We start from the raw sequence: 115,343 nt of genomic DNA, 5'->3' as shown, positions 1-115,343 counted from the left end.
CCGCTAGAAGTCCCTGTACCCATCGCTCTAGGGCATCCGAGCAGCGAATATCCTTGGTATTGGTATATTTACACCTGGGTTGAGGGCGAGTCGGTGCCGATTGAGGAGATTGACGCGATGCAGGCAGCGCGTGATCTTGCGGGGTTCGTTGCAGCGCTGCAGCAAATCGATTCATCGGGTGGGCCGCTGGGACGCGGTGTTCCTTTGGCGGAGCGGGATGAGGGGTTCCGATACTGGTTGGCACGGTTTGATGGCGACGATGCGGCGGTGTCTAAGGTGTGGGAATCCGCGCTTGCTGCGCCTCCGTGGAGCGGCCCGCCAGTTTGGCATCACGGCGACCTTGATATGCGCAACTGGCTCGTGCGTAATCAACGAATTACCGGTGTGATCGATTGGGATACGATGGGCGTGGGTGATCCTGCATGCGATGTCATGGTCGCATGGAAGTTACACTCGCCGGAGGCACGTGACGCATTCCGCAAATATCTTCCGACGGATGACGCGACCTGGACGAGAGCCCGCGGATGGGTTGTATCCCAGGCGGTGGCCATACTGGCTTACTATACGCCAGAAAACAACCCCGTTCTGTACCGTGAGGCCCAATCCTGGCTTGACCTCGTATTGTCGGAATGATGATTGATTATTTACTGTTAAGTATAAGTGTGTCATGGAGAGCGAATCTGATAGTTGTATGATGAAAAAGGCCATCCCACATGGGATGGCCGAAAACTTGCCCTCGTAGAAGCCGTGGCGAACCGTATCACAAAATAGGGATAAATTTTTATCAGAATATGTTAGCATTTAACTCATGCAAGGCTACTGTACTAATATACTTGATGAATTAGTCTTTTCAAATGGGCATTACGTTCATGTACATATTTTGATTTCAACGTCGGAGTAGTTGTATGCTTACTTTTCCATCTATTTAAAAAGTCTTGTTCAGCAAGTTGAGATTTCAATAATTCTGAGTCACGAGTAGTAATAATTCGAATAATTACATCACCTAAACCTACAATTCCTCGAAGATATAATTTTACTTTTTCGCCAACAGTAGTAATAGCCGAATGAAGTGGTACTTCTTTATCCCCTCTTTTCTGTCGCTTTTTTCCTCCGCAAGCCCGCCGCGAACCTCCGATAAACTAAATTTAGCTCCAAAACTTACCGTTAATTTCGCAAGTTAGATCTCTCCGCACCAATTACAAGTAAAACCTACCGTTAAATTTTATGTTTCCTCGCCAAATTGCTGATTTCGATCAAAATAACAGCAGGATTTACCGCTAATTTGGACAAAACCATGAAATTGTCCCAAATTAACGGTAGCTTTTACAGTTCGTTAACGCAATTTGGGCTCTTTTGACATGATTCATGGTTATGATACACCCATCAAGCGATTTCTAGGCACGATCTCGCTTGATCTGTTCACCGTTCTGCTCGGCGGGGCTACGGCGCTGCTGCCAATCTTCGCCGAAGACATCCTGCATACAGGGTCATGGGGACTCGGATTGCTTCGGACAGCTCCGGCAGTTGGCGCTTTGCTGATGTCACTTGTTCTTACGCGGTATTCGATTCAGAATTCGATCAGCAAATATTTGTTCAGCTCGCTGGCGATCTTTGGCTTGGCTACCGTGCTGTTCGCCGTCTCCAAAAATCTCGTATTATCTTTGGTAGCCCTGTTCCTGATCGGCGCATCGGATGTGGTCAGTGCCGTCATTCGTTCTACGCTGGTTCAGTTAAATACGCCGCGTGAAATGCAGGGGCGTGTCAACGCTGTCAACATGCTGTTTATCGGAACCTCGAACCAGCTCGGCGAATTCGAATCCGGCACCATGGCCAATTGGCTTGGTGCAGTGGTTGCCACCGTCATCGGCGGAATCGGGACGCTCGTTGTGGCCGCGCTCTGGATGCACCTGTTCCCGGTGCTGCGGAATATGAAAACTTATTATGATACCAGTCATGAAAGTGAGAAGCCGGAGAAGGGAACTCCTGCGCCGCTAAGTAAACCCGTACAGTAAAAGTGAAGGGGATCCCACATTACCGGGTACCCTGCACGGGACACTTAAACCAAAGTGTTTTGTGCAGGGTACTTTTTTTACCCTTGAAATATGTCACTGATCGTAAAACTTTGTCCCTAGCATATTTCAACAAACTAGGCTTTCGAACAATAGTAGAGTTGTATTTTTGCAAAATGGCAATAATTTCCCGCAAAATTCTTTTGCTCAATATCATTGAATGTGTCAGTGACATATTGTATGGTTATGTCAGCTTAAGCTAATGGCTTGGTAGATCACGCGCGGTTTACCAACTAAAAAATAATAAAGGAATGTCCGGACATGAGTTCTGAAAGCACTTCCAAGAAAGAGAAACAACAGCTGTATTTGCAGGTCGCGGAGAAAGTACTGGAGATCATCGAGACCCGGGGACTTCAAGCGCATGATCCTGTACCCTCAGAGGGTGAACTGGCCAAGTTGTTTGGCGTCAGCCGAATGACGAGTAAATTGGCCTTGGAACAACTGGTGGAGCAGGGGGTAGTTTATCGTCTGCCGAGACGAGGCACGTTCCTCTCAGGCAATCGGTATGAAGGGAGCAGTGAAAGACTGCAGGAACCGGTACAACCTGCGGTTGAGAAGAAAGTCAATCAACAAGTTGCGCTCATCATTCCCCACATGTCCGATTATACGTCAAGAATCATTTCGGCAGTCGAGCATGAGTTACGTAAACATCAATTTGAACTCATTTTAAAAATTAGCAGTGATCAAGACGACCAAGACCGATGTTTACAGGAGCTTGTGGCGGCGGGGATCAGCGGCATCATTTTATTTCCGTGGGGAAGCCGAACCTGCAGCGATCAGGTGCTCCGATTAAAAATGGAACAAATCCCCAGTGTGATCATCGACCGGATTTTTCGTGAGATTCCGTTCGATTGCGTCTATCACGACCATTTTCAAGGCTCCTATGAAATGGCGCAGTATTTGATTGCGAAGGGGCATCGGGACATTGGATATTCGTCTAACATTATTGAGAACATCACAAGTCGAGAGGAAAGATATCAGGGGTACATTCAAGCTTTGCTTGATCATGGGATTCCGGTGAAGAGCGAATATATTCATTTTAGAACAGAACGCTGTGAACCGGGGCGCTTTCATGAGTATGATGCCGAACAAGGGGAATTTATTAGAAGTAATCCGCAAATGACAGCTATCATGTGTGCGGATGACCAAGTGGCGATTTCTACATTGTTTTCTGCACTTCATATGAACATATCCGTTCCGGAGAAGTTGTCTATTGTTGGGTTTTCGAATACTTATCTTTCAGCATTAACGCCCATCCCACTAACTACGGTTCGCCAAGATACGGATCGGCTTGCCGCGGCAGCCGTAGACCTGCTCATGAAGCGTATCAATCATTCGAAGGAACAACATCTCACTGTCAAAATAAAAACGAACATTGTTGAAAGAAAATCGGTATTCGATCGAAGTCATTTATTATCACTTGATAAGGAGCGAGCACGAGATGTCGAAAATGATGAAAGCGTTGGCAATGGTGGTGCTTAGCTGTTTAGTTATCACTGCCTGTGGAAGCAATAACAGTGGAAATGCTGGTGGAAACTCGGCGGCATCCAGTGAAAACCAGGGGAGCCAAGTTAAAAATGAAAAATTGATCGTATACACCAATTCAAATTCTGACGGCCGCGGCGAGTGGTGGACGGAGCAAGCGAAAAAAGCAGGATTTGACATTGAAATCGTGGGAGCAGGCGGCGCGGATCTAACGAATCGCTTGATTGCGGAGAAGAATAATCCGATTGCGGACGTAGTATTCGGCTTAAATAATATATTCTACGAAAATCTGAAGAAAGAAGGAGTTCTAACGAAATACGTCCCGCAGTGGGCTTCGCAAGTTGACGAGGGCTTAAACGATTTGGAAGGCTACTATCATGGTCTCGTAAAACAAGCGATTTTGATTGGCTATAATGCGGACATGTATACGCCGGAGACGGCTCCGAAGGATTGGACAGACTTGTATACCAACGAAGCGTTTAAAGGGAAATATGAAGCGCCAACACGACTTGATAGAGCCACGATGCGTCTGGTTGTCGCAGGGATTTTGTCGCCCTATCAAGATGCCAGTGGAGACCTGGGCATTTCCGATGCAGGTTGGGACGCGTTGAAGCAACTCTACGATAATGGGATTCCGGTCATTGAAGGGGAGGAGCTTTATGCGAATATGGCCAGCGGAAAAGTTCCAATTGGAACGATCGTTTCAGGCGAGCGTGCCAAGCGAGAACAAGAATACGGCGTCAAAACAGGTTATGTGATTCCTGAAATTGGTGTCCCTATGGTTGTCGAACATATCGCCATTGTTAATGGCACGAAGAAGCAGGATACGGCAGAACGGTTTGTGGAGTGGTTTGGCAGCGCAGAAATGCAAGGGGCCTTCGCGAAGGAATTTAATGCGATGCCCGTTATCGCAGAAGCAGCCGAACAAGCTCCTGATTCAGCTAAAGAAATGTTTGCCCAGTTGAAGGCGCAGCCGTTGGATTGGAGCTTCATTGCAGAACATCTGGATGCCTGGGCAGAGAAAATTGAATTGCAAATCATGAACTAGACAGCATGGATGGGGAACTGCATAGCGCTAGTTTAGGCTATGCAGTTCTTTCTTACAACAACCTAATAGAAAAGGTGAACGTGATGATCACATTTCAAGATATACAAATTCATTTTGGAGATTTCCATGCCATTAAGAACTTTAATCTGAAAATCAACGAGGGGGAATTTTTCACCTTTTTAGGCCCTTCAGGCTGTGGTAAAACAACCATTCTTCGAAGTCTAGCAGGTTTCATATCCCCATCTGGCGGCAGAATTCTATTAAACGACAAAGATATTACACATGCTCCTATTGAAAAACGCGGAATCGGTATGGTGTTCCAAAGCTATGCGTTATTTCCAACGATGACGGTGTACGAAAATATTGCATTTGGTAAGCGCGTCAAGAAAGCATCAAAGGCCGAAATCGATCAGGAGGTCCGAGACATTGCTCGTAAGGTCGACCTAAAGGAAGAACAGTTGCACAAGCGAGTCTCGGATTTGTCGGGCGGGCAGCAGCAGCGTGTAGCGATTGCCAGAGCACTCGTATTAAAGCCGTCGATTTTGGCCTTGGATGAGCCGTTGTCGAATCTGGATGCGAAGCTGCGCGTCCAGCTCAGAAATGAATTGAAGGAATTGCAAAAGCAGTTTGGCATCACAACCATCTATGTGACCCATGATCAGGAGGAAGCGTTAACGTTATCCGACCGGATCGCCGTTTTCAATAATGGGATTCTGGAACAAGTGGGTACGCCTTATGAGATCTACAATTCATCTAAAACCGAGTTTGTATGTAATTTCATCGGCGACATTAATAAGTTGGATCCGGGATTGATCGCTAACAGCCCCTTAAAGGAGTTCGTTCCACGGAACAAAGTTGCCTATATCCGCAATGAGAAGGTGAATCTATCGCCCGTGTCAGGCAGCGATGTTGTGCGCCTGAAGGCGAAGGTCGTGGATCGTGAATTTTACGGACTCTATAGCAAGTATGTGCTGGAAATGGCGGGCGGCAGTTTGCTAAAGACGATCGAAAAGGAAAGCGGTCATGTGGGGCATGAGGTCGGAACGGAAACCGAAGTGTACATTCGACTTGCGGATATTATGCAATATGATCGGACGGAGGGAGGGAATTGAGCGTACAAACGTTAAAGCACAGATTCCGATCCATTCATTATGGACAGCTTCTATTATATGTCCTGCTGGCCTGGTTCATTATCGCTTTTCTCATTTACCCGAACCTGAACATTTATTATGAGATCTTCTTCAAAAATGGAAGCTTCTCGCTGGATGCCGTTCACAAGCTCTTGTCATCGAAACGTGCAATGTCCAGCTTATCCAACAGTTTTATATTAGCGATCTCCCTAGTGATTACGGTGAATGTTGTTGGGATTACGTTAGTCCTGCTAACGGAGTATTTTCAGATTAAGGGAGCGAAAATTTTAAAGCTAGGTTTCTTTACCACCTTGTTGTACCACGGGGTTGTTGTAGCATCGAGTTACAAGTTTGCTTATGGCGAAAATGGATTTATCACGAAAGTGTTATCCGCTCTCTTTCCGGCTTTTAACACAGGCTGGTTTCATGGGTACTGGGCTGTTCTCTTTGTAATGACGTTCGCCTGTACCTCGAATCACATCTTGTTTTTGGGGAACGCCATCCGCAAGGTGGATTTTCAAACCATTGAAGCCGCTAGAGGCATGGGGGCGTCTACCTTTTATATTTTGCGGCGGGTTGTGCTGCCCGTATTAAAGCCAACGATCTTTGCTCTGACGATCCTCACCTTCCTTACAGGACTTGGGGCGATGTCGGCTCCGCTTATTCTCGGCGGTACGGAATTCCAGACGATTACGCCTATGATCTTGACGTTCTCGAAGAGTTCAACGTCTAAGGATCTGGCCGCATTACTGGCCCTTGTTCTAGGCCTAGCAACGATTATCTTGCTATCGATCATGATCCGGTTTGAGAAACAAGGCAATTATATGTCCGTGTCTAAAGTCAAATCCGTATTGGTCAAACAAAAGATTAATCATAAGTTCGGTAACTTCATCACTCACTTGATCGGGTATGTGTTATTTGTGATTTACTTAATTCCGGTAACCTTAATTGTCATCTTCTCATTTACCGATTCCCAAAGCATTGCTACATCGACGATTCATTTCGATAGCTTTACGCTGGAGAATTACGGCAGATTGTTTACCACGATGAGCGCGTTTAAGCCTTACTTGGTAAGTATTTTGTATGCTGCGGCAGCGTCAGTAGTAGTGGTGGCCCTTGCATTATTTGCATCCAGAATCCTGCACAAACACAAGAATAGCAAGCTGGCAGCAGCGCTGGAATACTCCTTGCTGATTCCATGGGTTCTGCCGTCCACGCTGATTGCCATTGGCTTGGTGGTCACTTATAATGTGCCGCGCTTAGTGACGGGGAACACGGTACTTACCGGTACGCTTTGGATGCTATTGATTGGTTATGTCATCATCCACATCCCGTTTACGATGCGAATGGTCAAAGCCTCTTTCTTTAGTTTGGACAGCAACTTAGAGGATGCTTCCAAGAACCTGGGGGCCAAATCGTTTTATACCTTCAGAAAGGTGCTGCTGCCGATCATCTTGCCGTCCACCCTCGCTGTCTTTGCGTTAAACTTTATTAAAATATTGGACGACTACGATTTGACCGTTTTCTTATATCACCCCGTGTATCAGACACTGGGAATTGTGATCAAGAGCAGTACGGACGCAGAAGCAGGGGTTGCGGCGCGTGCGATGTCACTGGTTTATTCTGTCGTGTTGATGATCATGTCTGGAATTACGATGTACTTTGTTTACGGTAGAGGTAATAAAGATAAATAAGCATCACTAGAATCTGGCGTGGATGTTCCCAGAAGTGGAGGAAATCAATGTTTGCGAAAATTATGACTTTTAACTTAAGACTGAATGTGGCGTCAGACGGGGAGAATGCATGGCCGTATCGTACGAAGGCGGTGGCTGAAGTGATTAAACGCCATGATGCGGACATCATTGGCATTCAAGAGGGTCTACATGACATGCTTACGGACTTGGAGCCGTTACTTCCGGAATATGCTTGGATTGGAGAAGGCCGGGAAGGCGGGAACAAAGGCGAATATGCTGCCATTCTGTATAAAAAGAAGAATTGGACTGTAGGAAAGGCGGGGCATTTCAGTTTATCGGAAACCCCGGAGGAGTTAGGTGCGAGAAGCTGGAGCACTTCCCACCCGCGCATGTGCACTTGGGTGACGTTTAAGTCGCAGACGGGCGCTGAATTTGCTGCGTTTAATACGCATTTAGACCATATTAGTGAAGAAGCTCAACAGAAAGGTATGGAATTAATTCGAGAGCGAATGAAGGAATTTCGTACGCAGACGGGTCTTCCGGTCGTGTTAACGGGCGATTTTAACGTTGAACCGGCAAACGCTGTCATTACGGGATTGGAGCAGGAGGGATATCGAAATGCTTATTCCGTTCTGCAGCAAGAGAAGAAGGAAGTGGGGGCGACGGTTCATCACTTTTTAGGTGGCGAATCCGGAGAGCCGATTGATTATATCTTCGTATCCCCTGACTTGCAGATCCAGAACGTTAGGGTCGATCGAGAGCTATATGAAGGACGATATCCTTCGGATCATTATCCCGTGATCGCCGAGGTGTCACCGTTGTAGTGACCATGACGAGTAGATAAGGGGATGTCTTTGCGATGAAGCTGATTGACGCGGGTTTGTGGAACATTTCCTATGTGGACTTATCGCTGCGAATCGTGATTTCGCTTCTGTTAGGCGGCTTGATTGGGTTAGAACGGGAATGGCATAACCATGCAGCCGGTTTCCGTACGCATATTCTGGTCTGCGTAGGGTCAACGATGATTATGCTGCTGTCCATTTATGGGTTTGGTGACTTTTCCAACGAATATAACGTTCGGATGGACCCGGCGCGGCTGGCTGCTCAAGTGGTATCCGGCATCGGCTTCCTGGGCGCGGGGGCCATCATTCGCAACGGCTCCAGTATTTCAGGGTTAACGACGGCGGCCTCCATTTGGGTTGTGGCAGCGATTGGCTTATGTGTAGGGGCGGGCTTCTTTTTTGGAGCGGTGCTTGTGACAGTACTGGTCATTATTATTCTGGTGCTGCTCAATAAGTTTGAGAAGAGCTTCCATAACAAACGCAGCCGAAATGAAGTGACCGTTCGGATCCTGAATAAGGAGGGCGGCGTCGCTAAGGTTGCGGAATTGTTCGAGCAGGAGGGACTGCTCATTGTGCATATGTCCTTAGACGCTCCTAACGATGATCAAGAAGATGAAGGCGTACGAACGCTGCGAATCAAGCTGCATAAGCCGCGCTCAAAGGATCTGCTTCGGGTATTCGATAAGCTGCTTGCTCTGGATTGCATCCATTCCTTTGAAACGGCTGAGGCGTTGAAGTCGCATCCGGCGCATTCCAGCGTGTCCGCCTCCAGAATGTTATAATGAAGGTCAAGGGCTATCCCTCTAGGGATAGCTCTATTTGTTGTTACAGATGGTCTGCAGCCGCGGAGGATGAAATTCAAACGATGTTTAATCGCCAAAGGTTTCAAAGGATAAAGTATAATAGATAAATACATCTTAGGAACTCTAGAGGAGTGAACCCACTTTGCTGACGGACCCCGCTCTCCTGGAAGGGGTATGGGACTTGCTGTGCCGTTACGATCATGAATTTATCCCGCCCTTATCCGCTCGTGAGCATACCTACCAGTCCGATCTGACCGCTGGCGCAGCGGCAACCACTTTACTGAAGTGATACTTTGAAAGGTTAAAGGAACAAGCGTTTTTGCTGGTACTGGATCGAGAGCAAGTGATCGGATTTATGTCTTTTCGCCCTCATTATGTTTTTGAACATGCGGACGAGCGTGAAGGGATTGGGGTAGGTCAATGCACGCAAACGGCGATCCTCCGTTCTTGGAGAATCGCCGTTTTTGTAATTTTGCGTGGTTTATTTTTAATGGATTCCTTTCATAAACCCCTGAATTTTCGAGGAGAAAGCGAAGAGCAGGATGCCGAGGACAATGGCCGCTCCTCCAATGACCCCAAAGTACGCCATTTCTGTGGCAGGCGAATAGAATTTAACCACTTGCGCATTGATTGATTGGGCTGCCGCACTGGACAAGAACCATAAGCTCATGGTCTGGGCGGAGAAGGCGGAAGGCGCCAATTTGGTCGTCGCCGACAGCCCTACCGGAGACAAGCACAACTCTCCCAGCACAACGATGAAATAACTCAGCACGAGCCATAGCGGATTCACCAAGGAATTCTCGCCGCCAAAGTAAGCCGGCAAAAGGATCACCAGGAATGATAAGCCGGCGAACAACAAGCCCAAAGCGAATTTCTTTGGAATCGAAGGCTGCCGCTTGCCCAGCTTGAGCCAGAACCAGGCAAAGACAGGGGCCAGGGTAATAATAAATAAAGGGTTTAACGATTGGAACCAAGCCGGCGAAATATGAAATCCGGCATAATCCAATTGCGTCCGCTTATCTGCATAGTTCGCCAGGATGGTAGACCCTTGTTCTTGAATCGCCCAGAACATGATTGCCGCAATAAACAGCGGAATATACGCGATCAGTCTGGAGCGCTCCACCTTGCTCGTTCGTGGACTGCGGTACATGGCCACAAAATAGGCAGTGGGGACCAAGAGCCCCAGGATGCCGACGATCACGATAAACGAATCGAAGGTTAACCAACCGGGCGGGATGGTAATGGCGACGATCACCGCAAGAAGCAATACGCCGAGGCCGATTTGCAGGAACACTTTCCTGCGTTCCGCCGGTGAAAGCGGGCTAGGAACGATCGTGCCGGCGAGGCCGAGATTTCTTTTTCGAGTTAAGACAAAAATAGCAAGTCCAAGGAACATCCCCACGGCGGCAATGCCGAAGCCCAGGTGGAAATTGTAATCCAGGCCGACGGTACCTACGATCAGCGGAGCGATAAACGCCCCCAGGTTGATCCCCATATAGAAGATGCTAAAGCCTGCATCCCGGCGCTGGTCATGCTCGCTGTAAAGCTCGCCGACCACACTCGATACGTTGGGCTTCAGCAAGCCTGTCCCCAAGACGATGAGCACCATGGACACAAAAAATAAGGGGACGCTTTCCGGGATCGCCAAGGCGATGTGCCCCAACATAATGAGGATGCCGCCGTAAAATACCGCTTTCGACTCACCGAAGATCCGATCCGCGAACCAACCGCCAATAATGCCGGACATGTACACCAGGGAGCCGTAAATGGACATAATGGCGAGAGCCACGCTCTCCTCCATGCCAAGTCCGCCTCGACTCAATTCGTAATACATGTAGTAGGTCAGAATGGCTTTCATTCCATAATAGGAGAACCGCTCCCAAAACTCCGTGAAGAACAGAGTGAACAATCCCTTGGGATGTCCAAAAAATCCTCGTTGCGGAACGCTCTCCACCACTTGTTGTTTGGTTAAATCCGTCATGCTGTCATATCCTCCCTAAGCGGCAATCACTATAAGAATACCCCGTATCACCCATTTTCAACTGGATACGGAAAATATAGTATAGCATAAGGAAGCTGGGCTTAACTATACAATGGGTTTCTCACAGCCACCTAAAAAATATCGCCGTCCCCAATCCCTACTCGGATTTGGACGGCGACTCGTTTTCGAGCTGCCCTCGGGACAGCGTGTTCTATCTGTTGGGAGCGGTTGTTGAACTTGCAGCGTTCAGGCTCTGATCGAGCAGTCGCCGACTAGCTCGAAAGGTTGCTGCGACAACGAGGATGCCGACGAGGAGCGTAACGACGCTTGCGACATGCAGCGCGGATTGGGCTCCCGAGACAAAGGCGTTGATGATGGCGGCTTGTTGATCAGGGGCCGCGGTAATGGCATCCGCGACCGTGTGAGGGACTGAATCTTGCTGAAGATTTGCCGGTAGATGCCGGGTAAAGGATTCGGTTAATACGGTACCCACGATCGCGACGCCAAGGGCGCTCCCGAGTTCTATCGTCAGCGCAATTACGATTGCTTTGAGCGCTTTTAGAAGAACAACTGCTCCATCTCCTTACCTCTCTGACGCAATCCTTCCATGACTTCTTCCGGCACTTTTCTGAATTCCAGGTCTTCCCCCAGGAACAGCAGCCAGTTGATCGTCTCAGTTAGCTCCTCGGGTTCGTTGGCTTGGACAACCATCTTCATCATGGCGGTGGTTTGATACGGATTGGTATAGGAAATGAATGCTTTTAAGGGATGATATTTTTTGTATTGGGCAATGGCACGGGGGCCGAGTTCAAGGATCAGGTTGTATGCTTCCTCTTGCTTGCCAAGGAGCTCCAAAATCTTCTTCCGGCTCATTCGCTTCTTAGGGGAGTAGAGCTCGACTTGGGTGAGTTGGTCAACGGAGAACATTCTCCTCTTCTCTTCCTGTAAATCAAAGACTTCCATCCACCACAGACTTTTCTCATGATAAAGGTGTAAGAGAAAAATAGGATACGAGTTGATTCCCTCCCCTTCTTCAAGGGTAATCCATAAATAGCTGTCGAGAAGCAGGTGTCGGATCAGCTTCTCCAGCATTGGGTGAGGGAGATCCGAAAGCTCCAGCAGGTCGGGATTATGCGGGTTGGTCCCTTCAAAGAGCAGAATTTCATCCAGGAGCAGGAGATCGTCCTGCTGGTTTTTCGAGATCAGCCCCAGCAATTTTTCAGCCAAGGACTGGCGGCTCTTGAGATACGGAAGCTGGGCGTTTCTTGTGGCCATGAAGGCGATGAACAGCGCTTTGACCTCGTTATCCGTAAACCGCACGGCGGGCAGGATCGAGTTGTGCATCACCGAATAGCCGCCGTCCCGTCCAACCTCAGCAACGAGCGGCATTCCCAAAGCTTCGATTTCGCGGATGTCTCGGATTGCCGTCGAGCGGGAGATGTTAAATTCCTGCATAATTTCCGTGATAGTAAAGTGGGACCGGTTGTTGATATAGCGCATGATGGTATTAATCCGTTCAACTTTTTTCATCGGGGCTCCTAAACAGGTTCATTTTTTGACATGATTTAAAGTTATGATAAACCCATCAAGAACAGAAAACAAATTTTAAATGAGAGTAGGTTTTGAAACATGGCAAATTATGTTTTGGAAGAGAAGGATAGCTTTACGGTATTTGGGCTGGGTACGGAATTAAAAAGTCATTACACGGATTTCGCCGGCATCAACAAGGAAAAGTCGAGCTTCTGGCAAGCCGTCACCGAGGACGGCCGACTCGATCAGCTTAAAGCGATCGCGGAGAACGACTACGTCTTTGCCGTAAATGAAGCGGTCAATAACAAAATGATGTATTACGTCGGCGTATTGAGCCGCGAAACGCTGCCGGACTCGGAAGACTCTCGGGTCATTCAATTCCCGAAGGGGGAGTACCTGATTGTCAAAGGGGAAGGCACAACGGCGGATGAATTCAGTAATCAGCTGGCGGGGATCGCTTTTGGCCAAGTCCTGCCGGAATTGAATCATGTCGCTTATGTTGGTGGGCCAAACGCCTCGGTATTGATGGAGCAAGAGAATGGTCGCGTCGTGGGAGAAATGTGGATCCCCGTCGTAAGGAAATAGAGAAGAAGAGGAGGGTTAAGCATGTCCTATGTCGTTGATTTCAAAAATGTATCCACCATCGGTTTAGAATCCTCTCCTGTAGCAGAGGCGTTAGCCGGGCTGCGAGCCAATGAGGCGCGTTATTTTATGAACAAATATAAGCATGTGTTTACGGTTGAACCGGCCAGCGAAAGCCAGGAAACCCTGGATTATGTGAACCGGATATTAAAAGAAGAACGGGGGATCGAGTTCTCGGCGAAGCCGTTAGAAACGTCGTTTTTTCAAGTGGAAAACATCCGGTGGGCGTTCGTCTTCTATGAGGATGGCTTAGGGGTTAACGTCATGTACACCTTGGACGATCCGAAGAAGCGGGCCGTGGGATTTAAGCTGTCTGAAGGGATGGAGGTCCCTAAGGAACTGGAGGAGAAGAAGTTTAAGTTTGCCCGACAGAAGTCGAAATTGGCTGGTACGATCCGGGGCTCGTTCTTCGTGATTAAGGGCGAGTATTAAAAAAAGCTGAAAGGAAGGCCGTTCAACGTGAGCGGCCTTTTTCATCTTCCGCGACAAGGGAGCGGGATCAAAAATTTGAGCTTCAATCGCCGCTTTGTCGATGACGGACCACACCTGCTTGATTTTCCCGTCTTCGTACTTGTAAATGACATTTTCATAGAACAACACACTTCTGCCATTGACAGGTAGACCCAGAAATTGCCCCTTGGGCGTGACATCAAAGCGTAAGCGGCTCGAAATATAAGGCGGCTCACTGTTTAGATAATCCCCCAAATCCCATTTATTGTATTCGACGAACTTCGTACGCATGCAAAAAGAGAACCAGGGCCCCCGATAGGGAGCCCTAGTATTGATGATTGGCTATTGAGCAGTCTCACCGGTTTATTCCGGCGTTCCTTGTGTAACCCCATGAATGTAGGTTTGCCACGGGGTATCCAGCGCCCCTTGCCCGGGGTTATAGGTGAAGAAATACTCCACCACATCCCCTTGGCTCAGGTTGTTAACCGCATAGGTATAGTTGCCGTTCCCCACCGGGGTCATGGCGACATTGAGTTGCACACCGTTATTGATCTTATAATGCAGATCCGCAAAAGTCGCGCCGTTGACGTAGAACAACAGGTTATCGCCGGTTTTCTTCAGCCCCTTCACTTGATCGCCGATCACAATCGTGGAGGGCGTGCCCGGATCTCCCGGGTTTCCGGGATTCTGACCGCCGCCGCCATTGCCGTTGTCCTTATAGACGCGCACATAATCGACTTGCATCGTTGCCGGGATATCGCCAGGTCCTGGGGCGATGCCGCCGTCGAAGTTCCCGCCGATGGCCAGGTTCATGATGAGATAGAACGGCTGATCGAAAGGTGCGTTCGGGTTGTTTGGTGCTGCCGTGGAATACCATTGATCCCGGGTCGCTTTGAAGAAGAACTTGCCGTCTACATACCATTTGATGTTGTCCTCTTCCCAAACGACGGAGTAGACATGGAAGTCATTGGCGATGGTTTGCCCGGATGGGAAGTGGTATTCGCCGGAAAGATGCGTATTGGCCGGCCATTGTCCGCCGAAGTGAATGGCGCCGGAGGAGATACCAGGCAGACGCCCCCGAGCTTCCATGACGTCGATTTCACCGGAAGCGGCCCAGGTGCCGTAGGCTTGATCCTGCGGCAGCATCCACAGCGCCGGCCAAATCCCGTTCCCCGTAGGCAGCTTCGCGCGGAAATCCACTCGGCCGTATTTCAACGAGAAGTGATCCTTGGTGTTAACCTTGCCGGAAGAATATTGCGCATAACGATTTGGATCCTGCGGGAAGGATTTAGGGTCATTTAACGCCCGGATATTTAGGTTTCCATCCTGAACGAAAATATTTTGCGGGCTGTTCGTGTAATGCTGCAGCTCCGCATTGCCCCAACCCCAGGTGCCCGGATCGTCATTGAGGTAATATCCTTGTTCATAATTCCACTTGCTCATATCTAGCTGGGAACCGGTAAATTCATCCTGCCAGATGAGCGTCAAACCGTCAATGTTCGGATTGCTTGGCGTGCTGAGCGGAATATCCTCTTGGTCGAATTCATCCGGCCGCGGGGCGTTAGGATTGCCGATGAAGGTATACGTGACGTAGTTGTTGCCGACGTTACCGCCCTTTTGCCCATTTAGAGGATATCCGATACGGATTTGCATATCCTGTTGGATCGGTTGGAACCACAGGCCATAGATGTAGTCGGCCCAATAGCCCCATTGATTGGCGCTGGATAAGTTATTGTAACCATTCGCGGAATAGACGAATCCGCTTTGGCTGGAATCGGCGAGATCAACCCACTGACCGTTGACGTTGATCTGATAAACGAAATTCTCCAGCTCCGAGGCAATGGGAGCGCCTCCGTCGATTTTCGGCAGGGGCAACCCGATGGCACCGCTTTCATTTGCAGTGAACGTCGTTCCCTCATAAGGAGTCAGGGTATACGAATTTCTTACCGGTTCATTAAAAATAATCGTATACACGAGGTTCACTGACGAAGTTTTCGATTCCAATTTCACGTTGATGGACTCCGTGACGTTAAACCAGTAACCCCCGCCGCCATCGGTGAATTGGCCGAAGTTCTGGTCATAGATCCAGCCGCTGGCCGGATTGTTATCGATATCGATCCAGGTGCTGCTGTTCACTGGCTTCACATACGCCTTCAAATCGTCGGCAACCGCGGCATAAGGAATAGACGGATCGTTATTGAACACGGGATAGGTGAAGCCAGCCCCGCCCGTAAATCCTGCGGTAATAACCGGACCTTGCGTTGGTGTCATCGCCGTGATCGTGGTTTTGTTGATATTTTGAAAGACGAGAGTGTAATTAAGCGTAACCCCGTTTGCTCTGGAGTACAGTTGAATCTCTGTGGTTGCGGAAAGGACGAACCAATAACCGTTAAAGCCGCTGTCACTCCAGTGCCCCCAGTTCTGGTTGTAGACAAAGCTGCTGACACTGTCGATGTCGACCCAGTTGCCATTAACTTTCACTTTGACGCCTAAATCCTGCACCACATCGCTCCAGGTAGCCGAACCGCCATTAAAAATAGGCATAACAAAGCCGTAGCTCGCTTGTCCGACCCCCGACTTGGTGATGACCGGCCCGTCTGCCGGTGAGAAGTAGCTCATCGAAGTAATCGTTGTCCCTGCTGCCTGAGCCTTCGGCGTCGGCACGAAACTGACGCCAACTGCCATGATGACCGCCAGGAGCAAGCTGAATACGTTTCGAGCGAGCCGCCTTTCTGCAAAGTGAGTCCGTTTCATAAATACCCTCCCTTTATTATCCTCATCCTCCCAACCTATGCACACCAAGGAAAATACTTACTTACATGGGAGAACGCTTTCATTCTAACAATCCGGTCATCTGATGAGTAGGCACCAGATTTCGGGTGAGGTGCTCTTTTTTTGGGGGAGAAACCAAGTAACGAAAATTTTAAATAATTTGTGGAAGGGGACCTTCCTCTGAAAGGGATTCGGGAGGGGGAAAAGAATATAATTAAAGGTTCCTCACTTTTTTCCAGCTGGAGCTCGTTCCGGCAGGAATCCTCGCCGAAGACATGGATCTATCGGATCGCCTCCAACCTCTGTCTGGATAAACTGAGGCAAGCGAAACGTCGGGTGCTTCCCGTCGATCTGTCCGATCCGGCGAGCTCCATCGTGGAACCTCGGGAGACGTTGCCCGATTCCACTTGGATTTGGCTGGCCCCTGATTTTGGTGAAAATCCCGAGGAGGCGCTCATCCGCAAGGATACCCTGCAACTCTGCTTCATCGCGCTTCTGCAGACTTTGCCTCCTCGTCAACGGGCCGTATTGATTTTGAAGGATGTCTTTGACTGGTCGTCCAAGCAAATCCTAAGAAACGAAACTGGCACCCGACGGGGTACCTTTTTTCTTTAGGGCAACTTGTCTAAACATAATTTTTCCCATAGACGGATCAGTTGATGAGAGCTACACTAGGGAAGGCGACAAAGAATTCACCTAGTAGGAGCTTGTAAAAACGTGACTTTAACTGAACGTATACCATCATGGAAGAAACTTAGCCTATTTGCCGTGACCTGGCCGATCTTTATCGATTCGGTGTTACGGATGATGCTTGGCACCGTCGACGTGTTTATGCTCAGCCGAATTTCCGATACGGCTACCGGGGCGGTGGGCTTAGCGAATGAGATTATCTATTTCTGCATTCTGATGTTTGGATTTGTTGGCATCGGGACGAGTGTGGCCGTCTCCCAGTATATCGGTGCTGGGCGAGAGAAAGAAGCGAGCCGCGTCTCGGCGCTTGCGATTTCGATGAACCTGATCTTCGGGATCTTCGTCAGCCTGGTCCTCGTTGGCTTTGGAGAGCCGCTCCTGCGGTTGCTCAACCTGAATGAGGAACAGATTGGCATCGCCAGCCATTATCTGAAGATCATCGGCGGCTTTATGTGGATCGAGGCGCTGTCTTACGCAGTATCGTCGGTCATCCGTTCGAGCGGCAATACCAAAAGCGTCATGTATGTAACGCTGGGCGTGAATCTTCTCCACGTCACCGGCAACTATCTGCTGATCTTCGGGAACCTCGGCTTTCCGGAAATGGGCGTGACCGGTGCGGCGATCTCGACCGTCGTCAGCCGTTTTGTCGGCATCATTGTTCTGTTCTTCATTTTGTATCGCCGGGTTCCTGCTCCGATTCACGGGAAGGACTATGTGACTTGGAACGGGACTTATGCGAAGCAGATTCTAAGCGTTGGGCTGCCGGCGGCGGGAGAGCATCTGGCTTGGCAATCGCAGTACCTGATGATCATGGGTTTCGTGAACATGATTAGCATTACCGCCCTAAATACGCATGTTTACGTGATGAACATTTCCAACTATTTTATGGCACTGGCCGCGTCGATTGGGGCAGGGACAGAGATTATCGTCGGTCAAATGGTTGGAGCAGGGGAGATGAAGGCCGCCTATAAGCGACTGATGAAAAGCGTACGGATCAGCTTCCTGCTCACCTTGGCCATTGTTGGTGCGGCTTCGATCTTCCGCCATGACCTCATCGGTTTGTTCACCGAAGATCCTGCGATTATCGCAACCGGAGCTAGCATCTTCCTGCTGTCGATCGTGCTTGAACCTGGCCGGACCTTCAATATGGTCATCATCAATTCGCTGCGCGCCGCCGGGGATGCGCGGTTCCCCGTCCTGATGGGCGTATGCTCGATGTGGGGCGTCTCGGTTCCGCTGGCCTACCTGCTGGGCATTCACCTGGAGATTGGACTCCTTGGGATATGGATTGCATTTGCCGTGGATGAATGGCTGCGCGGACTGATCATGCTGCTTCGCTGGAGAAGCCGGGCTTGGGAGAAGAAAGCGCTCGTCAAGCCGGTTTCCGCAACGGAGGAGGCGCTCGGGGCCTCCGCTTAAACCTTATATAAGCAAGAGAAACAAGAAAGGGGACGTCCCTCCGTCATCTACGATGACTTTTGGGACATCCCCTTCATTGTGTCTTCCGCCCCTTCACCCGCTTTAATGCCGCCACAATCAGGAAACTGATAATGACCAGCAGCAGCCAAGAGCTGATCTTGCCAAGATGGACGAGATGCCAGCCGTCGGATTGGTTTGGATACCTCCAGGCGCTAAAGAAGGTGGCGACATTCTCCGCGATCCAAATGAAGAACCCGATCAGTACAAACGAAAGGGTTAACGGCATCCGGTAAGGCTTGCCGCCGACCTCATAGGTGACCCAAGTCCGCCAGAAGACGATCAGCACCAGCGCCGACAGCCACCACCGAACATCGATCCAATAATGATGAGTGAAGAAATTCAGGTAAATGGAGGCAGCAAGCGGGACGACCAGCCAGAGCGGGGGAAAGCGAACGAGATCCACCTTCAGGCGCCGCCAGGCCTGGCACAGATAACTGGCCACACTCGCATACATAAACCCGCTGTAGAGGGGAACGCCGTTCACCTTCGTCCAAGCCTCCTCGGGATACGACCAAGACCCCATATGCACCTTAAACAACTCCAGCGCCAAGCCGATCAAGTGGAATACGGTAATAACCTTCAATTCGTCGCGGGTTTCCAGTCCAGAACGAACCATCCATACCTGCATGGCGAGGCAGATGATCAGCAGCCAGTCATAGCGGGGCAGCCAGGGGAGAGGAAACCACTGCGTGAAAGCCAGCGAAGCGAAGATGACGACGGGAAAAACGCAGGACAACGCTTGTTGCCAACCAAAGCGAACCAACTGTTGCAGAGCATATCCCAATTGTACGCCCATAGAGGACACCCTTTTATTTTGTATCGAATTTGAGCTACTCTTCATCATCTCGATACTCCAAAATATCTCCGGGCTGGCAATCCAGCGCCTTGCATATCGCCTCCAGCGTGGAGAACCGAATGGCCTTGGCCTTCCCGTTTTTCAGAATCGACAGATTCGCCATCGTAATGCCCACTTTCTCCGAAAGCTCCGTGACGCTCATTTTCCGTTTTGCCAGCATGACATCAAGATTGATAATTACGGCCATGGATTCCTCACCTCAGATCGTTAAATCGTTTTCCGATTTGATGTCGATGGCATTTCTTAAGAGCCTTTGAAGCACGGCGGCAAAGACGGCGATGACGAGCGAAGCGAAACAGATGACCAGTCCGATCGCGGCGAGTCCCGGTGCGTCATCCTTCTCCGCAATAATCAACAGAATCGGCAAAATGACCGCATACAAGATACAGATGGCGATCGCGCAGTTTCGAATGCTCTTTAAAGCCTTCACCGAGGCTTCGGAGAAAGCCGTATTTTTATCGATATAGCTTAGCAGCTTCAGCGTCTGGTAAAGCGCAAAGAAGAACGGAATGGCCGAAGCATACATCGGAATAAGCAGGGTCAGATAGATGTATGGCGGATAATATTCCACCATTTCTTTGGCAACCTCAGGGACCCCGAAGACGCAGACGGCAAGGATCGCGATGCCCATCAGGAATACGACGCCCCTTAAGAACAGGGTAGAGCCTTGTTCACGTTTCATATCACAACAGCACCTCGCGTAGGATTAGTGTGAGGTTAATTTAGCATGTTTTTTATTGATAATCAATAAATATTTATTAATAAATGAGGTGTATATATCGAAAAAGAATAAAATTGGAGGATTTAACCGATAAGTTCTTTTTGGATGGCTTAAAAAAATCAATTATTAATATCTAAGAAATAAATATTTCAATCCCTCACTATTGTTGTTACACTTGAATTAGATCAATAATTACGGAAAAGGTGTGGGCCAGCTCGTCTCGAAGTTTGAAGTGAGGACAAATCGAGAGCGCTTACATCCTTTCAGCAAAATAAGGTCATAAGGGACGGTAAACATGAATCACGGACAAACAAGTACAGATGTTATTTTGATTGGTGCCGGAATTATGAGTGCGACGTTGGGGACCCTGCTGAAGGAATTGGCGCCGGACTGGAACATCACGGTGTTTGAACAACTTGCGCGGGCAGGGGAGGAAAGCTCAAACGAGTGGAATAATGCGGGAACCGGTCATGCGGCTCTGTGCGAATTGAATTATACCACCGAGCGGTCGGACGGAACCGTTGATATTAGCAAAGCAATTAAGGTGAATGAACAGTTCCAGGTATCCAGACAGTTCTGGGCTTATCTGGTTCAGCGCCAACTGATCCGAAATCCGCAGGATTTCATTATGCCGCTGCCTCATATGAGCTATGTGCGCGGGGAGCAGAACGTCAAATTTCTGAGAAGACGTTATGAAGCGATGTCTGCCCATCCGCTGTTCCAAGGGATGGAGTTCACCCAGGACCCGGGGAAACTCAGAGAATGGGTTCCTCTGATGATGAAGGATCGGAAGACTGACGAGCCGATTGCGGCGACGAAGATCGATTCGGGTACGGACGTCAACTTCGGCGCCTTGACGCGGATGTTGCTGAATCATTTGAAAGATAAAGGCGTGGACATCCGCTACAAGCACAGCGTGAAGAAGCTGAAACGGACGCCGGACGGATTGTGGGAATTGAAGGTAAAAGACTTGAACAGCGGGGCTATCGAGCGCCATACCGCCAAATTCGTCTTCATCGGTGCCGGCGGCGGGAGCTTGCATTTGCTGCAAAAATCCGGCATCCCGGAAGGCAAGCGGATTGGAGGCTTCCCGGTCAGCGGATTGTTTATGGTGTGCAACAATCCGGAAGTGGTGGAACAGCATCATGCCAAAGTTTACGGCAAAGCTTCGGTGGGAGCACCGCCGATGTCCGTTCCCCATCTGGACACCCGGTTCATCGACAACAAGAAATCGCTGTTGTTCGGACCGTTTGCCGGTTTTTCGCCGAAGTTCCTCAAGACTGGATCCATGTTTGATCTGATCACCTCTGTTAAGCCGCATAACCTTCTGACGATGCTGGCGGCGGGGGTCAAAGAGATCGCGTTAACCAAATACCTGATTGGGCAGCTTATGTTGTCGAAGGAACAACGGATGGAGGAACTGCGGGATTTTGTCCCAGGGGCCAAGAGCGAGGATTGGGATCTGATCGTCGCCGGTCAGCGGGTGCAGGTCATCAAGGATACGGTGGAAGGCGGAAAAGGCACGTTGCAATTCGGCACCGAGGTTGTCAGCGCTGCGGATGGCTCGATTGCCGCCTTGCTTGGCGCTTCCCCGGGAGCTTCGACTGCGGTGCACGTCATGCTGGAGGTTATTGAGAAATGCTTCCCGCAGCACCTCGAAGCTTGGAAGCCGAAGATCAAAGAGATGATTCCTTCGTACGGCTTGTCGCTGTCGGAGAACCCGGAACTCTTCCGTACTCTACAACAATCAACTGCGCTGGCCCTTGGATTGTCGGGAACCAAGCAAGAAGCTTCAGTATCATAATTTCATCTAGGTGATTAGAAAAGAGCTAAGCCGTGGTCAATCTGCGGTTAGCTCTTTATTTTTTGCGCCCTCCCTTGAGGATTATCCCGTTGCATCAGGTCATGCAAGCAAGCACTGAACGAAAGGGATAATGGTGGGAAAGAGGCGTGAGAAGGGGCATTGAGGGCGGCAACCTTTGTTTATTTCAACAAGTTAGTAGCCAGCCAGGGCTTAATCAAGGGAAGTACGGTCTCAGGCTGCATGGCTTTCGTATGGTCCATCGCGTTCCCCGGTAAAATGGCCACATCCCAGCCGAGCTGGCGCAAGGTTTGTTCATTCTTACGTAAAGCCCCTGCGATATCAACGGTCACACTGCCAAAGTTCTCGCCATACACGATTCGGTCCGCTTCGCCGGCGAAGGTAAGCTTGGGAAACGTGAGATTGTCGTGTACAGACGTGTCATCGAAATCGGACAACAAGCTTTGGTACAGGGTCAGAAATTGCTTTGTTTGCGCCGGATCTAATGTCACCTGCACCTGATCCCAATCATATTCTTCCGGGCTAACGAAGTCCTGAAATTGTTCCTCCGTAGACGAGAACGAGGACGGTTGCAGCGCCTGGAACAAATCAGACAAGCCCTCCACGAAATGTTATATCCATATTCAATCTCTAGTTTGACCTTTTATTTTCTAGCGGCGGCATTCACTTGCTGCAGCAGCAGATTGATGCTGTCATTGAGCTGGTTGATCTCCTCGAGATTCATATCTGTGGCGTCAATCAGTGACTGCGGAACGCAGGCCGCTTTCGCTTGCAGCGCCTTCCCCTTCGGCGTGATCAGCACATTTACCACGCGCTCGTCTATGGAATCGCGTTGTCGTTCAATGAGTCCGGCAGCTTCCATCCGCTTGAGTAAAGGCGTTAAGGTGCCGGTGTCTAGATCCAAAGCTTCTCCGAGCTCTTTAATAGTGCTCTTCTCCTTCTCCCATAAGGTGACCAAGACCAGATACTGCGGATAGGTCAGTTCCAGCTCATCTAAATAAGGGCGGTACATCCGAAGGATGGCCCGGGAGCAAGCGTATAGCGAAAAACAAAGATGTTCCCCCAATTTCAAGTTTTGCTCATTCGTTTCCAAGACGATGCACCTCGATTGGCTTTATTTATAGGGTTTACCTTCATCATAGCAGATGATTCAAAAAGAATATATATTTTTTGCAATTTAATTGTTGACAATATAGCAGCTGGAGGCCGAACCGATCTGGTCAGCGAACCGTTCCGCTTGTATAACCGCGATTTTGCAGCTTTTGCTTCCCCGAAAGGTACGCTGGATTGTATCGCGGCGTTCGCCCGTTTTGCGGGAACATGATTAATGAGCCGATGAGGCCATAACATAAATAGAAAAAGTCGGTCAGGAGTATATCCTGATCGACTTTTTTTCATGAATGATTATTTTATAAAACCGACTGCAGCAGGAAGTTAGCCAGGAACAGGAACGAGATGACGAACATGGAGATCGACAGCTGTTCCCGCTTCTTCGAAAACATCTTGAGCAGCGGATAAGCGATAAAGCCAAAAGCAATGCCGTCAACAATGCTATACGTTAAAGGGATCATCAGAATCACAAGAAACGCAGGGAACGCCTCGGAAAAATCGCTGAAATCGATCTTCGTAATATTCGTCAGCATCAGTCCGCCGATGATGATCAAGATCGGGGCGATTGCGGCGTCCGGGATCATTTTGATCAAGGGCATAAAGAACAGTGCGCCCAGGAACAACAGACCGGTCGTCACCGAAGTTAACCCGGTTCTTCCGCCTGCGGTAATGCCGGCAGCTGTCTCGACCGTCGAAACCGTTGGGCTAGTGCCCAAGAGGCCGCAAGCCATTGCGGAAATCGATACGGCTTTCATCGATTTCCCGTTCTTCTCCGGAGCATTCAGCATGCCATCCACTTGCGAGTGGACAAGCCCGATATTTTCGAAGACCAGCACCAGCACCAGTGAGAAACAAGCCGTCAAGAACGGTACGCTGGCGATATGGCGGAGGTCCGCGCTCATCCAGACGTCACTGTAGCTTTGAAACGACAGCGATGCGGATGCGAACGATCCCAAGTCAACGATTCCGAACAACCAAGCCACCAGTGTCCCTAAAATAATGCTGATCAGAAAATTCCCCGGAACCTTCTTCAAGAACAGGAACAGCGTAACGATCAGGTTGATGATCGAAGCTAGAACCAGCGGCGCCGATAAGTCGCCGAGCGCCACAAAGTGACTGGTGTTGCCGGTGACAATGCCGCTCTTCTGCAAGCCGATGAAGGCAATGAACAGTCCGATTCCCACGGAAATCGATTCCTTCAGGGAAGCCGGAATGGCCCTGGAGATCAGGGAAGACAAGCCCGTAAAGGCAACCACGACGAACAGGATGCCCGCAAGCACCGTTGCGCCCAAGGCTTCTTGGTAGCTGAGTCCCATCGAACCTACAATCGTATAAGTAAACAAGGCGTTGATCCCCATGCCGGGGACGAGAATTAACGGTGCGTTCGCAACGAACGCGACCAGCAAACAGCCGACAAGCGAAGACAGCACGGTGGCCATAATCCCGGCCTCCAGCGGAATTCCTGCATCCTTCAGGATGTTGGCGTTGACGGCGATAATGTACACGATAGAGAAGAACGAGGTCAATCCAGCGACAAGCTCTCTTCTCACGTTCGTTTGGTGTTGCTTAAGCTTAAAAACTCCTTTCATGATGAAATCACACTTTCAAAATATCCCTCTCCCACCCGCATCAAACGAGGAACTTTCATTCCTATCGTTTATGCCAGAGGCTATTATACCACGGTTTGTGGTGGAATGCCCTTTACAAGTTGTTCCTTGATACGGATCGATGGCCAACGATAACAAAGCTGGCGGCGATTAGGTCTGATTTCGGGGCTGATGGACTTGCTTGCCGCAAACAACCTGAAACCCGAGGATATCAGCTTCAAGATCACCTTGACCGACAAATCCGACGACAAGGACATCCTGGCGGCGTTTGCAAGCCGTATGCCCGAAGGCAAAGTCCTAGGCGCGATACGGTAAGCTTTACCGATGTGAAGAATCATTGGGGTAAGCCGTATATCCAAATTTCCCTTGAACAGCTGCCGATAACTAAGGAAAATGTGACTCTGAACGGATACAAGGATATGGTGAGTGTGGACGCGGCCTACCTGGAGAACGTTCGTCTGATGGTGCTATGGGGGTCTTTTTTGTACCGTTCTATTCCTGCGAAATGTTCTATGTTATTATACCAGCATGAGATAAGACTACATTGCACCTAGACACTTCTGCATGAACCCTAAGCCAAAGGAGTGAGGTCAATGGATTACTTGCATCACCCGTTTGCGTCCAAGCGTTATACCGTATTCGCGAAAAAAGGAATGGTAGCTACGTCCCAGCCATTGGCGGCACAGGCCGGGCTTGAGATCCTGCAGCAAGGGGGGAACGCCATTGATGCCGCGATTGCGGCTGCGGCGGCGCTGACGGTCGTCGAGCCGACCTCCAACGGGATTGGCGGGGATGCGTTTGCCCTCGTCTGGACGAAGGGGAAGCTCCACGGCTTGAACGCCTCCGGGCCGGCGCCGGCCCTGCTGACGGCCGAGGCCGTGAAGCGGCGGGGACATGAGCAAATGCCCAAGCTGGGGCTGGTGCCGATCACGGTCCCCGGAGTCCCCGCGGCTTGGGCGGAGCTGGCCGAGAAGTTCGGCAGACGTCCTTTGACGGAGAGCTTGAAGCCGGCGATCCGGTATGCCGAGGAAGGGTACCCCCTGACGCCGATCTTGGGCAAATATTGGGCGCGGGCTTACCAGGCGTACCGCAAACAGGAGGGACCGGAGTTCGAAGCCTGGTTCCACACCTTCGCTCCGCAAGGCCGCGCCCCTGAGATTGGGGAAGTGTGGAGTTCGAAAGGTCATGCGGAGAGTTTGCGCCGGATTGCTGCCAGTGAGGCGCGGGATTTTTACGAAGGGGAGCTGGCCCAGCGGATCGACGACTTTATGGTAGAGCATGGCGGTTTTTTAAGAAAATCCGATTTGTCTGCCTACCGGCCGGAGTGGGTTGAACCGATTTCGGCGAATTACCGGGGCTATGAGGTTTGGGAGATTCCGCCGAACGGGCAGGGGATGGTCGCGTTGATGGCCTTAAATATCTATGAGCAGCTGGGGCAGCCCGAGTGGCTCTTCGCGGAGACAGTGCATCGTCAGATCGAGGCGCTCAAGCTCGCGTTTACGGATGGCCAGGCCTGGATCACGGAGCCGGCGGATATGCCGGTCTCGACCGAATATCTGTTGTCCCGGGAATACGCCTCGTTACGGACCCAAGAGATCTGCGACACGGCGCTTGACCCGAAACCCATGGATCTGCCGAAGGGCGGGACCGCGGCCAAATCATTTGGCGGGATCCGCAAACCGGCGTGCTGGCCGGCGGGACGGAATCCCGGACGGACGGCATGATCGCGGCTTGGTAATCCCTAAGGGAAGTGAAGAAAGATGAAGTATGGGAACATCGTACACGGACAGCTCCAGCGGCGGGTGAACCGGTTTATCGCCGAGGTTGTGGTGGACGGTGCCTTGGAACAGGTGCATGTGAAAAATACCGGTCGGCTGAAGGAGCTCCTGCTAACGGATACAGAGGTTCTGCTGGAGGTTTCTGATCGGCCCGAGCGGAAGACGAAATATTCCTTGATTGCGGCTGCCAAGGACGGAGGCTGGGTGAACGTCGATTCGCAAGCGCCAAATCCGGTAGCGTTCGAGGCACTGAAGGCAGGGCGGATCGCGGAGATCGGGCTGGTCAGTTGCGTGAAGCGGGAAGTCACCTACGGCGATTCCCGGTTTGATCTCTACTACGAAAAAGACGAGGAACGAGGGTTCATCGAGGTCAAAGGCGTCACGCTCCAGCAGGAATGTATCGCTATGTTCCCAGATGCCCCAACGGCGCGGGGAACCAAACATGTGTTGGAGTTGGCTAAGGCCGTTCAGGAAGGATACACCGGGACGGTGCTTTTTGTGGTGCAAATGCAGGGATGCCGCGAATTTACGCCTTACCGGGACATGGATCCGGCCTTTGCGGACGCCTTGGAAGAGGCCTCCCGGCAAGGGGTGCGGATTTTGGCTTATGAATCCGTCGTGACGGAACAAGAGATCGTGTTGGGAGGCGGTCTCCCGGTTCATCTATGAGATGGGTTCACGGCAGGGCGACGGAATTGCATTCTTGCTGACTTTATGATGAAATTTACGAAGACGGAACAAGAAAAGGAAGGGGAGCCCCATGAAATTAAGAGTATCCGCTGTCCAATATCATCTGCATACGATTGGCAGCTTTGACGAGTTCGCCCGTCAGGCCGAACACTATATCAAAACCGCGGAGGAGTTCAGCTCGGATTTCGTGCTGTTCCCCGAGTTTTTTACCACGCAGCTGATGTCGATCGGCTCGCCGGACGGCAGAGCGTTGACCATCCAGGAGCTGCCGGATTTTACAGAGCAATACCGCACTCTGTTTAGCGGATTGGCTCGGCAGACCGGAATGCATATCATCGGCGGCACGCATGTGCTGCGCAAAGGCGACCGGTTGTACAACGTGGCGCATCTGTTTTATCCCGATGGGCGAATCGCGGAGCAAGCCAAGCTGCACATTACGCCTACCGAAGTGACGGAATGGAACATGACGCCGGGCGACGGCCTGGAAGTGTTTGAAACCGACAAGGGCAAAATCGCCATGTTGACTTGTTATGACATCGAGTTTCCGGAGATCGTCCGGATGGCCAAAGCGAAAGGCGCGGACGTCATTTTCTGTCCATCCTGCACGGACGACCGCCATGGCTTCCATCGAGTTCGTTACTGCTGCCATGCGAGAGCGGTCGAGAACCAGGTGTACATCGTCACCACGGGGACGGTCGGATCGCTGCCGACGGTGGACTTCATGCGGGGCAACTTCGGGCAGGCGGCGGTCATCACGCCAAACGACGTACCGTTTCCGCCGCGCGGCATTTTGGTGGAAGGCGAGATCAATGACGATATGATCGTTACCGCCGATCTGGATTTGGAGCTGCTCTATCAGGTTCGGGAGAAAGGCTCCGTCACCACCTGGCGAGATCGTCGGACCGATCTGTACACCGACTGGAACTAAACCAAGCAGAACGCAGGCTGCCCATGGAGGAGAGACGCGATGTATCGTAAAGAATGGTACGTGTTTAATGATCAGGGTCGGCCGGTGCCGGCCGTGATTCGGAACTACGAAGAGAAGGATTTTCCGGGGTTGATCCGCATTCAGCAGGAGAGCTTCCCGCCTCCTTTTCCTTCGGAATTATGGTGGAACGAGGAACAGCTAAGCAACCATGTGCGGTTGTTCCCGGAAGGCGCGTTATGCGTCGAAGTCAACGGGGAGCTGGCAGGCTCCATGACCGGGCTTAAGGTCGATTTCGACCCCGGCAAGCCGGAGCATTCTTGGGCGGACATCACCGATAACGGGTACATCCGCAACCACCGCCCCGATGGGAACACGCTGTACGTCGTGGATATCAGCGTCCGGCCGTCCTACCGGCAATGGGGCCTAGGCAAATGGCTGATGTTGTCCATGTATGAGCTGGTGGTGCACCAAGGCCTCCAGCGTTTGCTGGGCGGCGGCAGAATGCCGGGCTACCATAAGTACGCGGCGGAAATGACGGCAGAGCAATATCTGAACGCCGTTGTGAGAGGTGAGCTGAAGGATCCGGTGATCACCTTCCTGCTGCGCTGCGGCCGTACGCCGGTCACGGTCGTGCGTGATTATCTGGAAGATGAGGAATCGCGGAATTACGCCGCATTGATGGAATGGAGAAATCCGTTTCTCCAGCGCAATTTTGAATAGGAGGCGTTATAAGGTTATGGAATATATCCGAATCACGAATATTCAGGATCCTTTGTTCAAATCGATGCATCAGCTGATGCAAAACGTATTCCCGCCGGAGGAAGTGCTGGAATTTGATCTATGGAAAGAGCCGCTGGAAGACCCCGGCATTCGCGTCTTCGTCGCGGTGCACGAAGGTCAGGTTGTTGGGGCGACGGAGTACCGTTATTATGAGGACTTCAACGTGGCGATGACCGACTTCACGATTATCGGCCAAGCCGGGCTTGGCATTGGTCGGTTCCTGGCGGATCGCCGGCTGCGCGATTTGCACGCTTTGGCGGAGGCGAACGGGAAGAAGCTGCGCGGGATGTTCGCGGAAATCTACAATCCTTACCGGGTGGAGCATCACGAATTCGGCGGCGTGAAGCCGATGGATCCATACGTACGCCGCGAAGTGTTGTCCCACCTCGGGTACATGCGCCTGGACTTTCCGTACGTGCATCCGTCCTGGAACAATGACGGAGAAGCGGTCAGCGGGCTGGATCTTTGCTTCCTGCCGATGGACGGCAACGATGACAGCCTGGAAACGGCGCTGATCGTGCAATTCCTGGAGCGGTATTACACGGTGCTGCCGAACAAGCCGCAAGCGTGGTACGACATGGTGGAAGGCCTGAAAGCGCAGGATCGCATGAAGCTGCTGCCGATTTAAGTCAGGAATCTCTCTCCTGATCGACTTTTTCATAATTATCCCGTTCCTTCAGCACAGAGGCGGCACCCGTCATTGGACAGGTACCGCCTTTGTGTGCTTTTTTGGGATCACCAGTTATTGCCCGAAACCCGAATCACATTGAAATTCGGCGTCTGGTTCTCGCCATAGATGGCCGTGATTCCCGGATTGTTGACCCTAACCTTGGTGAAGCGGGCTTCGCCAACAACAGGTCCTTGGCCTTGTTCCGCTCTCACGACCAGCTTAATCCCGTAGCGGGTTGGGTTGTTGATCGTGATGTTTTCTAGCCGTACGTTCTGCATCGGCAGATTCTCCGGCGATTTGGATTGGAACATCAAGCCGAAGTACACCGGATTATTGATGTCCACGTTCTTCACCAGGATATTCTTGAAGTCCCGGTCTCCGCCGAAGAACCAGATCGCCCCGAAGTTCTGATAATCGTTAATCTTGTCGTCCGCTCCGACGCTGGTCCAGAAATCACCGCCGGTACGGTCCAGTGTGACGCCGTCGATGACGGTATCTTGGTCTCCGAAGCCCAGCGTATTATAGCCGAAGCTTAAGCTGCTGATGGTGACGCCGGGGTAAGTGAGCGTATCCGCGCCATACAGGTTCTGGAACAGGTTGTTCTGGCCGCCGTAGACGGCGAAGGCGGCAGCCCGGCGTACGTTGACGGCGGTGAGGTTCGTGTACTTGTTCCCCACATTGTACGAGCCGCCGGCGTCAATTGCGCTAAACAAGGCAAATGCGTCGTCGCCCGTACCGCGGGCATAGTTGTTGTCGATCACGTTGTAGGAAGAGCCGTTGGTCATGTTGATGCCGTCGGCGAACATATTTTTAATCCGGTTATTCTTGAAGGTATTGTAGGAAGAGTTCACGCCCCAATACAGGCAAACGAAATGCTCGGCCCAAATGTTCTCAATGCTGACGTTCTGCATGCCGTTCCCGTCTATGAACTTGCCTGGACCGTCCTGACGGTAGACGTAGTTCCCCCAGGCGGACAAGTCCTTGATGGTGGATCCGTTTGCGGTGGAGCTGATGTTAAACCCAACGTCGGTGTTCGTTTGATTTTGCGGTGCAACCAGCTTGGTGTGCCAAGGACCGGCTCCAATGATTTCCGTTGCCCGGCCGTACAGGAAAATCTTCGACGAAATCGTCCACTCCCCAGCCGGAATGAAAATCCCTTTCTTGGACGGATCCTGGCGGAACTCGTTCAGCGCTTGTTCAATCGATTTCGTCGTCGAAACTTCAACATATTTGCTAGGATCCGGATTTGAGGCCGGCGGAGCTACGTTCTCCGTCTCGATCATATCCACGTAAATCCAAGGAACGTCCCCAGCATCCTTCTGGATTCGGATTTTCGTGCCAGCCGGATAGACTTGGTCGAGCAAGAGCTGGGAGTCTTCGTACAGCCAGTAAGCCTTAGAGCCGGAGTTATTGTACCCTAGTTCTCCAAGCGTGGAAGGTGTGGCGTACACGTATGCGAATTTGGAGGTCACGGTAAAATTGCCTTTATCCACGCCGTTCACATAGATACTGATCGTACCGTTGGTATTCTCAGCTACGGCATTCCGGAGCACAAACGCATTGGCGGGCTGAGTCAGCGTAAACTCCACGTACTCGCCTGTGGCATCCAGATAAACGGCCGAACGTCCGGAGGCTTCACCGGCAAAATCACCCGGCGTAAAGTTCGGCGCCAGCCGCGTTCCATTGGTGCTGTTCGAAGGAGCCTCGGCCTCCAGCACGGTAAATGGCATGTTAGCCCCTCGACCGGAATATAAGCTGACAGTGCTGCTGTTGTTGTTCCGCTTCACTGCGACCTCGTTGGCATCGTCAGCTACCGTTGTCGTTACCGTGTAGCTGCCGTCCACTGCAGTCCACGTTCCCATCGTCACACTGACGGATGCTCCCGGAGCAAGCGTCCCGCTATAGGAACCGTTTAGCGTTCGTACGGTTGTCCCCGAGCTGTTCTTCAGTTCTAAGGTGATCGGGTGCGCTCCGCCGGCGGAAGCGATCGTGCCTTGGTTTTTCAGGTTCACGGTAAAGGTGACGGTATTGCCTGCGCTCGGATTCGAAGGCGTCCAAGCCGCGGTTGCGATCAGGTCGGAGCTTTGTACCTGGTTGATCGTGAGCGGCGTGGGATGCGTGTAGGTGTTGTTCGCTTCATCGGTTTCAAAAACCGCGTTGTCCTCATCCACCTTGGCGATCACGGCGTAAGAACCAGCGTCTTTTGCATCAATTGTGGTGGAGACGTTCGCCGTTGCACCAGGGGCAAGCGCACTAACGGGGGCCGTACCAACAAGGGTGCTTCCTAAGTAGAAGTTCACATTCGTAGTGCCGGATGCCACGGTCCCCGCATTACGGACCACCGCGTTGAGTGTAACGGCTTGGGTCTCATCCGGAGAGGCCGGCGACCAGGAGAGATTGGTTACGGTCAGATCCGGATTGGGTGCAGGTGTTCCAAAGATCTGGAACTCCGCCACTTGCCCGCCGGGGGCCCCGGAATTGGCCGTAAACCGCAGCTGCACTTGGCTTACCGTGGCGCTGACGGGGATGGTGACCGTGTTCTGTGTAGTAGGATTAAACGTATAGGAAGCGGCGGAGACCAGGTTCGTAAAGGTTGTGGAATTTTGATCATGGCCCAGCACTTGGATGGTTTGGGTACGTGTTGCCCATTCGCTGGAAGGGTTCAGCTTCAGGACAATCGACGTAATGTTGGCATTGGCACCCAGATCTACAGTGAGCGTACTCGGATGGCCGTTGCCTTCCCAATAGGTCGAGACGTCGTTATCGTTGGCATTGGCGGCAACAAAAATATACGTTGAGGAGGACGCGGTAATCGTCTTGCCGATGGCGAGATTGGTTCCGGCTTCTCCTCCGGAGCCGTTCCGCGTCACGGTATTGCTTGGCGGCGAAACGTTACCGGCCGCATCCTTGGCGACGACATAGTAAGAGACGGTAACATTCGCCGGCTGCGAGTCTGTATAAGTCAGCGTCGATCCGTTGACGCTGTCGCGAAGCTGACCGTTGGCGTAGATGTCGTACCCGGTTACGCCTACGTTATCCGTTGCGGCGTTCCAAGTCAGCTTGATCGAGCCGGAGGTCGGTTGAGTGAAGGCCAGGTTGGTCGGAGCCGTCGGCGGCTGCGTATCTGCGGAGCTTCCCTGGGTAAATTGGATCCAGTTCATATTAAAATCATAACCGCTGGCATAGACGCGAAGAGTTTGCGTTCCGGCATTTAACGTCACGGTGGCCGTCACGGTCTGCCAATTTTGCCACCCTCCGGTGTTGGGCACCGTCGTTGTAGCCAGCGTCGTTCCACCGGACTTCAGCTGGATTTCGCCTGTACTTGCATTGCTCGCAACCCGGTACTCGACGGTATAGGTGCCCGCACTAACGACGTTGACGTTATAGTCCAGCCAATCTCCGACATGAATCCAGCCGACGTTCAGGCCGCCGCCCGTATCCGTGGTAGGTTCGGTCTGAATGCCGTTCATCGCGGAGTAATTTTCCGCCTCAATCTTGCCCGGAATCACGGAAGGCGCGGCTGGTGCAGCGCCGTACACCTCCACTTCGGAGAGTTGACCCGCCGGCCAGACGGTATTGGCCGTAATGTGAATCCGCACGTACCGAACGCTGGCTGCTGTAAAGTTGATCGTCACCGTATTGGCCGAAGCCGGGTCAAAGGTATAGCTGGCGGAAGCCTTCAGATCGGTGAAGCTCGACCCGTTGGTGCTGCCTTGCACGGATAAAGTTTGTGTCCGGCTTTCCCAACTGGAAGGCAGCTTCAAGACGACCTGATCAATTTGAACCGTGCTGCCGAGATCGATTTGCACCCACCCGGGAAAAGCTTGATTCGTGCTTTCCCAATACGTATTGGCATCGCCATCTGTGACGTTGGAGGCGGGATACACATCGGCGTGCCCGGATTCTGTCGCGGGTTTGCCCGCAGCCAGGTTCGCCCCTCCTGCCGCCTGAACAGGTGCGGTCCACCCCGCTGAAGTGAAGAAAGTTGTGGCGAACATAGCGACGATACATATCCATGTGATGATGCGTCTTTGGCTTTTCACGTCATTCATTCTCCTTTCAGATTCAAGATTTCTCCCTTTCTTACATCTGGCAGAGTTGTCGTGGTGAGCCCCGCGGCACGGTTTACGAATTCTGTTCAATATACCAATGTAAGCGATATCACAAAAAGGCGCATTCCCCCTCTTCCCAAGGATCGGTATAAGTACTGCACTTCCATCGTAAGGAGGATTCGTTTCCAAATAAAGGTGTATTTCTATGGAAATGGTGTGCAGGATTATGGTTTTGGACAAAAAAAGAGACCACCCGTCAGTCCACTGACCGGGCAGTCCCCGATTAAGCGATCGAGGCGCCTTACGCCAACCGCATTTTGAAATCTTCATAACCAAACTGATGCAAAATTTCGCAGTCGCCGTCCTTGTGCTGCAACACGAGTGCCGGCAACGGCATGCCGTTGAAGGTGGTGTTCTTCACCATCGAATAGATGGCCATGTCGCCGAACACCAGGCGGTCGCCGGGCTTCAGCGGCTCATCAAAGGAGTAGTCGCCGATATTGTCTCCGGACAGGCAGGTGGGTCCGCCCAGCCGGTACGTGTACGGCTTCTCCCCCGGTTCGCCTGAGCCAAACAGCGGCGGACGGTACGGCATCTCCAGCACGTCCGGCATATGGCAGGAAGCCGAGGCGTCCACGATGGCGATATCCAGGCCGTTTTTCATCGTATCCAGCACTGTTGTGATCAGGTAACCGGCGTTCAGCGCCACCGCTTCGCCCGGTTCCAGATACACTTCTAAGCCGTATTTGTCCTGCATCCGCCGAATGCACGCTTCCAGCAGCGGAATATCGTAGTCCTCGCGCGTGATATGATGGCCGCCGCCGAAATTGATCCATTCCATTTGCGACAGCCATGGACCAAACTTCTCTTCCACCGCATCCAGCGTCGTGACCAAATCGTCTGAGTTCTGCTGGCACAAGGTATGAAAATGAAAGCCAGAAATGCCATCCAGCAGCTCAGGGCGGAAATGCTCTATCGTCACGCCAAACCGCGAGCCATACGCGCAAGGGTTATAGATGTCGTGGCCTACTTGGGTGGAGCATTCCGGGTTGATGCGCAAGCCGACTTTTTTGCCAGCCGCCAGCACCCGATCGCGATATTTCTCCACTTGGGAGAACGAGTTGAAGATCACATGATCGCAAAGCTCGATGATTTCGTCGATCTGATCCTCCCGGTAGGCTGGGGCAAAGACGTGATTCTCCTTGCCCATCGCCTCGCGGCCGAGCCGAGCTTCATACAAGCCGCTGGCCGCCGTGCCGCTCAAATATTTGCCGATCAGCGGGTAGGTCGTGTACATCGAAAATGCTTTTTGCGCCAAAATAATCTTCGCACCCGTCCGCTCCATAATTCCGGCCAGGATCTTCAGGTTTTGCTCCAAAAGTTTCTCATCGACCACGTAACAAGGTGTTGGCAGTTCCTCGAAGCGCATATTATCTAACGTACTCCGTTTCTTTGCGCTCTTCGGCGACTTCCTCTTCCGGATAGGCATCTACCGGTACCGGATTGAAGCTTTCTTTCCAAGGCAGGCCCCACTTGTTCAGTGCATCCATGAATGGATCTGGATCGAACTCTTCGATGTTGTAGACGCCCGGTTTGTTCCAAGTGCCGTTGAGGATCATCATCGCACCGATCATGGCCGGAACACCCGTCGTGTAAGCTACGGCTTGAGAGCCAACTTCTTTGTAGCATTCTTCGTGGTCGCAGACATTGTACAGGTAGTACATTTTTTCTTTGCCGTCTTTTTTCCCTTTGAAAATGCAGCCGATGTTCGTTTTACCCTTCGTGCGCGGTCCGAGCGAAGATGGATCCGGCAGGACGGCTTTCAGGAACTGCAGCGGCACGATTTGCTTGCCTTCGAATTCAATCGGCTCGATGGAAGTCATGCCGACGTTTTCGAGGCATTTCAGGTGGGTCAGGTAGCTTTGACCAAACGTCATGAAGAAGCGGATCCGCTTGATGCCTGGAATATTCAAGGCCAGGGATTCGATTTCCTCATGGTGCAGCAGGTACATATCTTTCTCCCCGATTTCCGGGAAGTTGTAGACGCGTTTGATTTCCATCGGCTCGGTTTCGACCCATTGGCCGTTCTCCCAGTAGCTGCCCTTCGCAGACACTTCACGGATGTTGATCTCCGGGTTGAAGTTCGTCGCAAACGGATAGCCGTGGTCACCAGCGTTGCAGTCGAGGATGTCGATGTACTCGATTTCGTCAAAATGATGTTTTAGTGCATAGGCGGAGAATACACCCGTTACGCCAGGGTCAAAGCCGCTGCCCAGCAGTGCAGTAATGCCGGCTTTCTCAAAGCGCTCGCGGTATTCCCATTGCCATTTGTATTCGAATTTCGCCGTATCTTCCGGCTCATAGTTCGCGGTATCCAGGTAGTGCGTTTTGGTTGCCAAGCAGGCTTCCATGATCGTCAAATCTTGATACGGCAGGGCCAGGTTCATCACGATGTCTGGTTTCACTTCGTTGATCAATGCGATCAGCTCGTCGACATTGTTGGCGTCCACTTGAGCTGTCGTGATTTTGGTTTTGCCGCCGTCCAGCTTCGCTTTCAGCGCATCGCATTTCGACTTGGTGCGGCTGGCGATGCAGATTTCTTCAAATACCTCGCTGTTTTGCACGCATTTGTGGATCGCTACGGAAGCCACGCCGCCGCAGCCGATGATTAATGCTTTTCCCATTTGTCCATCTCCTACCTTCTTTAAAATTTGACAAGTGCTGTGAAACGTAAAAAAAGCAAGTGATTGAACGCATAACCTGCGCATCACTTGCTTCTGATATAGTCAATATTAAGAAATGCTCCATCACAACGGACGAACGCCCGTCTTCATCGCCGCACGAAATGACTTCGCACGAACGCACGCTCCGGAATTCTTAATATTCAATATATCATGTTTGATCAGAGTCTATTTAGCAAATAATTCGCCTTTACCACTCTTATTGACCGTTTCACAAGTTGATGTGCATTATGCACTGGTTGTAAAGTAACCAACTTATAAAATTTGAGCTTTTAACTCAATCAATAAGGCAACTAAGTTGCCAATCGGCATTTGACCCGGCTGTCCGTATGGCCTTAACTTTCCCGAAGGAAAGTGGTCAAAAAATTATCTGCTTGGAAAGACTCGCGATATATTGAATACAACCTTTCCAAAAATCATGCTCCTTAATATTAGCAGGAACTGATTCGGAGGGCAATAGCTAATTTTAAATATTTTTTTGGTAAGGGAGGAACTTGTTTACGCTAACGCTTACCACGAAGCTTATTTGGCGAAAAACAGGGGGGCTGGCGTTCTAACGCTTGTCAGCGTGCTTATGGACGGAAAATACGCCGCGGAACACGGAAAATGGACCCAATAGAGTGCTAGGCAAGCGTTACATTTGGAAACAGCCTATTTTGGCGCAAATAGCGTTTGTCACAAGCGTTACACTTACTTGAGAGGCGGAATCCCAATCAATCCGTCGCAATAGGAGGCATCTCGAAAAAATCCGTTGCGAGTGATGGCATCCCGATCAATGATCGCGAGGTCTAGCATCCCGGATCAATCCGTCGCGGCTGGTCGGCTGGCGCGGGGTCTTCTGGTCTCTAGGTCGTCCTCAAATTGACGCGAATCAAGGAATGCCCCTGGTTCCCGAGTTACGATGAAGCCATCGATAACCGAAAGGGGATATGTCCAATGATTACCGTCAAATGGAAAGTAGAAGAGTTAACCTGCCCAAGCTGCATCAAGAAAATCGAAAGCGCGCTGTCGAAACAGCCGGGGGTACAGGAAGTCAAAGTGTTGTTCCACTCCAGCCAGGTAAAGGCCCGGTTCGATGAGAGCCTGGTGCAGGAGGAGCTGCTTCAGAACATGCTGGCCAAGCTGGGGTATCCAGTGCTGGCGGGGGGAGGGCATGGCGATGGCCAAGCCTCGTAAAGCGGCGGCGCTGTTGGCGTCGGGGCTGATACTGGCCCTGGCGGGGGTGTTCTACCTCCTGGGATGGGAGGTGGCCCGAAGCGCCGCACTGCTGCTGGCCTCGGCCCTATCCGGTTGGTCGATCGCTGTCCGAGCCTTTCGATCGCTCCGCATGCGCGTCTTCAGCATCGAGCTATTGGTGACGATCGCGATGATCGGGGCGGTTATCCTCGGCGAATACGTTGAGGCTGCCGCGGTGGCCTTCTTATTCCGGCTCGGGGCATACCTTGAGGCGATTACGTTGGGCAAGACGCGCTCCGCCTTGAAAGCCTTGATCGATCTGGCCCCGGCGGAAGCCCTCGTCCTGCGGGACGGCGTTCAGGTCAAAGTGCTCGCGTCCGAAGTGGTGCGCGGGGATCGGGTGCTTCTGCCGTCCGGCAGCAAGATCGCGGTCGACGGCCAGGTCGCTTCCGGCCAAGCCCTAGTTAACGAAGCGGCGATTACCGGCGAACCGGTACCCGTCGGCAAGCAGGTCCGTGACCGAGTGTTCAGCGGAACGACCGTGGATACGGGCTACCTGGAAGTCATTGCCGAGCAGGTTGGGGAGGAAACAACCTTTGCCAAAATTATTGAGCTGGTGGAAGAAGCCCAGGAATCTAAGGCGAAGACGCAAAGGTTTTTGGACAAGTTCGCTTCCTACTATACGCCGGGGATGCTGCTGTTGGCGGTACTGGTGTTCCTCGTCTCTCGGAATCCCGAGCTCGCGCTGACGTTTCTGGTGATCGCTTGCCCGGGGGCTTTGGTGATTTCCGCACCGGTCTCAATGGTTGCCGGATTGGGAAACGGCGCCGCAAACGGCTTGCTGATCAAAGGCGGGGAGGTGCTGGAGAATCTGGCCCGGGCGGAGGTAGTTGCGTTCGATAAGACCGGGACATTAACGGAGGGGAACCCTTCCGTGGTTGCGGTACACACCTACGGCGGCATGCAGGAACGCGAGCTGTTGGAGCTGACGGCTGCAGTGGAAGCGGCCTCGGAGCATCCGCTTGGACAAGCGATTGTAAATGCGGCGAAGGCTCGGAAGGTAGAGCCGGCGGATCGACCGAAGCAGGTGGAAGTACACAAAGGAAGCGGGATTTACGGTGAGGTTCGTGGACAGACGGTTCGGGTCGGGAAGCGGGAGTGGTTGGAGCAGCAAGGCGTGTCCATAAGCAAGGAGGTATGGGACGAGGCAGAACGTCAAGAGAAGCGCGGGTGTACGGTGGTATTTGCCGCGGTTAACCGCATGTTGATTGGCGTTATCGCCATCGCAGACCCGATTCGTGCCGAAGCGAAGGAAGTGATCCAAGGGCTCAAGCGGAAAGGCGTGAAGCGAGTGGTGATGCTGACCGGCGACAATCGGCATGCCGCTCAGCAGGTTGCGGACCGGCTTGGGATTGACCAGGTGCACGCCGGGCTTCTTCCGGCAGATAAGGTGGCGTTGATCCAGGAATGGCAACGGCAGGGCAGACGTGTGACGATGCTTGGAGACGGCATCAACGACGCGCCGGCTATAGCCGCCGCGGACATCGGGCTGGCGATGGGAGGTGCGGGGACGGACATTGCGATAGAGACTGCGGATGCGGTCATTATGGCTGACCGGCTGGATAAGCTCGTATATGCCCGCCAGCTGGCGAAGCGTACGGTCCGCAATATGAAGCAAAACGTATCGTTTGCCATCACGGTCGTGGTTCTGTTGCTGGCGGGGGTATTAACGAGGCATATTTATTTAGCCTCGGGGATGTTTATTCATGAGTTCAGCGTGATTTTGGTGATTCTGAACGCCCTTCGTCTGACATGGCGAGGGAGGGGCACCAGGACCAACCGGAACATGCGTCGCAACGTCGATCCTAAGGCGATGATTACAACTGTCTCAACCGCTCCAGGATATCCTCCGGATCGGGGCGTTTCATGAAGTACGGTTCGACATAGGCAGAGCGGATGATGCCGGACTCGTCGATCATAAACGTAGACGGAATCGGCAGAATCCAAAGGTTGGTGGCGTTATATTCCGCCAGATTCAGATTGAACTGATTCAGGAAGATGTTCTGAAAGGTCAGCACAACCGGACCTTGGGACAGCTTGTCGAAGAGGTTCGCGGTTTCCCCCAGCGGGTTTAGATTTTTTTTGGATTGTCAACTCCAATTTTTTTATTTTGTTGGCGAGCCCCGGCCCGAAAACGCAAAAACCCCGCAACCAAGCGCTTTCCGCCGGTTGCGGGGGGGATGAAAACGGCGAATTTCCCTCCTTCTGAGTACCTCATATCGTATTTTCATTTCTGGGTGGTTTCTAGACCAGATGGGAGCGGATATGCTCCAGCATCGCATCGAGCACGGCCTCTAGTGCGCAGATATCTTTGCGAACCTGCGTCATGAGCAGTCCGCCTTGCAGCGCCGTCAGCAGCGCCAGTGCCAGCCGGTCCGGATCGGCGTCAGCGCGCATTTCACCGCGATCCCGCATCGCACGAAGCCCTTGGCTAATCGCCTGCTCCCATTGCAGGAAGCAGGAAGCCAGCGCAGACCGGGCCGCTGGTTCCATATCGGCCAGCTCGCTGGCCAATGAACCGATGGGGCATCCGCCCTGAAACTTCCGGTCAATCTGCGATTGGATCACGGCGTCACGCCAGGCCTGCAGGGCTTCCATGCTGTCCAGATGGCTGAGCAAGGGTTCTTGTGCACCTAACACCTGCTCGGTCTGGTATAGGATGACGGCCAGCACCAGATCCCGCTTCTCCTTAAAATAATGATAAAGCTGCGAGGAGCTGACCTTCGCCTCCTTCTGCACATCCTCCACGCTCGTCCCCGCGACCCCGCGTTCGAACATCAGTTTAGCAGCGGCAGCGATGATGCGGCTGCGCGTTTCTCTCCCTTTTTTCGTAAGCTTTGGTTCCGGATTAGGTGTAGTTATCGTGGTTTTCATAGTCTTAGTATAGCAAAAATGGAGTCCCCCATCCAGAAATGTATGGCGGGGCTACGACATTGAGCCGACGTTTCAGCTACGGACCGTAATGTCCTTATTGTTCAATTTCCCGGCGATTTCCCGTTTTAACGGACCGGAGTGCCTTTATGAGTCGGGTACAGGCAAGAATTTGGCCAAACCAACCTGAATAAGGTCTGTGGAGTCCGTTAAGTATTAGGAGCCAACCTATTTTGCTCCAATAACGGCTCTCCTGTCCCTTAGCTCATCCGCACCAATTAGTTCTACTAGCCACCGAGCACCCTTCGTCTTCTTAGCTCACCCAGTTTCTTCTCCCCCTACGCCTTACCCTAGACTATTGCGTTTTAGAAAACATATGTTACTAATAACATACGTTAAACAAAACAGAGGTGAGCAACATGTCGATCAATTACGCGATTTTGGGGATGCTGAGCGCCCGGTCTCTGACCGGTTACGATTTGAAGAAGATCATTCAGGATTCACCGTTTATGCCTTGGTCGGGCAATAACAATCAAATTTACAAGGCGTTAGTTGAGCTGCTGGAGGAGGGCTGGGTGACGAACGAGGTCCAGCATCAAGACAGCGCCCCATCGAAGAAGATCTACACGATCACGGATGCCGGGCGGGAAGAACTGAAGGCCTGGGTACTGTCCCCGCCAGAGCTGCCGGAGTTCAAAAATACCTTCCTCGTGCGCCTCGCCTGGGCGGATTCGTTGGGTGAAGACGAACTGAACGCCCTCCTTACGGGGTATGAGCACGAAATTTATCTGCAGCTCGCCGCAGAGGAGGAGAAGCTGCGCCGGGGTGAGTTTTCCCAGCGTCGCACCCCTCGGGAAGCCTATCTCTGGGATCAAATTCATGGACGGGTTCTGGAGCAATACCGGAGCGAGCTGGACTGGATCCGCCAACTTCGCGAGGATTTGGGGATTCGTTCGAATAAGAAAGGGGAGAAACCTGTGAACTATCAAGTTGTGGAGAAAAATAACCAAACCATCGTGGTCGTCACGTCCGCCGAACCGCCGATCACCACCGGGCAGGACGCGATTCGCCTCATCGAAGCGTGCATCGAGCACAACGCCGGACGGCTCATTGTTTATGCTGAGGCGTTGTCCGAGGATTTTTTCAACTTGAGAACGGGATTGGCCGGAGAGATTCTGCAGAAATTTGTGAACTTCTCGCTTCGGACTGCCCTTGTGGTTGCCGACGGGAGCCTCATTAAAGACCGGATGAAGGACCTGCTCGCAGAGTCCCATCGGGGGAATACTCTTCGGGTGTTTGCCAGCCAAGCCGAGGCGGAGAATTGGTTAGCAGAAAGTTAAGACGGGCAACATTTCAACTCCGATGGGCTTCGCTGGTGATGCATGTCCCGGGAATGGTATAATTTTCTTATGGACAATGCGCTTGGGAGGCCAATCAATGAGAGAAGAGCTATTGGAACAGCTGCAAACGTGGCATGAAGAGGATGAATACGAAAAGATCGTTCAAGCGGTCATGGACGTGCCGGAGGAAGAAAGAGATTATCAGCTGATCAGTCATTTGGGGCGTGCGTTGAATAATCTGGAACGGTACGAAGAGGCGGTTGAGCAATTCCTGAAGATTGCTGATGAGGGTCAGGATGACCCGTTGTGGCATTATCGGATCGGCTTGGCGTATTACTATTTGGATCGGTATGACGAAGCGCGGATCGCGTTTGAGACGGCAGATCGGTTGGAGCCGGGAGACGAGGATACGTTGGAGTTCTTGAGTTGGATCGAAGAGAAGACAGCTGCAGGCGAGGCTGGGGACGAGGAAGCAACATCGGAGTCGTCTGCGTCTGAAGCGGCGGAAGCTAAGGGTTCGGAGGGCGAGCAAATTGCGGCGGAACCGGTCGTTTTCGAAGGGGATTTTGACGCGGAGGGCTTCTGGGACGATGACAATCCTGCGGCAGAGAAGTACGTCTCGGCGCCACCTACAGATGCGCTGGTCGAGTCTGTGGAGGAGTCACTTGTTTTCCGGTTGCCGGCTTTTTATGTGAACCTGATGAAAGTGCATAATGGTGGAATCCCTCGGAACCGATACTTCCGGACTCAAACCGGCGAGACCATCGAGATTCTAGGAATCATGGGCATCGGACGGGAAAAACCGCACTCCCTGTGCGGGGCAGCCGGAAGCCGTGCCACGATCGAGCGGGAAGGATATCCCGAATTCGGTGTGGTCCTCTGCGATACGCCGTCTGACACCGGGGTCGTGATGCTTGATTATCGGGAATCCACCAACGTTGGCGAGCCGGAGGTGGTTTACGTTGAGAAGGCCAGCAAGAAGGCCACTCCTCTCGCGCCGAACTTCGAGGCGTTCGTACGGGGATTGACGGGCGGAACGCAAGAGTAAAAATGTTATTCGTGTATGTAATCCGGACAGAGGTGTTGTCAGGGGGATTTTTTGGGATGGGCAACTGAGCTAACGGACTCCAGAGACGTTAAATGTCCTTGCAGGGGATGTTCGCAGCTCTAACGGACTCACGGGGCGTTATTAGCCAAAGATGAACTCGAATGATGAGAAAAAGAGCCCAATAAGGTACTTGGAGTCCGTTACAACGGGAAATTCTCGGGAAATGGATAAATAGCGCCAATGAGGTCCGTTAGCTCGGGAGCGTGATTAGCGGTTATTTTCAGAAGTTCTGTTCAATCTAACAACAGGTAAGAAAAAATAACCTAAACGGAGTGAACAGACATGACAGTGACAAATAACCAGACGGCGCACCAAGAAGCGGTGGAGACGGTGCGGAAATTGATTAAGGGCATCGACATCGCGATGCTGACCACGGTGACGAAGGAAGGGCTGGTGGCGCGTCCGATGAAAACCCAGGAAGTCGAATTTGACGGGGATCTGTGGTTCCTCACCAAAGAGGAGACGGATAAATACAGCCAGCTGAAGGATCATCCTCATGTGAACGTGTCGTACGTTGGGGATTCCTACGTATCGGTACGCGGGACGGCGGAGGTGGTCAACGACCGGGAGAAGATTAAGCAGTTTTGGAACGCCGCCTATGCCAAGTTCCTGCATACGACCAGCGACGATCCGAATCTAGTCCTGATCAAAGTGAAGGCCGAAGCGGCGGAATATTGGGAAACCGGCAATCTCGTCAAAGTGATCAAGCGCATGTTCTCCCAGCTGACGGGCAAGGAAACGGAAGCGGAGCTGAACAAGACGGTGAAATTGTAGGTGTGCACACCTATCAAGAAAAGCCGCCTCTCGGCGGGTCGGATGACGACCTACAGGAGGCGGCTTTGGCTTTTGGGTTTAAACCGCTGTTCTTATTTCTTCACCGGAATCAAAATCTTCTGTCCAATCCGGATCAAGTGCGGATTCTTCAGTTTGTTGTACTTGGCCAGTGCTTGCCACGTCGTGCCGTGCTCCAGTGCAATGTGGTACAACGTGTCACCCTTCTTCACGATGTGGACGATGTCCTTCTCAGTTGCAGGAGCAGGTTCAGGCTTCGGCGTAGGGGCCGGTGTTGGTGCAGGTGCAGGTTCCGGTGTCGGTTCTGGCGTTGGCGTTGGTTCCGGAGTCGGGTTCACCGACTCCGCTGCCGAGCTCAGCTTGAACTTGGCATAGCCGTCTTCCGTATTAGTTACATACTCCAGGTTGCCGGCCTTCGCAGCGGCTTCCTTAGCGGCTGGCGAAGTTTCGAACGTCACGTTGGCGTTACCGAACGGAGCGAGCGACCAGTTGCCGTCTGCCGTCGGGTTGATCGTGCCGTTCTCACGGATGTAGTCGATGATGACTTGGCGGTTCTCATCCGGCGAAGCCAGGATGATGCGCTTGCCGTCCGGGTTCGCAAATTTGCTGGACGACGCGCGATAGTTGTTGCTGGCGACAACGAATTTTTGCTCAGGATCAATCGGCTTGCCGTTATAGGACAGATTCACGATCCGGCTGGCTTTTTCATTGACCAAGTTGCCTTTCGCATCGTATTTCGCCGGTTGCGTCACGTCGATTTGATACGTTACGCCGTCGATCACATCATAGTTATACGTAGGGAAATCGTAGTTCACCAATTCTTGCTCTTCCGTTTTGTTCGGATCGATTTGGTTGAACTGTCCGGCGGACCATTCGAGCCATTCCTTAAGCTCGGCGCCGGTTACCAGCACAGCGTTTACTGTGTTGGAGTACAGGTACAGGTCGGCTACGTTCTTAATCGCGATATCCCCGGCAGGAATATCCGTATAGTAGTTCGCGCCTTGACGTCCGCCGGCTTTAAATGGAGCGCCTGCCGACAGTATGGGCAATCCTTCGTATTCCGTGCCTTGCAGATGCTTCTCGACGTACCATTTTTGCGCGTTGGTCACGATTTGGATGGAAGGATCGTCCTGAATCAGGGCGAACCAGCTGTTAATTGGAGCCGTTGTCTTGCCCACCGGGCCGCGGATGTATTCCAGGGTAGCTTCGTGGTCCTCTTTAATCGCGTCCCAGATCGTTGGGTCGGCATCTACCAGCGGCTTCTTATTCTCCATATCGTAAATCGGCTTCACAGCGACTTTGGAATTCTTCACCGTCCAAGTATCACCGGATTTCTCCAGCGTCAGGTCGATGATCCCCAAGTTGTTGCCCCAATATCCCGGTTCTACGGCAGGAACACCGTTGATCGTCCCTTTGGCCAGGTCGACGCCGGTTTTGCCTTCGAAGGAAGCGTTCGGGAACACCTTATGCGCGTGACCGAACAGGATCGCGTCGATGCCTTCCACCTTGCTCAGGTAGAGGACGGAGTTCTCCATCAGCGGGGTTTGCGGAATGTCCTCGAAGCCGGAGTGCGGTACCGCGATGATGAGGTCTGCGCCAGCCTTTTTCATCTCCGGTACGAATTTCTTCGCAGTTTCTACAATGTCCTTCGTGATTACTTTCCCTTCCAGATTCGCCTTGTCCCAAGACAGAATTTGCGGCGGCACGAAGCCGATCACGCCCACCTTCAGCGTATGCTTCGCTCCGGTGCTGTCGGTCACCTCTTTATCGAGGATGATGTACGGAGTGAAGACATTTTTGTCGTTCGAAGGGTCTTGATCTTTGTCATCAAAATAGATGTTGGCGTTGACGTAAGGGAAATCCGAACCTGCTACCGCCGTATTCAGGAAATCCAGACCGTAGTTGAACTCGTGGTTGCCGAAGTTGCCGACATCATAACCAAGCAAATTCATTGCTTTGTAGACCGGATGGGTCTCGCCCTCTTGCAGCTTGTCTACCGTCGCGACATAGTCGCCCAACGGATTGCCTTGAATCAGATCACCGTTGTCGATCAGCAAGCTGTTCTTCGCTTCCGCACGCGCTTGCTTGATCAGCGTGGCGGTCTTGGCCAAGCCGTACTCATCGGTAGGCTTGTCCGCAAAGTAATCGTAGTTCACGATGTTCACATGCAGGTCGGTCGTCTCCATAATGCGGAGCTCGACGGTTGCTGCACTGCTCGTGTCTGCTGCAGACGCCGTGAATGGCAGGGCTGCCAGGCTGGCCGCAAGCAAGGATGCAAGGATAAATTTAGGACTGCGGGATTTGATCAAGTTCACTCCTCCTTCGAATTTGGGGTACTCCCTGACATGTCGGGTGAATTCATGTGCCGACAAAATCGTTTAAAATTTTCCTTAAATATTTTAATGGATCTGGAAGGACTTGTCATGAGGATTTTCGACCAGAAACGCAGGTCTGGATTTTACAAATTGTGTATATTATGGAGGGCTGATATGATATAGCAAAGGGAGGTGGGGGTCATGGGTGAGCATTCTAATAAAGCGGAACTGGAAATTGAGCAACGGCTAAACGAGCTGGAGAAACGCCTTTATTCTCAAGATAAACGGTGGAAGGTCATCAAAAATATTCTCGTGATCATTGGTTCGGTCTGGTTAGCGCTGGTCCTTATTGGTGTCATTCAATTTATTTCGTCCGGATCCTGAATCAACCTAAAAAAGGCGACCTTAGGTCGCCTTAAACTTCTTCTACGGACGGTTGTACGTTTTCTTGCGTTCCTCGGGTTCCCTTCAGCTTTGCTTCGCCTCGGCGATTTGGCATGAAGATCGTCACCGCCAGGATCACGATGCTCAGGATTCCCATGCAAAGATAAGCGTCGTTGGTTCCTAGAATGGTCGACATCTCTTTCAGCTGTGCCTTAGACAAGGTTTGACCTGAATGCATCAGCTCGGCGGCATGACTTTTGGTTCGCGTGGTATAAATGGTGACCACCAAGGCTGTTCCGATCGCACCGGCGACCTGACGGACCGTATTCGTTACGGCCGAACCGTGGGCATTTAACTGCTTCGGCAGAGCGTTGAGTCCCGCGGTATTCAGCGGCATCGTTAAGAAGCTCAAGCCGATGCGCAGTACAATCGTACGGAATACCAGGTACGTATACGACGTTGTTTCCGTTAAATGCGTAACGCCCCAAATCGCCGGAATCGTAAACAACAGCCCGATAATCGCAATCGGCTTGACCCCGAATTTATCCAGCAAACGTCCGGAAACCGGCGACAATAACGCATTAATTAAAGCCCCTGGCAGCAGCAGCAAGCCGGTGTCCAGCACCGAGAAGCCCCGGCTGGTCTGCAAGTAAATCGGCAACAGGATCATATCCGCATACATCACCATTATAATCATAATGCTGATGATCGTGGTGACGGAGTACATCTTTTCCTTAAATACTCGCAAATCCATCAGCGGTGTGGACGAAGTAAACTGCCGCCAGCAGAACATGAACAGGAAAATACCGCCGACAATCAGACACGCCAGCACTTCGGCACTCCCCCAGCCTTTATTTCCTGCATTGCTGAAGCCAAAAAGAAGACCGCCGAACCCCAACGTCGAGTAAATGATGCTGACAAGGTCCAGCTTAGGTTTCGAGGTCTCCGAGACATTCACCATGTATTTCATCGCTAACGGAATGACGATGGTAACCAGCGGCAGCATCCCGATAAAAATCCACCGCCAGGAAAAATGCTCGATCACCAAGCCGGCCAAAGTCGGGCCAATCGCCGGGGCTACGATCATGGCGAGACCGATGAGTCCCATCGCTGCGCCGCGCCCTTCCTTCGGGAAGATCACCATCACGACCATCATCAACAGCGGCATGATAATGCCCGCCCCTGCGGCTTGAATCAACCGCCCCGTTAATAGAAACGGAAAGCTGGGAGCGACGGCGCTAATGAACGTTCCGGCGAGCAGCAAGAGCATGGAGCTAATGAACAACTGCCTGGTCGTGAATCGTTGCATCAGAAAAGCTGTAATCGGCACGAGGATCCCGTTCACCAGCATGAAGCCGGTAATCAGCCATTGCACGGTCGTGGCCGAAATGGCGAATTCCTTCATTAAGTCGGGCAAGGCGACATTCAGGATCGTTTGGTTCAAGATCGATAAGAACGAGCCCAAGAGCAGGACGGGCATCAGGATTTTTTTATTCACATTTGGTGTTGCGGTGTTCACGGTGTTGCTCCTTTCACAAAGGGGAATTCATTGACGGGTAGTCAAGTAATTGATATTCTGTCGATAAAAAATACTACCACGCAACGATTCAAAAGACCATTTACACATTCCGCCGAAGTGTAGACTAATCAACAGTTGACCGGGTCTGTGTTGAATAATTTGCAGATGATCGTCAAAGGAGAAACGAAATGTCGAGCAATAAGGAGCGCAAGGTAGACCCCCGCGTCATTCGGACCAAGCGAATGTTCCGGGAGGCGTTGATCGCATTGCTGCAAGAGAACACCGATCTGCGCAAAGTCACCGTGCAAGGCTTGGCCGATCGGGCGGGGTTAAACCGCGCTACGTTTTACTTGCATTATCGCGATGTGGAGGATTTGCTGGAGCAGCTGACGAAGGAAGTGTTAGACGAGTTGGCCCGGAGAATTCACCCGCTCACCGAGAGCGGCCCGACGAAGGACAACAATCCGCTCGTTTCCTTCCTGGAGGAGATTTACGAGAACGCGGCGTTATTCCAAGTGCTGCTCGAAAATAAAGAGTTCCGCCATCAACTGTTCGAGATCATGATGAACATCGTTTCGACGCGGCGGGAGCGCAGGAAGCCGGCAGATCCCTCCAAGCAAGTTCCGATAGAGGTCATTGCCGCATCGACGCTGGGGATCGTCACCTGGTGGATTGAGGAAGGTACCCCTTATAGTCCGAGCTATCTAGCGAACCAAATCAATCAATTGTATCGAAGAAGCAGTCCATCGAAGGCTTGAGGGTCATGTTGAGCGTGCTCTATCGTTTACCTATGGGATATGAGAAAAAGGAGGAGAGGCAAGTGTCGGCAGGAATTTTGGCGCATTTGTTGGGGAAGCAGCCTTTTCGAGAGTTGGCGGCGAAGGTGGCCGCCTATGAATTTCCTTATGTGCAGTTGGCGTTGTCCAAAGCCATTTCGGACGTGGATTGCTCGCTGGGCAAATTAAGCCCGGGCTTGGCTTCTGAGATCGGCGGCGCGTTTGCGGACCACCGTGTGCGGATCGCCGTGCTGGGCTGTTATGCCAGCCTGATCGACTTGGATGAGGAGAGCTACCGGCACAATGTGGACCGGTTCAAGGAGCATCTGCGCCATGCGCGGCATTTTGGTGCGCCGATCGTGGCGACGGAGGTTGGCAAGCCGGCGGACCCGGAACGATTGCCGGAGTATTGGGTGCGCCTCAACCGCGCATTGGAGGAGCTGGTCGATGAAGCCCAACGCTGGGGCGTCACCATCGGCCTTGAAGCGGCCCAAGGGCACTTGATCGACTCGCCGGAGACGATGGCGCAAACGCTGGAACGCTTCCCCTCCTCCTGTGTGGGCGTCGTTCTCGACCCATGCAATTTGATGAATGCCGCTAACTTCGACCGCCAGGACGAAGTGATCCAGACGGCCTTCGATCTGCTGGGCTCGTGCATCGTCAGCGCCCATGCCAAGGATCTGCGACGCGGCGCAAACGGCGAATTGATAGAAACCGCCGCAGGACTAGGGGAGCTGAACTACCCGCTGTTTTGGAGGCTGCTGGAGCAGCATAAGCCCCTTAGCTTCGTGACACTGGAGGCGGTGACGGAGGAGCAGTGTGCTGAAGCAGCAAGGTTTGTACGAGAGGGGAGGGGCCAAGGATGAGGCATACGAAAGAGAGTTTAATCCGCCAACTGGAGGCCCTAGGGTTGGACAGTGCAGGAACCGTGCTAGTCCATTCCTCCATGAAAAGCCTAGGTGAGGTAGAGGGCGGCGCAGATACAGTTTTGGATGCGTTTTCAGAGTATATGTCGCAGGGGCTGCTGGTGTTCCCCACGCATACTTGGTCATATATCAATAAGGATCGCCCCCGATTTGAGGTGGAGCATTCGCCGGTGTGCGTTGGCATTCTGCCGGAGCTGTTCCGCAAGAGACCCGGCGTCATCCGGTCGTGGCATCCCACCCATTCGGTCGCCGCGTTAGGATGGGACGCTAAGGCGTTTACGGCGGAGGATCATCTGTTTGATACGCCTTGTGCCCGAGGATCCTCGTGGGGGAAGCTGCTCGACCGCAAAGCGACAATTCTGCTCGTTGGGGTCGATTTGAGACGGAATACCTTCATCCATGGGGTCGAGGAGTGGGTGGATATCCCGGGAAGACTCACGGACGATCACGAAATGTTGTACACAATCACGCCGGACGGTGCAGAAATTCCGGTCCCTTCCCGCAGACATTGCGGGTTGCCTTGGTCGGAGCATTTTTGGAAGGTGGAAGAAGTGCTTGAGCATCGAGGTGCCTTGCGCAAGGGGAAATTGGGAGATGCCGTGGTACGGGTCTGCGATGCGGCCGGCGTGGCGGAAGTGATTACGGAAATGTTGAAGGAGGAGCCGGATTTGTTCTCCGATAACGAACCGCTTAAAGATCCGGGACGCTGGATGGGAGGCCGGTCGGAATGAACCGGAAGGAGGAGAATCAGATGAAGACGATTACCGTACAGAAGCTGGTGGACACGTTTAAATTGGAAGTGCTCGCAGGGGCGGAACGGATGGATCGGGAGATTACTCGTCCTCGGACGCATCGGCCGGGGCTGGAGTTCGTGGGATATTTCGATTTTTTTCCAATGAATCGGGTGCAGGTGTTGGGCCGTAAGGAGATCAACTACCTCTTGACGTTAAGCGTGGAGGAACGCAAGCTGCGGATCGGGAACATCGTGAAATATCACCCTCCGTGCTTTATCGTGACGTCCGGGCAGCAGGAGATTCCATATTTAGAGCTGTACTGCGAGGAGGAAGGCATTCCGTTGCTGCGTACGGAAGAGACAGCGACGGAGTTTATCGCCAAGCTGGACAGTTATTTGGTTAAGGCGCTGGCTCCGGAGATCTCGATCCATGGGGTGTGCGTGAACGTCTCGGGGATCGGCATCCTGCTACGCGGCAAGTCCGGCATCGGCAAGAGCGAAACAGCGCATACCCTGATTCGCAGAGGGCACCGTTTGGTCGCAGACGATATTGTCGTGTTAAAAAAATTAAGCCCAACCACGCTGCTCGGAACCCATAACGAAACGACCCGCGAATTCCTGGCTCTACGCAGCATCGGGCTGATCAACGTGGTACGGCAGTATGGACGTCGGGCTTTTCAGGATGAGACACGGATTGTCTTGGATATCGAGCTGGTGCCGTGGCAGGAACATGCCCTCAACAACGAACTGGAGACGGTGCCGCAGTGTACGGAATACTTAGGGGTCCAAATCCCGCACATCGAAATCCAGCTCCAACCCGGCCGGGATGTCGCCGGCCTGATCGAGGCCGCTGCGAACAACTGGTACCTGAAGCAGCTCGGCTACAGCGCTGTGGATGAGTTTATGAAACGGATCGAGGAGGAGATGGGGTCGTAGGGGCTGCTGGCGAGCTCCTATGATCCCAACGAACCCAATGGTGAGTGAGGGAGGTTCAACGCAAAGATGATGTGGAAAGTGAATGGAGTTAGCGTGCTGTATGCTTTTTCCCTATTTGTTCAAGTGGAGCTTCTGATGAATGTGTATCGGCTTGAAAGAGTTACCGGAATCGCCCATATGGATCGTTATGTACCTGTGGCGGTGTTCCTGCTCATTGTTCTGTTCTCCATCCTCGCTTATGTTCTGACGAAGTTCCAGCGAAGCCCGGGGAAACGAAAATACCTGGCAACGATCTTGTGGATTCCTTATTTCCTGCTATTCATCAAAGGGTTTGCCTCCGCCTATCCGATCACCGATCCCCAAGAGGTGCCGCTTCCGGGGATGGGGTTGGTCATGATCGCTGCGTGTGGATTGTATCCGTTTTATATTGCGGGTTTGACGTTGTGTGCGGATCTTAGAGCAAGAGAGGTCTGGTAGTGTTTGGCGAGGTTTAGTATTAAGCAGTAAGAAATGGGTTCAGAGGTTCACAATTTTGGGGGATTTTGTCTCTCTGAAGAGGACGATCGTATAGGACCTTTTCATCACCAGGCTTTTGGCGCTGTAATTGGGAATATAGTTTAGTTCGGCGGCGATTTTTTCAATCCACTCACGAGTCTCTTTTTTGATCAGCGGGTTTCCGTTCAGCGCTCTTGATACGGTGGTATGCGAGACGCCGGCGACCCGCGCGATATCTTTAATAGTAACCATGGCACCTCGCTAAAAACGAAGATTACAACCTGCTGTTTGTGGATTCGACAAGCCGGGTTGCTTTTTTTTCGCCGGCATGGTATATTTACAGCAAGAAATGTGGTACCGTTACCACATTCAAATAACAAATCTTAATTCTATATGTATAAATTTTCCGTAATATGTTATTTAAATTTTTGTGGTACCGATACCATGTTTAGCGGCGGGAGGGATTGTTATCGCAACGATTCGTGATGTGGCCAAATTGGCTGGCGTGTCCGTCTCGACCGTATCGCGTTATTTGAACAAAAGCGGTTATGTCAACGCGGAAACGCAGCGGTCGATCAAAGCCGCGATCGAGAAGCTCGATTATGCGCCGAATCAGGTGGCGCGGGGGCTGGCCGGAAAGAAGACGAAGACGATTGCGCTCATTTTGCCGGATATTTCGAACCTGTTTTTCTCGGATCTGGCCCGAGCGGTGGAGGACGTCGCCGCCACTTACGGATATACGGTGATTTTGGGCAATTCGGACGATCAGGGGGATAAGGAAAGACGATATATCGAAACGCTCAAGAAGAAATATATCGACGGCTTTATTTTCGCTTCCCAGACGTTTGGACCCGGCGATGCGGAAATGCTGACCAAGCTCGGCATTCCTTACGTTTGCCTGGACCGCGGCCCGTCGGAGCAAAGCTCCAGCGTCGTCCGATCAAAAAACAAAGAAGGCGCGGAGATGGCGGTTCGGCATCTGCTTGAGATCGGCTGCCGGAAAATCGCCCACATCTACGGCCCGCAGCATTTGATCACCGGAAAGGAGCGGCTGATCGGCTTTGAAGAGGAGGTGCAGCGGTTTAATTGGTACACGCCGACCTTGCTTGAAGAAGGCGACTTTCGGATTCGCGGCGGGATGAACGCGACCGAGCGGCTGATGCGGCGTCACCCTGATATCGACGGCATTTTTGCCGGCAACGATCTGATGGCGATCGGCGCATTGAAAGCGCTTAACCGCATGGGCATCAAAGTTGGCAAGCAGGTGGCGCTGTGCGGCTTCGACGGCATCCAGACGACGGAAATTACGGTGCCCGAGCTGACGACGATCGCGCAGCCGATTTATGAAATGGGCGCGCTGATTTCGCGCCTGCTGATCAAGAAGATCGAAGGCACGCTGGAGGAGGATCGGCTTTACGAGCTTGACGTGAAGCTGATCGCCAGAGACTCGACGTTGGCGTTTGATCCTAAATAAGATAAAGATACCCAATTTTCAGGAAGGATAGAGTGCGATGAATAAACCGAAAGTGGCGGTCATTGGCAGCTTGAATATGGATATTGTGGTGGAAACGCGCCGGCATCCGCAGGTTGGGGAAACGCTGCTTGGCGAACAGATTCGCTTCATCCCCGGGGGGAAAGGAGCGAACCAGGCGGTTGCGGCGGCGCGGCTTGGCGCGGAGACGGCGATGATCGGCGCGGTTGGCGAGGACGCTTTTGGCCGGGAACTGCTCGAAGCTCTGCGGCAGGATGGCGTTGACATCAGCGGCGTGAAGCGCCTGCCCGGCTGCACGACGGGCGTAGCTTCGATTTATGTCGCGGAAGGAGACAACAGCATCGTGGTTGTGCCCGGCGCAAACTACCGGGTGAGCCCGGAGGACATCGATGAGAACGAAGACAAGCTTCGCCGGGCGGATATCGTGCTGCTGCAGCTTGAAATTCCGGTGGACACCGTCTTCTACGCGGCGCAGAAAGCGAAGTCGCTCGGCAAGACGGTCGTGCTGAATCCCGCGCCCGCGCAGCCTTTGCCGCCGGAATTATTCGGCTATGTCGACTACGTTACGCCAAACCGTACGGAGCTAAGCCGTTACACCGGTATGGATGCGGACGGGACAAAGCTTGCGGCGGCGATGCGGCGTATGAAAGAGATGGAAGCTAAGCACATTATTACGACGCTTGGAGCGGACGGTTCCGCTTATTTGACGGAGGACGGCGAGGTGCGAACCGTCCCGGGCCATCAGGTTAAGGTGGTGGATACGACGGGAGCGGGTGACTGCTACAATGCCGGTTTGGCCGTATCGCTCGCTAAGAGACGGAGCTTGCGCGAAGCGGTTGAATATGCGGCGCTCGTATCCGCGCTCTCCGTTACGAAATTCGGCGCTCAGGCGGGCATGCCTTCCGAAGCGGAAGCGGAGCGGTTCGCCGCAAAGCTGAAAACCAAGACAGGAGAATGAGCGATGAAAAAAATCGGAATCATCAACAGCGAATTGTCAAGAGTGATCAGCGAACTCGGCCATACGGACACCATCGTCATTGCCGATTGCGGACTGCCGATTCCTCCCGGCGTAAGACGGATCGATCTGGCGCTGAAGCGCGGGGTGCCCGGATATGTGGAGACGCTGGAGACGATTTTGGAGGAAATGCAGGTGGAGCGGTACACGGTCGCCGCTGAAATGAAGGAGGCCAGCCCGGAATTGTACGAAAAGACGGCGCTTCTGCTTGACGGGGCGGCCGAAGGCAACGTAACGCACGAGCGGTTCAAGCAGTTGACCCGCGAGGCCAAAGCGGTCGTTCGTACCGGCGAATGTACGCCGTACGCCAACGTAATTTTGCACGCGGGAGTCATTTTTTAGGATGGGGGGGCTATAGATGAATACGCCGCTTTTGGAGATGGAAGGAATCGACAAAAGCTTTTCCGGCGTAAAAGTGCTGGAGCAGGTGAAATTTACGCTTGAAGCCGGCGAAGTGCACGCCTTGATGGGGGAAAATGGCGCTGGAAAATCGACCCTGATGAAAATATTAAACGGCATCTATACGAAAGACAGCGGAACGGTGCGGGTTAAGGGCAAGGAGCGGTCCATTTTGTCGCCGTCGGCCGCGCAGGAGCTTGGCATCGTGATGATTCACCAGGAACTGAATCTGATCCCGCATTTGACGGTGATGGAAAATATTTTTCTCGGACGGGAATTTACGCTTGGCCCCACCCGGCTGATCGATTGGCGCAAAATGAAGCGGGAGTCGGCCCGGTATTTGTCGCAGCTTGGGCTGATGATTCCTCCGGAGGCCATAGTCGGAGAATTGTCTGTTGGCCAGCAGCAGATGGTCGAAATCGCCAAGGCCCTGTCGATGAATACGGAAATTTTGGTGCTGGACGAACCGACGGCTGCGCTGACGAACCGGGAAATTGAAGGGCTGTTTCAGGTGATCGCTTCCTTGAAGCGGCAAGGGGTTGGGATGATCTACATCTCGCACCGGATGGAGGAGATTTTTCAGATTTGCGACCGGATTACGGTGATGCGGGACGGCCGCTATGTCGGAACGGAGAAGGTGGCCGAGACGAACATGGATCAAATCGTCAAAATGATGGTTGGCCGGGAAATCAAGGACCGTTTCCCTAAAGCGCACATCGATTTTGGCGAAGAGAAGCTTAGGGTGGAGAACCTCTCGCAAAAAGGTGTGTTGCACGACATCTCCTTTTCCGTCCGGGCTGGTGAAATTGTTGGCATCGCCGGCCTGATGGGAGCGGGACGCACGGAACTGGCCAAAGCGTTGTTCGGGGTATCGCCCATCGACGGCGGAACGATTGCCATCAACGGCAAGAAGGTGCAAATCCGCAAGCCGAGCGATGCGATCCGGGCCGGATTGGCGCTAGTGACGGAGGACCGGAAAGACGAAGGGCTGCTTCTTGCAATGAGCGTCCGCGACAACTTGTCGATGACCAATTTGACAGCGGTTTCAAACGGCGGATTTCTCAGCGAGGCCAAGGAACGGGAACTGGCGGACACGATGATTCAGCGGCTTCGCATCAAAACGTCAAGCGGCGCGCAGGCGGTCGGCTCGCTTAGCGGAGGCAATCAGCAAAAGGTCGTCATCGGCAAGTGGTTGGCGACGAATCCGCAGGTGCTCATTTTGGATGAGCCGACAAGAGGCGTGGACATCGGTGCGAAAAAGGAAATTTACGATCTGATGAACAAGCTTGCGGCCGAGGGCGTCGCGATTGTGATGATTTCGTCCGAGCTTCCGGAAATTCTGGGCATGAGCGACAGAATTCTGGTCATGCATGAAGGAAAGCTGACGGGGCATTTTACGAGAGAAGAGGCAACGCAGGAAAAAATTATGATCTGTGCCACAGGGGGAGGAGAACAATATGCTAGCTAAAACGCCGGGCGCCCAAACGTTGAAACGGTTCAACTTGCAAGGGATCGGGCCGCTTATCGGGCTGGCGCTCATCATGATCGCGCTGTCGATTTTTGCCGACAATTTTTTGACGGTCAACAACTTGCTTAACGTGCTTCGCCAGGTCTCGATCAACGCTCTGATTGCGTTCGGGATGACCTTTGTTATTCTGACCGGCGGCATCGACCTATCGGTCGGCTCCATTTTCGCTCTATCCAGTGCGCTTACGGCGGGGCTTATGGCCGGCGGAATGAACACCTGGCTGGCCGTGGCCGTCGGGATTGCCTCCGGAGCGGCTATGGGCGCGGTCAACGGGCTTATCGTGGCGAAAGGACGGCTGGCTCCGTTTATCGTCACGCTGGCTACGATGACGATTTACCGCGGACTTACGCTCGTTTACACCGACGGGAAGCCGATTACCGGCTTAAACAAAGATTTTGCTCTGCTTGGAAAAGGGTACTTTCTGCAAATACCGACACCGATTATTTGGATGGTTCTCGCGTTTGCAGTGGTATACATCATTCTGAAACATACTACTTTCGGCCGGCGCGTATACGCGGTCGGAAGCAATGAGGAGGCGACATGGCTATCGGGGATTAGCACATCCAAAGTCAAATTGCTGGTCTACTCGATCAGCGGCCTGCTGGCATCGATCAGCGGCCTCATCCTCACCTCGCGGTTGAACTCCGCGCAGCCGACGGCAGGCGTCTCTTATGAGCTGGACGCCATCGCGGCGGTCGTGCTTGGTGGAACGAGCTTGTCGGGCGGCAAAGGCTGGATCGTCGGGACATTGATCGGCGCCGTCATTATCGGCGTGCTGAACAACGGTCTGAACTTGCTTAACGTATCGTCGTTCTATCAACAAGTCGTAAAAGGGGCTGTCATTCTGATCGCGGTGCTTCTCGACCGTTCGAAAACAAGAACAGCGTAAAAGCGCAAAATTAAACGAAAAGGAGCCTGGAAAAATGAAAAAGTATGGTATCGTATGGCCGCTAACGCTTGCTTTGTTTCTCTTGCTTGCCGCGTGCACGACAGGGAATGAAGGCGGGACGGCAGGCAACGCCGGGAATGCCGCTGGCAAGGGGGATAACGGCGGCAAAGTGAAAATCGGTTTGTCGATCTCCACGCAAAACAATCCGTTTTTCGTCACTTTGAAGGAAGGAGCGGAGAAAGCGGCTCAGGCCGCCGGCGCGGAACTGATCGTCGTCGATGCGCAAGACGACACCTCGAAACAAATCAGCGGCATCGAAGATTTGATTCAGCAACAAGTGGATGTGATCCTCATTAATCCTACCGATAGCGACGCCGTCGTGACGGCGGTAGAATCGGCCAACAACGCCAATATTCCGGTCATTACGGTAGACCGGGCGGCAAACGGCGGCACCGTCGTATCGCACATCGCTTCCGACAACGTAGCGGGCGGCAAAATGGCCGGGGAGTTCATTCTCGAAAAACTCGGCGGCAAAGGGAACATCGTTGAACTGCAAGGCATTGCCGGCACATCGGCAGCGCGGGATCGCGGCGAAGGTTTCCACAGCGCCGTGGACGGCAAAGACGGCGTGAAAGTCGTCGCTTCGCAGCCGGCCGATTTTGACCGGGCCAAAGGGCTGACGGTTATGGAAAATATTTTGCAAAGCAACAGCGACGTTCAGGCGGTATTCGCCCACAACGACGAAATGGCGCTCGGGGCGCTGCAGGCGATTGAAGCCGCAGGCAAAAAAGACATTATCGTCGTCGGTTTCGACGCCACGGACGACGCGGTAAGCGCCGTGAATAGCGGCACGATGGCGGCTACGGTAGCGCAAAAGCCGGAATTGATCGGCCAGAAGGCGATCGAAACGGCGATGAAAGTGGCCGCAGGCGAGCAGGTAGAAAGCTCGATTCCGGTCGAGCTGGAGCTTGTGACTAAGCAATAACGCGGAAGCCGCCGCTGGCGAATGGGTTGTAAAATTCAATATAATCAGCGAGGTTTGTTTTGAACTAAGAAAAGAATGGACAGGCTTGCGCCCCAATGCGGGTCATGTGAATGAATAACGCTTGAACTGTGGTTGCCCCCATTCTTTTCTATCCTTATCTAATTGTGAACACGAACCAACGTCAGGAAACGGTGCGATTTGTGTGCAACGGGCGGTTTGTGAGGTAAGGGTGGACGAGCTATATGGAGCCTGAATCAGCCGGTCCGAGGGGGCCGGTTTTCTGCTTCTTCTGGATTCGGAGTCTTGAGTGTTGCCGTTTTAGTGAAAAAATATGAATACCTCATCAGGACAAGATAAATACTCCTGAATATGAAGAGCAGAGCAAATCTTGGATTGAAAAGAGAATGTTCTACTTATCGGATTGATCGGTTCTTGTTCTACTGAATAATGTCATTAAATATGGAAATATTCACTAATTTGTAAAATTAAAAACACATTCAATGTGTTGATATGAATTACTTGTTGGTTCAAAATAATAGTTAATGAGTTCCAGAATTTAGGAGATTGCTTACGATGTACAAACAATCTAAATTTAATCTTTATTTTGACAGCTTTGAAGCAATTAGGAATTAAATACCTTAGTCGATAAAAACACCCTATCTAAAGGAGAAAAACAACGTCTTGAATTGACAAGAATAATCTTATCTAAACCGCAACTAATCATTTTAGATGAGCCTACTTCCGGGCTCGATGATTTGACAGAACAAATCGTATGGGAAAACTTTCGTAGAGAATGTAATGACTCGACTATTCTTTATACAACACATCACAAAAAAATCATCTATAGTACTGACCGAGTTCTACAAATAAGTAATGGAAAAATAAACAATGCTGTGAATATAACAGAAAATTATAGTCTACGTTTCCAAACTTAAATATAAATCCCATAACCAGTGAACTGTTAGTTTGTTAGTTTCAGCTAGAAAATTAGATTAGTATCAGAAAATAATTTTGATAGTTGAGACAGAAAAATAACTACTTAGGAGATCTAATGGAAGTAAAGAAGAAACGACTCAATCTATTTTCTTATGAAGATACCATAAATGTGAATAAAAAAGATGGTAATATTCTGATTTTGTATTATGTGTATCTAATGACGTGTACGTATCTGTTTGGGTTAATGATGTTCAGCACGAATTTATTATATGATTCCCCGCTAGACTTCCATTCCTCGTTGAAATCAATGTATTCGTCTTAATATTCTATACTCGGCTTTACCAAAAATACGGTTTTCATAAAACAGTCCCCCAATTGTTAATTCCCTTGAATTACACCACATGGAATGAGTACTGACGGTAGATAGGTCTATTTAAACAATGAACGGTTAATTGGGCTATCATTCACCGTTAGCGGAATCAATGTTTCTTTTTATGAAATAGAACATGTTTCTTAAAGGACTATCTTTCTCAACATTCGGATGATAGAAAATTGCAATAAAATCCATCCCGATTTTAGTGTACAGCACCCCACATGTGACGAGTAGACAGTGACAACAAATTACAGGAATAGCATTTGCTCAATTGAAGAGGCAACTGAACATGCCGTCCTTTTTATTTTATCATGTAGCCACCCACCAGTGCCTGATCATGCGATTTCCTTCAGACCGTGAAAGATAAAAGATTGAGACCTGCGAGAAATTTTCTTCAAATATCATGTGCGTACGCATCTACAAAAGAAAAGCCCTCAACCGTTGGCGGGGGCAGAAAAAGGGGCTTTTCGCTGTTTAGTATTGGTAGCTGAAAGATGCGTGTTCCCGTGCCCAGCTTACTGACTCAATTTCAAGAGCAGCTTGAAACATGTCCAATTCATTCTGGCAATCTTCCATAGACCATACCTCCACATCAACTTACTTACTAGCAGGGTCGGATTCTTAACTTAGCAAACCAATAGCAAAATAACGAGGAAGCAAAGTATTATCATCCTGAAATATTTTTGGATAAAAAAGTCAAAACAATCCCAAATAATAGTATAGTCTATAAATAATAGTAAAATATTAAAAATAACTTGAAAAAACGCCCAATATATGAAAAAATATAATTGTAAGAAATTGGTGATAAGCTGGCCAGCTGAATCATAAAAAGCCTCAATAATTATTAGCACGATTAAACGAGTATCTTCAAGATCACGGATATCCTATTATTGTAATTCAAAATCTTGAACTTGAACAAAAGAAGGATATAGTTGCACAAAATGGTTCGTATGCTGGTCATTACGCAGAATCCTCTTACATTGGTGACGGTGAAATAACTACGCAACAACTTGGCACAAATTTTACTCATATGATCTCTTTGAGTCAAGTTACTGCAGCAGCTGGAAAAGTTGATTTTTTGGTAAATTACAATTGGGATTGGAATTATGGACCTACTTTTACTTCTGATGATCAATGGGGACTAGCATGGACAGATGACTTCGATGCATATCCATCAACAGCTAAGTATTCTTATAAAACCTTTGGATTTAGCCAATCAAATCCAGCAATACGTGCCGAAACTGCCGGAAACCAAATTACTGGATATAACACGTATACTCCCGGAGCAGGAATTGGATGGTCAGTAAATTTAATACAAGCATTTCAGCAAAATGGGACAACCTTTATAGTTGATCGTAATAAAGGATGGTCGCAAATAAAAATTGGAAAAGCCCATAATGGAAGTGGAAAAATCGACTCTTCCTCTATTGTAGGAAAATATTTTCATAAATATTTGGCTGCTAATGGCTCTTTGTCATTTGATAAGTCTGGACCTTCCGTCGGTATTTCTTATGATTGGGCTTATGACTCTTCTAATGATTATGGCTATCAATGGGATTGGTATCATAAAAATTACTAATTTTTATCACAAGACAAGCGAATTGAACTTTGCATTCAATTCGCTTGTCTTCGACATTATTTAGGGTGGCGAAAAAATTGATTAAATTATCAAGAAAAAGGAAAGTTATGTTATCAAGTATTGTATTCGGTATTGTTTTAATTGTTGCCTGTTTATTGTTAATAAATAGTAGATCGACGACTATAAGTGAAGCATTATACTCTGGAAAATCAAAAAATTGGGAAGTGACTATAAGATTCACAAAGGAAGGGAATCATTACATCGAAAACCCTACTGTCAAGTACATTGGAAATGAAAAAGTATCTGAATTGCAGGTAGAGATTAATTACAAAGGAGATAATGGGAATTTTAATCCCTCTAATACAATAAAGAAAATCAATTACTTTAATGTTAATGAAGTAGTTCCTTTAGTTACAAAAAACAAAGTTCCCAATTATAAGAACTTAAAGAATGTTATTCTTCGTTGGCACAACGAAGTGAACTCCTTTGAAGAAGGAATTGTATTGTCAGAAGTAAATGTGCACTGATCAGATTAAGTTTTCCTTATATTTACAAGTCAAGCGAGTGTTTGTATAATTGTTTGGTTGCGGTAAAAGCGACTACGGGAATGGGATAATGTTTATGTCATTTGTGCATTTTGCAACCGAAGGGGCTGTCCAAAAAGTCAGTGAAAGCTGACCGCTGGACGCTCCGTTTTTATTGAATGTTAAAAAGAAGAAAAAAATCACCAATTCTTGGACTTTCATCAATCCTCTTTACACGGAGTTAAGACTAAGGATAACTTTGTGTAAAGGGGGTGTTTTTCAATGGTGCGTAAAAAGTATGACAAAGCCTTCAAGATAGCTGCCGTGATGCAGATCATGGATGAAGGAAAGAAGGTCTCCCATGTTGCGAAGGCTTTAGGCATTCTTCCTACGATGCTGAGCCGATGGGTGTATGAATATCAAACACACGGTGATGAAGCATTTACAGGTAACGGGAAACCAATCGCCAACAAGGATCTCGAAATCAGACGGCTACAAAAGCGCTTGGAAGAACTCGAAAGGGAGAATGAGATTTTAAAAAAGTTTCAGGCATTCTTGAAGGAGCCCGAGTAGCCAAGTATCGGTTTATTCAAAGCCACGTAAAAACCTATCCCGTCCGGCTCATGTGTAAAGTGCTTGGAATCAGCCCCCAAGGGTATTATGACTGGAAGAAACGCAGAAAAAGTCAACGAACCATCGACCAGGAAATTCTCGAGGAAGCCATTTTGCAAGTGTACAAAGCATTCAAGGGTCGATATGGCAGTCCCCGGATCGCTTTAGAGTTGTGCAAACGCGGCTTGTTTACCAGCAAGAACCGTGTCGCTCGCCTGATGCAGCGGATGGGACTGGCTGCCGTTTCTTATCGAAAACGAAGTCGGATCGGACGAAAATCAAAAGGATCGGGAATCATGGACAATTTAGTGAAACGTGCGTTTGAAGCCCAAACGAAAAACACGCTCTGGGTTGGAGATATCACTTACCTTCCCCTTCAGCATGGATTTCTCTATCTGGCCACTTATCTTGATGTATTTTCAAGGAAAGTTGTCGGTTGGGCAATGAACACCCGAATGACCGAACAGTTGGTGATAGACGCCTTTTTGCAAGCCGTTGGAAGGGAACGTCCGTCAGCAGGACTGATTGTACATACGGATCGAGGTTCGCAATATACAAGCCGACGTTACCAAAGCACCTTGGCAGCACATGGAGCCATCCTCAGCATGTCCCGCTTGGGAGATCCATATGACAATGCCGTGATGGAGAGCTTTTACAAAACGTTAAAACGCGAACTGATGCCGGAAACAAGAAAGTTCACCAATGAAAAGGAAGCGCGAAATGCAGTCTTCGAGTACATCGAAATGTTTTATAATACGAAAAGAATGCATTCCGCATTGGGTTATATGAGCCCAGTGGAATATGAAAAACAACATTCATAACAGATTGGTCTTAACTTCGTGTCAAGTAAATTAGGGAAAGTCCATCTTGAATAATGAGAGTCTGTCAAGAATTTTGTGTAAACACTCCTAGTGAAAATGCCGGAATCAATTAACGTAGATGGGGGCCGATGCGATCCGGAAAGAAAACGGAGAGCTGTTACGATCGCGGGGCACACGAATCTCCTGTTCACCGTATTCACTGGTGATCATCTTCTTGCTCTTCCCATTGCGACTATTCTTTGTCTGCTTATTTGCAACGTCGTGCTTAGCATAGCCCAGCTCATGATCAAGCTCCGCCTCCAACATTTCTTGCAGCGTGTCGGCAAACAATTCTTTTAGGGCAGACTGAACATCCGCCATTGTTTTTAAATCGTTGTCTTTAATGAAGGCTTTCACTTGATCTCTGCTGAACTTTGGGGCCACTGTGTTCATCCTTTCCATCCAACCTTTCTCAATCGATAAATAATCGAGCGGTTTTCTGAATTTCAGAGATTAAGGCTGGTTTGTTGGCATAGGATGGCATGGACGGCGTCCTCCGCGTCAGTTTTGCGTTTATCATATCATTCCAAAAGATCTTTATACTAGGGAGTTTATTTCTTTTTTTGTTAAAAATGGGTCTTTACTATTAAAGTAAATAGAGTTAACATTGGGATATATTAGAAAATATGTATGTGTAATTGGGTGATCCTTTGTATGCTTAAAAAGTGGTATGTTCTAGGAGCTTTATTCGTGTGTTCCTTTTCAATTATATATATTATTTTTCTATTACAACAAGAATCATACAGTAAAATAAATAACATCCAAATTGAACAGCTTAAGAGTGCTGAAAATATTGAGATACTTGATGTAAAAGTAAATAACGAATATGAAAAACCTTTCGCCTATGTTTTTTATAAAAGAGGCACCACTTTAGGAGCTTGCACATTAAGAGTCATTAATAAAAGGCTAGACTATCATATGGATTTAATGATCAATGAGGATCCAAGTAATCCTGTCCAAGTTTTTGGAGTTAGAACGGGTTTCCCCTACCAAATGATACAAATTAATGATAATAAACTTCTCCAAGAAGGCAGCTATATATATGCAACATTTAATCAAAGAAAGTGGCATCGATTAAAGATTAAAGCTCCGAAAAGAAGCTACATAATTTCTGGGGATTATGATGAAGGCTCAACAGGAAGTTCTTCGGTTGAAATCTATAACAAAAAAAATCAACAGATATTTGACAATAGGTGACGTAGTTATGAAAAAAAAGTTAATCGGTATTATTACCTCTTTTAGTATTTTGATCTTCTTGGCTATTTTAATACTCTATTTATCTAAAGGTCAGGTAGATCCCGACGCACCTAATAGTCTACAAGAATATAATAAAAGCCAGATATCAAGTGTTGATTTATATAATCTCTATTATTTATCTCAAACCTTATATCTGATTAATGACAATAAAAAGCAAACAATATCTACAAAAATAAAAGATATATCTTCTGATGGTTATTTACAAAGAAGTAATCCTGGACTTTTGCACTAGCCTTGCATCTAAAGTGACATGGTATTTAATTAATTGTTAATATTAGTTATATCAGCTTATTGTATTAAAATTTTCCATTTCTATTTCCCGCCAATGTGCTAAAAGGGTAACAGGACGTGAAGTGTAGTCATGTTACCAAAAATTAGTAGATGAATCGTTCGGTTACTCTAGTACCATCTTGACGCTCTTGAGCTTCAACGGATGTTTTCTCGGCCTTCCTGGCCGCCCTTTCTTACGCCGGCCTTTGGATGGCCGAGACGGCGGTCGTAACACAGCTTGTTGAAACTCTTCCCACGATCGCTCAGCATATAAGCGCATGCGTTTCAAGATCTGCCATAAGCTTAGATCCGTTTGCATCTCTAACTTGATCAACAGCACCAAGCTGTACGCGATCAACGCCAGATAGATTTGGTTCCAGATGGCGGTCTGGTTTGCGCTGTAGATCTTCACCAGCCTCAGATGTTGCTTGATCCATTTGAAGAACAACTCGATCAACCATCGATAGCGGTAGATCTCGCTAATCTCTTGGGCAGAGCGATCCTGCACATTGGTCAGCAAGCGGTAGGTCCGTTTCTGCTCATCCGTAAACTCGATCAGTCGGGCTTGGAGGTAATGCGTCTGCTTCTGCTTATCGTTCCACTGGATCTCGACGTCCGCATCTATCGTGATGGGAAAACCCTCAGGAACCGCTCGCTGATGGAGGATGGTCACCTTGTTCTTGGTCTGCAATCTGGCCACAAACCTCATCTGTTGGTGAATCAGCGATTCATATAGCTCGTACTGGATATACCCGCGATCCATCACATGAATCGCATCGTCCGCCACCACCAGATCAAGAGCGACTTCCTGATCACTCACCGCCGCTGTGCTGTTGATGATCTTGCCGGGAAACACCGTTTCGCGATCGGCCACCACGAGCTGGGTATGGATCTTGACCGCATTTTGCTCTTTGCTCCAGTACGCCCAGCGTCCAGCTAGGGTAGGCAAGGTAAGCACGGTGGAGTCGAGAATCCGGAGCTTGCCGATATTCGGGATCCCTTGCTTCTGCTTGGTGATCTCCTGGATGCGTGCGATGTTGCAGAGAAAGATCGCTTGTAACAGATCCGTCGGGAGTTGCTTGATCTTTCGTGAAAGCTGAGAGGCACTGATCGACTTCAGATGGTCGTCCTGCAGATCCGGCATGATGCGAAGGTGTTCCGAGATTTCATCATAGCTGGTACGCCCTGCAAGCTGAGACTCCACAAAAATCTGAATGGCTTTACCGGTTGTAAGTTTGCGAGTGCGATGGTCGGCAAGCAGGCCGCGGTATTCTCCGACATTCAGCAAATTTAGGCATTTACAAATGACTGATTTTGAGTTATTGTTACCCATGCTATGGTCTCCTTCTGTTATGGAGTGGGTAACATGCCTACACCTTAACAATAGGAGATTTTTTTATGAGCAACCAGAAGAATACCAGTAATAGCAACCATATTTAGGATATTTTACAAACAATTTTTCTGTAATTTCTCATGTCAGGTTTGGTGCAAGGCTAGTGGGACTTTTGTATGATATTTGGTTATACATAGAGCTTTTGAGTGAACATAAGGTTAATTGCCCTAGAGAAGAGAAGGAATTAATCCTTGATTTATTAGAGGAAATGCAGAGTAAAGAAGGTTTCTTTAGGAGTAATTTATCAGAAAGTACTTCAGGTAATATGAGTAGTTATTTATTAAATACCAAGATGGCACTTGATATATTTAGCTATTTCGAAATTAGAAATCGACAGACCGATACTGCATTAAATTGGATTAAACAGAATACTAAAAATATCATTAATTTTAATAATCCTGACCTGATATCAGATGGAAGTTTTTTATATATTATATCTTATTTGGAAAATAGGTATGATATAGATCTGCTTTCTGATACTGAACTTATTGAATTAACTCAAAAAATAAAGGGGATTTATCCTGATTACCCAGACAGCATCGAGAAATTTGATACAGTGATAAATATAAATAATTCACTAAATATTGGTTTAAGTGTAAATAAAAAAGTGATTGAAAACTATTTGCTTTCAACTCAACTTAAGAACGGGGCGTTTCCACTATATGGAATAGGGGAGCGGGCTGATAGTTTAACTACGTACCTAAGCATAAAAACAATGAAACAATTAAACCTAAAAATAGCACATAAAGATGAGCTAAATAAATGGTTATATGATCAAATATATAAAATACTTAAGATATCAATTTAACAATTGATATAATTAAAAACGAAAGGAAGAAGAAAATGAAGTTGTTAAAAGTTATTACTGTATTGTTGTTGTTTGCTAGCATGCTACCTGTAAGTGTTATTTCTGCAGCTGATGGTCAAGAATCTGCTCCTATTATAGTTAAGACAGAAAAATTAAATTACGAAGGAGAAAATTTTGAGTTAGTTACTTGGAAAAACAATGATGGATCAATTTACTACACAATACCTACTAATGTTAAAAACAAAGAGAAGATCGCTGAATATACAAATAACTATATTATGGGAGATAGAGGAAAAGAATTTTCGACACAAGGATGGAAACATGATTGGAATGAGTTCTATGAAAATTGGGATAGAGACGGGAAGATTCAATGGAGTATTAGCGGATTTAATGAAGAAGCTTATTTAGCTCCTATTACGGAAAATAGAGTAGTAATAAATGATGGAGCGATTTTAGCTTCTTACGCAGGATCTGGAAATGCAGATAAAATTGTTGTTAGATACTCATATACATTTAATGGCACAGGCCTTGACATCTCTTTCCCACCAACCTTAAAAGTAGAGAGTACTAAAGTTTCTTGGACCTCAGACGCTGTTACTAATACATGGTATGTCTCTACTCCATCTAAAGGAGGACAGGGGAAATCGCGTTTATTAATTTTAGACACAGATATAGAAGCAGGTGCTGATATATATAAAGGTTCATATATATATCGACCTTATGTAAATGATACGCTCGGATATCCTTACCCGTGATAAGTGATCAGAAGTCACGAGGCAAAAATCGAGAAAGTAAGCTGTTAGAAGATACACCCTAGTTAGAATTTATTATTCGAAAAATAGTCGGCTTTGGATAACTTACTCCTAGCCGACTTTTTTGTTAATTTGAGCTCCGGTAGGTTTGAAGGAATGCAATCTAATGAGGTCATTCTTGAATCGTTTTGATTTTGTTGCAAACGGTTTGTTAGTGAGCAGTTTATTCAAGTGGTTTCAAGTAGAAATTCCATAGATTTGTATCCTCGTATAGTATCTTTAAAAAGCTCTTTTAGGTTCATTTCCATCCCCCCGGGGGATGGAAAACAGCCTCCAAATTTCCAGCTTGTTCTTTGAAAATTCCATCAGGGACTGGACTTTCCGGTATGCCTCTGGACAATGGAACGTAGGGTCCATTCGGGGAAATCCTTCTGCCTCCAGTAGCATCGTCTACTCCTTAAGTCTGTTTCTCCGGTACGCGTCTGAGCTTCTTACCCGCTGGCTGTTCCCTTCGGCATCCCATGCCCGGTTTTAGCAGATCCGGGGCAGCTCATGGCCCGAAGTGTGTCCTCATACGCGAGGGTGATAGATCTGCGCGTGCGCCGGAGGCATCCCGGAGCGTCCATTCCCTGAATCCCTAGCGAAAGGAGGAATTTCACTTGAAGCTTTTTGTCGGTATTGACGTGAGCTCGCAAGAGCTCGAAGCGTGTTTCATGAACGCTGACGGTGACAAGCTTGAGACACTCACCGTCAAAAACAATTTGAATGGCGCCTCGCACTTGCGTGACTAAATCGTCGCTGCAGCGGACAAGTTGGCCGTCACCGAGATTCACATCGGCTTGGAAGCCACTTCCGTCTACAGCTGGCACCCTGCCATGTACCTGCATCAGGATCCAGCGCTTCGAGAGCGCAAGGCCAAGGTGTTCACCTTGAACCCCAAGCTCATCAGCAAGTTCAGAGAAGCCTATGCGGATATGGACAAGACCGACCGGCTCGACGCCTGGGTCATTGCGGATCGCCTGCGCTTCGGCCGCCTGACGACCACCATCGTCATGCAGGAGCAGTATGTCGCCCTTCAACGCCTCACGCGCATGCGTTTCCACTTGGTCCATAACTTGGCTCGCGAGAAGCAGTACTTCTTGCAGAACCTGTTCTACAAGTGCAGTGCGTTTACAACCGAGGTCGACAGCTCCGTGTTTGGCCATGCGCTCATGGAGATGCTCTCCGAGAAGTTCAGCCTCGATGACATCGCCGAGATGGACGTGGCCGATCTGGCCGACTATCTGCGGGACAAGGGACGCAATCGTTTCCCCGATCCCGAGCGGGTCGCCCGCTGCATTCAGCAAGCTGCCCGCGCCTCCTATCGGCTGTCCAAGGTCGTGGAGGATTCGATTGACCTGGTGCTCGGCACCTCCATCGAATCCATCCGCAGCATCCAGAAGCAGCTCAAGGATCTCGACAAAGCGATCGAGCGGGTCCTCGACGGCATTCAAGGCGCTCAGTGCTTGCTGTCAGTGCCCGGCATCGGCAAAGTCTATGCAGCCGGTCTGCTCGGCGAACTCGGCGATATTGAACGGTTCAAGGATCAAGCCGCCGTCGCCAAGTACGCGGGTCTGACGTGGCGCAGGCACCAGTCCGGCGTCTTCGAGGCGGAGGACACCGCCCGCATCAAATCCGGCAACCGATTCCTGCGCTACTACCTCGTTGAAGCTGCCAACTCGGTTAGGATGCGCGATGAAGAATTCGGTGAATATTACCGGAAGAAGTATCACGAAGTGCCCAAGAATCAACACAAACGCGCCCTCGTCTTAACGGCAAGAAAACTCGTGCGTCTGGTCGATGTGCTGCTACGCAGCGGCCAACTCTACACGCCACGGAAGAAGGTAACGACTGCGAAGGATTGACGCCCCCTTTGCCCAAAGTCCTTTACAATTCCAAGTAAAAATCTGGTATCTGACATGGTTTTTGGCTGGGTTTGGTTTGATGCGCCCTTTTTTCGTGACTCCGCGCTCAACAGGCACGGGAAATTTCCAATTCGATTAAATCAACAGCTTGACATCATACCGCTGGACTTAAGTAGCAAATTTACTTTAACATTGAAATTACCCAGGAATTAATTTCATTTCCTGTAAGATCTGAGTCTGTCAAGAATTTTGTGTAAACACTCCTAGTGAAAATGCCGGAATCAATTAACGTAGATGGGGGCCGATGCGATCCGGAAAGAAAACGGAGAGCTGTTACGATCGCGGGGCACACGAATCTCCTGTTCACCGTATTCACTGGTGATCATCTTCTTGCTCTTCCCATTGCGACTATTCTTTGTCTGCTTATTTGCAACGTCGTGCTTAGCATAGCCCAGCTCATGATCAAGCTCCGCCTCCAACATTTCTTGCAGCGTGTCGGCAAACAATTCTTTTAGGGCAGACTGAACATCCACCATTGTTTTTAAATCGTTGTTTTTAATGAAGGCTTTCACTTGATCTCTGCTGAACTTTGGGGCCACTGTGTTCATCCTTTCCATCCAACCTTTCTCCTAGTTTAATAGATTGGTTAGAGAGTTTACACAGTTTATTTTACAGACCCTGGTTAGTTGAAGTTAATTACCATCCACCCACTGCTTCCGCGAACATCTCAAATTGCTTGTCTTCCGTATACTCATTTGTTATGCGACCCTCAGAGGTATAAGATAGCCCATTATGACGTGTATAAATATACAAATTATCTTGAACTTTTGTATACAATAGCTCAAGGTTATTTATATTTTTAGTTTGCATCTCATTAGCGTGCTCAACTTCAACTTTGCTTATGGATATCGTTAAAACTTTCTCACCATCATAAGGACCATAAATTATCGATACGTTTGAATCCGTATTTACATTTTTAGTGAGTTTTCCCTTCTCATCCGTGTACGAAATAATGACAGTATTTCGGAGCCCTTCTTCTGTCTCTTTGTCAAGATTAACAAGGACTTCTTTTACTTCCAAACCCTGAATAACTGGTACTTTTGCAGTATCAATATATTCTTTTATCATGTCATTCGTTTTTGTAAGATTATCTTTTGAAGAACAACCTAAAATTGTCATTAGCAATAAAACAACCACCATAACTTTTTCTTTTTTCATGGTTCCTCCCACTATAAATTAATGTTTTCTTTCATTTGCTTACGATTTCTTAGATTTTCAACTTCGACGTTTTCGAGAGATGGAGATATTATGTTTATATGACATATTTTTCTGGTGGAGCCGATGGCAGGAATAGAGTTTGGAACCCATTTTCCAATCTATGGATAACATCGGTATGTTCGCACCTTGGATATCCACACCATTCCCTTGACGGCTTACCCTCCCATGTCACACTGGGTCATAGCCCTCACATTCCTTCGTCCTGCCTCTCAAGGGGTGGACGCCGCTTCTTGCTCCTTTACTGGGTCGTTGCCCTTATGGAATAATTCCTTGCGGCTGCTCCGTGCTTCTGTTGTCGTTGTTTATAACCTATTCGTCGTATGCAAACGCTGAAAGTTTGAATCTCGTTTTACGCTGCCATCCGAAGCTGAGACTGGCGTACCGGCCCCAGAACATCCATAGGGTTGTAGCACATTTGTTTTGTCCCCAATGTGAATAAGACTCGAATGAGTTTTCCACACAGGGCTACAATGGACTGTTTCTTCTTTAACGGATTGTTTGTGCGTGTCGTGTAATATTGATGTAATGCCTTAAACTCCGCGTTTTTTGCCACCATCGGCATGACAGCCCGGAACAGCAACGCCCGTAGCCGGGATCGTCCACGTTTGGTGATCGTGGACTTGCCCTTCTTCTTGCCGGAGCTGTTTTCCTTCAGATTGAATCCGGCAAGTCGTATGATCTGTTGGCCATGATCGTAGCCTCGCAGATCCCCGACTTCCGCCAGGAAACCAGCCAGTGTCACCACTCCGACTCCAGGTACCGTCAACATCTCTTCAGAACCGGGAACCCGATCCAGTAGTTGTTCCACCTGTTGCATGATGTCTTCTAGCTGACGAGCAAATAAGTCGTACTGCTCCAGTAAAGCCTTCAATTCGATTTTGGCTGCAGTGAGACCCTCGGTAAGTCCGATCGAAGACTTGGCGGCTTGAACCAGTTTCTCCGCTCGCTTCATGCCTACAGCTCGTTTCACATCCTGCTTCCAACGCTTCAGAATCGTATAGGCGCCTTGAGATACGACGTCTTGCGGTGTTGGAAAATCTGTCAGTGTGATGAGCGATGCTTTCCCTTCCCAGTCTTTGAACACCTGTTGGTATTCCGGGAAGAAACGGTCCAGCCAGTTTTGAATCCGCCTTTGGACTTGCCCAAAGTTCCCCATCACTTTTTCCCTCAGGTTCATCAAGATGCGTAAATCCGCATAGACGCTCTTCGGGAATTTCGGTTCGGTGTACTTCCCATTGCGGATCAGATCTGCGATCACTTTGGCATCTTTATAGTCGTTTTTCGTCGGGGAATTGTCCTCAAGCTCTTTGCTCTTGTTCACATGATGAGGATTGACGATAACCACCTTAATCCCTTCGTGCTGCAGAAATTCCGCTAGCGGGAACCAGTAGTGTCCGGTCGGCTCGATGCCGAAGATCACATCAGTCTTCGCATGTTGCCACTGTAGCTCCTTCATCCACGATACCAGTTTAGTCAGCCCTGAGCGGTTATTGCTAAACACACATTCTTTGCCAAGTTCGATTCCCCGAAAGTCGATCCCGCGTGCTACATGGGTTTCTTTTGCAATGTCTGCTCCAACCACTAGTGTAGCTTCGGTAATTTGTGTAATCCGTTGATTCTGCTTCTTCGATTGCTTATACTTCATAGTGAGCGTCCTCCTCTTAATTAGGGCAGTGAATGGTCCACATTCCAAGACCCAGCATACAGGAGGCGCTTTTTTCGTTCAAACCTCAAATTAATTCATTACAGGAATGGCTCCTTAAATAATTTTAAGTTATTAACATTCATGCCCTAGGTACTTACACCCCTCCTTTCTATCTTTCTTTATGACTTTTTAATAATCCTATATATATTATAACAAAGTAAATAACTGTCATTTGTCGAAAAAAAGATGTTTTTATATGGGATTAAAGAATCATTTATTAGAAAAAATGTGTCAATTTTCGACAGTTCATATTCGAAATTAATGTTATTGGAGAAGCTCCATCTACGAATTTAAAATTATAAGGATATAATTCAATCACCCAAAATTAGTTTTTGATTGCGTAACAGGCAAAATAGTTTTTATAACTTTAAAAAAATTTTTTATGGTAGATTTTGGATTAATAAAATGCAAATAGATTTAATTACTATGAGGCACCTTAAATTTTCTCTAATCTCCTAAAAATGTGTCCCTCTAAACCCATTTCTTACTGCTTAATACTAAACCTTGCCAAACACTACCAGACCTCTCTTGCTCTAAGATCCTCACAAAACATCAAACCCGCAATATAGAACGGATACAACCCACACGCCGCGATCATGACCAACCCCATCCCCGGAAGCGGCACCTCTTGGGGATCGGTGATCGGATAGGCAGAGGCAAATCCTTTGATGAACAGCAGGAAATAAGGAATCCACAAGATCGTTGTTAGGTACTTTCGTTTTCCTGGGCTCAGCTGGAACTTCGTCAGAACATAAGATAGGATGGAGAACAGAACAAAGAGAAGGAGCACCGCCACAGGAACATAACGATCCATATGGGCGATTCCAGTGACTCTTTCCAGCCGATACACATTCATCAGAAGCTCCACTTGAACACATAGAGAAAAAGCATACAGCACGCTGACTCCGTTCACTTTCCACAACATCTTTGCGTTGAACCTCCCTCACTCACCATTGGGTTCGTTGGGATCATAGGAGCTCGCCAGCAGACCCTACGACCCTATCTCCTCCTCGATCCGCTTCATAAACTCATCTACCGCGCTGTAGCCGAGCTGCTTCAGATACCAGTTGTTCGCGGCGGCTTCGATCAGGCCGGCGACGTCCCGCACTCCTATAGCTCGTTATATTTGGTCATCTTGCCAAAAGACTTCTCCACCGGATATTTGGCGCCGTTCCGCCGCATTTTGTTCCGAATGATGTCTTCGATGTCGAGGTCCAGCGCATCGGCCAGATAAATCGAGTAGATCAGGCACGTCGGCCAGTTCGTCGGCGGTTTCTTGTTTTTTCTGCGATACCGCGTCTTCAGACGATTTCCATTGGAAATTCTCCAACAGCTCGGATGCCTCGAGGCTTAGCGAAATCGCCAAATCCTTCGGATTGTGGAATTGCGCCCAATTCCACTCCGGGTTACTTTGAAATGGTCCAAGTCATGGATGCTGAAGTTATTTAGCGCCCACTGCTTCCGCGAACATCTCAAATTGCTTGTCTTCCGTATACTCATTTGTTATGCGTCCCTCAGAGGTATAAGATAGCCCATTATGACGTGTATATATCAACAAATTATCTTGAACTTTAGTATACAAAAGCTCAAGGTAATTTATATTTTGGTGAGTCTGTCAAGAATTTTGTGTAAACACTCCTAGTGAAAATGCCGGAATCAATTAACGTAGATGGGGGCCGATGCGATCCGGAAAGAAAACGGAGAGCTGCAGCAAGATCTGTCCCCAATTCTGGACACGGCCTGTCCACTTGCGAGTAACATCCATCGTAGCGAGATAAAGCATCTTGAGTAAGGATTCGTCAGATGGGAATATGCTCTTTCCCTTCGTGACCTTACGTAGTTGACGATGGTAGCTTTCAATCATGTTGGTCGTATAGATGAGCTTACGAATTTCCGGAGGATACTTGAAGAAAGTTGCAATCTCATCCCAGTTTGTGCGCCAAGAACGCACGATCAGCGGATACTTATTGCCCCAGGTCTCCTCGAATCGATCAAGTTCTACTAAGGCCATGTCTTCCGTTGCAGCCTTGTAGATGGGCTTCAAATCTGCCGTTACTTTTTTCAGATCCTTGTAGGATACATAGCGCGTTGAATTGCGAATCTGGTGGATCACACACTTCTGGATTTCCGTATTCGGATAGCAAGCGGTAATAGCCTGCGAAAAGCCGGTGAGATTATCCACACATGTAATGAGAATGTCTTGAACGCCGCGGTTTTTCAGATCATTGAGCACACTAAACCAAAACTTCGAGGACTCATTCTCCCCGATCCACATGCCGAGAACGTCCTTGTTTCCGTCGAGATCGATGCCGATGACCATGTAGGCTGCCTTATTTACGATCGTGCCGTCCTGCTTCACCTTAAAATGAATGGCGTCCATAAATACAACGGCATACACGCCTTGCAGCGGACGGTTTTGCCATTGTTTAACGAGGGGGATGAGCTTATTGGTCACGTTCGAGATCATCGTCGGAGACACGTCAATGCCGTACAGATGAGCTAAGTGATCTTGGATGTCCCGAGTGCTAACGCCTTTGGCATACATCGCAATGATTTGCTCTTCAATGCCGGTTACATTCGACTGATGCTTCTTTACGATCATGGGTTCAAACTCACCGTTACGATCGCGGGGCACACGAATCTCCTGTTCACCGTATTCACTGGTGATCATCTTCTTGCTCTTCCCATTGCGACTATTCTTTGTCTGCTTATTTGCAACGTCGTGCTTAGCATAGCCCAGCTCATGATCAAGCTCCGTCTCCAACATTTCTTGCAGCGTGTCGGCAAACAATTCTTTTAGGGCAGACTGAACATCCGCCATTGTTTTTAAATCGTTGTCTTTAATGAAGGCTTTCACTTGATCTCTGCTGAACTTTGGGGCCACTGTGTTCATCCTTTCCATCCAACCTTTCTCAATCGATAAATAATCGAGCGGTTTTCTGAATTTCAGAGATTAAGGTTGTTTGTTGGCATAGGATGGCATGGACGGCGTCCTCCATGTCAGTTTTGCGTTTATCATATCATTCCAAAAGATCTTTATACTAGGGAGTTTATTTCTTTTTTTTGTTAAAAATGGGTCTTTACTATTAACCTGAATCCGTGACGCTTTGTATTGCTCGATTGAAAATCTGGTTGTTATTGTAAAATGTGCGATTTTTGACGCTGACAAACTGTTTAATGAGATCGCACTCTGATGGAGCGCATGATCAAACAGACCTTGGCTGACAAGGCCTTATTGACCCCTATAATATTCCATCCTGTCAGGTAAAGGCACAGTAAATACGACGGATAACGGGAAACCACGGACTGTTGCAGCCGAAATTGAATCGAATACCTCGCGCATGTCGAACCAATCTTGCCGCCATGTAAATAATATTCTGGATAACCGTACGAATACGGCGACGCTGCACGTTGTTTCGAATCGGCGAGTCATGCTCACGCAGACTCTCCTGGCCGATGATTCGAAGAAGGTTATAGGCAAACAAGCCGGCATGCAGTACGAGATCATTCGTTGCGAATTTTCCTGCAGGCAGACGCTCCAAATCCAAATCGGTTTTGATTTCGCTGTGGAATTGCTCACTTGTCCCATGATCGCGGTAAAGCTCAATCACTCGTGACGGGGCACAGCGAAGCGACGTCCAATAGACGCTCACTTCAATTTCCGGGAACAGCAACACTTGTCCATCCCGATCAATCGTTCGATGAATGACGTGGAACACTTGGCGAAGGGGGCGGTCGAATCCCTTTTCGCGAAATTCTATCGCGCCGATATATTCGACTTTTCCTTCGCGCTGCTGGCAGGCGATTCCCGTCGTTTCCGCAATGCGCAGCCACATTTCCTTCGGTTCTCTGCGGAGATTGGCCTTGATGATATAGTCGGCTTTCTCGCGATGACAAACATGCAAATTTTCGGCGCTGTCGTTTCCAGCGTCCATGCGAATGAGCAGCGGCAGGTCCGTTGCACGTTTGGCGTATGCGATGCTCTGTTCTAAAAATGCGGCTGTTCCCTTCTGGCAATGCACACTGCCCTCACGCAGTTCCACATTAACGCCATAGCCTTCTTGGCCCAGGTAGGCAAAGATGGGAGCATAGCCGTCAGTCCCTTTGTAAGTACGAGATACGCCTTCTTTCTTTGTGCCGGAATTGTCGAAAGGAGATACGTCGATATCCAGCGGCGCATAAGCCTTTTCACCTGCTGTCAGCCCTGTTAATGGAGCCTTTACCTTGCGAATGAGATCAGCGGATTCCTCAAGTAAAATCCGGTTCCATTCCGGCGTCTGTGCTGCGGCGTCAAGACGCTGGCGAAGAGTCGGGCTGGAGGGGACTTTTTGGAGCTGAAGGCAGATTGTGAATACATCGTCTTTTCGAAACGGCTCAATATGGTCAAAGTCGCTCTTGCCTTGGCAGAGCAGGCCCAGATAGCTCTTCATGACATCGGCGTGGGAATGAATCGGTGTTTTCATACTTTTGATCTTTGTATGATTCAGGCGCTTTCTAAGTCCAGTATGCGCAAGCAAAGCGCCAACGGTTGCAAGACCGGCGTGAGTAGAGAGAATTAACTCTTTCGAGCGGACAAATTGGATCTTCATAGAGCACCTCTCAGGTGAAATTGGAAAAGTTATGATTTTCTTTTAATTTCTTTACCGGAGGTGCTTTTTCCTTCAATTATCTTTAATTTTCAAAGAACCTTTATCACGGATTCAGGATTAATCTAATGATAAATTATTTACGAGAACTGCAAGAAAAATGATTCCCACCGAAAAAGGGAAAGAGCTTTACACACAAGTGGTTCCTCTTATTGAAGCTTTGGAGGAGACTACACAAAAATTCAAAATGGAAAACTCATTAACCGTCCCCATGGTTAAAATCGGTACAGGATACGAATACTTCCGTGAGAATTTAGCTCGTAATTTAAATAAATTTCCATTTCGAGTTAATGCAACTTTTGGGGTGGCCTCCTATATTCTTGAATTACTGATCGAGGAAAAACTTGACATGATTATAACGTCCCAAAAAATCCCTGCCCCTGGCATTGAATATATCCATTATGTTCAAGAAGAATTTGTACTGGTTGCACCTTATCACTTTGAAGAACATCATTATGAAGATAAGGAACGCTTTGAAGCCTGGTTGTGTTCACAAGATTGGCTCAGTTATGGCAGTGAATTACCGATCATCAGAAGATTTTGGAGAGAATATTTTAAGAAAAGACCGCAAATGCAAATCAAACATGTTCTCCCGGATCTTCATTCAATATTGACGGCGATAGAACATGGAGCTGGAATCAGTATTCTTCCAAATTATATGCTAGAAAAATCTATTCACAATCATACCGTAAAAATAATCTATCCTGAGTTTAGAGTGACTAATGAACTATATCTGGCTTATCATATCAAATTTCGAAATTATCCCACGACGATAATGATTATTGATGCATTAAAGGAGAATTTACAAAATAATATCGATACGATTTAAAAAGACTATTTCCCGACAATATAAAATGCTAAGGCAAGCCAGAGAATTATGGTAAACTATAATCAACTAGCGCGATCGGCTATGCGGATATCCATTGAATAAGTCCAGCGGTATGATGTCAAGCTGTTGATTTAATCGAATTGGAAATTTCCCGTGCCTGTTGAGCGCGGAGTCACGAAAAAAGGGCGCATCAAAGCAAACCCAGCCAAAAACCATGTCAGATACCAGATTTTTACTGGGAATTCGTGAAGGACTAAGGCAAAGGAGGCGTTAATCCTTGGCGCTATTCACCTTCCTTCGAGGCGTGTAGAGTTGGCCGCTGCGTAGCAGCACATCGACCAGACGCACGAGTTTTCTTGCCGTTAAGACGAGGGCGCGTTTGTGTTGATTCTTGGGCACTTCGTGATACTTCTTCCGGTAATATTCACCGAATTCTTCATCGCGCATCCTAACCGAGTCGGCAGCTTCAACGAGGTAGTAGCGCAGGAATCGGTTGCCGGATTTGATGCGGGCGGTGTCCTCCGCCTCGAAGACGCCGGACTGGTGCCTGCGCCACGTTAGACCCGCGTACTTGGCGACGGCGGCTTGATCCTTGAACCGTTCAATATCGCCGAGTTCGCCGAGCAGACCGGCTGCATAGACTTTGCCGATGCCGGGCACTGACAGCAAGCACTGAGCGCCTTGAATGCCGTCGAGGACCCGCTCGATCGCTTTGTCGAGATCCTTGAGCTGCTTCTGGATGCTGCGGATGGATTCGATGGAGGTGCCGAGCACCAGGTCAATCGAATCCTCCACGACCTTGGACAGCCGATAGGAGGCGCGGGCAGCTTGCTGAATGCAGCGGGCGACCCGCTCGGGATCGGGGAAACGATTGCGTCCCTTGTCCCGCAGATAGTCGGCCAGATCGGCCACGTCCATCTCGGCGATGTCATCGAGGCTGAACTTCTCGGAGAGCATCTCCATGAGCGCATGGCCAAACACGGAGCTGTCGACCTCGGTTGTAAACGCATTGCACTTGTAGAACAGGTTCTGCAAGAAGTACTGCTTCTCGCGAGCCAAGTTATGGACCAAGTGGAAACGCATGCGCGTGAGGCGTTGAAGGGCGACATACTGCTCCTGCATGACGATGGTGGTCGTCAGGCGGCCGAAGCGCAGGCGATCCGCAATGACCCAGGCGTCGAGCCGGTCGGTCTTGTCCATATCCGCATAGGCTTCTCTGAACTTGCTGATGAGCTTGGGGTTCAAGGTGAACACCTTGGCCTTGCGCTCTCGAAGCGCTGGATCCTGATGCAGGTACATGGCAGGGTGCCAGCTGTAGACGGAAGTGGCTTCCAAGCCGATGTGAATCTCGGTGACGGCCAACTTGTCCGCTGCAGCGACGATTTGGTCACGCAAGTGCGAGGCGCCATTCAAATTGTTTTTGACGGTGAGTGTCTCAAGCTTGTCACCGTCAGCGTTCATGAAACACGCTTCGAGCTCTTGCGAGCTCACGTCAATACCGACAAAAAGCTTCAAGTGAAATTCCTCCTTTCGCTAGGGATTCAGGGAATGGACGCTCCGGGATGCCTCCGGCGCACGCGCAGATCTATCACCCTCGCGTATGAGGACACACTTCGGGCCATGAGCTGCCCCGGATCTGCTAAAACCGGGCATGGGATGCCGAAGGGAACAGCCAGCGGGTAAGAAGCTCAGACGCGTACCGGAGAAACAGACTTAAGGAGTAGACGATGCTACTGGAGGCAGAAGGATTTCCCCGAATGGACCCTACGTTCCATTGTCCAGAGGCATACCGGAAAGTCCAGTCCCTGATGGAATTTTCAAAGAACAAGCTGGAAATTTGGAGGCTGTTTTCCATCCCCCGGGGGATGGAAATGAACCTAAAAGAGCTTTTTAAAGATACTATACGAGGAGGGTTTACGATGCAGTGGCAGGAGGTAAGAAAGCTGTTTCCCGATCAATTCGTCCTTCTTTCCGTTCTTGATTATCGCGAGGAAGAGGGAAAGAAGATTGTTACAGAAGTCGCCCCTGTAAGAACTGTTCCTGACCATGAGGCTAACAAGGCGTTCTTTAATGTGGAGCCAGGTCAGATTGTGTATCACACCTCAAACGAAGAATGTGTCATCCATATACGAAATAACCCGTTGGTTAGAATGAGGCATTAAGTATGGATATCCATTATGATGGCAACTTGCTTACGGTAGAGCTGACCGTACAATATCGTAGTCAATCTATGAAAATCTCGGACGTTATTGTTGACACAGGTTCTTCGCATACGGTATTCAGTCCGGATGTCCTGGAGAAAATTGGGGTTACTTATGAAAATGGTGATCCGGTTTACGAGGCGTATGGAATTGGTGGAACTGTCCCTTTTTACACGAAAATTCTTGACGAGATTATCATAGATTCTCTTAGATTGGAGCGAGTCGAAGTTGATGTAGGCATGCTGCCTAAGTCACATCAGGGATTGCTAGGCTTGGATATTTTACAAGCAAACGGTTTTGTCGTTGATTTGGACAAGCTTGAACTCAGATTACCTGAGTCAATCAGTTAAGTTATTAATTATTGGCTGAAGCATGGCATAATCCAATAATTAATATGAGGCGGTTCCCAATCAAAGGGGACTGCCTCTTTTTGTGTAAATGGATTGTGGTTCGAAATCAAAAACAGAATTGTAGAGTACAAATACTGGAGCCCTCTATTTACAAACCAACGGTCGGTATTTATAATGAAGATACATCAAATTTGAAGAATTTTTCCGGAGGGTTCGAGTTGAAACAGGAGGAGCGCAGACAACGGACGTTAAGACGGCTGATTGATGCAACGAAAGAGTTGATTCAGGAGAAGGGATGCCATTCGATTACAACGCAGGACATCATGGGCAGATCTGGCCTGTCTAAAGGCGCGATTTTCCATTATGTCAACAGCAAGGACGACATCTTTGTGCTGATCCTGCAAGAAGGGCTTGAAGAAACGAACCGACGCTTCATGCATGAGATTGAGCAAGGTCGGCGGAACTTCGATGATCCGATGCAGAAGATTAAGGACAGCATTGTTGAATTCGAAAACCCGCAGAATGTGACCAACAAAGTGCTCGTGTATTTGTTTGGCAAGGAAGAGGACCCGACCGTTGCAGAGGCTCTGAAGCAGTATTATGAGCGGACCGTTTACTTATCTCAGATCTGGATTGAAACGGGTCAGCAGCACGGCGTTATTCCCGACACGGTCGAGGCGGGCAAAACCGCAGAGTTGTTCACGCTCATGACGCTGGGATTCCGAATTCGCGCCAGAATTCCGAACGTGCACGCGCTGGTTAATGCACAGGACTTAACTTCACTGATGACGAACATTTTGAACCCCGTCAGAAAACGGGAACAGAAAGGGTGATCGGTTATGGGAGTATGGTTAACCTTGCATGTATTAGGTGTCTTATTGTTGGTGGGAAATATCATCACGGCGGCATTTTGGAAAATCCGGGCAGACCGGACGGGGAATCCACAAATTATGCACTATGCGGCTAAGAACGTGATGATCGCAGATTATATTTTTACGATTCCTGGACTGGTCCTGATCGTCCTTTCCGGCGGCATGATGACGGGCGGCTTGGGCTACTCTTTGGCCGGGCTGAATTGGCTTACCGTGTCCCTCGGCTTGTTTGCCTTGAGCGGATTGATTTGGTTGTTTATCCTCATTCCCATGCAAAGCAAAATGATTCGACTCAGCGCCGATGGTATCGAGAAGGGCACCGTTTCAGCAGCCTACCATAAGGCTTCTCGGAATTGGACGGTTTACGGGACGATCGCGACGTTGCTTCCGCTTGGGATTCTGTATCTGATGATCTCCAAAGGTTTCTGAGGGCACGATTTTTGTGAAAATGATAAAAAGTCCAGCGGTATGATGTCAAGCTGTTGATTTAATCGAATTGGAAATTTCCCGTGCCTGTTGAGCGCGGAGTCACGAAAAAAGGGCGCATCAAAGCAAACCCAGCCAAAAACCATGTCAGATACCAGATTTTTACTTGGAATTGTAAAGGACTTTGGGCAAAGGGGGCGTCAATCCTTCGCAGTCGTTACCTTCTTCCGTGGCGTGTAGAGTTGGCCGCTGCGTAGCAGCACATCGACCAGACGCACGAGTTTTCTTGCCGTTAAGACGAGGGCGCGTTTGTGTTGATTCTTGGGCACTTCGTGATACTTCTTCCGGTAATATTCACCGAATTCTTCATCGCGCATCCTAACCGAGTTGGCAGCTTCAACGAGGTAGTAGCGCAGGAATCGGTTGCCGGATTTGATGCGGGCGGTGTCCTCCGCCTCGAAGACGCCGGACTGGTGCCTGCGCCACGTCAGACCCGCGTACTTGGCGACGGCGGCTTGATCCTTGAACCGTTCAATATCGCCGAGTTCGCCGAGCAGACCGGCTGCATAGACTTTGCCGATGCCGGGCACTGACAGCAAGCACTGAGCGCCTTGAATGCCGTCGAGGACCCGCTCGATCGCTTTGTCGAGATCCTTGAGCTGCTTCTGGATGCTGCGGATGGATTCGATGGAGGTGCCGAGCACCAGGTCAATCGAATCCTCCACGACCTTGGACAGCCGATAGGAGGCGCGGGCAGCTTGCTGAATGCAGCGGGCGACCCGCTCGGGATCGGGGAAACGATTGCGTCCCTTGTCCCGCAGATAGTCGGCCAGATCGGCCACGTCCATCTCGGCGATGTCATCGAGGCTGAACTTCTCGGAGAGCATCTCCATGAGCGCATGGCCAAACACGGAGCTGTCGACCTCGGTTGTAAACGCATTGCACTTGTAGAACAGGTTCTGCAAGAAGTACTGCTTCTCGCGAGCCAAGTTATGGACCAAGTGGAAACGCATGCGCGTGAGGCGTTGAAGGGCGACATACTGCTCCTGCATGACGATGGTGGTCGTCAGGCGGCCGAAGCGCAGGCGATCCGCAATGACCCAGGCGTCGAGCCGGTCGGTCTTGTCCATATCCGCATAGGCTTCTCTGAACTTGCTGATGAGCTTGGGGTTCAAGGTGAACACCTTGGCCTTGCGCTCTCGAAGCGCTGGATCCTGATGCAGGTACATGGCAGGGTGCCAGCTGTAGACGGAAGTGGCTTCCAAGCCGATGTGAATCTCGGTGACGGCCAACTTGTCCGCTGCAGCGACGATTTGGTCACGCAAGTGCGAGGCGCCATTCAAATTGTTTTTGACGGTGAGTGTCTCAAGCTTGTCACCGTCAGCGTTCATGAAACACGCTTCGAGCTCTTGCGAGCTCACGTCAATACCGACAAAAAGCTTCAAGTGAAATTCCTCCTTTCGCTAGGGATTCAGGGAATGGACGCTCCGGGATGCCTCCGGCGCACGCGCAGATCTATCACCCTCGCGTATGAGGACACACTTCGGGCCATGAGCTGCCCCGGATCTGCTAAAACCGGGCATGGGATGCCGAAGGGAACAGCCAGCGGGTAAGAAGCTCAGACGCGTACCGGAGAAACAGACTTAAGGAGTAGACGATGCTACTGGAGGCAGAAGGATTTCCCCGAATGGACCCTACGTTCCATTGTCCAGAGGCATACCGGAAAGTCCAGTCCCTGATGGAATTTTCAAAGAACAAGCTGGAAATTTGGAGGCTGTTTTCCATCCCCCGGGGGGATGGAAATGAACCTAAAAGAGCTTTTTAAAGATACTATACGAGGAGGTCTGTGCGTGGAACCTCTCATCCCCCTTATCGTTGTCCCGCTGGTGGTTCTTGTCCTGGGAGCGGCGGGAGTGAAACGACTGCGTCCTTGGCCTGTCGCCCTTCGGGGCGGAGTTGCGGCGATGTTCGTGTTGACCGGCACCGTTCATTTTGTGGGGATGCGGGAGGAGTTGATCAGTATGGTGCCGCCTGCTTTGCCTTACCCTGGGTTTATTGTGACGCTCACCGGAGTGTTGGAATTGGCCGGGGCACTTGGTTTGTTGTGGCGTCCGACAGTCACTTGGGCGGCGGGAGGTCTCTCGCTTCTCCTCATCTGTATGTTTCCGGCAAATGTTTACTACGCCCTATCTGGCATGGCGACGGAAGCTCATCAAGCTTTGTTGCCTCGTACGTTGATGCAGATTGTTTTTTTGGCGGCGACATTGGCGATTATGATCTATTACTTACGACGTCGTAGTATGAGACGTATTTAGGCGGTAATTGACGAACTTTCCATTTTATAATAACTTGGTATTAGGAAGAATGTACCAAGGGCCAAAGCATGGCCACACCAAGAGACGACTAGAGGCGGGCCCCGAGTGAAGGGGAGAACCGCCTCTTTTTGCGTGGATGGAGTGGCTCAATCAAATGACAGAATGATAGGAGTACAAGTCTGAAATCCATAGCCAACGCACGCAGCAAGGGAAATGAGCATGCCAAATAAGCCGTTCACAAAACGACTGAATGGAAAATACTGTATTTTTTAAGGAGTGAGCGAAATCAGGTCGCAGTTTCCATAATGCGATAACCCTGAGCTTGAGCAAGTTTAATCGCTTGTTCTACCGTAATTTCACGGGTAACTGGACGAACATCGGATTTCTTGTACAAATCAGGGTTATAAGGCTCTTTGTTTTTCAAGATGTGGTAGATGGCCGTTAACAGCATTCGCGCAATCGCAATGATGGCGCGTTTGTGGCCTCGACGCTTTTTCAGTTGCAAGTAGCGGTTTCGGATTTCGGGATGCTTCTCGCTTTTGACTACAGCGGTAGCGCACTGGACCAAAAGCGGCTTGATGTAGATGCCAGCTCTCGAAATCCTGACTGACTTTTTCTTGCCGGCGCTTCCATCATTGGAAGGTGCGAGTCCTGCCCAGGAGCACAAATGCTTGGCTGTCGGGAACACGTCCATGTTCACCCCGATCTCGGAAACCACGGCAATGGCGGAGAACAGGTTACTTATGGACGGAACAGTCAAGATCAAGTTGATTTCTTCTGAGTAGGACTCGGCAAGGGAAAGGATAATCGATTCCAGTTCTGCTTTGCGGGACTCCAGATCTTCGTAGTGCTGCTTAATGACCTTGATTTTTCCGGCTTGTTCGGGCGTAATGAACCCGTCAATGGCGAGTTCCAGTTCCGGAAGTTTGCCTTTCAGGGAGCCGTGAACGAGCGGTTCAAGGTCAAAGGACGTATCGGTCGGATCGTCCAAGAGCTTGTCCAGAATGTTCATGGAGCTTTTGCCGAATGTATCCGAAACGACGTTGCCAAGCTGGATGTTCGAAACCGTCAGGCTGTTCTGGAGCCGGTTTTTCTCGCTCGACGTAAAGTTGGTCAGCTTGAAGCGGTAGCGCATCAGGTCGCGCAGTTGCCGGATCGGCAAGGGAGGCATAAAGCTTCCGGCAACAAGATCGTGTTTGAACAAGTCGGCAATCCATTGGGCGTCCTTCTTGTCGGTCTTTTTGCCGCGAATGGCCTTGACGTATTTCGGATGGGCGAGCGTGATGTTGCAGGAATGCTCCAAAATGTTGAACACGGGAATCCAGTATTTCCCGGTCGATTCCATGCAGACATCCTTGCAGTCATGCTCACAAAGCCACTGTGACAGCTCATTCAGCCCTTTGGTGAAGGTTGAGAAGCGATGGCGTTTGTAAGTGGTGACGCCTTGGCTGTTGGTGGAGGCGATGCAGGCAACCACGAAGGTTTTATGCACGTCGATTCCGCAACAGACAGGGTAGACAATTTTTAAAGCCATATCGAGACTCCTTTCTATGATGTACAGAGACAGCAGCAGGGACTGATTGCCCAGCAATAAACGAGTTGTTTATCAAAGATAAGTCTGCGTGCTCGAGGCGACACTTATTTGTGCTTGGAAAGGCAATCTACACATATAAACATGCGGTCACCCTGTACGAGAGGTGGCCCACTCACCTCCACGTGATTTGTAGTGTGCTGACGATCTCTGTAACTCAAGAATACAAAAAATCGCTCAAGGCTGACGGATTTCATTCCGTTTTGTGCCTTGAGCGAAGCGAAAGGAATGGGTATAAACATGAATGAAGAGCTGATCCAAATGCTGCTTGCTTTTCGGGAGGAGCGCAACTGGGCGCAATTTCATAATCCGAAAGATTTAGCGATCTCACTGAGTCTTGAGGCGTCCGAGTTGTTAGAGAATTTTCAGTGGAGAACGTCCGAAGATGCCGTATCGCAGAAGAAACAAGACATCGCCGACGAACTGGCCGATGTGCTGATCTACTCAGTGTACCTGGCCGATGCGCTGGGCCTCAATATCGAGGAAATCATTCGGGACAAGATGCGGCGGAATGGAGAGAAGTATCCGGTGGACAAGTCTTTTGGGAAAATGAATAAATATAACGAGCTATAGGAGTGTGAATAGTATAAATAATAAAGATTTTGAACTAAATTACAAATTAAGTAAATATCCTTAAGTTAATTGAATTGTTAAAAAGGCATCCCAATAAGGATGCCCAGGAATTTTTACTTTATCGGCCTCTCGGCAAAAATCAACCTAGCTTTTCTTAACTGTTCAGAACCATCTTTTGACCAAAATGAGATCATATTAAGCCCACGTCGCTTCCTATCACCAGTATATTGGCTTAAATCTAGCATGTATGCAATATAAAGTCTCCCTGCTCTGTCTCGAACAGTAACTCTAGGATTAATACGATGAATGAGTCGCAAGTCAACTAACTCTTCAATATCTTTTGCTCCATCTTGATTCCAATCTCGTTCAACTAAAAAGCAATTTGACCCTGTATTAAAACAAAATTCTCTTACACTCTCAAACAGTCTTTCAAGGCGTTCTCTTTCATCATTAGTATCCCTTTTTAACTCTTCTCTTTTAGAGGAGTCATGTTCACCAGCGGCACGATTGACATCTTCTGCCCCAATTTTTGGTCCTCTAAATCCTCCACCCCTTTCACGTGCTACTTCAACGGACCTACGGAAGATAGTTAGGAAGTCACGTGCAACTCCCCCACTTGCCAAAACCAATCTATCCATGGCGGTGTCGGCCATAATGTTTCTAGGACTTGGAGCTCCAGCCTCTTCAGCAATTTCATGTAGAATATTGGATAAGAACGTTTTTGCAATCGAGAACTTTTCCAAAGTGATGTCTAAATCTATCTCGTCGGCATCATCACCTAGTTTTAGACCCTTTGGGGGGTCACTATGTAGATACCAATCTGTTCGGTGTCTTATTGTTCCTGCTTTAAGCCAGACTTGATTTCCTTTTGTAGCTCTATGAAAATAATCTAATACATTAGCTTGATCGGATCTTCTAATATGATATAAGTCATCCAGCATTAGAAATGCATCAGTTCCTGCCAACTCTGATATTTCTCTAAATAAACGCCGGAAATCAAGCATATGCCTATGTAAGTAATTTACTTTTGAGCGACGAGATGCTTCAGTTACTTCTACACTACTATCGCTTTTGATTTTATCGGAAACCTTAAGATTTGACTGTAATCCTTTAAAGCCAACTCCTGCTTCCCCAGAGTCCTCGGTTTCAATAGCATCACTAGAAGACCATTTATAGTTCATATCTGCGTCATCTTCGGAATGCAGAATATCGTTAAGATTATTGATCTGTTGAGATAATTCAGCAATTAGTTGCTGGCTCTTTTGCTTGTTTAATGGCGACCTTTCGGGTTGAGCACCAAAAACCTTTCTCCACCAAGCGATCTTTTTAGTTGAGTTTAGTCCCACTTCTTCTATCCATTCTTTAAATTTCCCGCTGGTTCGATGAACCGAGTTGAACTCATCACAGTGGCCCTAGTCGCTTCTTCAACAGCTTGTACTAATGCATCGATATCAGGGTTATTTAATAAGTCTTCCACTTTTTTTGCTGCCATAATCTCACCCTTAGTTAAAATATTTTTTATTATACCTCTACTTCCATGTTTATACAATTAAGTGGCAGATTCTGAAAAAATAGAGGGCAAGAGATTTCTATTCAATCTACGTTATAAATGAGCGTTTTGCAGTAATCTGAGGCCTTGAGCCGTAAGGATTTTCGGACATAAAAAAGGGACTTCACCCCAACTTGGAGAAGTTTTCAAGTGACTAAACCCAAAAACCTCAAGGATGGAGGAAGTCACTTTGTATATTCTCCAAGAATGTCTGTTTTCCTTCGAAGAACTTTTAAAAATTCAACCCAAGGAGAGATTGCCGATCTTCTTCAGTTCTCTCGATCTGAGACCGTATGCCAAGGAACTGAGAAGCCGTTCACCCCGAGGCGCTGAGGGATACTGCAGACAAGGTATTCTACGAGCACTCTTGGCTGCGCCGCTTGAAGGAATAAGTACCTTTTCAGGGTTGCATAAGCGTTTGGATACGGATCTCCGGTTTCGTTATCAGTGTGGTCTTCGGCTGGATCGAGAAGCTCCTTCCATATCCACATTAAGCCGAGTTTTCTCAGAACTGACGAGAAAGGACTTGGCAAAACGGCTTTTTGAGGATTTGGTCACACGCTGTCAGCAGGAAGGTATCATAGAAGGCAGTAACGTCGCCATAGACAGCGCCGCTCTCCGCGCTTACGAGAAAAAGCAGCCCAAACGCAAAAGCGAGCAAACGGGTAATGCGAACTGGGGCGCAAAAATTGATTCCTTCGGCAATAAAATCACATGGTTTGGTTACAAAATTCATCTGGCGGTCGATACGAAAAGTGAATTGCCGATCGCCTTGGAAGTAACGCCGGCGCATGTCAATGATGGAGAAATGGCGCCGGGCCTGATCGAGAAAACAGCGTCCAGGACGAGCACACGATTTTTCATACTCGATGCGGGCTACGACCAAATGAAAGTTTATGAGGCCGCCCGCAACGTCAAGGCACAAGCCATCATTCCCCTTAATCTTCGGGGGGAGAAGGAACCGCCTGCTGGCATGACCTCGAACGGAACACCGTGCTGTTCCATGGGTTATGCGATGACATACTGGGGAGTTGACGGCGATATGCATAAATTTCGCTGCCCGCATGCCACGGGTAAAGTCGACTGTCCGCTTGGCATGGCTGCCTGCTCGTCTTCAAACTATGGAATGGTCGTCAAAGTAAATGCGAAGGATGATCTCCGGCGATACAGCATCCCTCATCGGGATACAAAGCGTTGGAAGGAACTTTACAATGAACGAACCAGCGTAGAACGCTGCAACTCCCGATTGAAAACCTATTTGACGGCAGACGCCGCACATGTCCGGGGCATTCAGAAAGTCACAACTCACCAGTATTTGAATGCCATTGTTCTGCTTGCATCTGCGCTCGCCGTTTCTCATCATTCAAAACGGGCTGCCGCTTAAAAAACGAGCTGTTCTAAAATTCTGCAAGTCTGCCCTTTTCTTCATCCATATAATACCATTTTCGAAAATTACCCCTTAACGACAGTGAATATGCTATCGCTTCTTCTCTGAAACGGAATTATGCAAAACACTCAAATAACTAGTAACTATCCCTATGAGAAGGTTTATTTAAACGCCCTCAAAACTTCCCGATTCACCCGCTGTAATATTTCAATCTGCTCCTCAGCCAATCCCTCAGTACTCGCAATGAACTGGTCGATAGCTTCCCACCGAACAGAATCCCTTTCACTCTGCTCAACACCCGAATAAGCAAGTTCATTCAGAGAAATCTTTAGTGCAGAGAGGACCTTCTCCAGGGTATTGATTGAGAAGTTTCGTTCTCCCCGTTCAATAGCTCCGATGTATCTATAGTCCAAACCGGACAAATCCGCCAAGTTTTGTTGAGTGAGGCCTTTTGCATTTCGTATGGCGCGGATTCGATTTCCTAGAAAAATGCGCAAAACTGCCACAACATCACCTCAGAGCGGAAGCTTTTTAAGAAAGTTTCTAACTCTTCATCCCCATCCCCCAAATCACATCTCGCGTGATCTTCGTAATCAACGCAATCTCCTCTGCACTTCTGCTGCTAACCAATTTCATATGCTCATCAAGTAACTGCTGTTTATCGAGTACCACTTCGGTACGAAATAGGTCTCCAGCTGGGACATCCAAGGCAACAGCAATTTTCTCCAACGTCTCCAACGAGATATTGCGATCCCCTCGTTCTACTCCGCCTATGTAACTGTAGTGAAGCGATGCGGCTTCAGCCAGTTGTTCTTGAGTCCAGTTCTTTTGTTTTCTATATTCACGAATTCGTTTTCCAACGATTTCTGGTAGATTCATAGATTACCACCTCTTCTTTTAAGGGTAGGTAAGGTGGTTAGGCAAATACAGATAATTATACTAGAAATAAATATTTTAAAATAGTATATATAAGTACTATTTTTATTGACTGTGTCTAAAAAAGGCTATACAATCAGGATGAAAAGGATGATTTGGACGCGGGGGAGGTATTCCCATGAAACCTGCAACCACGGTTAGACAAGAGTTAGAGAGCTATTTAATTTGGTCTGGGCTGACGCGTCAGCAGTTTTCCGAGATGACCGGGATTAATCAAGGAACGATCAGTGCGATATTGAGCGGGTATCGGCAAATTTCTATACATAATTTGGATCTCATCACGGAGGGGATGGGGTTGGAGGAAGGGGCCCTTTACGAGATTTACTTAGAAGAATGTCTGCGTGGTATGCCGTTGCATTGGAGGCGGCTGGGCCCGTTTATTCGGCGGTGCGCGGAGTTGAACAAGCTGGGGTGCCTGAAGCGACTGGTGCAGGCGGTGGCGGATCGATTATCTTATATGCCAGTGTTGTTTGAGATGGCGGAGCAGTTTTTTCGAGAGGGAAAAAGAAAGGCAGCTGCTCTGCTGTACCAGTGTGTTGCTGAATGCGAGAAGTACCAGCATTCCGAGCGATTGGCGTTAAGCCGGTATCGCTTGTTTACGATTCATCTCGGAGAAGATCAAGAGGAGAATTTGCGCGCCGCCGTTTTGTTCGAAGACTATGTGGACCGACTGGACGAAGGGGTTCAGCTAGATGCATTGAAGGATTTGGCGGATGTGTACGCTTCTTTGCATCGGTGGGATCGGGTTGAATCCCTGGCAGAGAAGCTGGAGCAGAAAGCGACGATTCAATACCGCCATCGGGTAAATCGAAAACGGAAGGAGGCGATGGATAAGGGGGCGTCTCGGACGGAGCTTTTTTATCTGTTGTATGCGTATTTGTTGAGAGCGAATGTGTGTGATGCCAGACAAGAATATGCTCGGGCTTTGGAGTATGTGACTTTATACAGCGGTGGCGCTCTACATGGAATTGACGTGAAAGACGAGGAAGAGCAACGGGTTGTGGAACAGTTTCAGGAATGGGGCCGGGCCAATGCCTATGTGTACCGCTTAATGTCAGGCGATATACAGGTACTGGCGGATTATACGGAATGGGTCGCATCGCATGTGCAGGAGGTTGTTCCAGCGATGTACCGGATTTTGCAGGCGGCTAACCAGTTTGAGTTGAACGTGGATCATCTGCTCGAGCGGTTCGGGGCACATCTGACATACAAAGAACGGTCATGCCGTTTTGGTCATTACAATACACAGATTGTGGCGGATCAGTACGTCCGGTATTTGTGGGAATTGGCTCAATACGAATTTCGCACGCGGCGGGTTGAGATGGGGGTTCGGCAGCTTTTTGAAGGAATGGAGCTTGCTTTGAGGTTCAACCATGAATCGATGTTGATTCGATATGCTCGGTTGTTTGAGCAGTTCCGACATGAGGCATCCAGGGAGGTTCAAGAGAAGTACAAATATCTATTCTGTGAGGTGGAAAAGAGCTATGAGATTAAGAGTATTATCGTGGATCGTGCTTAGTGGCTGGATTGGCGTTGTGGCGGCGGGGAACGTTCCGATCGTACAGACCTTGATTCACGGGCTGGGTGGTTGAAGGATAGAAATGTGACTGATCATAAAGGTAAATTTATACATTTATGGTATGATAGAAGCCGATCCTATCTTTGAGGAGATAAGATCGGTTTTTCTATATTACTCTAACTCACGGGAAGTGAATTCATTGAAAAGAACGATGAACATGACAGATTACGAGGTATGAGCTCTTTTCGAACCCTTATGGAAACGCAAGCTCGGCCAGCGAAGAGTATGAACCGGGTGCGGTTTTGCGAGGCTTTCGGCTGGTATGCACTTGGGGAGACAACACCCAAGAAGTTGCCTTTGTGATTCGAACAGATGTGAATGCAAACATCGGAAACGCCGATTAATTACCCCCTCACCGGCACCTCCATCGTCACCTCGCCCCCACCCGTCACCGGGGAGTTAGCGATATGCAGTTCACCCCCATGTAATTGGGCAACAAACTGGGTGATATAGAGGCCCATGCCGTAATGTCCGTCGCTTCGGCGGGACGGGTCGCCCATGTAGAACTGTTCGGTGGCGTACTTGAGCGCTTCAGGCGAGAAGCCCGGACCTTCGTCAGTCACGCGGAATTGAATCCGATCGCCCGCAGCCTCCACCGATAGCGTGATTTTACTCTTCGCCGGGGTGTGATCCATGGCGTTGGCGATGACGTTCATGAGGGCGCGCTCCAACAAGACAGGATCGGCATAGAGCTCGTCTGGCAGTTCGCCAACGAAGTGGACTGCGACAAAAAGTTCTTTGACCGCGGCGAGAGCCTGCATCTGCGCTTCGAGCGTATGGATGAACTCCTTCAGATCGAGGTTTACGGGCTGATAGGAAGCCGCAGTTTCCGTATTCGTGATTTCGATCAAGGTCTTGATATAAGCTTCCATCTGACGGGCGCTTTGGGCGATATACTCGGTGTATTCCCGTTGCTCGTCCGACTGTTCCGTTTCAGAGAGGAGCTCGACATTGCCGCGAACGATGGTGAGTGGGGTTTTGACGTCATGGGCGAGCGCTGAGATTTGAGCCCGGCGGCGGCGCTCTAGGTTCCATTGCTGCTCCAGCGAGCTCTTCAGGGCATCCCGCATCTGATCCATGGACCTAAGCACTTGGTCAATTTCAGCGATCCCGCTGTATTGGATGGAGAAGTCCAGCTCCTGCTCCTGAATGCGCTGGGTTGCTTCCTGCAGTCCGCTCATTTTGCGGGCTAGCTTTCGACCAAACGAAGAGGCCAACAGAACGGCTTGAAGCAGAAAGAGGACACAGAACAGGACGAAAAAGGCCAGTTCCGCACTAGGCAGTAAGCGGCGCAGAGTCGCTTGGTTAAACTGGGCGGCAAGAGAATACCGGAAGATATAAACCTCTTGGCCATGCGTGACTTTCACATAATGATAAGGAAAAGTGTAACCTGCCGCTTGATCGCCCTCCAGACGCTTCCACGCCGCCTCACCTTGCTTGGCGGAGAAGCTGTGCTCCAGGAGCCTCCCGTCTACCGTGTACTTCGCATATTGGTACAACGCAGAGGGGGTGTCCAGCTGCACCTCCTGTCCCGCCATGAGGCGAGACTTGGCCTCCTGCACTTGCTTCTCGGCATAATCTGCCGGGAGAACGGCTCCAGTGAACAGCAGCCCCACAAAGATCAAGGATAGCAACAGGGCAAGCCCAATCGTTCCCAGACAAAAAGCGGCTAAATATTTTAGAAACAGCGTACGCAGCTTGGTTTCTTTCGGTCCTGACGTGACGCGGGCTACTTCCATCGGTATCCTATCCCCCACACGGTTTCAATCGGATTGACGTTCATTTGGTTTAATTTTGCGCGGATATTTTTGACATGCTCCACGATGGTGGAAGCTTCACTTTCTCCGTCGAATCCAAACACGGATTCATAAATTTGGTCTTTCGAGAACACCTGCCCCCGATTTAACGCCAAAAACTCGCAGATCGCATATTCGCTTTTGGTCAACGGGATGAAGGTATCCTGCACCCGCATCTCCTTGCCCGACAGGTTAAAATGAACTTCGCCGATGCAGAGCACGCTGCGCCGTTCCCGGCTTTCCCGGCGGAGGTGGGCGGCAATTCGCGCCCGTAACTCGCCTGCCCCAAACGGCTTGACGATATAATCGTCCGCCCCGATGCTCAGGCCCTCCACCAGATCATTCTCCATGGATTTGGCGGTCAGGAACAGGATTGGGCAGTCGACCTTGCTGCGAATTTGCCGGCAGAGGGTGAACCCGTCCAGCTCTGGCATCATCACGTCCAGCAAGATCAGGTCATAGCTTCCCAATTGCAGCGCCAACACTTCAGAAGGAGAGGAGAGAGCTGTGACGAGATGTCCTTCTTTTTGCAAAATATTCCGAATTAAGGTCAGCACGGCCGGATCATCATCTACCGCAAGAATATGGGCCATCTTCTATCCCTTCTTTATTGATGAGATCTGAGTTTACTCCAGCGACTTCGTACCTTCCCATCGCCGGAACCACACTCCTAATAATACCATGATCGCCAAGGTCCCTGTGACGCAGGCAAGGATTCCGGGTTCAAGCAAAGAGTCCGCCGGGATCGGAAGGGAGGCAGCATTTGCGTACCCGAATTGCATCCAAAGGCTAACGAACCGGGCAGCCCAGGCGCAAGGGATATAGATCCAGTTATCTTCCCCAAGGCCGGTCAGCAGGAGGGCAGACACGAGGCTCTCCAGAATCCCAAGACCGATCGATGCGCCTTTGCCAAATCGCAGACTCACGTAGAGGTGCAAGGCATAGAGAAACAGACTGCTTCCAAACAGGAGGCAAGCAGCTTCTAAATAGAACCCGAGCCCATAGGGCGATTGAGACAAAAGATAAAGGAAGCCCACTCCGAACCCCACCGAAGCCAGAATTGTGCTGCCCAAGCCCAGCAGAAGAAGCACGGTCAGCTTACCAGCCAGGGCGATGAGGCGGTTCGGCAGGGTGAGAAGCTGTTGATAATTTCCGGCAGCAGCTTCCTGGTCCGCAGCGATGGCACAGACGATACCTATAATCGTTGGAAAAGAAACCGCAAGCACCTGCAAATAAGCGCTCACTTTAGAAGCCGGCGTAAACGGAGTATAGGCGTAATAACCTAAGAAAATCACAATCCCGGCCAGCGGGACGATCAAGTGCACCCACAGGGTCGGTTGTCTTTGGAGCTTGATAAGTTCAGATCGGAGACAACGGAAGTAGCAGCTCATCTTACTTGGCCTCCCGATGGCGAAATAAACGCATCGTCAGGATGCACAGCAGGAAGAACAGGCCAAGCGTGATCAGCACCCCTGGCAAAATAACGCTCTTGTCCCACAAGGCATCGCCTTCGGGAACCGGCAATCCGTTAGGAAGCACGCCGATCGCGGCGCACATCAGCCGAGACGGAATCGCATAAGGCACAGCCCACCAGTAAGCGGTCGTAGCCAACAGAATGTTGCAGGCGATGTTCCCCAGCACATTAAGGATCATCGTAGCAAACATGCCGATCCGGTCGGTTAAGAACAGACAGAGCGGGATCTGCCAAAGGAAGGTCAGAAAGAGCAGCGAGCTGCCCAAGGCGTGGTCCGCCAAAGTAAATCCAGCAGGGAAGACCAGATCGCTAAGCGCAATCCCGAGCATTAAAATGACCGAAGAAACAAGAAACAGCCCGGCGATCACTCCGATTTTACCGAGCCAAACCTTCGACAGAGACACCGGCAATCCGAAGATCGCCCGGTATTTCAGCTTTTTGCTATCCTTTTGGATAACACCCGTACACATCAAAGTGAGCGCTCCGGGAAGCAAAAGGGTATACCACCAGTTGTAGCTGGCGATTTGAAAGAACGGCCCAGCCATCAATCCTGTGCATAGCAACAAGGTTAGCAGAGGAGCCAACCAGGTTAGTTTTCTCGTAAAAGTTCGTTTGGTTTTAAGAAATTCCGCACGGAGGTATGCTTGCATCTTATTCGTCTCCTTTCTGGTGCTCACGAGCAATTTGCATGAACAGGGACTCTAGATGTTCTCCCGGAGTAACTGCCTCTTGATAAGCCAGCACGCCTCCGGCAATAATGCCGATGTGATCCGCGATTTGCTCCACTTCGGACAGGACGTGGCTGGACAAGACGACCGTAATCCCCATCTTTGGAAAAGAGCGAATCAGCTCGCGCAGCTCCTGAATGCCAAACGGGTCGAGACCGTTGGTCGGCTCGTCCAGAATCAGCAGTTTGGGGCGGTGGAGCAGGGCAATGGCGATTCCCAGTCGCTGCTTCATTCCCATGGAGAACTGGCCGGCGCGTTTTTTTCCGGTGTTCGTTAAACCCACCGTCTGCAACACTTCGTCGATTCGAGTATCCGGTAGACCAAGAAGTGTAGTCCGTACTTTGAGATTTTCGCGGGCGGTTAAGTTTTCGTAGAGCGGAGGCGACTCAATGAGAGCGCCAATTTGGGATAAATGTTCGCGTGACCAGGGGGCGCCTAAAAATTCAATCTCGCCGGAAGTCGGCCGCAGCATGCCGGTCAGCATTTTAAGAAGGGTGGATTTTCCGGCCCCGTTGGGACCAAGCAGCCCGTAAACGGAGTTCTCCTGAATGGAGAGGGAAACGTTGTTTACCGCCTGCTGGCCTCTAAAGGTTTTGCTTAGGTTCCGAGTCTGCAGAATAAGGTTGTTGTTCATGCTTCTTCATCCTTTTCTTTCATTCTGGAACCAAGTCTATAAAGCAATTCTAAGAATTTGATAAGGAATTGCGGTTATTTTTCATACAGAACTATTTTATGAATTGTTTATATCTTTTAACTTGCAGTTTAGATATGTACTTTAAGATGGGTTTATGCAGTACAGGAAGATCCAAATTGGAGGAGGGAGATTACTAAATGATTAGGGATTGGGTTTTCTTTCAATACATAGAGGTGGAAGGTACCAATCGACCATTTTTTACTCTTTTCCTGACCTCTATCCGACCTCTTTCGTTCCGTTGTTTGTCCGCTTAAAGGCCGATGACGGTCGCTGAACTGAGATACAATGATAGTGTCGAAAGATAAATCTTCATCCTTAAGCAGGGCCGTGAATGAGACTTTCTCGGTCCTGCTTTTTTCTCGCCAGTTTCAGAAATCATACAGCCAGTCATTGCTTCGGACGAGCCCCTTGCATCGGTTGATGAGACTAGGTAGGTGCTATATGGGAAAGGCGTGTGAACAGTGGACAATCGGAGGACTCGTCGAAAAGAGAGACGGCCGAGTGGAGCTGCCGATATAGACCGAGCGGGGCTCTGAAGGTTTGTCTTCGCCGAGTCTATTCGTGCGGCTGTTGAAGTCGGAGTAGAACCGCGAGCTTAATCGCTGCTTCAAGCGGAGGTTTTCGGTCACCGTGCATTTTGTCCTTTCCGGCGACAGCAGTCGGAAGTCAGCCTATGACATGGCGGAGCAGTTATACGGGGGCTGTTTGCCGACGTTGTCACTGAGAGGGGCTGACCCATGGAGCGGGGATGAGCTCCGAATGGAAGGACGACGGCACGCTCCATCTGTATTCGACGTTCACAAAGATCGTCTGGTTGCTGGTCGGCGAAGTGATCAAGATGGGAACGCTCCAGTGGGAGGGGGAGATCAAATATGTTTGTTTAAAAAGATAGTGGCCCTAAAGTTTTTTTAATACCCAAAAGCAAAATGTTATCAAAAAAAAAAGGAGTTGTTGATTTATGCCAGAAGCAACATGTACCTATTATCCAGGTAATCACCAAATGAGACCTCAAGGATTTGCCTTCCTGCCATAGAAACAAAATAAAATATAGTAATTGAGACTTTTGCATAATTCCGAATCGGAGTTAGCGTTATAGCGGATTTTCGACCGGCAGCAGGTCGTTTATCTGCTGAGTTCTTGTATTGTATGGCTGTTGGAATTTATTGGATAAGAAAATAGGCAGACCTGCAGAATTTTTGAAATCGCTCGTTTTTAAGCGACCGCTTTTGCTGAACGAGATGTGGCTATTGCAGATGCAAGTAAAACAATGGCGTTCAGATATAGGTGAGTCGTCACTTTCTCGATCCCACGCACATGCAGGGCATCTGCTGTCAAGTGGCTCTTTAGCCGCGCATTGCAGCGCTCAACGCTCGTACGCTCATTGTAAAGTGCCTTCCAGCGTTTGGTGTCTCGATGTGGATTACAGTACCGTCTAAGGTCTTCCTTCACGTCCACTTTGACGACCATACCATAATTTGAGGACGAGCAAGCGGCCATGCCGAGTGGACAGTCGACTTTGCCGGTTGCGTGCGGACAGCGAAACTTCAGGATGTCGCCGTCCGCTCCCCAGTACGTCATGGCATAGCCCATGGAACAGCATGGCGTCCCATTGGACAGCATGCTGGCTGGCGGTTCCTTCTCGCGCCTGAGGTTGAGCGGAATAATGGCTTGAGCCTTGACGATTTGCGCGGCCTCGTAAACCTTCAACTGATCATAGCCTGCGTCCAGCATGAAAAACCTCGGAGCGGCTCTGGATGCGGCTTGTTCCATCAGGCTTTGCGCCCGATCTCCGTCATTGACGTGCGCAGGCGTAACGTCCAGGGCAAGCGGCAATTCGCTTTTCGTATCGACAGCTAGATGGAGTTTGTACCCAAACCAGGTGATCTTGTTGCCGAACGAATCGAGTTTCGCTCCCCAATTGGCATTGCCGGTCTGTTCGCTCTTTCGCTTGGGTTGCTTTCTCTCGTAAGCACAGATGGCGGTGCTGTCAATCGCCACGTGGCTGCCGTCCAGAATACCTTCTTTCCTCAGGTGGGCAATCAGATCCTCAAACAGCAGCTTGGCCAGTTCTTTTTTCGTGATGTCGGCAAACACGCGGCTGAGTGTGGAGATGGATGGAGCTTCCCGATCAAGCGAAAGCCCGCACTGGTAGCGAAACCGAAGGTCCGTGCTCAACCGATGATGCAAAGTCGTAAAGGTATCGATGCCTTCAAGGGGGGCGGCCAGAAGCGCACGTAAAATGCCCTGTCTGCAATGCCCTTCAGCGCCTCGGGGTGAGTGGCTTCTCAACTCTTTGGCATAGGGTCTTAGATCGAGCGAGCCAAAAAAGATCGGCAATCGATCTTTTGATTGCATGGCGAGCAATTCCTCGAAGGAAAACAAGCTTTCTTGGAGAATATACATTGTGACTTCACTCCCTTTGGGTTTTCTTGTTAGGTCACTTGAAAACTTCTCCAAGTTGGGGTGAAGTCCCTTTTTTATACCCGGAAATCCTTATAGATCAAGGCCTCAGATTACTGCAAAACGCTCAATTATAAGATTTTGCTCAGCAGAATAATTACTGCAATTACACCAACTAAAATCAATAAATTTGTAATTTGTCTCCCAAGTCCAGGAACACCATGAGAATGCAACTTTTTTTCATTTGTGTCAAAATTAGCTTTAGCACCGTGTGGATCAGCAGAATCAGAAAAAGGTTTTCCGTGATCGTCAATCATGAAAGTTCCCTCCCCGTTCATAACTCGATTCATTATAACAATAATTTAATTAATTAACAAATTTGGGGATAATGTCATGAATTTTGATAGATTGAGAGCGTTTCGGGATAATTTCTTCATTCCTTCGATAAAGAAATCGAATCCTTTATCGACTCGCTCTTTTGCAAATAATATTTACGCTAACTCATAATCATCAAGGCGGGCAAGCCCTTCCCCAACTGTCTGCCGGCCTTAAGTATGATTAGGACAGTCCTGTGTAGTTATGGACGGAATATCAATACGTGAAAAATCATCATCAGCTCCCGAAGTTCCTGAATGCCGATAGGATCGAGACCGTTAGTCGGCTCGTCCAGAATCAGCAGCTTGGGGTGGTTAAACAGGGCGATGGCGATGCCGAGCCGTTGCTTCATCCCCATGGAGAACTGGCCGGAGCGTTTTCTCCCAATGTTGATCAATCCGACGATGTGCAGAACCTCGTTCATCCGTGAGTCCGGCAGGCGGAGAAGCGTCGTCCGCACCCTAAGGTTCTCTCTTCTCGTAAAGCGGAGGGGACTCAATCAGGACGCCGATTTGGGTTAAATCCGTTCGCGCTCAAGGTCTCCCTTATTAGAAAGAAAAGGAATGTGAAATTAAGTGTTTCTATCCTATTATTGACCTTCTTGTTGAGTATGCCTTCAGTAACGGCCTATGCGGGTACGTCCACGCTATCGAAGGAACAAGAACGGCTAGTCAAAATGTTGCGAAGCGATGAGGATAAAGTCAGCGAAGAGTTGATGAATAAATACAAGGTCGGTAAGACGGAAGAAATGATGGTTCCGACACGTGACGGGGAAACCCATATTTACGTCTATTATCCTGATTCCGATCAGAAAGGCCCGTATCCCCTTTTTGTCAACATCCATGGCGGAGGGTTTATCACCAAGAACAGTAAAATTATTGAACATTGATCCGGAGAAAATTGTATTGTGCGGACATAGTGCCGGCGGGAACCTTGCTGCTGCAATTACCCTTTTGAACAACGTAATTTTAAGATTGCACTGCAAATCCTTGATTACCCTTCCCTTAATTTGTATACCCCTCAGCCGCTTAAGCGCAATGCGTATAAAGACCCGGAGAATGTTCCGCTCTCCATTGCCAGCCTGTATAACAGTGCTCTTGTAGACGAGGAAAAGGATCTCGATCGACGGCGTATGCAGACTGTCTCAACTGTATTACGACGCTTATATTGACGAGGATTACAGACTGGACCCCACCGCGTCTCTGATCTTTGCACCGGACGAAATGCTGATTGGGTTACCTGAAGCTTTAATTATTTCTTGCTGGGATGATTACCGTGGAGAAGATGCGGAAAAGTATGCGTACAGGATATTACAGGCAGGTGTACCCGTGACGGCAAGAAGAATGACCGATAGCAGCCATGGTTTTGTAGTGAGCCGGGATGACCAATTTGAAGAAGCGGAAAAAATGATATTCGATGCACTGGACAGGGTGTATAAAAATTAAATTGACGGTGATTTCCTCATGTGATTTCTTCGAAAGTGGAGTTCACTAATAGAACGGCACTGGCTAACTCGTAAATTGCAGGAATGAAACAGCCGTGATATGATTAGGATAGAAATAAGGAGCCGGACGGCCATCCGACTCCCGGTACAACATTTTGGGTGGGAAACCTCCAAAGTGTTTGGATCAATAACCCGCACCCTTGGCGCTAACCTGGGCGGGTTATTTTCGTTTATGCAGGTAAGTGAGCAAAGCTAGCACGAACATGCCAAGCATAAGCACTTCTGATAACGAAAATTGCATGAGCATCACCCCCGCTCTGGAGGCAATACTTCCCCACCCAAGTCTGTTGTACAACCATATTATATCAACAAATCTAGTACATGGGTATGATGGAACAGATTTGCAATAGTTGTAACTTAAAAGTGATAGCTTGATTTACTCCAACGTAAAATCAAGCTTCATCTGAATATCCGATCCGCGTTTGAAGTATAACGTGTACTCTCCAGGTTCCCACTGCAGATTTTTCAGCCGCATTTCAAAAGCCGCTAAGTCAGCCGTCTCTCTCATTTTCTCAACTTGAAGAATTTCGCTGTCTCCGCGTTTGGTGACATATAACTGAGCCTGGCGCAGACTTTCCTTCTTATCCGGGTAGATGGCCATAGCGATGAGCCCGGCGTTGTTCTTAAAATGATCCGAATGATCGTTTATTTTAGGAAATTCCTGATTTTGAGTGTATCCAATTTGAAGATCATATTTCGTGTTTCTGACCAGCGTGGGATACAGGTTGAGGAAAAGCACTACCATGGCGAGAATCACAAGGGGAATCAAGAGCAGCATGGTTCTTCGTTTCATGTGTCGTGCTCCTTCGTGCCCGTTTTTCTTCTCTGTTCTGTTGGATCATTTGAGGCCTTTGAAGTGGGAAGCTTCGCATAAATAAAAGTCAGCAACCAAAAAATGCACCCTAACAATATGGTGACCCCATAATTTTCGCTGGTTCCAAGCATTAATCCCGTAAGAATACCGAGGATGATGCTAAGAAAAACGTCAACGCTCTTATCTCTCCTCATAATTCCCGCCTCACAATCCGTGCATGACTTGATACTCCACCCACTTATCCACTTCGCTCTTCAAAAAAAGGTGACTCCGGTTAGGAAGCTCCATACTAGGCAAAATCGAGTAGGTATCATATGAGCGTGCTCCCTGTAAATTCTCTCTTTTCTTCCGATCCAACTCCAGGAGGTCCTGCAAATCACTCATGGTAATGCCTAAATAATCGGCTAATTCGCTTTCGGTTAGGATCGATTTATTCCCGATAACCGTCTTAGCATGAACCTCCTGCTCTGACTTGTCTTCTCCTCTTTCAGCTAAGATGTAACATCCTCCTAAAAAAGCAGCAGCGAGAATCAGGCTGCAAATGATATTACTGTATTTATGCATTCGACCTATGACCTCCTAAATATTAGCAACTAAATTTAGTATAAGGCAATGGATAATGGATACCAAGTCATTTCTTCACAGGCGTTCCATCTCTTCGGGCCTCGGTACAAGCAAAAAAACAGCCCCCGGAACACCGGAGGCTGCGCTTTCGACCTGTCCAATAGGGCCGTGTCTGTCCCCTCTCCCTCTTCAACTATTCTCCTGCAATAGCACCTGCTCGTGAAACAGCGCTTTGATTTCCTCGGTTTGTCCTTTTCGCGCCAGAACGTACAAGGTATCACCGGCTTGCAGGCGGGTGTGGCCCCTTGGGGTGATCATTTTCTGGTCGCGGATAATCGCGTTGACCAGCGAATCTTGCGGCATTTTAAGCTGCCTGAGCTCTTGTCCGTCTGCGGCGGAATGTTCGCTCACTTGGATTTCTACAATTTCGTGATTGGTTTTCCCCATGGATACAAGCTCTAGCGCATGAGGAACAATGGTTTTTTTGCCTTCGGACAGGCCCAGAAGATTCGCTAAAGGGGAAATTGTCGCTCCTTGGATCAAAGCGGAGGTTAACACAACGAAGAAGACGACATTGAAAAAGAGGTGCCCATCTTCAATGCCGGCAATGAGTGGATAGGTGGCCAGCACGATCGGCACTGCGCCGCGTAGTCCGGCCCAAGAGATCAGAATCTTCTCCTTCACGTTAAATTGCATAAACATCGTACTGAGGAAGACACCGATCGGCCGGGCGACAAACATCAATAAGATGGATAACGCCATGCCTTGCCAGATGATATGAATGAGATCAGAGGGGAAGACCAGAAGTCCTAGCAGAATAAACATGAGGATTTGCATCATCCAAGCAAAGCCTTCGTTAAACCGGAAGATGGAGTGGCGGTAGGTGAGATCTGAATTGCCAACCCACATCGCCATGACATAGACGGCAAGGAGTCCGCTCCCTTTGAGCAGAGACGTGGAACTGTAGGTGAAAATCGCAAAAGCCATTGCTAACACGGGATACAGCCCAGAGGAGTCGAGGTTGATTTTGTTGATGCACCAAACCGCGATTTTTCCTAAGAGCAAGCCCATCGCTAGCCCCAATCCCATCTGCCAGAAAAAACTCAAAATCATCGTGAACATACTGGCGTTCGGTGATTGGATCAGTTGGATGACCGAGACGGTTAAAAAGACGGCCATAGGGTCGTTCGACCCGGATTCGACTTCAAGGGTGGAGGTGAGCCTTTGCTTGATATTTTTCTCACCTAGTACCGCAAATACAGCCGCGGCGTCCGTCGAACCGACGATCGAGCCAAACAACATGCCTTCCAGCCAACTGACATCCAGGATGTATTTCGCGCAGGCCCCGATGACAAGCGTGGTCAAAACAACACCGAGGGTCGCCAGTGACAAGGAAGGAGCCAACACTCCACGGACGTTCTGCCATTTGGTCTGCAGCCCGCCTTCAAACAAGATGACAATCAGTGCCATGATGCCAAAAAGCTGGGTGATCACGGCGTTGTCATAGTAAATAAATTTACTTAGGATCATGCCGACGACAATAAAGAAAACGAGGGAAGGCAAGCCGAGCCGCGAGGAAAACTTGGTGGTAAACACTCCGATGAACAACAGCAGGGAGAAGAGAAGAATCGTATTGTCGATGGTAAAGGGCAAACGATCACCTTCCTTTATCTGCTTGATAACTATATTTTAACTTTTCGTTGAGGTGCTCGACAATTCATTTATATGCCTCGTACCGATTTTTTCGACCTTTCGTGTTTATTTAATCCATACCTAGATTCATGATATAGTGAATGTTTTCGCAAATAAGTCCGCTTTTTGGCCGCCTCCTGTCCTTTGCATGTCCGTTTATTGACCGATGGAGGAGGCTGATAGGGGAACAAATCCTTAATATGGAAGGAGAGGGGAATTTGTATGAGGGTAAACAAGGCAATATTATCTTGTTTTGCCGCCCTGTTGTTTTTAGGAAGTTTGGGGCCGGTGTCGCTAAGGGCAGAAGGAGAATCCAGGTGGAATTCCCTTGAGGAGGCAAAGCCACCTCTTGAACACAACTCTAGCCTATCCGTGATCTAGCCCATACTGGCAGTGCAAGCGTGCTATCTATAGGGGGAACCAGGTTAATTACCGCGGATTATCTACCAGTTTTCGGCAGGGGGGTTCCCCTCCAGAACCTTATCACGATCACATATTGCGAATGATATCACAACTTAAAAATTTCAAAAAACTGCCTTGACTTCTTGTGTCACTATAAAACTTCAAGATATTTCAATCCACGCACCTACGTAAGGTGCGACGTGAAGTTAAACAACAAGCCATCGATCTAATTAAATTTCAATCCACGCACCTACGTAAGGTGCGACCCGCAGGGTCAGCAACAGACAAAGGAGTTTTTCTCATTTCAATCCACGCACCTACGTAAGGTGCGACTCCGAATCAATCCCGGTCAGCACCGAAACAATGTGCATTTCAATCCACGCACCTACGTAAGGTGCGACGGATCGCCGAAAAAGTCAAGGCGCTTCACTTCATAATTTCAATCCACGCACCTACGTAAGGTGCGACACGGATGACGTAACTTTTGTTATCATGGGGACAACGATTTCAATCCACGCACCTACGTAAGGTGCGACCGTCTAAACAAGCTCATAAGCGGATTGATCGCTTGATTTCAATCCACGCACCTACGTAAGGTGCGACCGCTTCAATGGACATCCGCAAGCCGCCAGCGAAGCTGTTTCAATCCACGCACCTACGTAAGGTGCGACATCATTGGTCATATTATTGATTCATTTAAAGGCAAAATTTCAATCCACGCACCTACGTAAGGTGCGACACCGTAAGATGGCGCTAATCACGTGGATGTCGATATTTCAATCCACGCACCTACGTAAGGTGCGACGATGCACACGAAGCGTCTACTACAGCGCATCCAGCGCAATTTCAATCCACGCACCTACGTAAGGTGCGACGGTACAGCCCAATACCGGACAAGCTATCTCGGAAATTTCAATCCACGCACCTACGTAAGGTGCGACACGATCTGTTTTTTCAGTGGGCCTATTTTCGCCGATTTCAATCCACGCACCTACGTAAGGTGCGACGCCGTGGCGTTGGACATACCGAGCGCTCATGCACATTTCAATCCACGCACCTACGTAAGGTGCGACGCCCGAAGCTGACTATATCATTGGCGTATTGGGCGCATTTCAATCCACGCACCTACGTAAGGTGCGACAGTTTAACATTACTGGCATAAGCAATTTGATTAGCATTTCAATCCACGCACCTACGTAAGGTGCGACTACGATCGGCGAACAGGTCGCTACTGGCCGCGATATTTCAATCCACGCACCTACGTAAGGTGCGACTTCGGGGAGCACCGGGAGGCTCCGCTCGGTTAAAGCATTTCAATCCACGCACCTACGTAAGGTGCGACAGCAGGAGAACCAGCAGATGCAGGCAGCGCTGCAGCAGATTTCAATCCACGCACCTACGTAAGGTGCGACAACAAACCAAACAAAACCAAAGAGGTGCTGATATATTTCAATCCACGCACCTACGTAAGGTGCGACGTATACTTCCACAGGCGTGCAAATGCGGATTATTCAATTTCAATCCACGCACCTACGTAAGGTGCGACCGTCAATCTCGATAGGCTTTCCATCGTCAACAAATATTTCAATCCACGCACCTACGTAAGGTGCGACGATTTTCCCAACTTCACCGACCTTATCGATGTTTGATTTCAATCCACGCACCTACGTAAGGTGCGACACTGTAAAACCGGGATTCGGGATAGTGAATTTGAATTTCAATCCACGCACCTACGTAAGGTGCGACGAGTTAGATCAGCGTGGAGATAGGGCGGCGCAAACAATTTCAATCCACGCACCTACGTAAGGTGCGACCGTTCCGCCTAGCGGGTATTCACGGCGTGTACTCTATTTCAATCCACGCACCTACGTAAGGTGCGACACGCAGACGGCAATGGGAGCGGAGATAAAACGGAGATTTCAATCCACGCACCTACGTAAGGTGCGACGCGCCGCATATAGCGCATCGGTAAGTGCTTTGTCATTTCAATCCACGCACCTACGTAAGGTGCGACAGCACCCGAAATGAGCCCCGGCCCATCAAGGACTCAGAGGCTCAAAAGAACTGATGCTAGACTTAATAGTAGACACAGATTACACTGATGAAACGACAACTATCGGAGGACTGTGTCAAAGATGAAAAAGCCACTTTATGACGATGAGTACAAAAAGAAGACAGTTCAGTATGTCAAAGAAAGCGGGAAGGCGGTGGCGGAGGTAGCCCGCGAACTGAAGATAAAGGACAATACCTTGTACGGTTGGATGAAGAAGTTTGGTAGCGAGCCGGAAATCGTTCAAAATCAAGTGTTTAAGTCCGAAAACCATCAGTTACGGGAACTGCAAAAGCAAATCCGTGAGTTGCAAGAGGAGAACGAAATCTTAAAAAAGGCAATGCACTTCTTCGCGAAAGACCGTCGGTAAAATATTCATTCGTCCACGAAAACCGCTCCGAGTACCGACTGGAGAAGATGTGCAAAGTAATGAACGTATCTCGCAGCGGATATTACAAATGGCGTGATCGCCCTGAAAGTGAACGAGAGCGCCAGCACAAAGAATGGACAGAGCAGGTCAAGGAAGTGTTCGACGATTCCCGTCAGCTTTACGGGAGCCCAAAGGTCACGCAGAAGCTGAATCAGCAAGGAGTCAGCATATCTGAACGGACCGTAACACGGATTATGAAGAAGCAAGAGTGGCGGTCTAGAACCGTCAAGAAATATAAAGCCACAACGAATTCCAAGCACAGCCTGCCGGTACAAGACAACGTGTTAAACCAAGACTTTACGGCAAGTAAACCGAATGAGAAATGGGTGACAGATATTACGTATGTCGCGACCGGGGAGGGTTGGCTGTATCTGGCAAGCGTAATGGATCTGTACTCCCGCAAGATCGTTGGATGGCATATGAGTGACCGCATGACAAAAGAGCTGGTGCTGCAGGCGCTAAGGCAAGCTTACGGTCGTCAGCAGCCCGATGGAGAAGTGTTGCATCATTCCGATCGCGGCAGCCAATACGCCTCCCATGACTACCAAAAGCAACTCCAGGTTTACTCCATGACAGGGAGCATGAGCCGGAAAGGGAACTGCTACGACAACGCTTGCATTGAATCTTTTCATAGCATTATCAAAAAGGAACTTATCTATTTGAATAAATTTGAGACCCGTGCTGAAGCCGAGAAAAGCATCTTCGAGTACATCGAAGTATTTTACAACAATGAGCGTATTCACTCGACGATCGGGTACTGCACGCCATCTGATTTTGAAAGGCAGCACTACTTCAATGCGGTGAATCACTAAAATCCATGTCTACTATCTTGACAGAGGTCCAAACCTTATAAAATGGCTGTTTCAAGCATAGCAAAAAAGAGGTCAAAATGCTATCAGTCCTCACAAGGCGCGTGGTGCGAATCTCCCGGGGATATCATGTGCGCTTGGGGTTCGCACCAGACTCCTTGCAGGTACTGTAACTTTACTCGAGAATATTCCTTACCAAGCCATGTGGCAAATAAGATCCTTCAACATGGTCCACATAGATTGCACTTTTTACTCCATCTATGGACGAAAGCTGCCTGGATAAGGATAATCCCTTAAAGCCACCCATTAGCAAAATAAAAGAATCCTTGTTTCCTTCCATCTCCTTTAGGATTTGTTTTACACCATTCTGCATATTCTGGAGCTTAACATAAGAACTTTCCTTTACTTTTCGCCGTCCATTCATTCCGGCATTATCCAACAGTTCTATAAACCGTCCCAACTTTTCTTTTGTTGCCTTTTGTGAACAGGACAAACGGTGTCGAATATACTCCTCGTTCCCAAACATTTCTCCCGTATAGTCACAGTTACGGGTCAGCATCTCTACAGCCACATTCGGAAAAAATTCACCAAGTTCAACAGCCTGTTCCGATTCAGGTGCTAAATTTTGTACTTTATAGAGCAGATGGAGCCGAAGATCTTCGGATTTGACAGATACATCATCTACCATAAGCTTGATCTCTGATTGGTCATCCGCGTTCGTGGAATTCTTAGCGAGGATAGCCCCTTTGATCGACGACCCTGGAATATAATACTGGGTATGCTTTGGATCATACTTTGGATATGTCCCATATTGATAGAACGGATATATAATGTTGACCTTATTTTCCAGATCCCCAAGCTTGTCCCGATGATTGGATATACGAATATCCTTAGTTTCAAAATCGCCGGCATCCTTATAGAATCCCTGATGATCCCGCGGTGATAGAGCAAGACATGAAATGGTCTGAAATCGATATTTATAGCGTTTCATTTCACAGCCTCCAATCCGGCCAGCGGATGCAAATAAGCCCTGCCAAACACAATCTCCTTGGGGTGAATAGGGGACGGTACACAGCCGCCCGCAGTTTCGATGGTATCGTTCACATACACTACACTTCCGCTATCAATAAAGCTAATAAAGTGACCTTTCATCGATTCATCCCAACCTATCTTTGGATTGAATGGACGTCGCTCTGAAGTAAACAGCTTCAAGCTGGACTTGGAATAATCAATGTTCCGTGGAAGCAGCATCCCTAGATTTAGATAGTAACCTTCACCAACCGAGGACTCATATGTCTCCGCGTGAATATCAATAATTTCAAAGGTGTTAAGACCTTGTGAGCTTCTGGCTCCAAGAACGAATGGTCTACCGCTAGTTTTGGCGTGATGTAACATTTCGATCATCATGTCATGCTCTAAACCTATTTCCAGGCCGATATAAAAAGAAAAATCCTGGATTAGGCGGGTACGATCTTCTGATTTCTTCTCATCTGTTGAAGCCGTAACCTCCCTAACGACGACTTCAGGTACCGAATATAAATTAGGGCTGAGGGCGGGAATATTATAGCGCTTTCCATCAATCGCTGCATGAATCTGTTGGATCTGCTCCACTTCAATATAGGGATCGGGTAAGTGACCAGGTCTTGAGATGACATGTTCCATCTGCTCTATAGGGGCAAACAGGCGTTTTTTGAGTGATTTGTAAAACGATTTACCCGATTCTTCGACAGTACTCGATAATCTGCTTAACACATACGTTTGGGGCATTGGCAAATACCCCTTCGGCATCAGGTTGGATAGCAAAAATCCATAGGAAGACTGCTTAACCTCAGCGACCAATGCCGTAGTTTGCTCCTCTGAAGTATACTCTGCATAACGGTGCATTAAGGCTCCAAATATTTTCTGGGAATCCGGAATTTGTGTCATGCGTCCAACGAGCCTTAAATCAACCCGATATTTCACCCGCTCAGCCAAGCTGGACCTCCTCCTTTATAATATCAACCTGCACTCGGCCGTAGCCACGGCTGCCCGAGTTGCCCAGGCGATAAATTCCTTCATTAAATTGAAGCAGAAGACGCTCAATGAATTCGATTATTTTTTGCTGCTTGCTCGCATTTCCCAGAAGTTCAAACCGATACAGAATTATGTCTCCGACAAAAGTGACTCCAGGGCGAACAACCCGATAGCTGCGTGGATTAGCAACAATATGTTCTCTATTTTTGATTTGTACATCTTCAATCTTGTTTTTGGTGTCAACGGAGAACAGGGCATCCCGATCCGCAACTGACTCGGCTGAAACAACGAGCAGATCATTAAACAACAGCTTTGGCGTATCGTTAAAACCTTCTATGCCAAATAAATACTCAGCGGATGCGCAGTCAATAGCATCCTGCATCCGACGCACCGCCCGCTCTTTACGTTCATTCTCTATGTTCAACAGTGTCAACTGTTCTTCTTGCTCCAAAGCAACTTTCTGTAAATAACCCTTGTACCATTGATTGATTTCATTAACCAATACACGAAGCTCATCATCTGGCTGCTCTGATGGGTTGCTGGAGATGAGCTCACGAACCATATGACGCATCACTCCTTTGAGTGACGAGCCTGGAATATAAGGCAAACCCTTCGCATTCGTTACAGTGAATAGATCGACCCCGCCAATTTCAAATGTTGCTGGGGATCCACCGATGAATAAATTGGACTTGGTTGTGACACTAACACTTATTTTGGGGACGATTCTTCCCTTTGCCATTCGGCTTTCCTCCTGACCATTTTTGATTTGGATTTTGGCTTTGAGCTTCTCCTAATGCTTTGAAATCATATATAGTCTTCAACTGGATAGACTTGTTATTCAGTTTATAAAAGACAGCCAGCGCTTCAACATGATCAGCTGTCCACACTTCCGACTTGCTGGATGCCCGCAAGAACCTTTGTCTATCGAAGGTAAAACGTTGCGGCGCCTTATGCTTCTGTTTTGATTTGTCCAGCAGATTCTCCGCCTCATCAGGCGTTCGTGGATTTGCAGCAGCAATGAGCTTGGCCACCGTTTCAGGATGATTTAAATATTTGTGTTTAATTCTATAAAATAAAGAATTGGAAATTCGCAATGTGCGATATATGTCCTCTGATGATGCGCGATTCTTTTTCTTCTTAACCTTTATGAATACATCTCGTAAGGGTTGAGCGGCGGAACCTCCCAAACTAGTGTTATAAATATATTTTAATGGATTGATAAACAAGTCACTTTTGACTTGGGTTGCGTCGAAGTTAATAGACTGAGTTGACTTGTTGAATCTGGGGTCTGTAAACAACAGGAGAACACGGACATAGCACTCGAGTCGCTTTTTATGTTTGTCATCAAGAAAAATAATCCCCGTATTTTCTGCATTTCCTGCCTTATCTCTTTTTTCGGTTCTCCTCATGATTTGGTCTATTATTGAGTTTAAAAGCCAAAGCTCAGCTTCTCTTAACTGTTCATTTCCACTTTCCAGGTGTTGAGGAATCAAATGATAAAACAGGGCGTTGCTATACTTTAAATTACTGTTGTATGACTCCGGGTCTGTGATTTTGTTTAGAAGGCCATACAGGAAGTGATGCGCTGCAAAACCACAACTCATCGCGTGCTTCAATCTTTCTACACCATGAACTATGGTTTTCCAAGTAAGGAGATCTGCGTTGTTCTCGCTGGAGTCATCTGAAACTCCTTCTTTACGGCGACTTCCTTTATCCTCCTCATAATCGTGGAACACAAGATGGTTGATGCTGATCTTCATGCAATGAACTGGACGATAGTTTTTTGTAACTTTTGGATGGCTTGCTTCTTGTTTAGCCATCTCCAGTTGTTTCTGCACGCGAGCATAGTAGTATCGAATGGGTTCACGATTAAACGTGAAATCTACGCCAATGCTCATGGACAGTTCTATGTTCATGCCACCTTGCTTATCTTCCTGAACTGCCTGTATAATTCCCTCATTTAACTGCTTCAGAATATGTTTACAAATATTAATCCCCGCACTTAATTGCGAAGCAGGCACAGCAAAGAAAATATCATCGCCCGCTATATAGAGCGGATACAATCTGAGCCTATCACGCTGTTCTTCTGCATCCTGCTTCTGAAATTGCTGCGTGATCTGATGGAGATTCTGAAGCGACACGTATTCGTTCAAGAGTTTACTTACCGCATTATACGTATCATAGTTCTGGATGCTTTTGAATAATTCACCCATGCCATCCAGGTCGCCCTTGATAACCGCGATACGGAAGTGGTTTTCATTCTCTGCATCCTGGTCATCATACAATTGGTTGATTGTCTGCGAGAATGCCGAAAAGGCATTTTCCCAATCCGATGGAGATTTAGCTTGCGACAATGCCGATTCCGAATCCGAGTTCGTTTCCAATGGGGCGGGAAAATTAAACAGCAAATCTTGATTGCGTTCAATGATCTCGTTAAGACATGCATCCTCACGCAACCTCCGTTTGCTTTCCTTGATGGCATTCAGTTTATATAATTCCTCACCGTCGGCCTGATGGGACAACTGCAAGTCGGCCAGCGGAAAATAGATGTATTTGATAAGCAGCTGCCCGCTGTATCTCTTGTAGTATTTTTCAAATATCTCATCCAGATTTTTAGAAATTTGACTTTCGGGAAGAGAGGTTATAAAGATACAGTTACCGGAAGTAGTCAGCAATTGCTCATCAATATCACCGGCAAAAGGACCGTTTCCTTCGATGCCAATGTCTTTATAGAACTGACCAGAGATCATTTGGGAAGATTCGATAATCGTACTTAGCGTACCGCTGTTGGTCTGCTTGTCTTGAACTCGCGAATAAAGCACCTCATATAAAAAGGTCTGAACCCTGTCAATCGATACGGCTACTACGTATTTCTCCATTATTGCCCTCCTCTCCAGGATAATTGAATAGCTTGGCATAGGCGCGATGTGGGAATAAAATCGGGTTATTGATCAGCATCAGCAGTTGATTTAACTGGAAGTTGAAGGTGAGCAGAGAGATGTTTTCGCTACCCTTATCTTGAACTGCATACTCAGTCAGAAAGATGCCTGCAAGCTTGTCTATCTCTTTAATACTATTGAATTCTCCTTGTTTAATTTTATAATTATGAAAGTTAAGCTCCTTATACCAATCCTTCAATGATGACTGAGCTTTCTGTGGATTGAGATGAATCTCAATCCTCCCGTCACTTTGATTTTCCTTCTTGTAACTAGCAAGTAAAGTAAAATCGAAATGCTTCTTTAAACCATCACTACAAGTGTCTTGTAATGCACACAAAATACGAATCGGACGAGTTGATTGCTGCGTTGGTGTAGCGCCGCTTGCAATCATATTTGCCATTCGGGCAACAGATTCACCCGAAGTACGCAGTTGGTTCATACTTTTTGCCCATCTTTTGACCTGCGCCTCATTAACGCTCTGACTCTTGCATTCAACTACAGCCGCGACTGCCTCAATAGGCACAAACTTTACTTTTCCATAGCGGAAGATATATGGAGTGTACATTTCATCCATAATAGCAAAGTCTACTTCATGCGAGACGCGCCCTTCGGAATCGATAATAAATACAGACGGTTCGATAACAAACTTTTTGGGAACAATCATTTCAAATAACTGTCCCCAAATGCTCTCCCGTTCTGAACCTATGGTTGTTCCATGCAAATCGTGTTTCATAAATAATTGGTTTACAATAGACATCTCTACCTGACGGTAATTCTTCCTGATGTTGTTTACGATTTTTTGCTTCTTTTCTTCATTTGATAGTTCTTTAGTCATGTACAGAGACACCTCTATTCAGTAGAATAAAATGGCAAAATACCCCATTATTATAGCATATTATTCCAAAAAATCCTCTTTTCTCTCTTTTTCCGCATCTGATATTTTGAAAAGTAGGCTAATTTTCCCGTCATGTTAATTAGGACTAAAATACCAATAAAAAACGTGCCTCCCGACATCTGCCGGATCGCACGCGTTGGAAATCATATATTCACTTTTTTTCAGTTCTATCGAAAAATAACATCCAACTGTCCGCAACCGAAGGTTGTATTTCGTCCGATATGCAAAATTCGCGCAGCCTTTAACCACGGTGTAAATGGGTCAAGCTCGCCCGCAAAGGTTATGGCCCCCAGCATTCCGCTCCAATCCAGCGACTCGCTCTTGCGATTAGAATATCGGTGCATTTCGTTCAAATACAAGCCGGAGGACAGCTCTCTTATGTTTTTTGAAAAGGCAATGGCTTCCTCTGCTTTAGCTTGGTCGATATAGCCGCCGTAACGCTCAGTTAAAGCCTGGATTCTGCGAGTTGCACCTCGTATAATTGTGGGAAAATTGATGTTTTGCACCAATTCTCCACCACGTCTAATCCGGACTGGCGTTAATAAATGCACAGAACACCATGAAGCAGGCTCGGGTACCGCAACCGTCTCGATATTAACGGCAGCCATAGAATCGCGATAACTATGTCCTTGCTGCCAGATTGGATAAAGGTGTTCAGCGTGTAGAATATCCAATAATTCAAATTGCTTCCGCTCGGCACCTATTCCGAAAAAAGCAGCCTTAACCATCGAAGTTACCACTTCCTCTGCATAACGGATTGCCTCTCCAAACAGAACAAACCTGAAGCAAAGTTCATCCCCCGGATGATAGACGATTCGGGATCTTGGAGGTTCAATCATGTAAGGATTCACAATATCCTGCTTCGCCCCGCCCAATCTGCGGTTTTCAAAAAGATATTCATACACCTCCCTGTTATTCAACAATGTCCATCCTACAACACCATGTAAAGTTGATCCCAGAAAGGCCGGTAATTTAGCCATTTCCTTACATCTTAATCGTATTAACAATGGCAAATACGTCAAAGAAAAAATAACATCTCGTCTGTCCATAATCTTCTCCAATTCCAAAATTCAGTCGTATTCAAAATTTATTGTACCAGTTATTTACTTTCACTACACCGTTATGAGCTATACTAGATTCAAACGATATGGGAAATGGGGTGCCAGATGAACGAGGAACGGAGAGACGAGATCGGGCGGAGTTTTCTGTTGACGCCGGAGATTTCGCAGGAAGAGCTGGATGGGCTGGAGATTCAGGAGCTGATTTTTCTGGTGCATGCGGCCAAGCGGTTTAAGGCGGAGGAGGCTTTTCCGGATGTGTATTTGGATGAACGGATGAAGGACTTTATTGGCGTGCTGTATGAAAAAATAAAAACCGCCGAAACGCTCTACCTCGCGTGCGACCAGGCAACCGGATATCCTTACGTGGATGGGGATGACCGGGTATGGATGTTCTCGCAGAAGGTATTCGCCGAGAACGCGGAGGATTATTTCCGGCAGCAGCTGCTGATGCTGGAGATGCAACCGATCGGCGGGGAAGAAGTGCTAAAGACGTTCGCGCAGCTTCATATTTTGGGGTTATCGAAGGTCCTCGTGGACAACGGGCAATATCATATTGAAATCCAGCGGGATGAGATCTTGCCGCCACCGGATTGGACGGGGACGCCGGAGATCAACATTCCCGTCACGAATCCGGGGTTGCAGCGAGCAATGATTCGTTTCTTCCAGACGTTGCACGCACCGACTGGCGATCCGGAGGCCCGGGGGCAGCAGCTGAACGCGCTGGAGGCTGAGATGCTGGATAAAATCCTGCAGGCGAAGTTTCTGGTGCCCATGCAAGTGAAGGAGTCCGACGCCTCGCCCGCGGATGAGCACGGCATGAAAACCTTAAAGCAAGGGACAATCCTGCAATTTGGCGTGCTCAGCGCGAAGGATGGCTCGGCGTGGCTGCCGGCATTTACGGATTGGCCGGAGTTCGAGAAGGTCTACGATAAAACGGCTTGGAGCAGCAACATCGCATCCTATGACGACCTGCTGACGGTATCTGGTAACTTGGAGGGGGTCGTCATTAACTGCCGCGGCATCTCCCTGCAAATCGACGCGAAAAATCGGGAGCGGATCGAAGCCTTTCGTCAGGAGCGCGGTGTGTAG

Annotated in this window: 105 protein-coding genes, 11 pseudogenes and 1 CRISPR repeat array (1 of these 117 cut by a window edge); of the genes and pseudogenes, 64 read left to right on the top strand and 52 right to left on the bottom strand. The window is 49.2% G+C overall.

Annotated features, from left to right (window positions below; all coding sequences use genetic code 11):
• The 9 genes from ACL02P_RS17560 to ACL02P_RS17520 form a co-directional block, all read left to right on the top strand.
• On the top strand, positions 1-633 hold the 3' portion of the coding sequence (locus ACL02P_RS17560; protein ID WP_412837793.1) for an aminoglycoside phosphotransferase family protein. Its footprint begins 228 nt before the window's first position; 633 of the gene's 861 nt are visible here — the last part of the coding sequence; the start codon falls outside the window, past its left edge; the stop codon is at positions 631-633.
• 725 nt (positions 634-1,358) lie between these two features.
• The gene (locus tag ACL02P_RS17555; protein ID WP_412837792.1) at positions 1,359-2,012 is read left to right on the top strand and encodes an MFS transporter; all 654 of its coding nucleotides are present in this window, start codon (positions 1,359-1,361) and stop codon (positions 2,010-2,012) included.
• Positions 2,013-2,330: 318 nt separating this feature from the next.
• Positions 2,331-3,551, top strand: a complete 1,221-nt coding sequence (locus ACL02P_RS17550; protein ID WP_009223403.1) for a substrate-binding domain-containing protein — start codon at positions 2,331-2,333, stop codon at positions 3,549-3,551.
• Positions 3,511-4,602, top strand: coding sequence for an extracellular solute-binding protein (locus tag ACL02P_RS17545; protein ID WP_009223404.1), 1,092 nt, complete (start codon positions 3,511-3,513; stop codon positions 4,600-4,602). The genes ACL02P_RS17550 and ACL02P_RS17545 overlap by 41 nt, the downstream gene beginning before the upstream one ends.
• Before the next feature lie 83 nt (positions 4,603-4,685).
• Positions 4,686-5,714: an ABC transporter ATP-binding protein gene (locus tag ACL02P_RS17540; RefSeq protein ID WP_036644087.1), complete on the top strand. Its 1,029-nt coding sequence runs from the start codon at positions 4,686-4,688 to the stop codon at positions 5,712-5,714.
• On the top strand, positions 5,711-7,426 hold the full coding sequence (locus ACL02P_RS17535) for an ABC transporter permease (protein WP_009223406.1): 1,716 nt from the start codon (positions 5,711-5,713) through the stop codon (positions 7,424-7,426). Before ACL02P_RS17540 ends, ACL02P_RS17535 begins: the two co-directional genes overlap by 4 nt.
• Before the next feature lie 47 nt (positions 7,427-7,473).
• The gene (locus ACL02P_RS17530; RefSeq protein WP_009223407.1) at positions 7,474-8,250 is read left to right on the top strand and encodes an endonuclease/exonuclease/phosphatase family protein; all 777 of its coding nucleotides are present in this window, start codon (positions 7,474-7,476) and stop codon (positions 8,248-8,250) included.
• Between the two features lie 35 nt (positions 8,251-8,285).
• Positions 8,286-9,050 carry an MgtC/SapB family protein gene (locus tag ACL02P_RS17525; RefSeq protein ID WP_009223408.1) on the top strand — a complete coding sequence of 255 codons (765 nt, stop codon included), beginning with the start codon at positions 8,286-8,288 and terminating at the stop codon, positions 9,048-9,050.
• 163 nt (positions 9,051-9,213) lie between these two features.
• The gene (locus ACL02P_RS17520) at positions 9,214-9,360 is read left to right on the top strand and encodes a hypothetical protein (RefSeq protein WP_260070432.1); all 147 of its coding nucleotides are present in this window, start codon (positions 9,214-9,216) and stop codon (positions 9,358-9,360) included.
• Between the two features lie 198 nt (positions 9,361-9,558).
• Here the strand turns inward: ACL02P_RS17520 and ACL02P_RS17515 are convergent, their stop codons facing one another.
• Together ACL02P_RS17515 and ACL02P_RS17510 are read right to left on the bottom strand one after the other, a co-directional pair.
• Entirely contained in the window at positions 9,559-11,052 is a 1,494-nt protein-coding gene (locus ACL02P_RS17515; protein ID WP_412837791.1) for a peptide MFS transporter, read from the bottom strand.
• Between the two features lie 558 nt (positions 11,053-11,610).
• On the bottom strand, positions 11,611-12,582 hold the full coding sequence (locus tag ACL02P_RS17510) for a helix-turn-helix transcriptional regulator (protein ID WP_009223410.1): 972 nt from the start codon (positions 12,580-12,582) through the stop codon (positions 11,611-11,613).
• 99 nt (positions 12,583-12,681) lie between these two features.
• Between ACL02P_RS17510 and ACL02P_RS17505 the strand changes: the two genes are divergently transcribed.
• On the top strand, positions 12,682-13,167 hold the full coding sequence (locus tag ACL02P_RS17505) for a GyrI-like domain-containing protein (protein WP_009223411.1): 486 nt from the start codon (positions 12,682-12,684) through the stop codon (positions 13,165-13,167).
• A 21-nt stretch (positions 13,168-13,188) separates the two neighbouring features.
• On the top strand, positions 13,189-13,656 hold the full coding sequence (locus tag ACL02P_RS17500) for a hypothetical protein (protein ID WP_009223412.1): 468 nt from the start codon (positions 13,189-13,191) through the stop codon (positions 13,654-13,656).
• Between the two features lie 84 nt (positions 13,657-13,740).
• On the opposite strand, the pseudogene ACL02P_RS17495 reads toward ACL02P_RS17500, so the two are convergent.
• A pseudogene (locus ACL02P_RS17495) lies at positions 13,741-13,965 on the bottom strand (ester cyclase); the annotation flags it as partial.
• A 72-nt stretch (positions 13,966-14,037) separates the two neighbouring features.
• The gene (locus tag ACL02P_RS17490; RefSeq protein ID WP_412837790.1) at positions 14,038-16,428 is read right to left on the bottom strand and encodes a glycoside hydrolase family 16 protein; all 2,391 of its coding nucleotides are present in this window, start codon (positions 16,426-16,428) and stop codon (positions 14,038-14,040) included.
• A gap of 180 nt (positions 16,429-16,608) precedes the next feature.
• Here ACL02P_RS17490 and ACL02P_RS17485 point away from each other — a divergent pair.
• The 3 genes and pseudogenes from ACL02P_RS17485 to ACL02P_RS17475 all read left to right on the top strand — a co-directional run.
• Positions 16,609-16,770 (top strand): annotated as a pseudogene (locus ACL02P_RS17485) (sigma factor); the annotation flags it as partial.
• A 12-nt stretch (positions 16,771-16,782) separates the two neighbouring features.
• Positions 16,783-17,061: a sigma factor-like helix-turn-helix DNA-binding protein gene (locus ACL02P_RS17480; protein WP_232282230.1), complete on the top strand. Its 279-nt coding sequence runs from the start codon at positions 16,783-16,785 to the stop codon at positions 17,059-17,061.
• Positions 17,062-17,163: 102 nt separating this feature from the next.
• The gene (locus ACL02P_RS17475; RefSeq protein WP_260070427.1) at positions 17,164-18,555 is read left to right on the top strand and encodes an MATE family efflux transporter; all 1,392 of its coding nucleotides are present in this window, start codon (positions 17,164-17,166) and stop codon (positions 18,553-18,555) included.
• 73 nt (positions 18,556-18,628) lie between these two features.
• Here the strand turns inward: ACL02P_RS17475 and ACL02P_RS17470 are convergent, their stop codons facing one another.
• From ACL02P_RS17470 to ACL02P_RS17460, 3 genes are read right to left on the bottom strand one after another with little or no spacing between them, the layout of a single operon-like run.
• The gene (locus ACL02P_RS17470; RefSeq protein WP_412837789.1) at positions 18,629-19,411 is read right to left on the bottom strand and encodes a DUF817 domain-containing protein; all 783 of its coding nucleotides are present in this window, start codon (positions 19,409-19,411) and stop codon (positions 18,629-18,631) included.
• A 34-nt stretch (positions 19,412-19,445) separates the two neighbouring features.
• The gene (locus ACL02P_RS17465; RefSeq protein WP_009223422.1) at positions 19,446-19,658 is read right to left on the bottom strand and encodes a helix-turn-helix domain-containing protein; all 213 of its coding nucleotides are present in this window, start codon (positions 19,656-19,658) and stop codon (positions 19,446-19,448) included.
• Positions 19,659-19,670: 12 nt separating this feature from the next.
• A complete protein-coding gene (locus tag ACL02P_RS17460; protein ID WP_009223423.1) occupies positions 19,671-20,153 on the bottom strand; it encodes a DUF2975 domain-containing protein in 483 nt (160 codons plus the stop codon).
• A gap of 334 nt (positions 20,154-20,487) precedes the next feature.
• On the opposite strand from ACL02P_RS17460, the gene ACL02P_RS17455 reads away from it, so the two are divergent.
• Entirely contained in the window at positions 20,488-21,996 is a 1,509-nt protein-coding gene (locus tag ACL02P_RS17455; RefSeq protein WP_009223424.1) for a malate:quinone oxidoreductase, read from the top strand.
• Between the two features lie 179 nt (positions 21,997-22,175).
• On the opposite strand, the gene ACL02P_RS17450 is transcribed toward ACL02P_RS17455, so the two are convergent.
• Complete coding sequence (locus ACL02P_RS17450; protein ID WP_412837788.1) at positions 22,176-22,619, bottom strand: hypothetical protein; 444 nt, start codon at positions 22,617-22,619, stop codon at positions 22,176-22,178.
• Positions 22,620-22,657: 38 nt separating this feature from the next.
• Complete coding sequence (locus ACL02P_RS17445) at positions 22,658-23,107, bottom strand: MarR family winged helix-turn-helix transcriptional regulator (RefSeq protein WP_009223426.1); 450 nt, start codon at positions 23,105-23,107, stop codon at positions 22,658-22,660.
• Between the two features lie 102 nt (positions 23,108-23,209).
• On the opposite strand from ACL02P_RS17445, the pseudogene ACL02P_RS17440 reads away from it, so the two are divergent.
• Positions 23,210-23,323: pseudogene (locus ACL02P_RS17440) on the top strand (alpha/beta hydrolase); the annotation flags it as partial.
• Positions 23,324-23,423: 100 nt separating this feature from the next.
• Here ACL02P_RS17440 and ACL02P_RS17435 read toward each other — a convergent pair.
• On the bottom strand, positions 23,424-24,713 hold the full coding sequence (locus ACL02P_RS17435) for an NCS2 family permease (protein WP_009223428.1): 1,290 nt from the start codon (positions 24,711-24,713) through the stop codon (positions 23,424-23,426).
• A 195-nt stretch (positions 24,714-24,908) separates the two neighbouring features.
• On the opposite strand from ACL02P_RS17435, the gene ACL02P_RS17430 reads away from it, so the two are divergent.
• From ACL02P_RS17430 to ACL02P_RS17405, 6 genes and pseudogenes are all read left to right on the top strand, one after another.
• Complete coding sequence (locus ACL02P_RS17430; protein WP_198136150.1) at positions 24,909-25,046, top strand: hypothetical protein; 138 nt, start codon at positions 24,909-24,911, stop codon at positions 25,044-25,046.
• Between the two features lie 278 nt (positions 25,047-25,324).
• Positions 25,325-26,380: pseudogene (locus ACL02P_RS17425) on the top strand (gamma-glutamyltransferase family protein); the annotation flags it as partial.
• A gap of 111 nt (positions 26,381-26,491) precedes the next feature.
• A complete protein-coding gene (gene sfsA, locus ACL02P_RS17420; RefSeq protein WP_260070421.1) occupies positions 26,492-27,178 on the top strand; it encodes a DNA/RNA nuclease SfsA in 687 nt (228 codons plus the stop codon).
• Positions 27,179-27,269: 91 nt separating this feature from the next.
• Entirely contained in the window at positions 27,270-28,127 is an 858-nt protein-coding gene (locus tag ACL02P_RS17415; protein WP_009223433.1) for a carbon-nitrogen hydrolase family protein, read from the top strand.
• Positions 28,128-28,166: 39 nt separating this feature from the next.
• Complete coding sequence (locus tag ACL02P_RS17410; RefSeq protein ID WP_009223434.1) at positions 28,167-28,847, top strand: GNAT family N-acetyltransferase; 681 nt, start codon at positions 28,167-28,169, stop codon at positions 28,845-28,847.
• A 16-nt stretch (positions 28,848-28,863) separates the two neighbouring features.
• Positions 28,864-29,535, top strand: a complete 672-nt coding sequence (locus ACL02P_RS17405; protein ID WP_009223435.1) for a hypothetical protein — start codon at positions 28,864-28,866, stop codon at positions 29,533-29,535.
• A gap of 107 nt (positions 29,536-29,642) precedes the next feature.
• Here the strand turns inward: ACL02P_RS17405 and ACL02P_RS17400 are convergent, their stop codons facing one another.
• The 3 genes from ACL02P_RS17400 to ACL02P_RS17390 all read right to left on the bottom strand — a co-directional run bounded on the left by ACL02P_RS17400 (position 29,643) and on the right by ACL02P_RS17390 (position 36,313).
• Positions 29,643-33,629: a carbohydrate-binding protein gene (locus ACL02P_RS17400; RefSeq protein ID WP_412837787.1), complete on the bottom strand. Its 3,987-nt coding sequence runs from the start codon at positions 33,627-33,629 to the stop codon at positions 29,643-29,645.
• A 301-nt stretch (positions 33,630-33,930) separates the two neighbouring features.
• A complete protein-coding gene (gene nspC / locus ACL02P_RS17395) occupies positions 33,931-35,058 on the bottom strand; it encodes a carboxynorspermidine decarboxylase (protein ID WP_412837786.1) in 1,128 nt (375 codons plus the stop codon).
• A gap of 1 nt (position 35,059) precedes the next feature.
• Positions 35,060-36,313 carry a saccharopine dehydrogenase family protein gene (locus ACL02P_RS17390; RefSeq protein WP_028538455.1) on the bottom strand — a complete coding sequence of 418 codons (1,254 nt, stop codon included), beginning with the start codon at positions 36,311-36,313 and terminating at the stop codon, positions 35,060-35,062.
• 993 nt (positions 36,314-37,306) lie between these two features.
• Between ACL02P_RS17390 and ACL02P_RS17385 the strand changes: the two genes are divergently transcribed.
• Both ACL02P_RS17385 and ACL02P_RS17380 read left to right on the top strand, forming a co-directional pair.
• Complete coding sequence (locus ACL02P_RS17385; protein WP_412837785.1) at positions 37,307-37,546, top strand: heavy-metal-associated domain-containing protein; 240 nt, start codon at positions 37,307-37,309, stop codon at positions 37,544-37,546.
• The gene (locus tag ACL02P_RS17380) at positions 37,530-39,476 is read left to right on the top strand and encodes a heavy metal translocating P-type ATPase (RefSeq protein ID WP_412837784.1); all 1,947 of its coding nucleotides are present in this window, start codon (positions 37,530-37,532) and stop codon (positions 39,474-39,476) included. Before ACL02P_RS17385 ends, ACL02P_RS17380 begins: the two co-directional genes overlap by 17 nt.
• On the opposite strand, the gene ACL02P_RS17375 is transcribed toward ACL02P_RS17380, so the two are convergent.
• Positions 39,424-39,624, bottom strand: coding sequence for a hypothetical protein (locus ACL02P_RS17375; protein WP_412837783.1), 201 nt, complete (start codon positions 39,622-39,624; stop codon positions 39,424-39,426). The two genes, ACL02P_RS17380 and ACL02P_RS17375, sit on opposite strands and share 53 nt — an antisense overlap.
• 226 nt (positions 39,625-39,850) lie before the next feature.
• Positions 39,851-40,480, bottom strand: coding sequence for a TetR/AcrR family transcriptional regulator (locus ACL02P_RS17370; protein WP_050769687.1), 630 nt, complete (start codon positions 40,478-40,480; stop codon positions 39,851-39,853).
• A gap of 416 nt (positions 40,481-40,896) precedes the next feature.
• Here ACL02P_RS17370 and ACL02P_RS17365 point away from each other — a divergent pair, with 416 nt between their 5' ends.
• The 3 genes from ACL02P_RS17365 (at position 40,897) to ACL02P_RS17355 (ending at position 43,699) form a co-directional block, all read left to right on the top strand.
• Positions 40,897-41,817, top strand: coding sequence for a DUF4180 domain-containing protein (locus ACL02P_RS17365; RefSeq protein WP_412837782.1), 921 nt, complete (start codon positions 40,897-40,899; stop codon positions 41,815-41,817).
• A gap of 97 nt (positions 41,818-41,914) precedes the next feature.
• Positions 41,915-42,865 carry an SMI1/KNR4 family protein gene (locus ACL02P_RS17360; RefSeq protein ID WP_009223444.1) on the top strand — a complete coding sequence of 317 codons (951 nt, stop codon included), beginning with the start codon at positions 41,915-41,917 and terminating at the stop codon, positions 42,863-42,865.
• A gap of 342 nt (positions 42,866-43,207) precedes the next feature.
• Positions 43,208-43,699, top strand: a complete 492-nt coding sequence (locus ACL02P_RS17355) for a pyridoxamine 5'-phosphate oxidase family protein (protein WP_009223445.1) — start codon at positions 43,208-43,210, stop codon at positions 43,697-43,699.
• 92 nt (positions 43,700-43,791) lie between these two features.
• Here the strand turns inward: ACL02P_RS17355 and ACL02P_RS17350 are convergent, their stop codons facing one another.
• Entirely contained in the window at positions 43,792-46,026 is a 2,235-nt protein-coding gene (locus ACL02P_RS17350) for a bifunctional 2',3'-cyclic-nucleotide 2'-phosphodiesterase/3'-nucleotidase (protein WP_412837781.1), read from the bottom strand.
• A 207-nt stretch (positions 46,027-46,233) separates the two neighbouring features.
• Between ACL02P_RS17350 and ACL02P_RS17345 the strand changes: the two genes are divergently transcribed.
• Positions 46,234-46,416, top strand: coding sequence for a hypothetical protein (locus tag ACL02P_RS17345; RefSeq protein WP_260070410.1), 183 nt, complete (start codon positions 46,234-46,236; stop codon positions 46,414-46,416).
• 31 nt (positions 46,417-46,447) lie between these two features.
• Here the strand turns inward: ACL02P_RS17345 and ACL02P_RS17340 are convergent, their stop codons facing one another.
• Positions 46,448-47,896, bottom strand: a complete 1,449-nt coding sequence (locus tag ACL02P_RS17340) for an MDR family MFS transporter (RefSeq protein ID WP_412838259.1) — start codon at positions 47,894-47,896, stop codon at positions 46,448-46,450.
• Positions 47,897-48,123: 227 nt separating this feature from the next.
• On the opposite strand from ACL02P_RS17340, the gene ACL02P_RS17335 reads away from it, so the two are divergent.
• From ACL02P_RS17335 to ACL02P_RS17315, 5 genes are all read left to right on the top strand, one after another.
• Positions 48,124-48,693, top strand: a complete 570-nt coding sequence (locus ACL02P_RS17335; protein ID WP_009223450.1) for a TetR/AcrR family transcriptional regulator — start codon at positions 48,124-48,126, stop codon at positions 48,691-48,693.
• A gap of 62 nt (positions 48,694-48,755) precedes the next feature.
• On the top strand, positions 48,756-49,577 hold the full coding sequence (locus ACL02P_RS17330; RefSeq protein ID WP_412837780.1) for a sugar phosphate isomerase/epimerase family protein: 822 nt from the start codon (positions 48,756-48,758) through the stop codon (positions 49,575-49,577).
• Positions 49,574-50,368, top strand: coding sequence for an AAC(3) family N-acetyltransferase (locus tag ACL02P_RS17325; protein WP_323078229.1), 795 nt, complete (start codon positions 49,574-49,576; stop codon positions 50,366-50,368). The genes ACL02P_RS17330 and ACL02P_RS17325 overlap by 4 nt, the downstream gene beginning before the upstream one ends.
• 20 nt (positions 50,369-50,388) lie before the next feature.
• Complete coding sequence (gene hprK / locus ACL02P_RS17320) at positions 50,389-51,306, top strand: HPr(Ser) kinase/phosphatase (RefSeq protein ID WP_260070448.1); 918 nt, start codon at positions 50,389-50,391, stop codon at positions 51,304-51,306.
• Between the two features lie 66 nt (positions 51,307-51,372).
• Positions 51,373-51,783, top strand: a complete 411-nt coding sequence (locus tag ACL02P_RS17315; RefSeq protein WP_339300713.1) for a hypothetical protein — start codon at positions 51,373-51,375, stop codon at positions 51,781-51,783.
• 75 nt (positions 51,784-51,858) lie between these two features.
• Here the strand turns inward: ACL02P_RS17315 and ACL02P_RS17310 are convergent.
• Positions 51,859-52,053 (bottom strand): annotated as a pseudogene (locus ACL02P_RS17310) (LacI family DNA-binding transcriptional regulator); the annotation flags it as partial.
• Positions 52,054-52,288: 235 nt separating this feature from the next.
• On the opposite strand from ACL02P_RS17310, the gene ACL02P_RS17305 reads away from it, so the two are divergent.
• The 11 genes from ACL02P_RS17305 (at position 52,289) to ACL02P_RS17255 (ending at position 62,954) form a co-directional block, all read left to right on the top strand.
• Positions 52,289-53,275, top strand: coding sequence for a LacI family DNA-binding transcriptional regulator (locus tag ACL02P_RS17305; RefSeq protein ID WP_009223456.1), 987 nt, complete (start codon positions 52,289-52,291; stop codon positions 53,273-53,275).
• A gap of 37 nt (positions 53,276-53,312) precedes the next feature.
• Entirely contained in the window at positions 53,313-54,251 is a 939-nt protein-coding gene (gene rbsK / locus ACL02P_RS17300) for a ribokinase (RefSeq protein ID WP_412837779.1), read from the top strand.
• 3 nt (positions 54,252-54,254) lie between these two features.
• Positions 54,255-54,650 carry a D-ribose pyranase gene (gene rbsD / locus ACL02P_RS17295; RefSeq protein ID WP_412837778.1) on the top strand — a complete coding sequence of 132 codons (396 nt, stop codon included), beginning with the start codon at positions 54,255-54,257 and terminating at the stop codon, positions 54,648-54,650.
• A 16-nt stretch (positions 54,651-54,666) separates the two neighbouring features.
• The gene (locus ACL02P_RS17290) at positions 54,667-56,175 is read left to right on the top strand and encodes a sugar ABC transporter ATP-binding protein (RefSeq protein ID WP_009223459.1); all 1,509 of its coding nucleotides are present in this window, start codon (positions 54,667-54,669) and stop codon (positions 56,173-56,175) included.
• Complete coding sequence (locus ACL02P_RS17285; RefSeq protein ID WP_009223460.1) at positions 56,165-57,124, top strand: ABC transporter permease; 960 nt, start codon at positions 56,165-56,167, stop codon at positions 57,122-57,124. Before ACL02P_RS17290 ends, ACL02P_RS17285 begins: the two co-directional genes overlap by 11 nt.
• A gap of 34 nt (positions 57,125-57,158) precedes the next feature.
• A complete protein-coding gene (rbsB, locus tag ACL02P_RS17280) occupies positions 57,159-58,109 on the top strand; it encodes a ribose ABC transporter substrate-binding protein RbsB (protein WP_009223461.1) in 951 nt (316 codons plus the stop codon).
• A 686-nt stretch (positions 58,110-58,795) separates the two neighbouring features.
• Positions 58,796-59,044 carry a hypothetical protein gene (locus tag ACL02P_RS17275; RefSeq protein WP_412837777.1) on the top strand — a complete coding sequence of 83 codons (249 nt, stop codon included), beginning with the start codon at positions 58,796-58,798 and terminating at the stop codon, positions 59,042-59,044.
• Positions 59,045-60,448: 1,404 nt separating this feature from the next.
• Positions 60,449-60,997, top strand: a complete 549-nt coding sequence (locus tag ACL02P_RS17270; RefSeq protein WP_412837776.1) for a hypothetical protein — start codon at positions 60,449-60,451, stop codon at positions 60,995-60,997.
• Between the two features lie 77 nt (positions 60,998-61,074).
• Positions 61,075-61,524 carry a hypothetical protein gene (locus ACL02P_RS17265; RefSeq protein WP_260070404.1) on the top strand — a complete coding sequence of 150 codons (450 nt, stop codon included), beginning with the start codon at positions 61,075-61,077 and terminating at the stop codon, positions 61,522-61,524.
• Positions 61,525-61,803: 279 nt separating this feature from the next.
• Positions 61,804-62,094, top strand: a complete 291-nt coding sequence (locus tag ACL02P_RS17260) for a transposase (protein WP_035300391.1) — start codon at positions 61,804-61,806, stop codon at positions 62,092-62,094.
• On the top strand, positions 62,073-62,954 hold the full coding sequence (locus tag ACL02P_RS17255) for an IS3 family transposase (protein WP_311202262.1): 882 nt from the start codon (positions 62,073-62,075) through the stop codon (positions 62,952-62,954). Before ACL02P_RS17260 ends, ACL02P_RS17255 begins: the two co-directional genes overlap by 22 nt.
• A 159-nt stretch (positions 62,955-63,113) precedes the next feature.
• On the opposite strand, the pseudogene ACL02P_RS17250 reads toward ACL02P_RS17255, so the two are convergent.
• Positions 63,114-63,386: pseudogene (locus ACL02P_RS17250) on the bottom strand (transposase); the annotation flags it as partial.
• A gap of 261 nt (positions 63,387-63,647) precedes the next feature.
• On the opposite strand from ACL02P_RS17250, the gene ACL02P_RS17245 reads away from it, so the two are divergent.
• Entirely contained in the window at positions 63,648-64,190 is a 543-nt protein-coding gene (locus tag ACL02P_RS17245) for a hypothetical protein (protein WP_412837775.1), read from the top strand.
• Positions 64,191-64,197: 7 nt separating this feature from the next.
• Positions 64,198-64,482 carry a hypothetical protein gene (locus ACL02P_RS17240; RefSeq protein ID WP_412837774.1) on the top strand — a complete coding sequence of 95 codons (285 nt, stop codon included), beginning with the start codon at positions 64,198-64,200 and terminating at the stop codon, positions 64,480-64,482.
• A gap of 162 nt (positions 64,483-64,644) precedes the next feature.
• On the opposite strand, the gene ACL02P_RS17235 is transcribed toward ACL02P_RS17240, so the two are convergent.
• A complete protein-coding gene (locus ACL02P_RS17235; protein WP_009224685.1) occupies positions 64,645-65,853 on the bottom strand; it encodes an IS4 family transposase in 1,209 nt (402 codons plus the stop codon).
• A 163-nt stretch (positions 65,854-66,016) separates the two neighbouring features.
• On the opposite strand from ACL02P_RS17235, the gene ACL02P_RS17230 reads away from it, so the two are divergent.
• The 3 genes and pseudogenes from ACL02P_RS17230 (at position 66,017) to ACL02P_RS17220 (ending at position 69,377) form a co-directional block, all read left to right on the top strand.
• A complete protein-coding gene (locus ACL02P_RS17230; protein WP_412837773.1) occupies positions 66,017-66,721 on the top strand; it encodes a hypothetical protein in 705 nt (234 codons plus the stop codon).
• Between the two features lie 35 nt (positions 66,722-66,756).
• A complete protein-coding gene (locus ACL02P_RS17225) occupies positions 66,757-67,476 on the top strand; it encodes a hypothetical protein (protein ID WP_412837772.1) in 720 nt (239 codons plus the stop codon).
• 656 nt (positions 67,477-68,132) lie between these two features.
• Positions 68,133-69,377, top strand: a pseudogene (locus ACL02P_RS17220) (IS110 family transposase).
• A gap of 335 nt (positions 69,378-69,712) precedes the next feature.
• On the opposite strand, the pseudogene ACL02P_RS17215 reads toward ACL02P_RS17220, so the two are convergent.
• From ACL02P_RS17215 to ACL02P_RS17180, 8 genes and pseudogenes are all read right to left on the bottom strand, one after another.
• Positions 69,713-69,985, bottom strand: a pseudogene (locus ACL02P_RS17215) (transposase); the annotation flags it as partial.
• A gap of 88 nt (positions 69,986-70,073) precedes the next feature.
• On the bottom strand, positions 70,074-70,595 hold the full coding sequence (locus ACL02P_RS17210) for a hypothetical protein (protein ID WP_323078218.1): 522 nt from the start codon (positions 70,593-70,595) through the stop codon (positions 70,074-70,076).
• A 409-nt stretch (positions 70,596-71,004) separates the two neighbouring features.
• Positions 71,005-72,300: an IS110 family transposase gene (locus ACL02P_RS17205; protein ID WP_387803091.1), complete on the bottom strand. Its 1,296-nt coding sequence runs from the start codon at positions 72,298-72,300 to the stop codon at positions 71,005-71,007.
• 574 nt (positions 72,301-72,874) lie between these two features.
• Entirely contained in the window at positions 72,875-73,285 is a 411-nt protein-coding gene (locus ACL02P_RS17200) for a hypothetical protein (protein ID WP_260070400.1), read from the bottom strand.
• Positions 73,286-73,351: 66 nt separating this feature from the next.
• Positions 73,352-73,465, bottom strand: a pseudogene (locus tag ACL02P_RS17195) (HPr(Ser) kinase/phosphatase); the annotation flags it as partial.
• 5 nt (positions 73,466-73,470) lie between these two features.
• Positions 73,471-73,756, bottom strand: a pseudogene (locus ACL02P_RS17190) (nucleotide pyrophosphohydrolase); the annotation flags it as partial.
• A gap of 264 nt (positions 73,757-74,020) precedes the next feature.
• On the bottom strand, positions 74,021-75,253 hold the full coding sequence (locus ACL02P_RS17185; protein ID WP_412837771.1) for an IS256 family transposase: 1,233 nt from the start codon (positions 75,251-75,253) through the stop codon (positions 74,021-74,023).
• Positions 75,254-75,620: 367 nt separating this feature from the next.
• Positions 75,621-76,949: an IS1380 family transposase gene (locus ACL02P_RS17180; protein WP_009227150.1), complete on the bottom strand. Its 1,329-nt coding sequence runs from the start codon at positions 76,947-76,949 to the stop codon at positions 75,621-75,623.
• Positions 76,950-77,106: 157 nt separating this feature from the next.
• Here ACL02P_RS17180 and ACL02P_RS17175 point away from each other — a divergent pair, with 157 nt between their 5' ends.
• Positions 77,107-77,835 (top strand): LysR family transcriptional regulator, encoded by a 729-nt coding sequence (locus tag ACL02P_RS17175; RefSeq protein ID WP_323078213.1) that lies wholly within the window; start codon positions 77,107-77,109, stop codon positions 77,833-77,835.
• A 270-nt stretch (positions 77,836-78,105) separates the two neighbouring features.
• On the opposite strand, the gene ACL02P_RS17170 is transcribed toward ACL02P_RS17175, so the two are convergent.
• On the bottom strand, positions 78,106-79,350 hold the full coding sequence (locus ACL02P_RS17170; protein WP_412837770.1) for an IS110 family transposase: 1,245 nt from the start codon (positions 79,348-79,350) through the stop codon (positions 78,106-78,108).
• A 212-nt stretch (positions 79,351-79,562) separates the two neighbouring features.
• On the opposite strand from ACL02P_RS17170, the gene ACL02P_RS17165 reads away from it, so the two are divergent.
• The 4 genes from ACL02P_RS17165 (at position 79,563) to ACL02P_RS17150 (ending at position 81,687) form a co-directional block, all read left to right on the top strand.
• Positions 79,563-79,997, top strand: a complete 435-nt coding sequence (locus ACL02P_RS17165; RefSeq protein ID WP_323078211.1) for a hypothetical protein — start codon at positions 79,563-79,565, stop codon at positions 79,995-79,997.
• A gap of 2 nt (positions 79,998-79,999) precedes the next feature.
• A complete protein-coding gene (locus tag ACL02P_RS17160; protein ID WP_009223468.1) occupies positions 80,000-80,386 on the top strand; it encodes a retropepsin-like aspartic protease in 387 nt (128 codons plus the stop codon).
• 218 nt (positions 80,387-80,604) lie between these two features.
• Positions 80,605-81,219: a TetR/AcrR family transcriptional regulator gene (locus ACL02P_RS17155; RefSeq protein WP_009223469.1), complete on the top strand. Its 615-nt coding sequence runs from the start codon at positions 80,605-80,607 to the stop codon at positions 81,217-81,219.
• A gap of 6 nt (positions 81,220-81,225) precedes the next feature.
• Positions 81,226-81,687: a DUF2269 family protein gene (locus ACL02P_RS17150; protein ID WP_009223470.1), complete on the top strand. Its 462-nt coding sequence runs from the start codon at positions 81,226-81,228 to the stop codon at positions 81,685-81,687.
• A gap of 197 nt (positions 81,688-81,884) precedes the next feature.
• Here ACL02P_RS17150 and ACL02P_RS17145 read toward each other — a convergent pair whose 3' ends face one another.
• A complete protein-coding gene (locus tag ACL02P_RS17145; protein ID WP_412837769.1) occupies positions 81,885-83,129 on the bottom strand; it encodes an IS110 family transposase in 1,245 nt (414 codons plus the stop codon).
• Positions 83,130-83,534: 405 nt separating this feature from the next.
• Here ACL02P_RS17145 and ACL02P_RS17140 point away from each other — a divergent pair, with 405 nt between their 5' ends.
• Complete coding sequence (locus ACL02P_RS17140) at positions 83,535-83,999, top strand: DoxX family protein (RefSeq protein ID WP_036644103.1); 465 nt, start codon at positions 83,535-83,537, stop codon at positions 83,997-83,999.
• A gap of 286 nt (positions 84,000-84,285) precedes the next feature.
• On the opposite strand, the gene ACL02P_RS17135 is transcribed toward ACL02P_RS17140, so the two are convergent.
• A complete protein-coding gene (locus tag ACL02P_RS17135) occupies positions 84,286-85,533 on the bottom strand; it encodes an IS110 family transposase (RefSeq protein WP_412837768.1) in 1,248 nt (415 codons plus the stop codon).
• A gap of 297 nt (positions 85,534-85,830) precedes the next feature.
• Here ACL02P_RS17135 and ACL02P_RS17130 point away from each other — a divergent pair, with 297 nt between their 5' ends.
• Positions 85,831-86,163, top strand: a complete 333-nt coding sequence (locus ACL02P_RS17130) for a nucleotide pyrophosphohydrolase (protein WP_009223472.1) — start codon at positions 85,831-85,833, stop codon at positions 86,161-86,163.
• A gap of 113 nt (positions 86,164-86,276) precedes the next feature.
• Here the strand turns inward: ACL02P_RS17130 and ACL02P_RS17125 are convergent, their stop codons facing one another.
• Together ACL02P_RS17125 and ACL02P_RS17120 are read right to left on the bottom strand one after the other, a co-directional pair.
• Complete coding sequence (locus ACL02P_RS17125) at positions 86,277-87,509, bottom strand: hypothetical protein (protein ID WP_009223473.1); 1,233 nt, start codon at positions 87,507-87,509, stop codon at positions 86,277-86,279.
• Between the two features lie 5 nt (positions 87,510-87,514).
• Positions 87,515-87,655: a hypothetical protein gene (locus ACL02P_RS17120; RefSeq protein WP_157273302.1), complete on the bottom strand. Its 141-nt coding sequence runs from the start codon at positions 87,653-87,655 to the stop codon at positions 87,515-87,517.
• Positions 87,656-87,902: 247 nt separating this feature from the next.
• Between ACL02P_RS17120 and ACL02P_RS17115 the strand changes: the two genes are divergently transcribed.
• Positions 87,903-89,096, top strand: coding sequence for a transposase (locus ACL02P_RS17115; RefSeq protein ID WP_412837532.1), 1,194 nt, complete (start codon positions 87,903-87,905; stop codon positions 89,094-89,096).
• Between the two features lie 164 nt (positions 89,097-89,260).
• Here ACL02P_RS17115 and ACL02P_RS17110 read toward each other — a convergent pair whose 3' ends face one another.
• Both ACL02P_RS17110 and ACL02P_RS17105 read right to left on the bottom strand, forming a co-directional pair.
• Positions 89,261-89,605, bottom strand: coding sequence for a helix-turn-helix domain-containing protein (locus ACL02P_RS17110; RefSeq protein ID WP_260070398.1), 345 nt, complete (start codon positions 89,603-89,605; stop codon positions 89,261-89,263).
• Between the two features lie 37 nt (positions 89,606-89,642).
• Positions 89,643-89,978, bottom strand: a complete 336-nt coding sequence (locus ACL02P_RS17105; RefSeq protein ID WP_009223475.1) for a helix-turn-helix domain-containing protein — start codon at positions 89,976-89,978, stop codon at positions 89,643-89,645.
• Between the two features lie 175 nt (positions 89,979-90,153).
• Between ACL02P_RS17105 and ACL02P_RS17100 the strand changes: the two genes are divergently transcribed.
• On the top strand, positions 90,154-91,554 hold the full coding sequence (locus tag ACL02P_RS17100; RefSeq protein ID WP_009223476.1) for a helix-turn-helix domain-containing protein: 1,401 nt from the start codon (positions 90,154-90,156) through the stop codon (positions 91,552-91,554).
• A 404-nt stretch (positions 91,555-91,958) separates the two neighbouring features.
• On the opposite strand, the gene ACL02P_RS17095 is transcribed toward ACL02P_RS17100, so the two are convergent.
• From ACL02P_RS17095 to ACL02P_RS17075, 5 genes are read right to left on the bottom strand one after another with little or no spacing between them, the layout of a single operon-like run.
• On the bottom strand, positions 91,959-93,353 hold the full coding sequence (locus ACL02P_RS17095) for an ATP-binding protein (RefSeq protein WP_412837767.1): 1,395 nt from the start codon (positions 93,351-93,353) through the stop codon (positions 91,959-91,961).
• Positions 93,344-94,003, bottom strand: a complete 660-nt coding sequence (locus ACL02P_RS17090; protein ID WP_036644107.1) for a response regulator transcription factor — start codon at positions 94,001-94,003, stop codon at positions 93,344-93,346. Before ACL02P_RS17090 ends, ACL02P_RS17095 begins: the two co-directional genes overlap by 10 nt.
• A 33-nt stretch (positions 94,004-94,036) precedes the next feature.
• Complete coding sequence (locus ACL02P_RS17085; RefSeq protein ID WP_412837766.1) at positions 94,037-94,801, bottom strand: lantibiotic immunity ABC transporter MutG family permease subunit; 765 nt, start codon at positions 94,799-94,801, stop codon at positions 94,037-94,039.
• A gap of 1 nt (position 94,802) precedes the next feature.
• On the bottom strand, positions 94,803-95,534 hold the full coding sequence (locus ACL02P_RS17080) for a lantibiotic immunity ABC transporter MutE/EpiE family permease subunit (protein WP_412837765.1): 732 nt from the start codon (positions 95,532-95,534) through the stop codon (positions 94,803-94,805).
• A gap of 1 nt (position 95,535) precedes the next feature.
• A complete protein-coding gene (locus tag ACL02P_RS17075; RefSeq protein WP_412837764.1) occupies positions 95,536-96,246 on the bottom strand; it encodes a lantibiotic protection ABC transporter ATP-binding protein in 711 nt (236 codons plus the stop codon).
• Positions 96,247-97,054: 808 nt separating this feature from the next.
• Between ACL02P_RS17075 and ACL02P_RS17070 the strand changes: the two genes are divergently transcribed.
• Positions 97,055-97,198: a hypothetical protein gene (locus tag ACL02P_RS17070; RefSeq protein ID WP_260070390.1), complete on the top strand. Its 144-nt coding sequence runs from the start codon at positions 97,055-97,057 to the stop codon at positions 97,196-97,198.
• A 320-nt stretch (positions 97,199-97,518) separates the two neighbouring features.
• Here the strand turns inward: ACL02P_RS17070 and ACL02P_RS17065 are convergent, their stop codons facing one another.
• The 3 genes and pseudogenes from ACL02P_RS17065 to ACL02P_RS17055 all read right to left on the bottom strand — a co-directional run.
• Positions 97,519-98,709 (bottom strand): transposase, encoded by a 1,191-nt coding sequence (locus tag ACL02P_RS17065; protein WP_412837041.1) that lies wholly within the window; start codon positions 98,707-98,709, stop codon positions 97,519-97,521.
• 128 nt (positions 98,710-98,837) lie between these two features.
• Positions 98,838-99,023 (bottom strand): hypothetical protein, encoded by a 186-nt coding sequence (locus tag ACL02P_RS17060; protein ID WP_260070389.1) that lies wholly within the window; start codon positions 99,021-99,023, stop codon positions 98,838-98,840.
• A gap of 284 nt (positions 99,024-99,307) precedes the next feature.
• Positions 99,308-99,611, bottom strand: a pseudogene (locus tag ACL02P_RS17055) (ATP-binding cassette domain-containing protein); the annotation flags it as partial.
• 35 nt (positions 99,612-99,646) lie between these two features.
• Between ACL02P_RS17055 and ACL02P_RS17050 the strand changes: the two are divergent.
• Genes ACL02P_RS17050 through ACL02P_RS17040 form a run of 3 tightly spaced genes read left to right on the top strand, consistent with a single transcriptional unit; the run spans position 99,647 to position 100,526 of the window.
• Positions 99,647-99,970 carry a hypothetical protein gene (locus tag ACL02P_RS17050; RefSeq protein ID WP_260070388.1) on the top strand — a complete coding sequence of 108 codons (324 nt, stop codon included), beginning with the start codon at positions 99,647-99,649 and terminating at the stop codon, positions 99,968-99,970.
• Positions 99,924-100,184 (top strand): alpha/beta hydrolase, encoded by a 261-nt coding sequence (locus tag ACL02P_RS17045; RefSeq protein WP_397376594.1) that lies wholly within the window; start codon positions 99,924-99,926, stop codon positions 100,182-100,184. Before ACL02P_RS17050 ends, ACL02P_RS17045 begins: the two co-directional genes overlap by 47 nt.
• Positions 100,185-100,196: 12 nt before the next feature.
• The gene (locus ACL02P_RS17040) at positions 100,197-100,526 is read left to right on the top strand and encodes an alpha/beta hydrolase fold domain-containing protein (RefSeq protein WP_311202261.1); all 330 of its coding nucleotides are present in this window, start codon (positions 100,197-100,199) and stop codon (positions 100,524-100,526) included.
• Between the two features lie 435 nt (positions 100,527-100,961).
• Here ACL02P_RS17040 and ACL02P_RS17035 read toward each other — a convergent pair whose 3' ends face one another.
• The 3 genes from ACL02P_RS17035 to ACL02P_RS17025 form a co-directional block, all read right to left on the bottom strand.
• Entirely contained in the window at positions 100,962-101,378 is a 417-nt protein-coding gene (locus ACL02P_RS17035) for a hypothetical protein (protein WP_260070387.1), read from the bottom strand.
• A 225-nt stretch (positions 101,379-101,603) separates the two neighbouring features.
• Positions 101,604-101,963 (bottom strand): hypothetical protein, encoded by a 360-nt coding sequence (locus tag ACL02P_RS17030; protein ID WP_260070386.1) that lies wholly within the window; start codon positions 101,961-101,963, stop codon positions 101,604-101,606.
• A 189-nt stretch (positions 101,964-102,152) separates the two neighbouring features.
• Positions 102,153-103,616, bottom strand: coding sequence for a potassium/proton antiporter (locus tag ACL02P_RS17025; protein WP_323078183.1), 1,464 nt, complete (start codon positions 103,614-103,616; stop codon positions 102,153-102,155).
• A 609-nt stretch (positions 103,617-104,225) separates the two neighbouring features.
• A CRISPR array of direct repeats spans positions 104,226-106,071; the repeat unit is 32 nt; unit sequence ATTTCAATCCACGCACCTACGTAAGGTGCGAC.
• Positions 106,072-106,192: 121 nt separating this feature from the next.
• Between ACL02P_RS17025 and ACL02P_RS17020 the strand changes: the two genes are divergently transcribed.
• Positions 106,193-107,349, top strand: a protein-coding gene (locus ACL02P_RS17020; protein WP_412837763.1) for an IS3 family transposase whose coding sequence is annotated in 2 segments (ribosomal slippage) — positions 106,193-106,445 and positions 106,445-107,349 — 1,158 coding nt in all. Because the reading frame shifts where the segments join, the coding sequence is not laid out codon by codon here.
• Between the two features lie 172 nt (positions 107,350-107,521).
• Here the strand turns inward: ACL02P_RS17020 and ACL02P_RS17015 are convergent.
• The 6 genes from ACL02P_RS17015 to cas6 all read right to left on the bottom strand — a co-directional run bounded on the left by ACL02P_RS17015 (position 107,522) and on the right by cas6 (position 114,173).
• A complete protein-coding gene (locus ACL02P_RS17015; protein WP_412837762.1) occupies positions 107,522-108,337 on the bottom strand; it encodes a hypothetical protein in 816 nt (271 codons plus the stop codon).
• Positions 108,334-109,320 (bottom strand): hypothetical protein, encoded by a 987-nt coding sequence (locus ACL02P_RS17010; protein ID WP_412837761.1) that lies wholly within the window; start codon positions 109,318-109,320, stop codon positions 108,334-108,336. The genes ACL02P_RS17015 and ACL02P_RS17010 overlap by 4 nt, the downstream gene beginning before the upstream one ends.
• Complete coding sequence (locus ACL02P_RS17005; RefSeq protein ID WP_412837760.1) at positions 109,313-110,098, bottom strand: RAMP superfamily CRISPR-associated protein; 786 nt, start codon at positions 110,096-110,098, stop codon at positions 109,313-109,315. Before ACL02P_RS17005 ends, ACL02P_RS17010 begins: the two co-directional genes overlap by 8 nt.
• Positions 110,061-112,238, bottom strand: a complete 2,178-nt coding sequence (locus ACL02P_RS17000; RefSeq protein ID WP_412837759.1) for a Cas10/Cmr2 second palm domain-containing protein — start codon at positions 112,236-112,238, stop codon at positions 110,061-110,063. Before ACL02P_RS17000 ends, ACL02P_RS17005 begins: the two co-directional genes overlap by 38 nt.
• Entirely contained in the window at positions 112,207-113,133 is a 927-nt protein-coding gene (locus ACL02P_RS16995) for a DUF6602 domain-containing protein (RefSeq protein ID WP_412837758.1), read from the bottom strand. The genes ACL02P_RS17000 and ACL02P_RS16995 overlap by 32 nt, the downstream gene beginning before the upstream one ends.
• A gap of 227 nt (positions 113,134-113,360) precedes the next feature.
• Positions 113,361-114,173 (bottom strand): CRISPR system precrRNA processing endoribonuclease RAMP protein Cas6, encoded by an 813-nt coding sequence (cas6, locus tag ACL02P_RS16990; RefSeq protein WP_412837757.1) that lies wholly within the window; start codon positions 114,171-114,173, stop codon positions 113,361-113,363.
• 186 nt (positions 114,174-114,359) lie between these two features.
• Here cas6 and ACL02P_RS16985 point away from each other — a divergent pair, with 186 nt between their 5' ends.
• Positions 114,360-115,343 carry an SseB family protein gene (locus ACL02P_RS16985; protein ID WP_412837756.1) on the top strand — a complete coding sequence of 328 codons (984 nt, stop codon included), beginning with the start codon at positions 114,360-114,362 and terminating at the stop codon, positions 115,341-115,343.

This window comes from Paenibacillus sp. MB22_1 (assembly GCF_047200555.1).
In the GTDB taxonomy this organism is placed as follows: domain Bacteria; phylum Bacillota; class Bacilli; order Paenibacillales; family Paenibacillaceae; genus Fontibacillus; species Fontibacillus phoenicis.
Note: the sequence above shows the minus strand (reverse complement) of the source record. Positions and strands in the feature narration are given on the sequence as shown.

Coding starts and splice junctions, on each gene's coding strand:
- ACL02P_RS17555 (WP_412837792.1), top strand. CDS start 1,359: ATGATTCATGGTTATGATACACCCATCAAGCGATTTCTAGGCACGATC.
- ACL02P_RS17550 (WP_009223403.1), top strand. CDS start 2,331: ATGAGTTCTGAAAGCACTTCCAAGAAAGAGAAACAACAGCTGTATTTG.
- ACL02P_RS17545 (WP_009223404.1), top strand. CDS start 3,511: ATGTCGAAAATGATGAAAGCGTTGGCAATGGTGGTGCTTAGCTGTTTA.
- ACL02P_RS17540 (WP_036644087.1), top strand. CDS start 4,686: ATGATCACATTTCAAGATATACAAATTCATTTTGGAGATTTCCATGCC.
- ACL02P_RS17530 (WP_009223407.1), top strand. CDS start 7,474: ATGTTTGCGAAAATTATGACTTTTAACTTAAGACTGAATGTGGCGTCA.
- ACL02P_RS17525 (WP_009223408.1), top strand. CDS start 8,286: ATGAAGCTGATTGACGCGGGTTTGTGGAACATTTCCTATGTGGACTTA.
- ACL02P_RS17515 (WP_412837791.1), bottom strand. CDS start 11,052: ATGACGGATTTAACCAAACAACAAGTGGTGGAGAGCGTTCCGCAACGA.
- ACL02P_RS17510 (WP_009223410.1), bottom strand. CDS start 12,582: ATGAAAAAAGTTGAACGGATTAATACCATCATGCGCTATATCAACAAC.
- ACL02P_RS17505 (WP_009223411.1), top strand. CDS start 12,682: ATGGCAAATTATGTTTTGGAAGAGAAGGATAGCTTTACGGTATTTGGG.
- ACL02P_RS17500 (WP_009223412.1), top strand. CDS start 13,189: ATGTCCTATGTCGTTGATTTCAAAAATGTATCCACCATCGGTTTAGAA.
- ACL02P_RS17490 (WP_412837790.1), bottom strand. CDS start 16,428: ATGAAACGGACTCACTTTGCAGAAAGGCGGCTCGCTCGAAACGTATTC.
- ACL02P_RS17470 (WP_412837789.1), bottom strand. CDS start 19,411: ATGGGCGTACAATTGGGATATGCTCTGCAACAGTTGGTTCGCTTTGGT.
- ACL02P_RS17465 (WP_009223422.1), bottom strand. CDS start 19,658: ATGGCCGTAATTATCAATCTTGATGTCATGCTGGCAAAACGGAAAATG.
- ACL02P_RS17460 (WP_009223423.1), bottom strand. CDS start 20,153: ATGAAACGTGAACAAGGCTCTACCCTGTTCTTAAGGGGCGTCGTATTC.
- ACL02P_RS17455 (WP_009223424.1), top strand. CDS start 20,488: ATGAATCACGGACAAACAAGTACAGATGTTATTTTGATTGGTGCCGGA.
- ACL02P_RS17435 (WP_009223428.1), bottom strand. CDS start 24,713: ATGAAAGGAGTTTTTAAGCTTAAGCAACACCAAACGAACGTGAGAAGA.
- sfsA (WP_260070421.1), top strand. CDS start 26,492: ATGAAGTATGGGAACATCGTACACGGACAGCTCCAGCGGCGGGTGAAC.
- ACL02P_RS17415 (WP_009223433.1), top strand. CDS start 27,270: ATGAAATTAAGAGTATCCGCTGTCCAATATCATCTGCATACGATTGGC.
- ACL02P_RS17410 (WP_009223434.1), top strand. CDS start 28,167: ATGTATCGTAAAGAATGGTACGTGTTTAATGATCAGGGTCGGCCGGTG.
- ACL02P_RS17405 (WP_009223435.1), top strand. CDS start 28,864: ATGGAATATATCCGAATCACGAATATTCAGGATCCTTTGTTCAAATCG.
- ACL02P_RS17400 (WP_412837787.1), bottom strand. CDS start 33,629: ATGAATGACGTGAAAAGCCAAAGACGCATCATCACATGGATATGTATC.
- nspC (WP_412837786.1), bottom strand. CDS start 35,058: ATGCGCTTCGAGGAACTGCCAACACCTTGTTACGTGGTCGATGAGAAA.
- ACL02P_RS17390 (WP_028538455.1), bottom strand. CDS start 36,313: ATGGGAAAAGCATTAATCATCGGCTGCGGCGGCGTGGCTTCCGTAGCG.
- ACL02P_RS17385 (WP_412837785.1), top strand. CDS start 37,307: ATGATTACCGTCAAATGGAAAGTAGAAGAGTTAACCTGCCCAAGCTGC.
- ACL02P_RS17380 (WP_412837784.1), top strand. CDS start 37,530: ATGGCCAAGCCTCGTAAAGCGGCGGCGCTGTTGGCGTCGGGGCTGATA.
- ACL02P_RS17370 (WP_050769687.1), bottom strand. CDS start 40,480: ATGAAAACCACGATAACTACACCTAATCCGGAACCAAAGCTTACGAAA.
- ACL02P_RS17365 (WP_412837782.1), top strand. CDS start 40,897: ATGTCGATCAATTACGCGATTTTGGGGATGCTGAGCGCCCGGTCTCTG.
- ACL02P_RS17360 (WP_009223444.1), top strand. CDS start 41,915: ATGAGAGAAGAGCTATTGGAACAGCTGCAAACGTGGCATGAAGAGGAT.
- ACL02P_RS17355 (WP_009223445.1), top strand. CDS start 43,208: ATGACAGTGACAAATAACCAGACGGCGCACCAAGAAGCGGTGGAGACG.
- ACL02P_RS17345 (WP_260070410.1), top strand. CDS start 46,234: ATGGGTGAGCATTCTAATAAAGCGGAACTGGAAATTGAGCAACGGCTA.
- ACL02P_RS17340 (WP_412838259.1), bottom strand. CDS start 47,896: ATGCCCGTCCTGCTCTTGGGCTCGTTCTTATCGATCTTGAACCAAACG.
- ACL02P_RS17335 (WP_009223450.1), top strand. CDS start 48,124: ATGTCGAGCAATAAGGAGCGCAAGGTAGACCCCCGCGTCATTCGGACC.
- ACL02P_RS17325 (WP_323078229.1), top strand. CDS start 49,574: ATGAGGCATACGAAAGAGAGTTTAATCCGCCAACTGGAGGCCCTAGGG.
- hprK (WP_260070448.1), top strand. CDS start 50,389: ATGAAGACGATTACCGTACAGAAGCTGGTGGACACGTTTAAATTGGAA.
- ACL02P_RS17315 (WP_339300713.1), top strand. CDS start 51,373: ATGATGTGGAAAGTGAATGGAGTTAGCGTGCTGTATGCTTTTTCCCTA.
- rbsK (WP_412837779.1), top strand. CDS start 53,313: ATGAATAAACCGAAAGTGGCGGTCATTGGCAGCTTGAATATGGATATT.
- rbsD (WP_412837778.1), top strand. CDS start 54,255: ATGAAAAAAATCGGAATCATCAACAGCGAATTGTCAAGAGTGATCAGC.
- ACL02P_RS17290 (WP_009223459.1), top strand. CDS start 54,667: ATGAATACGCCGCTTTTGGAGATGGAAGGAATCGACAAAAGCTTTTCC.
- ACL02P_RS17285 (WP_009223460.1), top strand. CDS start 56,165: ATGCTAGCTAAAACGCCGGGCGCCCAAACGTTGAAACGGTTCAACTTG.
- rbsB (WP_009223461.1), top strand. CDS start 57,159: ATGAAAAAGTATGGTATCGTATGGCCGCTAACGCTTGCTTTGTTTCTC.
- ACL02P_RS17270 (WP_412837776.1), top strand. CDS start 60,449: ATGATCTCTTTGAGTCAAGTTACTGCAGCAGCTGGAAAAGTTGATTTT.
- ACL02P_RS17260 (WP_035300391.1), top strand. CDS start 61,804: ATGGTGCGTAAAAAGTATGACAAAGCCTTCAAGATAGCTGCCGTGATG.
- ACL02P_RS17245 (WP_412837775.1), top strand. CDS start 63,648: ATGCTTAAAAAGTGGTATGTTCTAGGAGCTTTATTCGTGTGTTCCTTT.
- ACL02P_RS17240 (WP_412837774.1), top strand. CDS start 64,198: ATGAAAAAAAAGTTAATCGGTATTATTACCTCTTTTAGTATTTTGATC.
- ACL02P_RS17235 (WP_009224685.1), bottom strand. CDS start 65,853: ATGGGTAACAATAACTCAAAATCAGTCATTTGTAAATGCCTAAATTTG.
- ACL02P_RS17225 (WP_412837772.1), top strand. CDS start 66,757: ATGAAGTTGTTAAAAGTTATTACTGTATTGTTGTTGTTTGCTAGCATG.
- ACL02P_RS17210 (WP_323078218.1), bottom strand. CDS start 70,595: ATGAAAAAAGAAAAAGTTATGGTGGTTGTTTTATTGCTAATGACAATT.
- ACL02P_RS17205 (WP_387803091.1), bottom strand. CDS start 72,300: ATGAAGTATAAGCAATCGAAGAAGCAGAATCAACGGATTACACAAATT.
- ACL02P_RS17200 (WP_260070400.1), bottom strand. CDS start 73,285: ATGTTGTGGAAAGTGAACGGAGTCAGCGTGCTGTATGCTTTTTCTCTA.
- ACL02P_RS17185 (WP_412837771.1), bottom strand. CDS start 75,253: ATGAACACAGTGGCCCCAAAGTTCAGCAGAGATCAAGTGAAAGCCTTC.
- ACL02P_RS17180 (WP_009227150.1), bottom strand. CDS start 76,949: ATGAAGATCCAATTTGTCCGCTCGAAAGAGTTAATTCTCTCTACTCAC.
- ACL02P_RS17175 (WP_323078213.1), top strand. CDS start 77,107: ATGATTCCCACCGAAAAAGGGAAAGAGCTTTACACACAAGTGGTTCCT.
- ACL02P_RS17165 (WP_323078211.1), top strand. CDS start 79,563: ATGCTACTGGAGGCAGAAGGATTTCCCCGAATGGACCCTACGTTCCAT.
- ACL02P_RS17160 (WP_009223468.1), top strand. CDS start 80,000: ATGGATATCCATTATGATGGCAACTTGCTTACGGTAGAGCTGACCGTA.
- ACL02P_RS17150 (WP_009223470.1), top strand. CDS start 81,226: ATGGGAGTATGGTTAACCTTGCATGTATTAGGTGTCTTATTGTTGGTG.
- ACL02P_RS17135 (WP_412837768.1), bottom strand. CDS start 85,533: ATGGCTTTAAAAATTGTCTACCCTGTCTGTTGCGGAATCGACGTGCAT.
- ACL02P_RS17130 (WP_009223472.1), top strand. CDS start 85,831: ATGAATGAAGAGCTGATCCAAATGCTGCTTGCTTTTCGGGAGGAGCGC.
- ACL02P_RS17120 (WP_157273302.1), bottom strand. CDS start 87,655: ATGGCAGCAAAAAAAGTGGAAGACTTATTAAATAACCCTGATATCGAT.
- ACL02P_RS17105 (WP_009223475.1), bottom strand. CDS start 89,978: ATGAATCTACCAGAAATCGTTGGAAAACGAATTCGTGAATATAGAAAA.
- ACL02P_RS17100 (WP_009223476.1), top strand. CDS start 90,154: ATGAAACCTGCAACCACGGTTAGACAAGAGTTAGAGAGCTATTTAATT.
- ACL02P_RS17095 (WP_412837767.1), bottom strand. CDS start 93,353: ATGGAAGTAGCCCGCGTCACGTCAGGACCGAAAGAAACCAAGCTGCGT.
- ACL02P_RS17090 (WP_036644107.1), bottom strand. CDS start 94,003: ATGGCCCATATTCTTGCGGTAGATGATGATCCGGCCGTGCTGACCTTA.
- ACL02P_RS17085 (WP_412837766.1), bottom strand. CDS start 94,801: ATGAGCTGCTACTTCCGTTGTCTCCGATCTGAACTTATCAAGCTCCAA.
- ACL02P_RS17080 (WP_412837765.1), bottom strand. CDS start 95,534: ATGCAAGCATACCTCCGTGCGGAATTTCTTAAAACCAAACGAACTTTT.
- ACL02P_RS17075 (WP_412837764.1), bottom strand. CDS start 96,246: ATGAACAACAACCTTATTCTGCAGACTCGGAACCTAAGCAAAACCTTT.
- ACL02P_RS17070 (WP_260070390.1), top strand. CDS start 97,055: ATGAGCTCCGAATGGAAGGACGACGGCACGCTCCATCTGTATTCGACG.
- ACL02P_RS17065 (WP_412837041.1), bottom strand. CDS start 98,709: ATGTATATTCTCCAAGAAAGCTTGTTTTCCTTCGAGGAATTGCTCGCC.
- ACL02P_RS17060 (WP_260070389.1), bottom strand. CDS start 99,023: ATGATTGACGATCACGGAAAACCTTTTTCTGATTCTGCTGATCCACAC.
- ACL02P_RS17045 (WP_397376594.1), top strand. CDS start 99,924: ATGGCGGAGGGTTTATCACCAAGAACAGTAAAATTATTGAACATTGAT.
- ACL02P_RS17035 (WP_260070387.1), bottom strand. CDS start 101,378: ATGAAACGAAGAACCATGCTGCTCTTGATTCCCCTTGTGATTCTCGCC.
- ACL02P_RS17030 (WP_260070386.1), bottom strand. CDS start 101,963: ATGCATAAATACAGTAATATCATTTGCAGCCTGATTCTCGCTGCTGCT.
- ACL02P_RS17015 (WP_412837762.1), bottom strand. CDS start 108,337: ATGAAACGCTATAAATATCGATTTCAGACCATTTCATGTCTTGCTCTA.
- ACL02P_RS17005 (WP_412837760.1), bottom strand. CDS start 110,098: ATGGCAAAGGGAAGAATCGTCCCCAAAATAAGTGTTAGTGTCACAACC.
- ACL02P_RS17000 (WP_412837759.1), bottom strand. CDS start 112,238: ATGGAGAAATACGTAGTAGCCGTATCGATTGACAGGGTTCAGACCTTT.
- ACL02P_RS16995 (WP_412837758.1), bottom strand. CDS start 113,133: ATGACTAAAGAACTATCAAATGAAGAAAAGAAGCAAAAAATCGTAAAC.
- cas6 (WP_412837757.1), bottom strand. CDS start 114,173: ATGGCTAAATTACCGGCCTTTCTGGGATCAACTTTACATGGTGTTGTA.
- ACL02P_RS16985 (WP_412837756.1), top strand. CDS start 114,360: ATGAACGAGGAACGGAGAGACGAGATCGGGCGGAGTTTTCTGTTGACG.